The organism is Actinomycetota bacterium (assembly GCA_035640355.1).
GTDB lineage: Bacteria > Actinomycetota > UBA4738 > UBA4738 > HRBIN12 > CALGFI01.
Genome location: DASQWI010000011.1, coordinates 114676 through 227219 on the forward strand (window position 1 = coordinate 114676; position 112544 = coordinate 227219).

General features: G+C 67.5%; 119 protein-coding genes and 2 tRNA genes (2 of these 121 only partly in view). 78 read left to right on the plus strand and 43 right to left on the minus strand.

Annotated features, from left to right (window positions below; genetic code table 11):
* The 5 genes in view from VFA08_05930 to VFA08_05950 are tightly spaced (at most 11 nt apart) and all read left to right on the plus strand, a layout consistent with a single transcriptional unit that may run on beyond the window.
* A protein-coding gene (locus tag VFA08_05930; GenBank protein HYZ13131.1) for a glycosyl hydrolase crosses the window boundary here: on the plus strand, positions 1-2692 show its 3' portion. Its footprint begins 464 nt before the window's first position; 2692 of the gene's 3156 nt are visible here — the last part of the coding sequence; its start codon lies beyond the left edge, outside the window; it ends in the stop codon at positions 2690-2692.
* Positions 2692-3180 carry an ureidoglycolate lyase gene (locus VFA08_05935; GenBank protein ID HYZ13132.1) on the plus strand — a complete coding sequence of 163 codons (489 nt, stop codon included), beginning with the start codon at positions 2692-2694 and terminating at the stop codon, positions 3178-3180. Before VFA08_05930 ends, VFA08_05935 begins: the two co-directional genes overlap by 1 nt.
* A gap of 11 nt (positions 3181-3191) precedes the next feature.
* Positions 3192-4388, plus strand: coding sequence for a sn-glycerol-3-phosphate ABC transporter ATP-binding protein UgpC (ugpC, locus tag VFA08_05940; protein ID HYZ13133.1), 1197 nt, complete (start codon positions 3192-3194; stop codon positions 4386-4388).
* A gap of 4 nt (positions 4389-4392) precedes the next feature.
* Positions 4393-6513 (plus strand): hypothetical protein, encoded by a 2121-nt coding sequence (locus VFA08_05945; GenBank protein ID HYZ13134.1) that lies wholly within the window; start codon positions 4393-4395, stop codon positions 6511-6513.
* Entirely contained in the window at positions 6510-7352 is an 843-nt protein-coding gene (locus VFA08_05950) for a PIG-L family deacetylase (GenBank protein ID HYZ13135.1), read from the plus strand. The genes VFA08_05945 and VFA08_05950 overlap by 4 nt, the downstream gene beginning before the upstream one ends.
* Here VFA08_05950 and VFA08_05955 read toward each other — a convergent pair.
* Positions 7300-8106 (minus strand): inositol monophosphatase family protein, encoded by an 807-nt coding sequence (locus VFA08_05955; GenBank protein HYZ13136.1) that lies wholly within the window; start codon positions 8104-8106, stop codon positions 7300-7302. The two genes, VFA08_05950 and VFA08_05955, sit on opposite strands and share 53 nt — an antisense overlap.
* A 200-nt stretch (positions 8107-8306) precedes the next feature.
* On the opposite strand from VFA08_05955, the gene VFA08_05960 reads away from it, so the two are divergent.
* The 7 genes from VFA08_05960 (at position 8307) to VFA08_05990 (ending at position 15446) form a co-directional block, all read left to right on the plus strand.
* Positions 8307-9905: a GH25 family lysozyme gene (locus tag VFA08_05960; GenBank protein HYZ13137.1), complete on the plus strand. Its 1599-nt coding sequence runs from the start codon at positions 8307-8309 to the stop codon at positions 9903-9905.
* 41 nt (positions 9906-9946) lie between these two features.
* Positions 9947-10483: a GNAT family N-acetyltransferase gene (locus VFA08_05965; GenBank protein HYZ13138.1), complete on the plus strand. Its 537-nt coding sequence runs from the start codon at positions 9947-9949 to the stop codon at positions 10481-10483.
* A gap of 39 nt (positions 10484-10522) precedes the next feature.
* On the plus strand, positions 10523-11467 hold the full coding sequence (gene speB / locus VFA08_05970; GenBank protein ID HYZ13139.1) for an agmatinase: 945 nt from the start codon (positions 10523-10525) through the stop codon (positions 11465-11467).
* 71 nt (positions 11468-11538) lie between these two features.
* Entirely contained in the window at positions 11539-12708 is a 1170-nt protein-coding gene (locus VFA08_05975; GenBank protein HYZ13140.1) for an extracellular solute-binding protein, read from the plus strand.
* Positions 12709-12718: 10 nt separating this feature from the next.
* Positions 12719-13783 carry an ABC transporter ATP-binding protein gene (locus VFA08_05980; GenBank protein ID HYZ13141.1) on the plus strand — a complete coding sequence of 355 codons (1065 nt, stop codon included), beginning with the start codon at positions 12719-12721 and terminating at the stop codon, positions 13781-13783.
* Positions 13780-14637 (plus strand): ABC transporter permease, encoded by an 858-nt coding sequence (locus VFA08_05985; GenBank protein ID HYZ13142.1) that lies wholly within the window; start codon positions 13780-13782, stop codon positions 14635-14637. The genes VFA08_05980 and VFA08_05985 overlap by 4 nt, the downstream gene beginning before the upstream one ends.
* A complete protein-coding gene (locus VFA08_05990) occupies positions 14637-15446 on the plus strand; it encodes an ABC transporter permease (GenBank protein ID HYZ13143.1) in 810 nt (269 codons plus the stop codon). The genes VFA08_05985 and VFA08_05990 overlap by 1 nt, the downstream gene beginning before the upstream one ends.
* Before the next feature lie 5 nt (positions 15447-15451).
* On the opposite strand, the gene VFA08_05995 is transcribed toward VFA08_05990, so the two are convergent.
* Positions 15452-16615, minus strand: a complete 1164-nt coding sequence (locus VFA08_05995; GenBank protein ID HYZ13144.1) for an aminotransferase class I/II-fold pyridoxal phosphate-dependent enzyme — start codon at positions 16613-16615, stop codon at positions 15452-15454.
* Positions 16616-17720: 1105 nt separating this feature from the next.
* Between VFA08_05995 and hydA the strand changes: the two genes are divergently transcribed.
* Genes hydA through VFA08_06010 form a run of 3 tightly spaced genes read left to right on the plus strand, consistent with a single transcriptional unit; the run spans position 17721 to position 19868 of the window.
* The gene (gene hydA / locus VFA08_06000; GenBank protein HYZ13145.1) at positions 17721-19094 is read left to right on the plus strand and encodes a dihydropyrimidinase; all 1374 of its coding nucleotides are present in this window, start codon (positions 17721-17723) and stop codon (positions 19092-19094) included.
* Between the two features lie 6 nt (positions 19095-19100).
* Positions 19101-19439, plus strand: coding sequence for an STAS domain-containing protein (locus VFA08_06005; GenBank protein HYZ13146.1), 339 nt, complete (start codon positions 19101-19103; stop codon positions 19437-19439).
* Positions 19440-19493: 54 nt separating this feature from the next.
* A complete protein-coding gene (locus VFA08_06010) occupies positions 19494-19868 on the plus strand; it encodes an ATP-binding protein (protein HYZ13147.1) in 375 nt (124 codons plus the stop codon).
* Positions 19869-19874: 6 nt separating this feature from the next.
* Here VFA08_06010 and VFA08_06015 read toward each other — a convergent pair whose 3' ends face one another.
* Together VFA08_06015 and VFA08_06020 are read right to left on the minus strand one after the other, a co-directional pair.
* Positions 19875-20093 (minus strand): hypothetical protein, encoded by a 219-nt coding sequence (locus tag VFA08_06015; GenBank protein HYZ13148.1) that lies wholly within the window; start codon positions 20091-20093, stop codon positions 19875-19877.
* 86 nt (positions 20094-20179) lie between these two features.
* Entirely contained in the window at positions 20180-21214 is a 1035-nt protein-coding gene (locus VFA08_06020; GenBank protein HYZ13149.1) for a DNA polymerase IV, read from the minus strand.
* A gap of 65 nt (positions 21215-21279) precedes the next feature.
* On the opposite strand from VFA08_06020, the gene VFA08_06025 reads away from it, so the two are divergent.
* A complete protein-coding gene (locus VFA08_06025; protein HYZ13150.1) occupies positions 21280-21525 on the plus strand; it encodes a hypothetical protein in 246 nt (81 codons plus the stop codon).
* A 293-nt stretch (positions 21526-21818) separates the two neighbouring features.
* Here VFA08_06025 and VFA08_06030 read toward each other — a convergent pair whose 3' ends face one another.
* From VFA08_06030 to VFA08_06040, 3 genes are all read right to left on the minus strand, one after another.
* On the minus strand, positions 21819-22043 hold the full coding sequence (locus VFA08_06030; protein ID HYZ13151.1) for a hypothetical protein: 225 nt from the start codon (positions 22041-22043) through the stop codon (positions 21819-21821).
* Between the two features lie 970 nt (positions 22044-23013).
* Entirely contained in the window at positions 23014-23742 is a 729-nt protein-coding gene (locus VFA08_06035; GenBank protein ID HYZ13152.1) for a SigB/SigF/SigG family RNA polymerase sigma factor, read from the minus strand.
* Positions 23739-24137 (minus strand): anti-sigma regulatory factor, encoded by a 399-nt coding sequence (locus VFA08_06040; GenBank protein HYZ13153.1) that lies wholly within the window; start codon positions 24135-24137, stop codon positions 23739-23741. Before VFA08_06040 ends, VFA08_06035 begins: the two co-directional genes overlap by 4 nt.
* Before the next feature lie 191 nt (positions 24138-24328).
* Here VFA08_06040 and VFA08_06045 point away from each other — a divergent pair, with 191 nt between their 5' ends.
* Together VFA08_06045 and VFA08_06050 are read left to right on the plus strand one after the other, a co-directional pair.
* Positions 24329-24706, plus strand: a complete 378-nt coding sequence (locus VFA08_06045) for an ATP-binding protein (GenBank protein HYZ13154.1) — start codon at positions 24329-24331, stop codon at positions 24704-24706.
* Positions 24707-24854: 148 nt separating this feature from the next.
* Positions 24855-25046 (plus strand): CsbD family protein, encoded by a 192-nt coding sequence (locus tag VFA08_06050; protein HYZ13155.1) that lies wholly within the window; start codon positions 24855-24857, stop codon positions 25044-25046.
* On the opposite strand, the gene VFA08_06055 is transcribed toward VFA08_06050, so the two are convergent.
* Positions 25047-25544 carry a DUF6328 family protein gene (locus tag VFA08_06055; GenBank protein HYZ13156.1) on the minus strand — a complete coding sequence of 166 codons (498 nt, stop codon included), beginning with the start codon at positions 25542-25544 and terminating at the stop codon, positions 25047-25049.
* A gap of 76 nt (positions 25545-25620) precedes the next feature.
* On the opposite strand from VFA08_06055, the gene VFA08_06060 reads away from it, so the two are divergent.
* The 6 genes from VFA08_06060 (at position 25621) to VFA08_06085 (ending at position 31281) form a co-directional block, all read left to right on the plus strand.
* Positions 25621-25770: a hypothetical protein gene (locus VFA08_06060; protein HYZ13157.1), complete on the plus strand. Its 150-nt coding sequence runs from the start codon at positions 25621-25623 to the stop codon at positions 25768-25770.
* A 66-nt stretch (positions 25771-25836) separates the two neighbouring features.
* The gene (locus tag VFA08_06065) at positions 25837-26004 is read left to right on the plus strand and encodes a GPGG-motif small membrane protein (GenBank protein ID HYZ13158.1); all 168 of its coding nucleotides are present in this window, start codon (positions 25837-25839) and stop codon (positions 26002-26004) included.
* A 129-nt stretch (positions 26005-26133) separates the two neighbouring features.
* Positions 26134-29178: a SpoIIE family protein phosphatase gene (locus tag VFA08_06070; protein HYZ13159.1), complete on the plus strand. Its 3045-nt coding sequence runs from the start codon at positions 26134-26136 to the stop codon at positions 29176-29178.
* A 79-nt stretch (positions 29179-29257) separates the two neighbouring features.
* Positions 29258-30142 (plus strand): hypothetical protein, encoded by an 885-nt coding sequence (locus VFA08_06075; GenBank protein HYZ13160.1) that lies wholly within the window; start codon positions 29258-29260, stop codon positions 30140-30142.
* A gap of 91 nt (positions 30143-30233) precedes the next feature.
* Positions 30234-30554, plus strand: a complete 321-nt coding sequence (locus VFA08_06080; protein ID HYZ13161.1) for an STAS domain-containing protein — start codon at positions 30234-30236, stop codon at positions 30552-30554.
* A 7-nt stretch (positions 30555-30561) separates the two neighbouring features.
* Positions 30562-31281, plus strand: a complete 720-nt coding sequence (locus VFA08_06085; GenBank protein ID HYZ13162.1) for a Crp/Fnr family transcriptional regulator — start codon at positions 30562-30564, stop codon at positions 31279-31281.
* Between the two features lie 28 nt (positions 31282-31309).
* Here the strand turns inward: VFA08_06085 and VFA08_06090 are convergent, their stop codons facing one another.
* Both VFA08_06090 and VFA08_06095 read right to left on the minus strand, forming a co-directional pair.
* Positions 31310-31978 (minus strand): response regulator transcription factor, encoded by a 669-nt coding sequence (locus VFA08_06090; GenBank protein HYZ13163.1) that lies wholly within the window; start codon positions 31976-31978, stop codon positions 31310-31312.
* Entirely contained in the window at positions 31975-33186 is a 1212-nt protein-coding gene (locus tag VFA08_06095; GenBank protein HYZ13164.1) for a HAMP domain-containing sensor histidine kinase, read from the minus strand. The genes VFA08_06090 and VFA08_06095 overlap by 4 nt, the downstream gene beginning before the upstream one ends.
* Positions 33187-33291: 105 nt before the next feature.
* Here VFA08_06095 and VFA08_06100 point away from each other — a divergent pair, with 105 nt between their 5' ends.
* From VFA08_06100 to VFA08_06115, 4 genes are all read left to right on the plus strand, one after another.
* A complete protein-coding gene (locus VFA08_06100) occupies positions 33292-33543 on the plus strand; it encodes a hypothetical protein (protein ID HYZ13165.1) in 252 nt (83 codons plus the stop codon).
* Between the two features lie 11 nt (positions 33544-33554).
* Entirely contained in the window at positions 33555-33950 is a 396-nt protein-coding gene (locus tag VFA08_06105; protein HYZ13166.1) for a CBS domain-containing protein, read from the plus strand.
* Complete coding sequence (locus tag VFA08_06110; protein ID HYZ13167.1) at positions 33950-34885, plus strand: trypsin-like serine protease; 936 nt, start codon at positions 33950-33952, stop codon at positions 34883-34885. The genes VFA08_06105 and VFA08_06110 overlap by 1 nt, the downstream gene beginning before the upstream one ends.
* A gap of 283 nt (positions 34886-35168) precedes the next feature.
* On the plus strand, positions 35169-35717 hold the full coding sequence (locus VFA08_06115; GenBank protein HYZ13168.1) for a hypothetical protein: 549 nt from the start codon (positions 35169-35171) through the stop codon (positions 35715-35717).
* A gap of 36 nt (positions 35718-35753) precedes the next feature.
* Here VFA08_06115 and VFA08_06120 read toward each other — a convergent pair whose 3' ends face one another.
* A complete protein-coding gene (locus VFA08_06120; GenBank protein HYZ13169.1) occupies positions 35754-36992 on the minus strand; it encodes a serine hydrolase in 1239 nt (412 codons plus the stop codon).
* Positions 36993-37103: 111 nt separating this feature from the next.
* Between VFA08_06120 and VFA08_06125 the strand changes: the two genes are divergently transcribed.
* Positions 37104-37514, plus strand: a complete 411-nt coding sequence (locus tag VFA08_06125; GenBank protein ID HYZ13170.1) for a cupin domain-containing protein — start codon at positions 37104-37106, stop codon at positions 37512-37514.
* A gap of 123 nt (positions 37515-37637) precedes the next feature.
* On the opposite strand, the gene VFA08_06130 is transcribed toward VFA08_06125, so the two are convergent.
* On the minus strand, positions 37638-38273 hold the full coding sequence (locus VFA08_06130) for a hypothetical protein (GenBank protein HYZ13171.1): 636 nt from the start codon (positions 38271-38273) through the stop codon (positions 37638-37640).
* 347 nt (positions 38274-38620) lie between these two features.
* On the opposite strand from VFA08_06130, the gene VFA08_06135 reads away from it, so the two are divergent.
* Entirely contained in the window at positions 38621-39055 is a 435-nt protein-coding gene (locus VFA08_06135; GenBank protein ID HYZ13172.1) for a PAS domain-containing protein, read from the plus strand.
* A gap of 13 nt (positions 39056-39068) precedes the next feature.
* On the opposite strand, the gene VFA08_06140 is transcribed toward VFA08_06135, so the two are convergent.
* Both VFA08_06140 and VFA08_06145 read right to left on the minus strand, forming a co-directional pair.
* Positions 39069-39446, minus strand: coding sequence for a hypothetical protein (locus VFA08_06140; GenBank protein HYZ13173.1), 378 nt, complete (start codon positions 39444-39446; stop codon positions 39069-39071).
* 47 nt (positions 39447-39493) lie between these two features.
* Complete coding sequence (locus tag VFA08_06145) at positions 39494-40570, minus strand: redoxin domain-containing protein (protein ID HYZ13174.1); 1077 nt, start codon at positions 40568-40570, stop codon at positions 39494-39496.
* A gap of 550 nt (positions 40571-41120) precedes the next feature.
* Between VFA08_06145 and VFA08_06150 the strand changes: the two genes are divergently transcribed.
* Positions 41121-42302 (plus strand): endo-1,4-beta-xylanase, encoded by a 1182-nt coding sequence (locus tag VFA08_06150; protein HYZ13175.1) that lies wholly within the window; start codon positions 41121-41123, stop codon positions 42300-42302.
* Between the two features lie 213 nt (positions 42303-42515).
* On the opposite strand, the gene VFA08_06155 is transcribed toward VFA08_06150, so the two are convergent.
* Positions 42516-43877: an AlkA N-terminal domain-containing protein gene (locus tag VFA08_06155; protein HYZ13176.1), complete on the minus strand. Its 1362-nt coding sequence runs from the start codon at positions 43875-43877 to the stop codon at positions 42516-42518.
* A gap of 121 nt (positions 43878-43998) precedes the next feature.
* On the opposite strand from VFA08_06155, the gene VFA08_06160 reads away from it, so the two are divergent.
* From VFA08_06160 to VFA08_06190, 7 genes are all read left to right on the plus strand, one after another.
* The gene (locus VFA08_06160; protein HYZ13177.1) at positions 43999-45207 is read left to right on the plus strand and encodes an MFS transporter; all 1209 of its coding nucleotides are present in this window, start codon (positions 43999-44001) and stop codon (positions 45205-45207) included.
* 76 nt (positions 45208-45283) lie between these two features.
* Positions 45284-46582, plus strand: a complete 1299-nt coding sequence (locus VFA08_06165; GenBank protein HYZ13178.1) for an adenylate/guanylate cyclase domain-containing protein — start codon at positions 45284-45286, stop codon at positions 46580-46582.
* A 9-nt stretch (positions 46583-46591) separates the two neighbouring features.
* Positions 46592-47551: an ATP-dependent DNA ligase gene (locus VFA08_06170; protein ID HYZ13179.1), complete on the plus strand. Its 960-nt coding sequence runs from the start codon at positions 46592-46594 to the stop codon at positions 47549-47551.
* Positions 47552-47619: 68 nt separating this feature from the next.
* Positions 47620-47907, plus strand: a complete 288-nt coding sequence (locus VFA08_06175; protein HYZ13180.1) for a hypothetical protein — start codon at positions 47620-47622, stop codon at positions 47905-47907.
* Positions 47908-48094: 187 nt separating this feature from the next.
* A complete protein-coding gene (locus tag VFA08_06180) occupies positions 48095-49435 on the plus strand; it encodes an adenylate/guanylate cyclase domain-containing protein (protein ID HYZ13181.1) in 1341 nt (446 codons plus the stop codon).
* Between the two features lie 89 nt (positions 49436-49524).
* Positions 49525-50352: an ABC transporter substrate-binding protein gene (locus VFA08_06185; protein HYZ13182.1), complete on the plus strand. Its 828-nt coding sequence runs from the start codon at positions 49525-49527 to the stop codon at positions 50350-50352.
* A gap of 123 nt (positions 50353-50475) precedes the next feature.
* Positions 50476-50937, plus strand: a complete 462-nt coding sequence (locus VFA08_06190; GenBank protein HYZ13183.1) for a nitroreductase family deazaflavin-dependent oxidoreductase — start codon at positions 50476-50478, stop codon at positions 50935-50937.
* Between the two features lie 77 nt (positions 50938-51014).
* On the opposite strand, the gene VFA08_06195 is transcribed toward VFA08_06190, so the two are convergent.
* Positions 51015-51374 (minus strand): hypothetical protein, encoded by a 360-nt coding sequence (locus VFA08_06195; GenBank protein HYZ13184.1) that lies wholly within the window; start codon positions 51372-51374, stop codon positions 51015-51017.
* A 200-nt stretch (positions 51375-51574) separates the two neighbouring features.
* Between VFA08_06195 and VFA08_06200 the strand changes: the two genes are divergently transcribed.
* The 5 genes from VFA08_06200 to VFA08_06220 all read left to right on the plus strand — a co-directional run bounded on the left by VFA08_06200 (position 51575) and on the right by VFA08_06220 (position 59179).
* Positions 51575-53794 (plus strand): ATP-binding protein, encoded by a 2220-nt coding sequence (locus VFA08_06200; GenBank protein ID HYZ13185.1) that lies wholly within the window; start codon positions 51575-51577, stop codon positions 53792-53794.
* Positions 53781-54935 carry an HD domain-containing phosphohydrolase gene (locus VFA08_06205; protein ID HYZ13186.1) on the plus strand — a complete coding sequence of 385 codons (1155 nt, stop codon included), beginning with the start codon at positions 53781-53783 and terminating at the stop codon, positions 54933-54935. The genes VFA08_06200 and VFA08_06205 overlap by 14 nt, the downstream gene beginning before the upstream one ends.
* 128 nt (positions 54936-55063) lie before the next feature.
* On the plus strand, positions 55064-56698 hold the full coding sequence (locus VFA08_06210) for a cyclic nucleotide-binding domain-containing protein (protein HYZ13187.1): 1635 nt from the start codon (positions 55064-55066) through the stop codon (positions 56696-56698).
* A 192-nt stretch (positions 56699-56890) separates the two neighbouring features.
* Positions 56891-57673: a M28 family peptidase gene (locus tag VFA08_06215; protein HYZ13188.1), complete on the plus strand. Its 783-nt coding sequence runs from the start codon at positions 56891-56893 to the stop codon at positions 57671-57673.
* A 138-nt stretch (positions 57674-57811) separates the two neighbouring features.
* Entirely contained in the window at positions 57812-59179 is a 1368-nt protein-coding gene (locus tag VFA08_06220; GenBank protein ID HYZ13189.1) for an adenylate/guanylate cyclase domain-containing protein, read from the plus strand.
* Positions 59180-59349: 170 nt separating this feature from the next.
* On the opposite strand, the gene VFA08_06225 is transcribed toward VFA08_06220, so the two are convergent.
* Positions 59350-59421, minus strand: a tRNA-Arg gene (locus VFA08_06225).
* 148 nt (positions 59422-59569) lie between these two features.
* On the opposite strand from VFA08_06225, the gene VFA08_06230 reads away from it, so the two are divergent.
* Positions 59570-60520, plus strand: coding sequence for a methylenetetrahydrofolate reductase (locus VFA08_06230; protein ID HYZ13190.1), 951 nt, complete (start codon positions 59570-59572; stop codon positions 60518-60520).
* A 12-nt stretch (positions 60521-60532) separates the two neighbouring features.
* Here VFA08_06230 and VFA08_06235 read toward each other — a convergent pair whose 3' ends face one another.
* Entirely contained in the window at positions 60533-60832 is a 300-nt protein-coding gene (locus tag VFA08_06235) for a hypothetical protein (GenBank protein HYZ13191.1), read from the minus strand.
* A gap of 123 nt (positions 60833-60955) precedes the next feature.
* On the opposite strand from VFA08_06235, the gene VFA08_06240 reads away from it, so the two are divergent.
* Positions 60956-61936, plus strand: coding sequence for a TIGR03557 family F420-dependent LLM class oxidoreductase (locus VFA08_06240; protein HYZ13192.1), 981 nt, complete (start codon positions 60956-60958; stop codon positions 61934-61936).
* Between the two features lie 109 nt (positions 61937-62045).
* On the opposite strand, the gene VFA08_06245 is transcribed toward VFA08_06240, so the two are convergent.
* A complete protein-coding gene (locus tag VFA08_06245) occupies positions 62046-62381 on the minus strand; it encodes an STAS domain-containing protein (protein HYZ13193.1) in 336 nt (111 codons plus the stop codon).
* 79 nt (positions 62382-62460) lie between these two features.
* Between VFA08_06245 and VFA08_06250 the strand changes: the two genes are divergently transcribed.
* Positions 62461-62877 (plus strand): ATP-binding protein, encoded by a 417-nt coding sequence (locus VFA08_06250; GenBank protein HYZ13194.1) that lies wholly within the window; start codon positions 62461-62463, stop codon positions 62875-62877.
* Positions 62874-63683, plus strand: a complete 810-nt coding sequence (locus tag VFA08_06255) for a SigB/SigF/SigG family RNA polymerase sigma factor (GenBank protein HYZ13195.1) — start codon at positions 62874-62876, stop codon at positions 63681-63683. The genes VFA08_06250 and VFA08_06255 overlap by 4 nt, the downstream gene beginning before the upstream one ends.
* 2 nt (positions 63684-63685) lie before the next feature.
* Here the strand turns inward: VFA08_06255 and VFA08_06260 are convergent, their stop codons facing one another.
* A complete protein-coding gene (locus VFA08_06260) occupies positions 63686-64198 on the minus strand; it encodes a CBS domain-containing protein (GenBank protein HYZ13196.1) in 513 nt (170 codons plus the stop codon).
* A gap of 152 nt (positions 64199-64350) precedes the next feature.
* Here VFA08_06260 and VFA08_06265 point away from each other — a divergent pair, with 152 nt between their 5' ends.
* Entirely contained in the window at positions 64351-64554 is a 204-nt protein-coding gene (locus tag VFA08_06265) for a DUF6104 family protein (GenBank protein ID HYZ13197.1), read from the plus strand.
* 27 nt (positions 64555-64581) lie between these two features.
* On the opposite strand, the gene VFA08_06270 is transcribed toward VFA08_06265, so the two are convergent.
* Positions 64582-65025 (minus strand): hemerythrin domain-containing protein, encoded by a 444-nt coding sequence (locus tag VFA08_06270; protein ID HYZ13198.1) that lies wholly within the window; start codon positions 65023-65025, stop codon positions 64582-64584.
* Between the two features lie 174 nt (positions 65026-65199).
* Between VFA08_06270 and VFA08_06275 the strand changes: the two genes are divergently transcribed.
* From VFA08_06275 to VFA08_06295, 5 genes are all read left to right on the plus strand, one after another.
* Complete coding sequence (locus VFA08_06275) at positions 65200-66234, plus strand: DNA topoisomerase IB (GenBank protein HYZ13199.1); 1035 nt, start codon at positions 65200-65202, stop codon at positions 66232-66234.
* Between the two features lie 57 nt (positions 66235-66291).
* Complete coding sequence (locus tag VFA08_06280; protein HYZ13200.1) at positions 66292-66951, plus strand: nucleotidyltransferase; 660 nt, start codon at positions 66292-66294, stop codon at positions 66949-66951.
* Positions 66951-67205: a BON domain-containing protein gene (locus tag VFA08_06285; protein HYZ13201.1), complete on the plus strand. Its 255-nt coding sequence runs from the start codon at positions 66951-66953 to the stop codon at positions 67203-67205. The genes VFA08_06280 and VFA08_06285 overlap by 1 nt, the downstream gene beginning before the upstream one ends.
* Positions 67202-67972 carry a metallophosphoesterase gene (locus VFA08_06290; protein HYZ13202.1) on the plus strand — a complete coding sequence of 257 codons (771 nt, stop codon included), beginning with the start codon at positions 67202-67204 and terminating at the stop codon, positions 67970-67972. The genes VFA08_06285 and VFA08_06290 overlap by 4 nt, the downstream gene beginning before the upstream one ends.
* Before the next feature lie 82 nt (positions 67973-68054).
* Complete coding sequence (locus tag VFA08_06295; GenBank protein ID HYZ13203.1) at positions 68055-68387, plus strand: hypothetical protein; 333 nt, start codon at positions 68055-68057, stop codon at positions 68385-68387.
* Positions 68388-68436: 49 nt separating this feature from the next.
* Here the strand turns inward: VFA08_06295 and VFA08_06300 are convergent, their stop codons facing one another.
* Together VFA08_06300 and VFA08_06305 are read right to left on the minus strand one after the other, a co-directional pair.
* On the minus strand, positions 68437-68580 hold the full coding sequence (locus VFA08_06300; protein HYZ13204.1) for a hypothetical protein: 144 nt from the start codon (positions 68578-68580) through the stop codon (positions 68437-68439).
* Between the two features lie 98 nt (positions 68581-68678).
* Positions 68679-69881: a YihY/virulence factor BrkB family protein gene (locus VFA08_06305; protein HYZ13205.1), complete on the minus strand. Its 1203-nt coding sequence runs from the start codon at positions 69879-69881 to the stop codon at positions 68679-68681.
* A 49-nt stretch (positions 69882-69930) separates the two neighbouring features.
* Here VFA08_06305 and VFA08_06310 point away from each other — a divergent pair, with 49 nt between their 5' ends.
* Complete coding sequence (locus VFA08_06310; protein ID HYZ13206.1) at positions 69931-70605, plus strand: hypothetical protein; 675 nt, start codon at positions 69931-69933, stop codon at positions 70603-70605.
* 197 nt (positions 70606-70802) lie between these two features.
* On the opposite strand, the gene mmuM is transcribed toward VFA08_06310, so the two are convergent.
* A complete protein-coding gene (gene mmuM, locus VFA08_06315) occupies positions 70803-71729 on the minus strand; it encodes a homocysteine S-methyltransferase (protein ID HYZ13207.1) in 927 nt (308 codons plus the stop codon).
* Positions 71730-71825: 96 nt separating this feature from the next.
* Here mmuM and VFA08_06320 point away from each other — a divergent pair, with 96 nt between their 5' ends.
* The 4 genes from VFA08_06320 to VFA08_06335 are packed head-to-tail and all read left to right on the plus strand — an operon-like array spanning position 71826 to position 76503.
* Positions 71826-72356, plus strand: coding sequence for a hypothetical protein (locus tag VFA08_06320; protein HYZ13208.1), 531 nt, complete (start codon positions 71826-71828; stop codon positions 72354-72356).
* Positions 72357-72411: 55 nt separating this feature from the next.
* Positions 72412-74010, plus strand: coding sequence for an ATP-binding cassette domain-containing protein (locus tag VFA08_06325; protein ID HYZ13209.1), 1599 nt, complete (start codon positions 72412-72414; stop codon positions 74008-74010).
* Positions 74007-74957: a transglycosylase SLT domain-containing protein gene (locus VFA08_06330; GenBank protein ID HYZ13210.1), complete on the plus strand. Its 951-nt coding sequence runs from the start codon at positions 74007-74009 to the stop codon at positions 74955-74957. Before VFA08_06325 ends, VFA08_06330 begins: the two co-directional genes overlap by 4 nt.
* A gap of 40 nt (positions 74958-74997) precedes the next feature.
* The gene (locus VFA08_06335; GenBank protein HYZ13211.1) at positions 74998-76503 is read left to right on the plus strand and encodes a glycosyltransferase 87 family protein; all 1506 of its coding nucleotides are present in this window, start codon (positions 74998-75000) and stop codon (positions 76501-76503) included.
* Here VFA08_06335 and VFA08_06340 read toward each other — a convergent pair.
* Positions 76402-78204, minus strand: a complete 1803-nt coding sequence (locus VFA08_06340; GenBank protein ID HYZ13212.1) for a hypothetical protein — start codon at positions 78202-78204, stop codon at positions 76402-76404. The two genes, VFA08_06335 and VFA08_06340, sit on opposite strands and share 102 nt — an antisense overlap.
* A gap of 39 nt (positions 78205-78243) precedes the next feature.
* On the opposite strand from VFA08_06340, the gene VFA08_06345 reads away from it, so the two are divergent.
* Entirely contained in the window at positions 78244-79626 is a 1383-nt protein-coding gene (locus VFA08_06345; GenBank protein ID HYZ13213.1) for a TldD/PmbA family protein, read from the plus strand.
* Positions 79623-80963 carry a TldD/PmbA family protein gene (locus VFA08_06350; protein HYZ13214.1) on the plus strand — a complete coding sequence of 447 codons (1341 nt, stop codon included), beginning with the start codon at positions 79623-79625 and terminating at the stop codon, positions 80961-80963. The genes VFA08_06345 and VFA08_06350 overlap by 4 nt, the downstream gene beginning before the upstream one ends.
* Positions 80964-80990: 27 nt before the next feature.
* Here the strand turns inward: VFA08_06350 and VFA08_06355 are convergent, their stop codons facing one another.
* From VFA08_06355 to VFA08_06375, 5 genes are all read right to left on the minus strand, one after another.
* Positions 80991-81824: an undecaprenyl-diphosphate phosphatase gene (locus VFA08_06355; GenBank protein HYZ13215.1), complete on the minus strand. Its 834-nt coding sequence runs from the start codon at positions 81822-81824 to the stop codon at positions 80991-80993.
* 72 nt (positions 81825-81896) lie between these two features.
* A complete protein-coding gene (gene cpaB / locus VFA08_06360; GenBank protein HYZ13216.1) occupies positions 81897-82556 on the minus strand; it encodes a Flp pilus assembly protein CpaB in 660 nt (219 codons plus the stop codon).
* A 46-nt stretch (positions 82557-82602) separates the two neighbouring features.
* Positions 82603-82782: a hypothetical protein gene (locus VFA08_06365; GenBank protein HYZ13217.1), complete on the minus strand. Its 180-nt coding sequence runs from the start codon at positions 82780-82782 to the stop codon at positions 82603-82605.
* A 7-nt stretch (positions 82783-82789) separates the two neighbouring features.
* On the minus strand, positions 82790-83584 hold the full coding sequence (locus VFA08_06370) for an S-methyl-5'-thioadenosine phosphorylase (protein HYZ13218.1): 795 nt from the start codon (positions 83582-83584) through the stop codon (positions 82790-82792).
* Entirely contained in the window at positions 83581-83889 is a 309-nt protein-coding gene (locus VFA08_06375) for an FmdB family zinc ribbon protein (GenBank protein HYZ13219.1), read from the minus strand. The genes VFA08_06370 and VFA08_06375 overlap by 4 nt, the downstream gene beginning before the upstream one ends.
* 69 nt (positions 83890-83958) lie before the next feature.
* Between VFA08_06375 and galU the strand changes: the two genes are divergently transcribed.
* The 8 genes from galU to VFA08_06415 all read left to right on the plus strand — a co-directional run bounded on the left by galU (position 83959) and on the right by VFA08_06415 (position 90638).
* Positions 83959-84843 (plus strand): UTP--glucose-1-phosphate uridylyltransferase GalU, encoded by an 885-nt coding sequence (galU, locus tag VFA08_06380; GenBank protein HYZ13220.1) that lies wholly within the window; start codon positions 83959-83961, stop codon positions 84841-84843.
* 48 nt (positions 84844-84891) lie between these two features.
* The gene (glp, locus tag VFA08_06385) at positions 84892-86148 is read left to right on the plus strand and encodes a gephyrin-like molybdotransferase Glp (GenBank protein ID HYZ13221.1); all 1257 of its coding nucleotides are present in this window, start codon (positions 84892-84894) and stop codon (positions 86146-86148) included.
* A complete protein-coding gene (gene moaC, locus VFA08_06390) occupies positions 86148-86633 on the plus strand; it encodes a cyclic pyranopterin monophosphate synthase MoaC (protein HYZ13222.1) in 486 nt (161 codons plus the stop codon). Before glp ends, moaC begins: the two co-directional genes overlap by 1 nt.
* A gap of 349 nt (positions 86634-86982) precedes the next feature.
* Entirely contained in the window at positions 86983-87567 is a 585-nt protein-coding gene (locus VFA08_06395; GenBank protein HYZ13223.1) for a hypothetical protein, read from the plus strand.
* A gap of 11 nt (positions 87568-87578) precedes the next feature.
* A complete protein-coding gene (locus VFA08_06400) occupies positions 87579-88217 on the plus strand; it encodes a haloacid dehalogenase (protein ID HYZ13224.1) in 639 nt (212 codons plus the stop codon).
* A gap of 40 nt (positions 88218-88257) precedes the next feature.
* Positions 88258-88331: transfer RNA gene (locus VFA08_06405), tRNA-Ala, on the plus strand.
* Between the two features lie 690 nt (positions 88332-89021).
* Positions 89022-89936: a proline dehydrogenase family protein gene (locus VFA08_06410; GenBank protein ID HYZ13225.1), complete on the plus strand. Its 915-nt coding sequence runs from the start codon at positions 89022-89024 to the stop codon at positions 89934-89936.
* Between the two features lie 12 nt (positions 89937-89948).
* Positions 89949-90638, plus strand: coding sequence for a hypothetical protein (locus VFA08_06415; GenBank protein ID HYZ13226.1), 690 nt, complete (start codon positions 89949-89951; stop codon positions 90636-90638).
* A gap of 16 nt (positions 90639-90654) precedes the next feature.
* Here the strand turns inward: VFA08_06415 and VFA08_06420 are convergent, their stop codons facing one another.
* The 4 genes from VFA08_06420 to VFA08_06435 are packed head-to-tail and all read right to left on the minus strand — an operon-like array spanning position 90655 to position 92305.
* Positions 90655-90987 carry a Rieske (2Fe-2S) protein gene (locus tag VFA08_06420; GenBank protein ID HYZ13227.1) on the minus strand — a complete coding sequence of 111 codons (333 nt, stop codon included), beginning with the start codon at positions 90985-90987 and terminating at the stop codon, positions 90655-90657.
* A 19-nt stretch (positions 90988-91006) separates the two neighbouring features.
* Complete coding sequence (locus VFA08_06425; protein ID HYZ13228.1) at positions 91007-91330, minus strand: hypothetical protein; 324 nt, start codon at positions 91328-91330, stop codon at positions 91007-91009.
* 59 nt (positions 91331-91389) lie between these two features.
* Positions 91390-91986, minus strand: coding sequence for a DNA-3-methyladenine glycosylase I (locus tag VFA08_06430; protein HYZ13229.1), 597 nt, complete (start codon positions 91984-91986; stop codon positions 91390-91392).
* Between the two features lie 37 nt (positions 91987-92023).
* Entirely contained in the window at positions 92024-92305 is a 282-nt protein-coding gene (locus VFA08_06435; protein HYZ13230.1) for a hypothetical protein, read from the minus strand.
* 56 nt (positions 92306-92361) lie between these two features.
* Here VFA08_06435 and VFA08_06440 point away from each other — a divergent pair, with 56 nt between their 5' ends.
* Entirely contained in the window at positions 92362-93591 is a 1230-nt protein-coding gene (locus VFA08_06440) for a diaminopimelate decarboxylase (protein HYZ13231.1), read from the plus strand.
* A 77-nt stretch (positions 93592-93668) separates the two neighbouring features.
* Positions 93669-94328 (plus strand): DUF4230 domain-containing protein, encoded by a 660-nt coding sequence (locus tag VFA08_06445; protein ID HYZ13232.1) that lies wholly within the window; start codon positions 93669-93671, stop codon positions 94326-94328.
* A 3-nt stretch (positions 94329-94331) separates the two neighbouring features.
* Here the strand turns inward: VFA08_06445 and VFA08_06450 are convergent, their stop codons facing one another.
* Complete coding sequence (locus VFA08_06450; protein ID HYZ13233.1) at positions 94332-95825, minus strand: CoA-acylating methylmalonate-semialdehyde dehydrogenase; 1494 nt, start codon at positions 95823-95825, stop codon at positions 94332-94334.
* Positions 95826-95935: 110 nt separating this feature from the next.
* On the opposite strand from VFA08_06450, the gene VFA08_06455 reads away from it, so the two are divergent.
* The gene (locus VFA08_06455; GenBank protein HYZ13234.1) at positions 95936-97240 is read left to right on the plus strand and encodes an aminotransferase class III-fold pyridoxal phosphate-dependent enzyme; all 1305 of its coding nucleotides are present in this window, start codon (positions 95936-95938) and stop codon (positions 97238-97240) included.
* On the opposite strand, the gene VFA08_06460 is transcribed toward VFA08_06455, so the two are convergent.
* Positions 97241-97846: a hypothetical protein gene (locus tag VFA08_06460; GenBank protein HYZ13235.1), complete on the minus strand. Its 606-nt coding sequence runs from the start codon at positions 97844-97846 to the stop codon at positions 97241-97243. It abuts the gene before it with no gap.
* 66 nt (positions 97847-97912) lie between these two features.
* Between VFA08_06460 and VFA08_06465 the strand changes: the two genes are divergently transcribed.
* From VFA08_06465 to VFA08_06480, 4 genes are read left to right on the plus strand one after another with little or no spacing between them, the layout of a single operon-like run.
* Positions 97913-98374 carry a hypothetical protein gene (locus VFA08_06465; protein ID HYZ13236.1) on the plus strand — a complete coding sequence of 154 codons (462 nt, stop codon included), beginning with the start codon at positions 97913-97915 and terminating at the stop codon, positions 98372-98374.
* On the plus strand, positions 98371-99600 hold the full coding sequence (locus tag VFA08_06470) for a divalent metal cation transporter (protein HYZ13237.1): 1230 nt from the start codon (positions 98371-98373) through the stop codon (positions 99598-99600). The genes VFA08_06465 and VFA08_06470 overlap by 4 nt, the downstream gene beginning before the upstream one ends.
* Positions 99597-100325 carry a hypothetical protein gene (locus VFA08_06475; GenBank protein ID HYZ13238.1) on the plus strand — a complete coding sequence of 243 codons (729 nt, stop codon included), beginning with the start codon at positions 99597-99599 and terminating at the stop codon, positions 100323-100325. The genes VFA08_06470 and VFA08_06475 overlap by 4 nt, the downstream gene beginning before the upstream one ends.
* Positions 100326-100334: 9 nt before the next feature.
* Entirely contained in the window at positions 100335-101147 is an 813-nt protein-coding gene (locus tag VFA08_06480) for a carbon-nitrogen hydrolase family protein (protein HYZ13239.1), read from the plus strand.
* A 368-nt stretch (positions 101148-101515) separates the two neighbouring features.
* Here the strand turns inward: VFA08_06480 and VFA08_06485 are convergent, their stop codons facing one another.
* Both VFA08_06485 and VFA08_06490 read right to left on the minus strand, forming a co-directional pair.
* Positions 101516-102085 carry a nucleotidyltransferase family protein gene (locus tag VFA08_06485; GenBank protein ID HYZ13240.1) on the minus strand — a complete coding sequence of 190 codons (570 nt, stop codon included), beginning with the start codon at positions 102083-102085 and terminating at the stop codon, positions 101516-101518.
* Positions 102082-102687 (minus strand): SRPBCC family protein, encoded by a 606-nt coding sequence (locus VFA08_06490; GenBank protein HYZ13241.1) that lies wholly within the window; start codon positions 102685-102687, stop codon positions 102082-102084. Before VFA08_06490 ends, VFA08_06485 begins: the two co-directional genes overlap by 4 nt.
* A gap of 51 nt (positions 102688-102738) precedes the next feature.
* Here VFA08_06490 and VFA08_06495 point away from each other — a divergent pair, with 51 nt between their 5' ends.
* Positions 102739-103530: an SDR family NAD(P)-dependent oxidoreductase gene (locus VFA08_06495; GenBank protein ID HYZ13242.1), complete on the plus strand. Its 792-nt coding sequence runs from the start codon at positions 102739-102741 to the stop codon at positions 103528-103530.
* Positions 103531-103540: 10 nt separating this feature from the next.
* Here VFA08_06495 and VFA08_06500 read toward each other — a convergent pair whose 3' ends face one another.
* The 5 genes from VFA08_06500 to VFA08_06520 are packed head-to-tail and all read right to left on the minus strand — an operon-like array spanning position 103541 to position 109414.
* On the minus strand, positions 103541-104674 hold the full coding sequence (locus VFA08_06500) for an XdhC family protein (GenBank protein ID HYZ13243.1): 1134 nt from the start codon (positions 104672-104674) through the stop codon (positions 103541-103543).
* 26 nt (positions 104675-104700) lie between these two features.
* Positions 104701-105678, minus strand: coding sequence for an XdhC family protein (locus VFA08_06505; GenBank protein ID HYZ13244.1), 978 nt, complete (start codon positions 105676-105678; stop codon positions 104701-104703).
* A gap of 48 nt (positions 105679-105726) precedes the next feature.
* Positions 105727-108075, minus strand: a complete 2349-nt coding sequence (locus VFA08_06510; protein ID HYZ13245.1) for an aerobic carbon-monoxide dehydrogenase large subunit — start codon at positions 108073-108075, stop codon at positions 105727-105729.
* Positions 108076-108086: 11 nt separating this feature from the next.
* On the minus strand, positions 108087-108545 hold the full coding sequence (locus VFA08_06515) for a (2Fe-2S)-binding protein (GenBank protein ID HYZ13246.1): 459 nt from the start codon (positions 108543-108545) through the stop codon (positions 108087-108089).
* Between the two features lie 11 nt (positions 108546-108556).
* The gene (locus tag VFA08_06520) at positions 108557-109414 is read right to left on the minus strand and encodes a xanthine dehydrogenase family protein subunit M (GenBank protein HYZ13247.1); all 858 of its coding nucleotides are present in this window, start codon (positions 109412-109414) and stop codon (positions 108557-108559) included.
* Between the two features lie 290 nt (positions 109415-109704).
* On the opposite strand from VFA08_06520, the gene VFA08_06525 reads away from it, so the two are divergent.
* Both VFA08_06525 and VFA08_06530 read left to right on the plus strand, forming a co-directional pair.
* Entirely contained in the window at positions 109705-110181 is a 477-nt protein-coding gene (locus tag VFA08_06525; GenBank protein HYZ13248.1) for a (2Fe-2S)-binding protein, read from the plus strand.
* A gap of 12 nt (positions 110182-110193) precedes the next feature.
* Positions 110194-112544: the 5' portion of a xanthine dehydrogenase family protein molybdopterin-binding subunit gene (locus VFA08_06530; protein ID HYZ13249.1), read on the plus strand. The gene runs 13 nt beyond the window's last position; 2351 of the gene's 2364 nt are visible here — the first part of the coding sequence; its start codon is at positions 110194-110196; its stop codon lies off the right edge, out of view.

The following is a 112544-nucleotide window of genomic DNA, read 5'->3' on the forward strand; positions in this document are numbered from 1 at the left end:
CGCGATCGGCGAAGACGACCGGGTGATCGATCTCACGCGGAACCTGTCGTTCGAGAAGGTCGTGCCGTGGGAGGTTCCGCCCGGTCTCTGGCGCCTTTGCTACATCGTGGAGAAGCGCGCCGACTACTACATCGACGCGCTCGATCCTGAGTCGACAGCGACGTTCCTCCGCCTGGGGTACGACCCATACGCGCAGGCGATCGGCAATCCGCTTCCGGGCCGGCTGGTCGGGTTCTACTCCGACGAACCCGCCATGCACTACTTCCTGAGTGCCTCCGACCAGCCCATCGTGCCGTGGACCAAGGAGATGTTCGGGCGGTTCCGTGAGCGGAACGGGTACGACCTTCGCCCCCGGCTCGTCGACTTGTTCTTCGACATGCGGCCCGACGCCGCCAGGACGCGTCACGACTTCTACGACACGCTCACCGACTTCTACAGCTCCGCGTACTACGCACAGATCCGCGACTGGTGCCAGGAGCACGGCGTGGTGTTCACGGCGCACCTGCTGTACGAGGAGTGGCTCCGCCGGATGATCCGCGTCGAGGGCAACCTGTTTCGCCACTACCGGAACATGGACGTCGTCGCGGTCGACCACCTGTATCCGGTGATCGGAACGCGCGAGGCTCCCGATCAGCACGTGGCGATGAAGGTGGCCAGCTCCGCCGCTCACCAGGTGGGCAGCGAACGGCTGATCTGCGAGTCGTTCGGGGGGATCTTCATGGACGCCACGATGCAGCGGATGAAGTGGATCGCCGACTGGGAGTACGTGCTCGGCGTGAACGTGCTCAACCCTCACGGCTTCCACTACACGCTCGAGGGCGCTCGCAAGCGCGACTGGCCGCCGTCGATGTTCTACCAATATCCGTGGTGGAGGTATTACGAGCACTTCTCGACGTACATGAGCCGTCTCTCCGAGATGCTCACCGGCGGGCGTCACGTCGCCAAGGTGGCCGTCGTGTGGCCGATCGAGTCGATGTTCGCGACGTACGTCCCGCAGACGCGTACTCACGACAACGACATGACCGAGGCCGGCCTCAACCGGCTGACGGACCTGCTCTTGCGGCTGCACCACGACTTCGACTACGTCGACGAGGAGGCGCTCGCCGATGCGGCAGTGGACGGCGGCAGGTTGCGCGTGGGCGAGGAGGAGTTCGAGCTCGTCCTGGTGCCGCCGATGACGCACGTTCGACTTTCGACCGTGGAGGCGCTCGAGCGGTTCGCGTCGGCCGGCGGCCGCGTCCTTGGCATTCTGTCGACGCCGCGGACGGCGTTCGGAGACGACGGCACGCTCGTCGACGTCGGCGCGCGGTTCGACTCGCTGCTGGCGACGGACGGCGAGGTGAAAAAACACGATGGCGGTGGTCTCGGCGCGTTCGTCCGGGGCGACGCGGGGGCCGTATTGGACGGCGCCGCGGCCGCCGCTCCGCTCGCCGAGGACCTGCGCTCGGCGATCGCGTCGCTCATCGAACCGGACGTCGAGATTTCCAACGAGGAGCTCTTCTGCGTGCACCGCGTCCGCGAAGGCCGCGACCTGTACTTCGTGGTGAACCCGACGACGGAAGAGCAGCGTGCCCGGATGTCGATCTCCGGCGCCGCGTCGCCGGTCGTGTGGGACCCCTCGACCGGCGAGGAGCGCCCCGCGACCGCGGTCGATCGCGACGGCTCCCGAACCTCGTTCGACCTGAACCTGCCACCCGTCGGCTCGATGTTCGTCCTCACGGCCGAGCCCGTCGTCGGCGGAGACGGCCGAGGCGCGATGACGCCCCGCGAGGCGTCGCCACGTCGAGACAACGAGGCCGTCGTCGTCGACGGGCCCTGGACGTTCGAGGCGGAGGACGACAACGCGCTCGTCATCGCGACCTGGCGCGCGGCGGACGAACGCGACGGCGCACCGGCGGCGTCGTACGCGTCGGGCCCGACCGACGGCGACCGGTGGCTTCCGGTCGTCGCCGGGGCGTGGTCGTTCCAGCTGCCGACCGAACCCGACCGTCCCTTCCCCCTCCCCGTCTGGTTCCGCGCGTCGTTCGACGTGGCTGACGTTCCGGATCGGCTGGCGCTGATCCTCGACGGCATGGACGGCTCGGAGGTGCGCGTTCACCTCAACGGCACGACGGTCGACGCACAGCCGAAGCGGTCTCGGTTCGACGCGCAGATGCGTGAGCTCGACCTAACGGTCCACGCGAGGACGGGGTCGAACGACCTCGCGATCCGTCTCGTCGTCGAAAGCAGCACGGGCGGCATCGTCGACCACCTGAAGCTCGTGGGGACGTTCGGGCTCGACGGCGACGCCGAGAAGGGGTACCGGATCGTTGCCCCGCGTTCCGGCGCGCGGGCCGCGCCGTGGACCGAGCAGGGGTATCCATTCTATTCGGGGACCGGCGTGTACCGGGCGCGCTTCGACGCGCCACCGGCGGGCGACGGCGAGCGCGTCGTGCTCGAGGTGCCGATGGGCGACGACGTCATCGAGGCCGAGGTGAACGGCCGCTCCGCCGGCGTTCGGCTATGGGACCCGTATGCGTTCGACGTCACCGACCTGCTGATGCCCGGCGAGAACGAGATCACGCTGCGGGTAGCCAACACGATCGCCAACCTATTGAACGGCGTCGACCGGCCGTCGGGGATCGCCGGCGTTCCAAGGCTGGTGGCGGTCTCCTCGAAGGCTCGTGTCGGCGCCCGTCAGCGAGAAGCCTGATGCACATCGACGCCCAGCCCCTCACGCCGGACACCTTCGCTCCATACGGGCGGGTGATCGCGCGTCCCGAACGCGAGCGCGACGCGGCCGGACCGGGATGGCGGTGGTGGGCCGAGACGGTTCTCCTGGCCGGCGATGGTCGGCCGTTCGGAGTCGGGTACCTCGACCTACAGCCGGGCGACCGGCAGTTCGACTGGGCCGAGCGCCACATGCGTACGCAGGAGGCGATCATCGCGACGTCGTCCGAACTCCTCGTGTACGTCGCGCCGGCCGACCATCCCGAGGACCCGGGCCGCCTGCCCGAGATGGAGCGGTTCACCGCATTCCGACTGCCCCCTGGCGAGGGCATCGTGATGGACCGCGCCGTGTGGCACGGCGCGCCGCTCGCGGTCGGGCAGCCCTCGTCCGCGATCGTCCTGATCCTCGAGGGCACGGGCCGAACGGACGTGGCGTGGGCGCGGTTCGACCCGGTCGAGATCCGATCGTGAAGAGGTGATCCGTGGCTGAGGTCGTGTTCGAGGGCGTGACGAAGGTCTTCGACGACGGAACTGTGGCCGTCGACTCGCTCGATCTCGCCGTCGAGGACGGCTCGCTGATGGTGCTCGTCGGGCCATCCGGCTGCGGGAAGACCACATCGCTTCGGATGGTCGCCGGTCTCGAGGAAATCACCGAGGGAACGGTTCGGATCGGCGATCGCGTCGTAAACGACATCGCCGCGAAGGACCGCGACATCGCCATGGTGTTTCAGAACTACGCGCTGTACCCGCACATGTCGGTGTTCGAGAACATGGCGTTCGGCCTTCGCCTGCGCAAGATGAAGAAGCCGGAGGTCCGCGAACGTGTGGACACCGCCGCGCGGACGCTCGAGCTCTTCGACCTGCTGACTCGGAAGCCCGGGCAGCTCTCCGGCGGTCAGCGCCAGCGTGTTGCCATGGGCCGGGCGATCGTTCGCGAGCCCAAGGCGTTCCTGATGGACGAGCCGCTGTCGAACCTGGACGCGAAGCTCCGCGTACAGATGCGCGCGGAGATCTCTCGGCTGCAGCGCGACGTCGACGTCACCACGCTGTACGTCACGCACGACCAGATCGAGGCGATGACGATGGGCGACCTCGTCGCGGTTCTCAAGAAGGGCGTCCTCCAGCAGGTGGATCGCCCCCAGAACCTGTACCGGCGGCCGGCGAACCTGTTCGTCGCGGGGTTCATCGGCTCGCCGGCAATGAACATGGTCGAGGCGAAGATCGGGCGCGAGGACGGCAGCTTGATCGCTAACTTCGCGGAACATCGGCTGCGGTTGGACGACTCGCTCGTCGGCGAGCGCCCGGCGCTCGATGGGTTCGCCGGCCGGCCCGTCGTGCTCGGCATCCGGCCGGAGGACATGGAGGACGCGGCGCTCTCTGGCGTTCCCGAGGACCGGAGGATCCGGACGTCCGTCGACCTCCTCGAGGACATGGGGCACGAGGCACTCGTCTACTTCAGCGTCGGCTCGCCGCCCGTGCTCACAGAGGACACGAGGGAGCTCGCGGCCGACGCCGGCGCCGACGTCTCTGAGCTGGAGCGCGGCGCGAGAGAGACGACGTTCATCGCGCGGTTCGACGCGCACACGAAGGCTCGCGAGGGCGACAACGTCGAGGTTGCCGTCGACACGGCGAACGTCCACTTCTTCGACCCGGAGACCGGCCGGGCGATCTGGTCGTGAGGTCGTGACGTCGCCACCGGCGCGGCGGCGATTGGAGCGCGGCGTCTACTTCGACGCGTGGTACCCGGGCCAGCACAACTACCACCCGAGCCTGCCGCCCAGACGACTGAAGATGATCGACCACCTCGAGGACTACCGAGCGACGATGCTCGTCTGGTCGGCCCTCGGGGGCGGGAACCTCTCGCTGCCGTACCTGGAGGAGGAGGCGTTCGGCGAGATCCCCGCGCGGTTCCGCGTCTACGGGTACGTAAACGACTCCGAATTCATCGCGGCGTGCGGCGAACGAGGCATCAAGGTCTTCGGCGTCGTGTTCGAGCACGCGTGGGAGTACCCGGTCGAGCTCGACGACGCCGAGACCATGGTGCTCGCCTTCAACGAGACGCGTGACGCCGGCAAGCGCGACTGGCTCGGCATGCGCGAGTTCTGGCAGAACCGGTACCCGGCGATCTGGGCGCCGCGCGAGAAGTATTTCTCCGAACCGGTCCTCGACGCCGACGGTCGCGAGGTCCTCGACATCCTCGAGGAGTGCGCGCAGCGGGACATCCACGGCCAGGCGTGTCATGCACTGTGGATCGAGTGCCCCGACCGGGAGCACTGGAACATCATGATGGATCGGAACAACCCGGTCTGGCGCGAGTACCTCAAGGCGATCGTTCGTCTGCAGATCGACGCCGGCGTCCACGGCGTGCACTTCGACGAGGCCGAGGTCCCGCTCACCTCGCTTCAGTACGGCGGGTGCTTCTGTGATACGTGCATGCGCGGATTCGGCGAATACCTTCGCGAGCTACCCGAACGCCCGCCCGAGCTCGACGGCGTCGATCTCGACTCGTTCCACTACGGCTCGTTCTTGCTCGAACGGGGCTACGACTTCAGCGGCGACTACATGAACACGCCGCTGTTCTTCCACTACACCACGTTTCAGCGACGGAACATCCGCCGGTACTTCGCCGAGCTCGCCGACTACGCTCGTGAATACGCCGCCAGCAAGGGACGCGACGTGCTGATCTCCGGGAACTTCTTCAACCTGTTCGAGCACTATTACCCACTCGAGCCGTACGTGGACGTCGTCGTGACGGAGATGCGGAACACACTCTGGCGACAGCCGGAGTGGTACCGCTATGCGGCCGCGTTCGCGCGCGGCAAGCCGCTCGTCGTCGTCGAGAACCCGTACGGCGGGGTGGTCATGCAGATGGTCGAGGCGCTCAAGCGCGGCAAGATGTACGACCGGTTCCGCCAGTCGCTCTACGAGGCGGCAGCGCTCGGCGTGAACATGTCCGTTCCGTACGGGTCGTGGATGGGGAGCGTCGTCGAGGACGCGTTCTACCCGCCGCACGAGCTCGGGGCCGAGATCCAGGCGTTCCTCGCCGACCACGAGCACCTGTTCGCCGGCGATCCGACGTGGGCCGAGGTCGCGGTCGTGTACGGGATCGAGAGCAACGCGGTCGCCCGCACGGCGATCGAACTACCCAAGGACAACCGCGAGAACGTGATGTTCGAGGGCGACATGCTGGCGTTCGATCAGGTGTCCCGCGTCCTCTGTGAGGCTGCGCAGCCGTACGACGTCCTTGTGTTCCCCGAGGGCGAGCTCCGGCCCGACACGTTCGGCGACGACGATCTGGCGATGTACGGGACCATCGTCCTGCCCGCTGTCGACGTTCTCACCGCACGGCAGGCACAGCTCCTCGAGACCTTCGTCGAGCGGGGTGGGAGGCTAATCGTCCTCGGCGAGCTCGGCGCGAACCTGGGGAAGAGAACGAAGGCGCTGCTCGAACACGAACGGGTTCGTCGCGGGCAGCCGTTCGAGTTCTCCCTGGATCTCGTTGCGGCGAGACCGCAGGTACGCATCGTGGAGGGCCGAACGGACGTTGCGTTCAACGTCCAGCGCGTGAGCGACGGGGCCGCCCTGCACCTGATCCGGTACGAGTACGACGAGACCGCGGATCGCGTGCCGCCGCTCGACCGGCTCGTCCTCGACATCCGGCTGCCGTTCGAAACAGCTGCGGTGCACGCGTTCAGCCCCGGCGGCGATCTGACCGCCGGGGCGGAGGTAGGTGCGGACGGCACCATCCGGTTGGTGCTTCGGAACGTGCCGCTCTACGGCATCGTGTCGATCCCGTCCAAGTGACGCCGCGGCTCGCCGCCGTCTTCGCCCATCCCGACGATGACGCGTACACCCTCAGCGGGAGCATCCTCCGGCGTGAGGGGGACCTCGACATCACGATCATCCTGCTCACGAGCGGCGGCAACGGTCCGATCTGGGAGCCGGTCGCGACGCGGGAAACGCTGGCGGGCGTTCGTGAACGAGAGGAAGCCTCGTGGGCCGCGTCGGTCGGCGTGCCAAGCGCGCGGATCGAGTTCCTCCGGTACACCGACTGGCACGTGCCCGATGCTCCGTTCGAGAACGCGGTCGAGCGAGTCCGCGCCATCCTCGAGGACGCTGCGCCTCATGCTGTCGTGACGTTCGGTCCGGATGGGATGACGCATCACCACGATCACGTCCGTGCGGGAGAGATCGGGGACGAGGCGTTCGCGCGGGCTCGGTCGTCCGCTTGGCCGGGCGCCTTTCAGCGGCTGTATCACGTGGCGCTGCGCCGCTCGACGATGGACGCGTACTACCGGGAAGTCGCCGAGCGCGGCCTGCCGTTCGGCGACCAGGACACGTTCCTGAATCCGGTTGGCGTTCCGGACGAGACGATCGCAGTCGACGTCGACGTCACCGACCTGTACGAGCGCAAGGTCGCCGCGATCTCACAGCATCGATCCCAGATCGGCGAGCTCGAACGACTACCCCGGGACCTCCGCCCGTTGCATCTCGCCCACGAGTGTTTCGTCCAGTCGTGGCCCGAGCGCGAAGCCGGTGCGGTCGTTCGAGGCAACCTCTTCGAAGATCTCGAACTCGCGGCCGCCGCCGCTAGCGGTCGGGAGCGTCGAGGGCGAAGCCGGCGTCTCGGAGCAAAGCGATGAGCGGATCGAGCAGCCGAGGGTTCGCACCGATCACGCCGATCCCGGGAAAGCCATCGACGGTCGACCGAAGCACCGTCGCGCCGGCCTCCTCGGCGATGACGGCTCCACCCGCGACGTCCCAAGGCGAGAGCCCACCTTCGTAGTACGCGTCCACGGCCCCGGTGGCCAACGAAAGGAGGTCGATCGACGCCGAGCCGCTCCGCCGGATGTCGCGAACACGCGCCAGGATCTTCGTCAGCGTCTCGCCCTGCCGTGTCCGAAGCGCGGGCTCGAACCCGAAGCCCGTCGCGACGAGCGCGGTGGCGAGCTCGTCCTTGTCGCTCGCCTTGATGGGGTCGCCGTTCGCGGTCGCTCCGCGACCGCGAACGGCCGTGTACAGCACGTTCCGCCCGGTGTCGAACACCACGCCGACCGCAGGTTGACCGTCGATCTCGACGCCGATCGAGACGGAATACGCGGCATAGCCGTAGACGTAGTTCGTCGTTCCATCGACCGGGTCGACGAGCCACCGCACGCCTGAGCTGCCGGGCACCGACGTTCCTTCTTCACCGAGGATCTCGTCATCCGGACGTGCCGCTCCGATCCCGTCGACGATCACGCCTTCGGCCTCCCGGTCGACCTGCGTGACCAGGCTGAACGGCGAGCCTTTCTCCTCGACTCGGAGCATCGATTTTCGGCCGTCCGCATGCACCGCTGCTGCTTGCGCCGCGAGGTCGACGGCGAGCGAACGGATGGCGTCGGCGTCCACAGGCATGGTGCGGCGAGTGTACGGGCGACGTCCGACCGACCTGAGCTGAGCTCACGCCCGGCGCAACTCCTCCGGACAACGAGCCGCGAGCACGCTCAGTGCACGGATGTTCGGGAGGAATGCTCCAACTCGAGCGTCCCTGCTCCGAAAACGTCGTTGCACTCGGTAACCTCGCCCATCCCGTCCTTGGCAGGGGGACAGCGTCGATGCACTACGTTCGGCGCGCGGTGGCATGCGTGGTGTTGGCCGCCGCGCTGGCTGGTCTGGCCTCATATCCCAACTTCAAAGGCGACGAGCCAAAGCGGCCGTCGCCGCACCGAACCGGCCCAAAGGCGTCCGCGCCCGCGGTGGGTTTCGTGGAGGCGATCAGTGAGTCGATCGTCGCCGGCGCCTCGGCGTTCCCTCGAGCGGTCGTTCGACAGGCGAGCGGGAGTCAGATCCGGGGCATCGACGTGTCCCACTACCAGGGTCGGATCGACTGGGAGCGCGTCGCACGCTCGGGCCATCACTTCGTGATCGCCAAGGCGACCGAGGGCCGTACGTACATCGACCAGAAGTACCTGCGGAACAAGTCGGAGGCCGAGGCCAACCAGTTGGCGTTCGGCGCGTACCACTTCGCTCGTCCGGACAAGGGCCCCTTCGACGCCGTTCGCGAGGCGAACCATTTCCTCGACGTCGCGCGCCTGGAGCCAGGGAACGTCATCCCCGTGCTCGACCTCGAGACCACCGGCGGGCTGTCGCACCGGCGGTTGACGAGGTGGATCCTCCAGTGGCTTCGCCGCGTTCGCGACCGCCTTGGCGTGCGGCCGATGGTCTACACGAGCTCCATCGGGTGGGCCGAGCGAACGGGCAACACGACGGCGGTGGTGAAGGCGGGCTTCGACACGCTGTGGATCGCTCACTGGGGCGTCCGACGTCCCGCGCTTCCGGCCCGGGAATGGGGCGGCCACGGATGGTCGATCTGGCAGCAGAGCGACTGCGGCAACGTTCCGGGGATCCGCGGGTGCGTCGACGTGAACCTCGCGGATCGGTCGCTGGGTGAGCTCGTCATCACGGTTCCGGACACGACCCCGCCGACGGCGCGGATCACACGCCCGGGCGACTTCACGAGCCCGGCGATCGTGTCGTTCGACGAGACAGTGGGCGGCATAACGCCGCAGAACGTGCACGTGCGGGCGAGCCGGTTCGTCAGGCAGCCGAGCATCCGACTCGCCTGTCTCACCGGCGTCGGAACCTATATCGGGTGCTCGTCGGGTGATGTGCGACGGGTCGCCATCACGCCGCGCCGACCCCTCGTTCCCGGCGAGCACTACCGGATCGTCGTGAACCCGGCGACCGCGGTGCATCGCGTCGCGGACCGCGCCGGCAACCCCACACCGAGCATCGTCCGCGCGTTCGTCGCGCCGACGGAGCTCGAACAGGGCAGCACGGCGATCACCTACCGGCGGCCGGGTGCGTGGACGGTGCTTCCCGCGCGCGAGGGGCGCAGCGGGCGCGTGTCGGGCAGCGACGTGAACGGAGCGCGCGCCGACGTGCGCTTCCGCGGGACGGGTGCCGTGTGGACCACGATCACCGGGCCGAACCATGGCCTCGCCGCCATCTGGATCGACGGGAAGCTCGAGCGTGTCGTCGACACGTACTCCGCTCGGCGCGTGGATGGCGTGCGTCACCGTGTGACGGGGTTGTCGCCGGGCCTGCACACGATCCGGATCGAGGTGCTGGGCCGATCCGACCCTCGCGCCACCGGGCGCGTCGTCTCGGTGGACGCGCTGTCCGTCGTGCCGCCCGCGCCGGTCGCTGGGTAGCGCTCCTCGGCACGTCCCCGGTGGTTACCCTTCCCCGGACGATGCGCGCCGACCCCGAGTTCAAGCCGCTCGTGACGGAGCGCCTCGTTCTTCGGCGATCAAGACCTGAGGACGCGGAACCGATCTCGGCCTACCGCAGCGACCCGAACGTGAACCGGTACCAAGGGTGGGACCGCACGGACCCCGACGGCATCCGCGCGGAGATCGTGGAGATGGAGAGCCGGCCACCGGGCGGCGCAGGCGGGTGGGTGCAGTTCAGTGTCGAGGAACGCGACGGCGGTCGCCTGGTCGGCGACGTCGGCATCAGCGCGGTCGACGGTGAGTCGGGCGTGGCCAAGATCGGATACACGATCGCCCCGGCGTTCCAGGGGCGGGGGTACGCGACCGAATCAGTTCGCGCGTTAATCGATTACGCGTTCGAGACACTCGGCGCCGAGCGCGTCCGGGCGTTCGCGGCGGCAGAGAACGTCCCGTCGCTCCGCGTCGCGGAGAACGTCGGCCTGCGCCTCGTCGAACGCTTCGAGCACCGACACGGCGGCGAGGTCGTGCGCTACGAGCTCGCGCGCGCCGAACGCTGACGAACGCGAACGCTCGCGACGCACTACGCTGCGCCGCGGATGAGTGAACCGCGCGGGCCCGTCGATCCGCTCGTCGTCCCGCGTTTCGCCGGTCCATCGACGTTCGCGCGACTCCCGCGTCTGGACGAGGTCGAACGCGCCGACGTGGCCGTCCTCGGCGTACCGTTCGACTCGGGCGTGACCTATCGGCCCGGCGCGCGGTTCGGGCCGATCGCCGTGCGGAACGCGTCTCGCCTGCTCCGCGCGTATCACCCGGGACTCGCCGTGCAGCCGTTTGCCGCGCAGCAGGTCGTCGACGCCGGCGACGTCGCGTGCAACCCCTTCTCGATCGACGAGGCGATCGGGCAGATCGAGCGGCACGCCACCGACTTACGTGACGGGGTGGGACGGCTCGTGTGCGTCGGCGGCGACCACACCATCGCCCTTCCGCTGCTCCGCTCGCTCCGCGAGCAACGCGGACCGCTCGCGCTCGTGCACTTCGACGCCCACCTCGACACGTGGGACACGTACTTCGGCGCGTCGTACACGCACGGGACGCCGTTCCGCCGCGCGTGGGAGGAGGGATTGCTCCTCGAGGACCGCTCGATCCACCTGGCGATCCGCGGCCCGCTGTTCTCGGCGCAGGACCTCGTCGACGACGCGAGCTTTGGGTTCCGCATCGTGACGGCGCTCGAAATCTTGTCGGAGGGGATCGACGCGGTCACCGGGCGGATCCGCGAACGCGTCGGCGACGCGCCCGTCTACGTCTCGATCGACATCGACGCGCTCGACCCGGCGTTCGCGCCGGGAACGGGGACGCCCGAGGCGGGAGGCATGACCAGCCGGGAGATGCTGGGCATCCTCCGGGGCCTTCGAGGCCTCGATCTGGCCGGAGCCGACATCGTCGAGGTCGCGCCGGCGTACGACCACGCCGAGATCACTGCGGTTGCCGCATCGCACATCGCGTACGAGCTCATCGCGCTGTTCGCGGCCGACCGTAGCTAAGAACGTCTGGCTTGCGCTCGGCGTCGCGAACCGCGATGGTCATCGATGAACGACAAGAGAGGGGGCGCATGGTGGACCGCGAGAGGAGGATCACTCGTAGGGACCTGCTCAGGCGCGCGCCGGCTGCCGGCGCCGTCGGCCTCTCGCTCCCAGCGCTGCTGGCGGCGTGCGGCCGCAGGCCGGAGCAGCAGGCGGGAGCCGGGACGAGCCCGACGGCGGCCGCGATCCCGACCGGCGATCTCGAGGGCACCAGCATCAAGGTCAGCACGTACGGCGGGTTCTTCGAGGAGAACTTCGCGGCGATGTATCCGGCATTCACGGAGGAGACCGGCGTCGAGGTCGAATCCGTGGAACAGCCGACGTCGGAGGTCTGGGTCGTCCAGCTGAAGCAGGCCGTCGACTCCGGGACTCCTCCACCGGCCGACATCTCCATGCTCTCCGGCGTGGGGATCCAGCGCGCGATCAACGGCGACATCCTGGCGACGTACGACGTCTCGAACCTCACGAACGCCGACAACATCGCCGAGGGCTACATCCGGACGACCGACGACGGCGGCCTGGTCACCGGCGTGGGCAACGTTTCGTGGTACATCACGATCGTCTCGAACACCGAGCGGGTGCCGGAGAGCCCCACCAGTTGGAGCGCCTTCTGGGACTCCGAATGGGAGAACGAGCTGGCCCTGCTGCGGAACGCGGCGAACTCGTATCTGCTCGAGATCACCGCGACGTTGTACTTCGACGGCTACGACATCCTCGACACCGAGGACGGCATCGTCGAGGTCATGACGAAGCTTCAAGAGGTCAAGCCGAACGTCAAGCTGTTCTACCGCGACGAGGCACAGGCGCAACAAGCCTTCAACACTGGTGAGGTGTCGCTAGGGCAGTTCTATCACGACATCACGACGTTCGCGGCGTCGCAGGGCGAGCCACTTCGAAGCGTGTTCCCCGACGAGGGCGCCATCCTGGACTCGGGGTTCTGGGCGGTGACCAGGACCACCGAGAACCTCGGGGGCTGCGTCGCGTTCATCGACTACTTCTGCCGGCCCGAGGTGCAGGCGGAACTGGCGAGGACGCTCGGCACCACGCCGACCGCGCGGAAGGAAACGATGGACCTCACCGAGAAGGAGTACGAGGCGGTCGGTGGTCCCGGCCCCGACGCCGCGCTGCGCCCGAAGTACGAGATCTACGACCAGTTCGAGGACTTCATCGACCAGCAGTGGACGGAGATGATCCTCTCGTAGCGACCGTGACGTGGACGCACGCGGAGGACTGAAGCTCGAGGGAATCGTCAAGCACTTCGGCGACGTGGAAGCGGTCGCCGGGGTCGACCTCGAGCTGCCGCCGGCCAAGCTGATCTCGTTCCTGGGGCCGTCCGGATGCGGCAAGACGACGATGCTCCGGATGATCGCCGGGTTGGAGAAGCCGACGGAGGGCCGCGTCTACCTCGACGGCGCCGACATCACCGATCGACCCCCGCACCTGCGCGACATCGGGATGGTCTTCCAGACGCTCGCGTTGTTTCCGCATCTCTCCGTCGCAGGGAACATCGCATACGGCATCCGGATCCGGGGCGTCGGCGACCGCGAGAGCCGAGTGCGCGTCGACGAGCTGCTCAGGCTTGTCTCTCTCGAGGGGATGGGGGACCGCCGCATCTCGCAGCTGTCGGGCGGGCAGCGCCAACGAGTGGCCACGGCCCGCGCCCTGGCCCTGGCTCCGAAGCTGTTCCTGCTCGACGAACCGCTCTCTGCGCTCGACGCGAACCTCCGCGAGCAGCTCCAGGTCGAGCTCCGGCTGCTGCAGCAGCAGCTCGGGATCACGACGATCATGGTCACGCATGATCAGCGCGAGGCAATGACGATGTCGGATCTCGTCGTCGTGATGGACGCGGGACGCGTGGAGCAGGTCGGTCCACCACTGGAGGTCTACCGACGGCCGGCGACTGCATTCGTCGCGCGGTTCATCGGCAGCACGAACCTGCTGAAGGGGAGGGCGCTCCCGGACGGACGCGTCGACATCGAGGGGGCCGCGCTGCAGGTCGAAGGTGGCACGTCAGCACACGAGGGCGACGAGGTGCTGATCTCGGTCAGGCCCGAAGACACACACCTCTCGACAGGTGAGACAGATGAGTCGAACGGCATCCACGGATCGGTCGTGTTCGTACGCGACCTCGGCGAGCTGTTCGAGTGCTACGTCGACTGCGGCCTGAACGAGAACGTCGTCGTCGCGGGAAGTCCTCGCGACCGTGTGCCGGTCGAGCAGGGCGACCGGGTCACCGTCAGATTCCCGCCCGAGGCCTGCGTCGTGGTGCGCGGATGAGCGAGCGGCGAGATCCGACGTCCACCACCTACGGGGTCCTGGCGATCCCGATCGCCATCCTCGCCGTCTTCTTCCTCATCCCGTTCGGGATGATCGTGGCGACCTCGTTCTACCGGCGCATCCAGGGCGGGTTCTACGAGCCGGCGTTCGAGATCGCCAGCTGGCGGCGGCTCCTGTCCGAGGTGTTCGTGGAGCGGGCTGCGTTCTCGATCGGGATCTGCCTGCTCGCCGGCGCTGCGTGCATCGCGATCGCGTTCCCGTTCACGTACTTCCTGACGCGGATGCGGCGGCGTCCGCACGTCGCGCTACTCATCCTGGTGCTCTCGGCGCTCTCGCTCTCCGAGGTCATCGTGGCGTTCACCTGGAGCGTGCTCCTGGGGCGTGCCGCGGGCATCTCGAACATCCTGGTGTGGCTCGGCGCGATGGACGAACCGGTGGCGTACCAACCGAGCTTCATTGCCGTGTTGCTCGGACTGTCCTACATCGCGTTTCCGTACTGCGTCCTCACCCTGTACCCGTCGCTGACACGCTTGGACCGGGAGGTGACCGAGGCCGCGCAAACGCTGGGAGCGTCGCCGTGGCGGACGTTCTGGACGGTCGTCGTGCCGATCTCGCGACCGGTGATCATGGCGGGGTTCCTGCTGGTGTTCGTGTTCACGCTCGGGTCGTACCTGATCGCGGCGCTCCTCGGGCGGCCGGAGCACTGGACGCTGTCCGTCTTCATCTCCGATCAGGCGTCGTTCAACGCGAACGTGCCGTTCGCATCGGCGATGGCAATCTTCCTCACGGCCCTTTCCCTGATCGTGGTCGGCGTCGTCGCGCTGATCGAGTCGCGAACCCGGCGAGTCGCCTGATGCGAGCGCTCAAGTGGATCGTGACGGCGTTCACGATCGTGTTCCTGTTCGCCCCGCTCGTGGTGGTGGCGATCGTGTCGATCAACGAGAACCGGTACATGGACTTTCCGCCCGAAGGGTTCTCGCTGGCGTGGTACGGCGCGCTGTGGACGGACGCCGAGTGGCGCGATGCCATCGTCACCAGCCTCGTCATCGCCACCGCAAGTGCGGCACTCGCCGTGGCCGTCGCCACGCCTCTCGCCTACGTGCTCCGGGCGTACCGAATCCGCCTCACGCCGCTCCTGTACTCGCTGGGCATCCTGCCGTTCCTGCTGCCGCCGGTGATCACCGCGCTCGCCCTGCAGGTGTTCTGGAACGCCACCGGGCACGTCGGCCGCATCGAGAACGTGATCATCGCCCACGGGGTCTTCTTCTCGACCTTGCCTCTGATCGCGATCTCGCTCGGCATGGAGACGATGGACCCGGCGCTCCGAGAGGCCGCGCAGACGCTCGGGGCTAATCCACGGACAACGTTCCGAACGATCACGCTGCCGCTGCTCGTGCCGTCGATGGTCACGGGCTACGCCGCCGCGTTCGTGCTTTCGCTGAACGAGTACATCATCTCGTTCCTCGTCGCCGGGTTCTCCGTCCAAACGCTGCCGATCAAGATCTTCAACAGCCTGCGCTATGGGTTCACTCCGACGATCGCGTCGGTGACGATCGTGTTCATCATCGTCGCCGCAACGGTGTTCACGTTCGCAGCGATGTTCGGGAACCTGCTGAGGTTCCTCGGAGCGGATCCCGCGATGCTCGAGCGCGAGCGCGGCTGACCGGGCTACGTCCGGAGCTTCTCCATACGCCGAGCGGCTTCTTCCAGCGTCTCGAGCTTCTTACAGAACGAGAAACGCACGAGCGCGTGACCGAGCGAGGGATCGGAGAAGAACGACGAGCCGGGCACGACGGCCACCCCGATCTCCCGCGTCAGGTGTTCGGCCGTCTGCGTGTCGTCACCCAGGCCGAGGTGCGAGATCCCCGCCATCACGTAGTACGCGCCTCGCGGCGGCTGCGCCTCGAACCCGTGATCCCACAGCGTCTTCATCATGAGCTCCCGCCGGTCGGCGTACTCCTCGGCCATGCGCGCGTAATACGTGTCGGGCAGGTTGAGGGCGGTTGCACCGGCGTGCTGCAGCGGCGTCGGCGCACCGACCGCTAGGAAGTCGTGGACCTTGCGGATCCCGGGCACCAGCGGCGGCGGAGCGATCGCCCAGCCGACTCGCCATCCGGTCACGGCGTAGGTCTTGGACAGCGCGCTGATCGTGACCGTTCGGTCCTCCATCCCGGGCACCGTGGCGATCGGCACGTGCTGCGCGCCGTCGTAGACGATGTGCTCGTAGATCTCGTCGGTGAACGCGATCACGTCCCACTTCTGACACAGGCCCGCGATCCGCTCGAGCTCTTCGCGCGTGAACACCTTTCCGGTCGGGTTGTTCGGTGTATTGACGACGATCCCCCGCGTTCGCGGCCCGAACGCCTCCTCCAGCTCGCGGTCGTCGAACGTCCACTCGGGCGCCCGGAGCGAGACGTACCGAGGTACGGCGCCCGACAGGATCGTGTCCGGTCCGTAGTTCTCGTAGTAGGGCTCGAAGATCACGACCTCGTCGCCCGGATCGATCACGCCGAGCAGCGACGAGATCATCGCCTCGGTCGACCCACACGTGACGCAGAGCTGCGCCAGTGGATCGACGTGCATTCCATAACGCCTTTCGTAGTGCGCGGCGATCGCGCCGCGGAGCTCCGGCTCGCCCCACGTGATGGGGTACTGGTTCAGGTCCGCGTCGATGGCGTCCTTGGCGGCCTGCTTGACCTCCTCGGGCGCGGGGAAGTCGGGGAAGCCCTGCGCCAAGTTGATGGCGTCGTGCTCCATGGCCAGGCGGGTCATCTCGCGGATCACGGACTCTGTGAACGACTCGGTGCGCCGAGAGGGACGAACGTTCGACATGGGCGGATGCTAGCTCTTCGCTCGATCGCGCCACGTTCGCGGCGGACTGGAGCTCGCAGAGGTGAGGCGGTCGTCGTGTCGTACCGATCACTCGGTAGTTTTGAGATCCCGTGGCCCGGGAAGAGGTGCACGAGAGCCCGAGTGCGGGGCAGTGGAGCGCGTTTCAGGTAGGTTCGCTGTCCATCCACCGGGGGTACGCGCAGAGGGGAGTGCGGTGGGCGCCTTCCGGAGCATCAGACCAGGTCCCATTCACAGGATGCGGGACGGAGCTCACCTCGCCCTCGAGCGAGCGCGGAACCCCACTCGGGACGCAATGTTCCGCTTCGCTGCCGTGGGTATCGCCAGCCTCGTCGCGGTGGCTGGGCTGCTGGCGGTGCTTGGTGCGTCCAGAGTTCCATGGGTTGGTGGAAGCGCAACCAGCGACGAGGCCGAATCAGACGCGGTATCCGTGCCTACTCTCGCGCCCCAACCAGCGCTGGGACTGATCGAAAACGACACCACCAAGCCACGATCGGAGCCTGACGGCGGCCCGTCGCCGATCTCGCTCGTGCTTCCGCTTGTCGGTGAACTCCTCAACTTCAGCGGGGACGGCGGGGGCACGGGGGACATCAGCCGTCCCCGGTCCGATCCCAAGCCCTTCTCCGACCCGCAAGGCAATTCGCCGCCCGGTCCGAATACGGCGCCGAACCCGTCGCCCACAGCTACCAACGATCCTCCCCCTCAAAAGGACGATCCACCGGCCGCGACGGGACCGGCGCCTGCGCCCACGTCGGAGCCCCCGCCCGAACCAACCGTAGATCCGACGACAGATCCAGTGCCCACGACAGATCCACCGCCAACTCCTGAACCCCCGCCCGAACCAACCGTAGATCCGACGACAGATCCAGTGCCCACGACGGAACCACCGCCAACTCCCGAACTCCCGCCCGAACCGACCGTGGATCCGGATCCAGGCTCCCTCACCGCGACAGTCCTCAACGCCATCGACCAAACGATCTGAGCATCCGACTCGCCGCTCCATCGCGACGGCGATGCAGCCTCTGATGACGCCCGCATCCGGATTGGGGCAGACTTGGCGCGCTCACGACCAACCGGGAGGAAACACGTGAGGACGCTCATCGAGAACGGCACCGTCGTGACCGCGACCGAAACCGTCAAGGCAGACGTCGTCATCGAGGATGAGCGCGTCGCGGCGATCGGCCTGAACCTCGGCGTCACGGCGGACAGCGTCATCGACGCAAACGACCGCTACGTGATGCCGGGCGGCGTCGACGTCCACACCCACATGGAGCTTCCATTCGGCGGCAGCTTCTGCTCCGACGACTTCGAGACCGGCACGCGTGCCGCGGCGTTCGGCGGAACGACGACGATCGTCGACTTCGCCGTCCAGGACTACGGCGAAGGTCTTCGCGAGGGCCTCGATCGCTGGTTCGAGAAGGCCCGCAAGGCAACGACCGACTACGGACTCCACATGATCGTCCGGGAGGTGAACGACCAGGTCCTCAAGGAGATGGACGAGCTCGTCGGGGAGGGCGTGACGTCTTTCAAGCTGTTCATGGCCTACCCAGGCGTGTTCATGCTGGACGACGCGTCGATCTTCCGCGCGATGCGCCAGGCCGCGGATTCTGGCGCGACCATCATGATGCATGCCGAGAACGGCGGTCCGATCGACGTGCTCGTTCGTCAGTTTGTGGAGGAGGGAAAGACCGAACCCATTAACCACGGGCTGACGCGTCCCGCCGCGATGGAGGGCGAGGCCGTGCACCGTGCGTTCAAGCTCGCGGAGCTCGCCGGCGTTCCGGCGTACATCGTCCACCTCACCTCACGCGACGCATTGAATGCCGTGCGCGAGGCGCGCGACCGCGGTGTCCCCGCGTACGCCGAGACCTGTCCGCAATACCTGTATCTGAGCCTCGACGACCTCGGCCGTCCGGGGTTCGAGGGTGCGAAGTACGTGTGCTCTCCGCCGCTTCGGCCCGCCGATCACCAGGAGGAGCTTTGGAAGGGCTTGGTGGCGGGCGACCTCCAGGTCGTCTCGACCGATCACGCACCGTTCAACTACAGCGGGCAGAAGGATCTCGGGAAGGACGACTTCTCGAAGATTCCGAACGGTCTCCCCTCGGTCGAGGACCGGTTCACGCTGCTGTACGGCGGCGTCGAGAAGGGCCACATCGGCTTGAACCGCTTCGTCGAACTCGTGGCGACGTCGCCGGCCAAGATGTTCGGGTTGTATCCGCGAAAGGGCACGATCGCCCCAGGCTCGGACGCCGATATCGTGGTCTTCGACCCCTCGCGTGAGCGAGAGATCTCGGCGCGAACCCACCACATGAACGTGGACTACTCCTGTTATGAGGGCGTCTCCGTCCGCGGGCTGCCGGAGGTCGTCATGCAGCGGGGGAACGTGCTCGTCGACCACGGGGCGTGGCGAGGAACGACGGGCGCCGGACGGTTCGTTCCGCGGAGTCGGATGACCGCTTAGCGGGCCATGCAGGCGTTCGCGGCGACCTGGGGATCTGACGGCGTCCTGTATCTCGAAGGCGAGTTCGATCTGGAAGCGGAGGAGGCGGCTGTGGAGGCCCTCCGCGGTCGCCCCTACGACGAGAACGACGTTGTCATCGACGTATCACGCCTGACGTTCATGGACAGCACCGGGATCCGGGTCCTCCAGACGCTCGTCACGGGGCCTGTGGCCGCCCGCGTCGTCCTGCGATCGCCCAGCCGAGGCGTCCAGAAGGTCCTCGAGGTCGTGGGCTTCACGAAGCGGCCGCCGATCGCCGTCGGCGAAGGCGATCCCGCTTCTCATGAAGATTTTTTCATCTTCTGAACCGCCACTTCGTCGCCTCTGGCCCGGCCGCCGATAGAACGGCGGAGGGTAACTGTGCGTACGAGAGCGGTTCCTGCCGATTCGACGGCGCCCCGGCAGGCGCGCCGCTTCGTCGCGGACGCCATCCCGAGCGACCTGACCATGGTCGCGCAGCTGCTCGTCTCGGAGGTCGTGTCGAGCTGCATCCGGCACGAGCACGCCGACGACGCCGTCATCGAGATCGCCGTTCAGGACGTCAACGGATCGGTCCGCGTCGACGTGGCGCTGCGGGGCATCGTGCATTCGGTGCAAGTCGACGAGACCGTTCTGGAGGAGACCGGCATCGGTCTCGAGATCATGAACGCGCTCGCCTATCGCTGGGGTGTGGAGCGAGATCCGAGCGAATGGAGAGGGTGGTTCGAGCTCCGCGCCGAGTTCCCGTATGGCTGAGCGCGCTCAGCGCGTGGGCGCGCCTTCGTCCTCCGACTCCTCAGCGTCCGGAGTCGGAAGGTCGTCGTCGAGTGGCTCGTTCGCCTGGATCGGTGAACCCGCCTCGATCAGCCCGGCCTCGCGGTCGCTCTTGCGCTGAGCGCGGGCCACCCGCCGCTCCTCGCGGGCGGCGGCCTTCCTCTGCTTGACGTTCTGTCGCTGGCGTTTTCCGAAGGTCTCAGGCATCGCAATTAAGCCTACGGGACGAACGGGGATCTGGCTTGCCTCAGCTCTTTGCGGGGGCCGCACCAACGCTCGCTTCGCTCGCTGTGCTACCCCCCCGCGCCCCCCGCGAACTCGGCCCGAACGCCGAGCAGGCGAACCGGCCGGTCGAGCTCGAACTTCGTCAGCGCCGCCATCGCGGCCGCCCGGACGGCGTCGGCGTCTGAGGTGGGCTCGAGCAGCGCGGCACCGTGGGTCCTCGTGAAGAACGGCGCGAACCGAACCTTCACGACCACCCTGGCAACAGGACGGCCGTCTCGGCGCAGGTCCTCCATCAGCTCCGAAACGAGCTCGCCGAGGCGTTCCCGGATCTCATCCTTATCCGTGACGTTCTCCTGATACGTCCGCTCGTGGCCGTGGCCCCGCGCCACGTAGGGCTCGTCCGAGACGCGGCGCGTTGACTCGCCCGCGGCGAGCGAGCGAAGCCACGGTCCCGTGTTCGGCCCGAACCGCCAAGCGAGTCTCTCGTCGTCCGCGTCGGCAAGCTCCCGGACGGTTCGAAGGCCGAGCTCGGACAGCTTGTCGGCAGTCTTCTTCCCGATGCCCCAGAGCTCGCGCGTCGAGCGGCGGCCCATGACGTCGAACCACTCCTCGCGCGTGAGCCGGTACACCCCTTTCGGCTTGGCGAACCCGCTCGCGAGCTTCGCCCGCAGTCTGTTGTCGCCGATGCCGATGGAGCACCACAGCCGAGTTCGCTCGAGGACGGCCTGCTGGATCCGTCGGGCGAACGATTCGGGGTCGTCGGTATCGACCGCGAGAAACGCCTCATCCCAGCCGGCCTCCTCGACGACAGCCGGGAACGACCTGAGCGTGTCCATGACGGTCCTCGACGCCGCGTGGTAGGCATCCGCGTCGACGGGGAGGAACACCGCGTCGGGCGCTCGCTTGTACGCGGTTCGAAGCGGCATCGCGCTCGTGATGCCGAACGCGCGGGCCGCGTAGTTGGCAGTCGAGACGACGCCGCGTTTGCTCGGATCGCCGTCGCCGCCGACGACGATGGGGCGGCCCGCGAGCTCCGGTCGTCGGAGCATCTCCACCGCCGCGATGAACTGATCGAGGTCCATGTGAAGGACCCACCCGGTCATCAGTGCGATGGGTTCGCGGCGCCGTGCCGCAGCTCGAGGGAGGTTAGGAGCTGCTGCTCGGGCGCTTGGCGGTCGACTTCTTCGTGGTCGAGCGCTTCGCCGTCGGCTTCTTCGTCGTCGAGCGCTTTGGCGCGCTGGTCTTCTTGCTCGACGTGGTGCTCGACGCTCGCGCCGGTGACGACGTCTTCGCGGTGGAGCCGCGTCCAGTGCGGGATGCCGTGCGCTTCGCGGCCGACGCGACGCGATCGGCCATCTTGGGCGCGTTGTCCTTGATGGCCTTTCCGATCTGTGGAGCGCGCCTGGCCACCTGATCACCCGCCGCCCGGATGGCTTTGCCGACACGCCCGGGGGTGCGCGACGCAATCTTGCGGGCCGTCTCCGGCGCCTTGTCCCGAACGGTCCTGGCGATCTTCGGAGCTCGATCCGCGACGGCCTTGCCGACCGCAGGGGCCTTGTTGGCGATGCCGGTCACCAGATCCCCGATGCGGTCTGTTGGTCGTTTCGACTTGTTGTTCGCCATGTCGGCAGGGTACGTCATACGAGGACGCCCTCGCATCCCTGGACGGACACGGACGTCACACGGCAGCGATGATGCCTGGTGCCCCTACGCAGCGCTCCTGACGACGACTGGCTCTTCGGGGATCGCCGTCCACGGGACCCCATCGAAGGTGGTCACGTCGTCGGCGGGAACCAGAACGCGGCCGGGGCCTTGCAGCTCCACGATCGCGCCGTCGGCCTTCGCCGCTGTTCGGCCACATGGGCACGCGGTGCGCCCGTCGGCGAGCTCTGTGATCTCGCCGCAGGCGAAACACTTCAGGAGTGTCGTCATGTCCCTGCCCTCCTACCCGTTGGCCGCTCCGGTGGAACATTGGATCGACGGTATCCGGACGTCGCGCGGGCGACGACGCCCGGGTTCTCCTTCCGACGGCGTTGCCCCGACGCCGGGCCCTGGTGGTCGGGACTTCGGCGAGGTCCCCCGCCCTCGCCTCGCGCCGCCGATTCCGCTGTTCGACGACGCACTTGTACCCCCCTGTTCGATCAGGGCAAACGGACCGCCCGGCACGGAGCGACCGCGGACGGTGTGCGGTGCAGGTGCGCTGCCCTGAACCAGGCAACCTGCAGTCGAAAAGCGAGGAGCCCCGGCGCCGAGGCGCCGAGGCTCCACAGTCGCGGAGGCCGGTCCAGACGCAGGCGGTGGAGGGGCCACCGACTTTTGGGCAGGGGGGCGGACCGGCCTCCCCGTTCGGGTCGATCTACGCCGTGTGGCCGCTCCTCGCTGCCGCTCGATGCGCGAGCAGCGCCACGACGAGGCGGGCGAGGGCACCAACGACGAGACCGGCGATCAGCCACACAAAAACGGCCACGCCCGGAAACTCCTTCCCCTTCCCAGCCCGGAGATCCAGGCTGGCGTACCCCCATCAGGGCGGGCCAAACCAAAACACGAGCGATGCCCGCCGTCGGCTGGTTCCCTCAGGCGAGGAGCTTGTTCGTGCGGAACCGCCGCACGTTCAGCAGGTACGGGGTGGGCTGCGTGTGCTCCCAGCAGAGATCCCCCGTGTTGTAGACGGACAGCACCGTCAGGCACGACCCCTCAGCGCATACGCGTCCCAAGCGCCCACGTCGAGGTGCCTTGCTGGTGCCGCCGGGGAGCTTGCCGCGCAGCCAGAGCCGCGCATTGAGATCGGCGGCTTCACCCATGATGGGCGACGACGTACCCGGGGATCCGGGAGGCGAAACCGAACGCGCGAACACTTTCTTCGAATCCCGGTGCCGGGATGATTCCGGCTGATCGGCTTGGGCTAGGTTTCCACGCGGCGTAACGACCGAAGCGTTTTGGACAGCAGCCGCGAGACGTGCATCTGGCTGATCCCGAGCTCCTGCGCGATCTCGCTCTGCGTGCGTTCCTCGAAGAAGCGCAGGTACAGGATGCGGCGTTCTCGCTCCGGCAGTCGCCGGATCAGCGGGCCCACGCTCTGCCAGCTCTCCAGACTCTCGAACCCATCGTCCTTCGCGGCCAGCGTATCTATGGGCGAGAAGTCGTCCTCGAACCCGGTCGGCGCGTCGAGCGAGTCGGCCGTGTACGCCCTCGACGCGTCGAGCGCCTCGATGACGTCTTCCTCCGACGCGCCGACCCGCTGCGCGATCTCTCGGATGGTCGGCGACCGCCCCAACTCCTGGGTCAGCGAAGCCATGACGCGCGTAACCCGGACGGCAAGCTCCTGGATGGGACGTGGGACGCGAACGGCCCACCCCTTGTCGCGGAGGTGACGTTTCAGCTCGCCGATGATCGTGATCGTCGCGAACGTCGAGAACTTCACCTCGCGTTCCGGGTCGAGACGGTCGATCGCCTTGAGCAGCGCGAGCGTCGCCACCTGTTCGAGATCCTCGAGCGTCTCGCCGCGCCCGGTGAACTTGCGTGCGAGATACCGCGCGAGCGGCCGGTGTCGGACCAGGAGCTCCTCGCGCGCCTTCTGATCGGGGAGCATCCCGAACAGCTGCGTGTCGCCGAGCTCGGAAACCGGCGTCATTGCGTGTTCGTGCTTCCCACGGCTCGTTTCGCCACCCGAACCGCGGGCACTCCGTCCATTCGTTCCCAGGCCACGTTGTCGGTGAGCCCCTGCAAGACCTGCGACGCGAGCGAATGCTCGACGCCGTCCGGCGGCCACTCCGGCACGTTGGCGTTCGTGCTGCATGTCGCCTGAACCCCGACGGGGGTCGGCTCCAGCCGAACCGTCAGCTCGGTTCCGCGCGCGATCAGCAACTGAGCACAGGCCTCGTCGACCGCGATGCGCAGGTCCTCGATCGCATCGATGGTCAGGTCGTTCCGTGCGGCTACGCTTCCCACCACCGTTCGGACGACGTGCAGGAACTCCGCCCGCGCGGGGACCGTGATCAGAACGGTGTCCTGCGGATGCGCAAGCACGGGTGCCTATACTGACATCGCGCCGATCGCGACGTCCTGACGAGAGGATCTCGAGTAGCAGGTACGTCGGCACGACAAAGGGGCCCGAAGGTCGAACTCCGACTCTATTTGCGGACCGAAAGCGACTGGACGGTGCTCGAGGTGGGCGGCGAGCTGGACCCCCGCGGGGCCATCACCGAGGCAGTTGGCTGATGGGCGACGATCTGTTCGAGCTCCAGCTGCCGTCGCTGGCGGAGCATCTGGCCACTGCACGGTCGTTCGCGGCCGCCGTCGCCAGGCACTATGACGTTGCGGGCGAGGCGGTGGAAGACCTCAAGATCGCCATCTCCGAGGCGTGCGTCGATGCGCTCGTCGCCGGTTCCGGCATCCGGGTGAGGGCGGAGGACGTCGGGCGGGCCGTCACGTTCGAGGTCGACTCTCCCGACGCGCCGGAGACCCCCGAACAGGAGGCGCTCGACGAGTTGGGTGCGCCGGCCAGGCTCGAGCTCATCCGGTCGCTGTTCGCCGACGCCACGATCGAGACGGACCACGGCAGGCGCGCCATCCGATTTTCGCTGCCAATCGACTAAGCGCGCCGTTTGTCCCAGCGCCACCCATGAGCCCCGAGCTCGTCGTAGCAACCCAGTCGGACGCGTTCCGCGCTCGTTCCGGTTCGCTCTGGCTTCGCAGGGGAATCCTCGTCGTGTCGAACAGCGTGTCGAACCGAAGGAGGCGACGATGGGCGAGAAGCTCGACGAGACGAAGGGCCGGGCGAAGGAAGCCGCCGGCGACCTGACCGGTAACAAGGACCTGGAACGCGAGGGTCGGATGGATCAGGCCGGCGCGAAGGTCAAGAAGAACGCCGGTGCCGCCGTCGACAAGACGAAGGAAGCGGTCGACAACGTGATGGATCGCGACGAGGACCGCTAGTCAAACTGACCCGGATTCGTCTTCCAGCTGGCGACCCAGCGGCAGGGCGAACCACAGACCCGCGATGAGTGCGGCGGTCGCGACTACCGTGGCCGCCGCACCCGCCGTCCCGAACAGAACGTCGGCGATCACGAATGCCGCCCCGCATATCGCGAGCGCCAGGAACGCGAGGCCGGTGATCGCCGTTCGGTTGGAGATCCGGAGCATTCGCTCCTTGTCGTAGCGACGCCACCGCAACCGGTGATACGCCGGCGGCGTCATCAGGAAGGCGGTCGAGGCGATCGTGGCGCAGAACGTTCCGAAATAGATGTCGCGCTGCACGTCGGTGAGCTCTCGGAACGTGTCGGTGAACGGGATCGTGAGTAGGAACGCGAACAGCACTTGCACCCCGGGGAGGGCCACACGAAGTTCGTTCAGCAGCTCGATCAGCTCGCGGTCGAGCCGTTCGTCCCGGCTCTCGTCCTTCCCGCCGGCTTGATCTTTCGGGTCGCTGGCCACCATGAGGCTTGGGTTTACCCGCATGTCGCTTCGGGAATCCACTGGTCGAGCGGGACACCGCTGACAGGAGGAGCAGATGAGCTACCAGGAGCACCACAGCCACGACGCTCCGCCCGAGGGCGGCGGCTACGTCGGCTACGCTGCGATCAAGTACACGGCGATCGTAGTCATCGTGCTCGCCATCCTGGCGTTCGTCGCCTGGTACATCCTGCCGCGCGTCGGGTAACGCCGGCGAAGAAGTCCCCAGACGTACGAGCCAACACGGAAGGGAGCACAGATGCTTGCTGTCCTGATGCAGGCCGGCAACAACGGCGGAGCCGAGACGCTGCTGTGGATCATCGCCGCGATCCTCGTGATCGCCGGGATCGTCAGCCTCATCCGCGGTGCCGTCGTCGCAGGGATCGTGCTGATCATCGTTGGACTGTTGGTCGGTCCCGGCGGGGTCAGCATCTTCAGCTAGCCGTTCTCAGCGCGTAGCGCTGCGAACGTAGCGCGAGACGAGGTCGCCGTCCTTGGGGCGGCGACCTCGCCGTTTCTATGCCCAGCGGAGCGGAGTTCGTCTCAGATCGCACGTACTACCCTGCAATGCATGCCAACCATGGGTCCGCCCGGCCGCACTCGAACCCCGGCCGACCTGCTCATCGAGCGACACCTCCCATCGGAGCCGGCGACGGTGGGGGTAGCTCGTCGAGCGATCGACGCCATCGGCGCGCGCCTGCGGCCCTCGGCGCTCGAGGGCGCGAGGCTGCTCGTGAGCGAACTGACCTCAAATGCCGTCCGCCACGGTCCTCACGACGTCGGCGCCGACCTCGCGCTTCGGATCGGATTGCGAGAGGACGTCCTCCGCGTCGAGGTGGCCGACGAGGGCGTCGGGTTCGACCCGCCGGCGCCGACCGGTCTGCTCGATGCCGGAGGGTGGGGTCTCGTCCTCGTCGATCGCGTCGCCGACCGTTGGGGCGTCGAGCCCGGGGCGCCGACGACCGTGTGGTTCGAGATCGACCGTGCGGCGCGCGACGGCGCGCGTTCGTTGTGGCCGGAGACGCTCGATCCACTGCTGCTGGACGTCCTGGGGTCCGCCATCGTCGCGGCCGACACGAACGGGGTCGTGACCCGGTGGAACCGGCGTGCCGAGCAGATGCTCGGGATCGACGAAGCGAAGACGATCGGCCGGTCGATCGGGGATGTCCTGTTCGGTTCACGGAACGACGAGACCGCCGAGACGCTCGTGAAGTGCATCCGCGATGGCGAGGCGTGGGAGACGGAGTGGCAGATTCCGCGCGGCGCCCGGTTACGGCTCTCGATCACGCCCGTGCACGACGAGCACGGAGAGCTGCTCGGGACGATCGGCGTGCTCGTCGACGTCTCCGAACGCAGGACGATCGAAGCCGCACTTGGAGAGAGCGAGCGGCGGCGCGGCGAGGCGGAACGAGGTCGCGTGGTGTTGTACGCCATCGCCCGCGCGCTGTCGACGGCGTCGACGCTCGAGGAGGCCACACCGCAGCTGATCGCGGCCATCGGCGAGGCCCTCGGATGGGAGGTCGGCGGGATGTGGCGCGTCGACCAGGATGCCGGGGTGCTGCTGTTCGTGGGGGGCTGGAGCGCAACACCGGCCACAGGTCCACGGTTCCTGCGCAAGAGCGCGAGCTTTCGCCTCCCGAAAGGCACCGGACTTCCCGGACGCGTGTGGGAGCAACGCCGGCCGGCATGGATCCCCGACGTTGCGACGGATACGAACTTCCCTCGATCCGCCGACGGACTCGAAGCCGGATTGCACGCGGCATTCGCGTTCCCGGTGACGCTCGCCGGTGAGGTTCTCGGGGTCGTCGAGTTCTTCAGTCGAAGCATCCGGGAGCCCGACGAGCCGCTCCTCAGCCTCATGGCCGCGATCGGCGCGCAGCTCGGCCAGTTCGTCGAGCGTCAGCGGACCGAGAGCGAGCTCGCCGAGAGTGAGGCGCGCAAGACAGCCGTGTTCGAGTCCGCGCTCGAGGCCATCTTCACGATGGGCGAGGACGGCCGGATCGTCGAGATGAACGGGACGGCTGCCCAGATGTTCGGGTATGCGCGGGAAGACGTGATAGGTCGGGAGCTCGTCGCGCTGATCATCCCGCCGTCGCTCCGCAGCCGGCATCGGCAGGGCCTCGAGCGGTATCGACGGACGCGCAAGGGCCGGATCTTCGGGCGACGCCTCGAGCTCACTGGGATGCGGGCCGACGGCACCGAGTTCCCCATCGAGCTCACCGTGACGGAGGTGGACCTCCCGAGCTCTGAACCGGCGCTGTTCACCGGATACATCCGCGACATCACCGACCGGCGTCGCGCACAGGAATTGCAAGCGGCGATGATGGAGAGTGAACGTGCTGCCCGCGAGCAGGTGGAGAGGGCGCACGAGCGCCTCGCGTTCCTCGCCGAGGCCAGCATGTTGCTCTCCGCGTCGCTCGATCCACGGAAGACGCTCGCGAAGATCGCGCCGCTCGTCGTGCCGAGGCTTGCCGACTGGTGCAGCATCCACGTGCTCGAGTCGGACGGGAGGATCCAGACCGTGGCGGTCGAGCACTCCGATCCCGACAAGCTGGCGGTCGCTCGCGAGTATCAGGAACGGTTTCCGTCGCGGCCCGAGGACGCGGCCGGCGTTGGTCTGGCCATCAGGACCCGGGAGCCGCAGCTGTTTCCCGAGATGACCGACGAGATGTTGGAGCAGATCCCCGAGGAGCGGCGTCGCGCCGTGCGAGAGCTGGGCATCAGCTCGGCCATGGTGGTTCCGTTGCAGGCCCGGGGACGGTCCCTCGGAGCGATCACGTTCGCGTCGTCCACCCCGGGGCGTGCGTTCGGGAAGGACGATCTGGAGCTCGCCCAGGACCTGGCGCGTCGGGCGGCGCTCGCGTTCGACAACGCGCGGCTGTACGAGGAGCGCAGTCACATCGCGCGGACCCTGCAGCGCTCGCTGCTCCCGCGTCGCCTCCCCGAGCTGCCCGGCATCGAGGTCGCGTCGTTCTATCAGCCCGCGGGCGCGATGCGAACGGAGGTGGGCGGCGACTTCTACGACGTTTTCCCGGTCGGCGAGGGCGCATGGGGTGTCGTCGTCGGAGACGTGTGCGGCAAGGGTGTCGAGGCGGCAGCGCTCACCGGCATGGCTCGGCACACGATCCGCGCGTCGGCGCTCCGGGAACACTCACCATGTGTCGCGCTCGAGGACCTGAACGACGTGATGCTGCGAGAGGATGGCGAGAGGTTTTGCACCGTCGCGCTCGCTCGGGTCGAGGTCAACGAGCGCGACGTCGCCCTCACCGTCGCATGCGGCGGCCATCCGTCCCCGTTCGTCTTGCGGCGGCGGGGAAAGCTCGAGACCGTCGGCGCGCCGGGAACGCTCCTCGGTGTGTTCGACAAGATCGCGATCGAAGATCGGTCGGCCAGGTTGAAGGCCGGCGACCTCGCCGTCTTCTACACCGACGGTCTGATCGACGCGCGTCATCCCACGCCGCTCGACGAGGCCGCGCTGCGTGCCCTGGTGCAGTCTTCGGCGGGCAAGACGGCGCAGGAGACGGTCGACGCGATCGCCGACGCGGTCGCCGACCCGTCGGGCGAGTCGCCGGACGACATCTGCATCGTTGCCTTGCGGGTGACACCCTCGACGTAGCTGTACGCAAATTCGACTGGCGACGCACACGCGCGTATAGGCTCCCCGGGACTAATCGACCGGCGCAAAGGGGAGTGGCATGGCGCGAAGGTGGCGAACCGCGGGACGCGTGGCGGCGATCGGGGTCCTGGCTCTGCTGCTGAGCGCCTGTCTGAAGCTCGACGTCGACCTGCAGGTGAACGCCGACAACACCGTTGGCGGATCCATCATCTTCGGCGTCGACAAGCAGCTCCTCGAGCTGAGCGGCAGCTCGATCGAGGACGTCCTCGACACCACCGCGCCGATCCCCGAGGACGTCGAAGGCGTCACGACCGAACCGTTCGAGGACGACCGCTTCGCCGGGCAGCGATTCACCTTCGAAGGCGTGCCGCTCGAGGAGTTCAGCAGCGGCGACCTCGCCATCACCCGGGACGGCGACGTTTTCACCGTGAACGGGGTGCTCGACCTGTCCTCTGGTCTTTCCGGTGCGACCGGGCTATCGGGGCTGACGGGACCGTTCGGCAACCCCGAGGAGCTCTTCCGCAATGCGGAGATGCGGGTCCGCATCACGTTCCCCGGCGAGGTCACCGAAGCGAACGGCGAGGTCGACGGCAACAGCGTCACGTGGGTTCCCGTCGTCGGGGAGCGTCTAGAGATCCGGGCCACGGCGGGCGCGATCGACTCCGGCGACTCGAACCTGACGCTCCTGCTCATCATCGGCGCCATCGTGCTCGCCGCCGCGATCGTCATCGGGATCGTGATGTCGCGCCGTCGCGCGGCTCCGGCGGCCGCCGGAGCCGGCGGTCCTGCCGCCGGCGAGGGCACGGCACCGGCGCCACCACCCGGGGTACCGCCTCCGCCGATGTCGGCGACCCCGCCCACGTCGCCGCCCCCGCCGACATCGCCGCCACCGACCACACCGCCGCCCCCGCCGACATCGCCGCCACCGCACACACCGCCGTCACCGCCGGCACCGCCCGACTGAGCCGAACGCGAGGTTCCTAACAGACGCGCACGGTCGCGGTCGGCAAGCTGGATGTGCGCGAAGCGCGCGCGACTCGCGGGAGGGATGATTCGTGCTCACGGTCGACGAGGGGGACGACGGGAAGACGCTCGTCCTGCAAGGCGAGATCGACATGGCGAACGTCGAGGATCTCGTCAATGCCGCGCTTTCGCGGCCTGAGAGGGGGCGCCTGCGATTGCACATGGAGCGCGTGACGTTCATCGACAGCACCGGGATCCGCGGGCTGCTCCGCATCGCCGAGGCCTATGGCGGCGAGCTGGAGGTCGTGGCACCACACCCCACCGTCCGGAAGGTGCTCCGGGTGCTAGGTCTCGACTCGACGTCACCGCTCCGCGTCGTCGACGACCCGGATGTCGACGCCCGTAGGTCCTGACGGTCACATGCACCCGTTCCCCGCCGAGATCGACAACCTCCTCCTCGAGGCGATGACCTCGGGGGATCGCGCGGCGCTCCTCGAGGGAGGCGAACGCGTGAAGTTCGGCCTGGGCGACCGGATGTTCAGCGCCGGCCGTGACGTTCCGTACGTGTACTTCCCGACCGCGGGCATGCTCTCGGTCGTGACCAGGATGGCTGACGGGGCGAGTGTCGAGGCCGTCACGATCGGCAAGGAGGGGGTCAGCGGCCCGCCGATCATCATCGAGAGCGGCTCCATCTCGAATGTGGATTGCCTGTGCCAGCTCCCAGGCGGTGGTCTTCGCGTTCCGGCCCGCACGTTTTTCGATCTACGTCGTCAGTCCTCGACGTTCGACGAGCTCGTCGACCGATACGCACTGGCCGTGTTCGGCCAGATCGCGCAGACCGCGGCGTGCAATCGCCTGCACGGTGTCGAGGCTCGCGCCAGCCGTTGGTTGCTTCAGGCGCACGATCGGTTCGGCGAGGAGATCGTCCCCATCACGCATGAGTTCCTGGCCGAGATGCTCGGCGTCCGCCGCGAGACCGTGAGCCTGACGCTGCGGATCCTTCAGAGTGCTGGGTTGGTCGAGACCCGCCGTGGGGGCGTTCGCGTGGTCGACCGGGACGGCCTCGAGTCGACGTGCTGCGAGTGCTACGGCGTGATGCGCTCCGAGCTGGAGCGGTTGTTCCCGTTCCTGCAGGGGTGAACGATATCCGCACGACGCCGTCGACTGCTCACTGCGCGTGTGCAGGTTCGACGATCCGATAGCCGACCCCTCGAACGGTCTGGATCCTGTCGTCGCCGACCTTGCGCCGGAGGTATCGGATATAGACGTCGACGAGGTTCGATCGTGGGTCGAAGTCGAGCCCCCACACGTTCGAGAGGAGATCGCTGCGGGGAACGGCCCTTCCCGCGTGGCGCATGAGCATCTCGAGGAGCGCGAACTCGCGCGACGTGAGCTCGACGATCTTTCCGGTGAGGCGCGCTCGGTGCGCGATCAGATCGAGCTCGAGATCGCCGACGTTCAGCTTGGTCGATGTTCTGTCCGGCTGTGGTCGAAGGCGCGCGCGGATCCGCGCGACGAGCTCGTCGATGGCGAACGGCTTGGGAACGTAGTCGTCGGCACCGAGGTCGAGTCCGACGACCCGGTCGTCGATGTCACCCCGCGCGCTCAGGATCACGACCGGCAGCGACGCCCACGATCTCCGTAACGCGCGGAGGACGTCGAGGCCGTCGATGTCGGGGAGTCCGAGGTCGAGGACGACGATGTCGACGCTGGCCGAGACGGCGCCGAGCGCTTCACCTCCGGTCCCGACGCGAACCACGTCGAACCCGCGGCGCTGCAGGGCCTTCTCCACGAACGAGGCGATCCGGTCCTCGTCCTCGACGAGCAGCACGTTCATCGCGGGACCGCCAGCCAGAATGTCGCCCCCGTTCCCGGCGCGTTGTCCACGCCGGCGTCGCCACCGTGGGCGCGCGCGATGCTCCGGACGACGGCGAGGCCCAGCCCGGATCCAGGCGAGCGCGTTCCGTGCGTGAACTGGCGAAACACGAGCTCCTCCTCGCCGGGCGTCACGCCGGGTCCTCGATCCGCGACCTCGAAGCGCCACGCGCGATGGGCAGCGGCGAACCGTAGCTCGACCTCGGTCCCGGCCGGCGTGTGCACTGCCGCGTTGTGCAACAGGTTCACGAGCGCCTGGGCGAGCCGGTCGGGGTCGGCGTCGATCCGAACGGGGGACGGCATCGACCGCACCCGGAGGCGACCGTCAAGGAGGGGCATCACCTTTCGCGCCACGCCGGCCATCAGCTCGCCCGCATCGACCGACTCCCGACTGAGGAACGAACGGTCCTCCTCGCGCACGACGGTCGTGATGTCCTGAACGAGCCGGCCCATGCGGTCGAGCTCGTCCAGCACGAGATCGATCGTCTCGCGTGCGTCGTCCGGGAGCGCATCCTCGCGGAGCACCTCGAGGTGGCCGCGACAGATCGTGATCGGTGTTCGAAGCTCGTGGGAGACAGCGGACATGACCGTCGTCTTCATCTCGTCGACGTATCTGAGCTTCGAGGCAATCTCCCGCTCCTCGCGGAGCTCGACTTCCGTCCTCGTGAGATGCCGGGAGCCACGCGATAACGCCTCACCGATCATGACGCATGCCGGGATCGTGATGGCGGCTGAGGCGAGACCGGTCCCGACGCTCCCCGGCAGGTCATACAGCGGAATGATGTACGCGACCGCGGCTGGTGGCGCCATCGCGACCGATGTCCAGGGCCGGTGCGCGAGCCCGATCCACACGAACGCGATGACGAAGAACACGCCGTAGCTGTGGAGCGCCGAGCCTCCGTACAGATTCCCGAACGCGATCAAGCCGAACGCGGGTGGTACGAGGACGAGACTCGCGGGCTGTGGCCACCTATCCCACGGGGCAACCCAGGCGAAGCCACCGAGCGCGATCGACGCGACCGAGACGACGATCGTGCCGGGATCGTTCGCGTCCTCCGGCGCGAGCGGGGAGGTGACGAGGACGAGCGCCCCGGAGCCCAGGAACAGCAGCGCGGCGAGCCGCCCCATGAGGCGGCGGCGCTCCGACGGCGAAGACCCGACCAGCGCCACGGACTGAGTATGCGACGTTGCGTGTGGGTCGCGTCGGCTCGGGAACCGGACACCTCCCGAGCGGTCGACAACGCGGCGCTCGCGACTCACCTACACTCACCCGCCATGACCGCTGACGCCTCCGAGGGGTTGCTCCGGTCGCTCGAGGAGCTCGAGCGCGTCGCCGAGTCGGTGACCGCCGACGAGGCGGCTCGGACGCTCGACGAGGCGACCCTTCAGGTCTTCTGGCAGCGCTGGCCACAGGCGAGCTCGTGGGCGGGAGCGCTGTGGCGTCAGTTGAATGCGGACCTCGCAGACGCGGCGACGCCCCACGACCGTTCGGAGTTCCACGACGTCGGTGGAGAAGGCGGCGGCTGACCCGGGGGACGATGGCGACCCTTCAGGACATCATGACCCGCAACGTCTTCACGACGGGTGGCGACGCATCGGTCGCCGAGGTCGCCGAGAGCATGCTCAAAGGCCGCTTCGGATCCGCAGTCATCGTCGACGGCGCCTGGATCGTCGGGATGTTCACCGAACGAGACGTCCTGCGCGCGGCGGCGGCAGGAACGGATCCAAGAGCAGCTCGGGTCACCGACTGGATGACCTCCGATCCGGTCACCGCGGCGCCCGACATGGATGCGGAGGAGGCCGCCGAGATCATGATGACGCAGGGCTTCCGCCATCTCCCCGTCGTCGACGGCACCAAGCTGCTCGGCATCGTGAGCCTCCGCGACGTCCTGCGTGTTCGGATCCGGCGGGCGTCCGGTAGCACCGAGCGGTGATGAGGAAACTCTCCGTCGTTCTCGCCGCGGGCGCGATCGTGTGGTCCGCGATACCCGCGAACGCGATCGTCAACGGGCAGGACGACGGCGGAGAGCACCCGTACGTCGGGGAGATCATGCAGTTCGCCGCCGACTTCGTGGATCCGGCGTTCGACGACCCGGGCGCCTGGTTCGTCTGCACCGGGACCCTGGTCAGCCCGACGGTGGTCATCACCGCGGGTCACTGCACCTTCGGGGTCGGTCTCGACGGCGAGTCCACGACTGCCGGGGACGGAGACGGGTCTGGCGGCAACGACATCTGGATCGACTTCAGCGAGGCGGCGCACGTGGCGGGATTCCCGGCGAGCGAGGACTACGAGCGCGGCGAGAACCACGAGGCATACGAGGATCGCAGGGACTTTCTGAACGACAGCGCGTTCTGGGTCCGGGGGACCGCGTTCGCGCACCCGGAGTTCGCGAGCGGGCCGTTCATCCTCCACGACCTCGGCGTCGTCGTGTTGGAGACGCCCGTGACAAGCGTCGGTTTCGGCGAGGTCTCGCCGGAGGGACACCTCACCGACGCGTACGCGCACGCGGCGCGCAACCATGTCTTCGAGCTCGTCGGTTACGGGCTCGAAGAGAGCAGGCCCTTCTTCTCTGCGGGCGGTCACACGCGACAGAAGGCCCAGATCAAGCTGAATTCGCTGAACCCGGGGGCGCAGGACGCGTTCGCGTTCTTCTCGAACAACAATGGGGCAGCCCACCAGGGCGGCGGGTGCCATGGCGACTCCGGTGGTCCCATCTTCGACAGCACCGATTCGGACATGGTCGTCGCGGTGCAGTCGTTCTCGTTGGGACCGCGTGCGACGTGCTCGGGCATCGCGGGCGGGTATCGCGTCGATGGGGATGACGACCTCGCGTTCTTGGCCGAGTTCGGAATCGCACCTGCGGTTTGACGCCTCGTCCGCCGCGTGTGATTCGCGGCCGTTTGGCTTCCGCGCCATGCGGAAACGATCACATGCGGTGTCGTAGCGTGAGGAATGATCGCGATCTGTCATCGGGACGTGCATCAAGGGGGCAGGAAGAAGTAGAAAGGGAATATCGGGGAGACGGAAGGAGCGTGTGATGTCGGAGGGACGAAGGCCGTTCGGCGAAGAGGAAGACGAGGGTATGGACCGGGAGCCCATAGGAGGTGGCGGGCCGACGGGCGGCGCCGGGCCGACGGGAGGTGCCTGGCCCATGCCGGAGCCGGCCGGCGCTGGCACCGGTGGGCTGTTCGGCGGGGAGATGCCGCGGCAGGAGATGCCGGGAGAGGCGCCCGCCGCCGATGAGATGGAGTCGCCCGCACGGGCGACGAGGCGAGCGCCGACCCGCAGGCCTGCGACGCGTAAGAAGACGACGACCCGCAAGACCACCGCACGCAAGAAGGCGACCACACGCAAGACCACGGGGCGCAAGAAGACGACCGGGCGCAAGAAGACGACCGCTCGCAAGACCACGGGGCGCAAGAAGACGACCGCTCGCAAGTCGACCGGTCGGAGGAAGACGACCGCTCGCAAGACCACGGGGCGCAAGAAGACGACCGCTCGCAAGTCGACCGGGCGCAAGAAGACGACCGCTCGCAAGTCGACGGGTCGGAAAACAACCAGACGGAAGACAACGGGACGAAAGACGGCGCGCCGCAAGACGACCGCTCGCAAATCGACCGGCCGGAAGACGACGCGTCGTAAGACGACCGCCCGGAAGAGCACGGGCCGGAAGACCACGCGCCGGAAGTCGACGCGCTAGTCAACGTCGCTGTTCGAGGAGCTCGAGAGCGGAAAGCTACTCGAGCTCCTCGAGGAGCCTGAGGTCGATCGCCCGGAACGCGTCCCATCGCGGGCCGCCGAGGTAGGAGTTCGTGAGCGTGACGACGCCCACGCGCGTGTCGGGGCGGAAGAACATCCTGGTGCTCACGCCGAAGTCGCCGCCGGTGTGACCCATTCGGAAGTAGCCGCGCGGAGCGGCCCCGTACCACACGAGACCCTGCCGCCAGCCCGCGTCGTACGAAAGCTGATGACGACGGGTCTCGCGGACGGTGCTTCGCTCGAGGACGCGGACGCCCTCGAAGGAGCCGTAGTTCATGAACGCCGCTAGCCAACGAGCCAGGTGGGCGGCGCTCGTTCGGAGCGCGCCGTCGGGATAATCCGGATAGCCGTACTGGAAGTACGGCTCGAGCGACCCCGTCCTCTTGTTCAGCTTGTACGGCATCGCCAGGTTCGTCGTGGTGATATCGGCCAGGCGGAACCCCGACTGGTCCATCCCGAGCGGCTCCAGGATGCGCTGCTTGCAGAGCTCGTTGAAGTCACGGTGGGCGACGACTTCCGCAACGAACGCGGCGAGCGCCACGGCAATGTTCGAGTACGCGTATGCCCTGCCCGGGCGGCGCTCGTAGAAGTTGGCGCCCTCCCGGTACCTGCTCTCACCCGGTACGAGGTACGAGCGTAGGAACTCTCCAAGCTCGATCGGTGAGTCGCCCTGGAAGTACAGGGAATCCCGGGAGTAGGGCGTTCCCCACACGGAGAAGCGGTCGCGGATCGCGGAGGTGTGGATGAGCAGCATCCGCGTTGTGATCGGCTCCCTCGGTGCTGCGGGGATTCGAACCTCGAACGGCAGGTAGTCGTTGACGTCGGCGTCGAGATCCAGATCGCCGTCCTCGACCACCGACATCACGCCCGCGCACGTAACGGTCTTTGAAACGGACGCGAGCATGAACACGGTGTCGGGAGTCACGCGGATGTCGTTCTCTCGATCTGCCCACCCCGCGCCGATCGTCCAGGCGATCTCGTCGCCTCGAACGAGCGAGACGGCTATTCCGGGAGTTTGCGCCTCGCGCATCTGTTCGTGGACGAACGACTCGAAGCGTGCCGGAGCCGCGATTGCACGAACGAACGAGAACGGCGCGATCGTCGCGGCGCCACCGGCGAGGGCGCTCCCCAGGAATCGGCGTCGGGTCATGGCGGGGCCGCGGGGGGCCGCCCGGTCGACCGCCATCTCTCGCAGTGGCGCGTCGGCTCGGATCATCACGATCTCTCCGCGCTGAACGCTAGCGAACCGCGCCCGCGCGCGCGCGCGACGCCTTCGTCGTCGCGCACCGTTTATCGTGCCGACACTCGTACTCGAGGAGGCATGTGCATGCGAGCCGTCGAGGCACGTCGAGAGGACGCGCACCCCCACGCGAGGCCCGAATGGTTCAGCGGGCCGGTCGCCATCCAGGAGCTGAGCGAGGCGTCCGACGCTCCTGGGCTCGAGATCTTCGCCGTGTTCTTCGATCCCGGCGCACGAACGCTCCCGCACACGCACTCGACGGACCAGCTCCTGTATTTCCTTGAGGGCGAGGGCGTGGTCGGCGCGCAGGGTGACCGACGGCTGTACCGGCCCGGCGGGATGGCGGTGATCCCGGCCAACGAATGGCACTGGCACGGCGCGACGCCGACCTCCGCGATGTGCCATCTCTCGATCCGGCCCGGCGGTCCGTCCGCGTGGGCGCCGGACGTTCCGATGCACGACTGGGACGAATACATGACCGGCGCGCGCGTCACCTGACTCGTTACCCAAGCTGCGTGGCGACCTTCTGATCGCTGCACGCGAGCGTCGACCCCACGTCTCGCCGCCGTCCCCGGTGAGGGCTTCCTGATCGAACCGGCCCGACGCGAGCCGAGCCACCGACTAACGCGTCAGTGAGTCATGTGGTTTCGACTGCTCCCGTCCGGCTTGCCCGAACCAGTAGCCGACGATCGTGCCGGCGATGCCTACGACGGGGGCCATATACGTCCCGAACTCCGTCGCTTCGAGCCCGCTCAAGATGGCGATGATCGGCATCGAAACGATGGCAGCCACGATTAGGACAAGCACAACCCCACGCCACCTATAGGAGTTACGGACCTCAGAATCGATCGCCACGTCCTTGCCGCGCGTGTAGGCGTCCAAGATCCGCTGAGCGACCAGTGCCTGGAATTCCCGCTGGTTCTGAGCAACTTTTTGCTCCGCGTTGAACCTCGTCTCGGCGCGCTTTTCCGGTGTTTCGCCGGGCGGGTAGTAGGGCACCGACGTCATCACTCTTGCGGCCATCTCCATGAGGCCGCTGATTTCGAGCTGAGACATGCTGATGTCGGCAGGTAGGTCGGGAACCGTTGTTGGCATCGTTTGGAGGCCCTTCGAGGTGCGCAGGTTCTCGTACGCCTCTTGCTCCGTCCGAAGGTCGGCGTCAGCCTTCGCCTGAGATTCCTCCCGCTCTTTCTCCCACTCGCGCTGCCGCCTGGCCAGCTCCTCCTCCCATTCCTCGCGTGCCTGATCGAGCGGCACAGCCGGCACCTCGTCGGCGACCTGACCGTTCCCGTCCGCATTGAACAGACCGACCACTTCTGCGGCCGGCTCCGGTTCTACCTGCGCCTGGGGCTCTCCCATCGTTTCTGCCCCGGACGACTCGTGGGTTGGCGACGGCTCCGTCTCTTCCAGAAAACCTCGCGGCTCGTGCCATTCCTCCGCCATGGCGGCCCTCCTTCGCTCCTCAACTACTTCGCTACTTATCGGCCGTAAGCCACACGAACGTGAGCAACGGCGCGCGCAGGCTCAACCGAAGGGAGCGAGGACCTGAGCCCTCTCAATGCGCTGGGCAAAGGTGCCGATGTCTCGTTCGGAGGTCTCCGAGCATGCAGGGTCAGGACGTCGAGGGGTTGGTTCAGGATGTCCTGTCACGGGCGGACGAGGCCGAAGCCATGTACCGGACCCTCGTCGACCTCGTACCTGCGATCACGTATGTCGAGGCACTCGACACTCGGCGAACGTTCTCGATCAGCCCCCAAGTCGAGTCGATCCTCGGATTCACGCCGGAGGAGTGGCTCGGTGACTCAGCCCGGTGGGAGGGTGCGCTCCACCCCGACGACAGGGATCGCGTGGTGGCGTCGTGCGCTCGTGCGAACGTTACGTTCGAGCCATGGCGTGAGGAGTACCGCATGATCGCGAAGGACGGGCGCGTCGTCTGGATCCACGACCAGGCGGTCCTCGTCCGAGGTGCCAACGGCACGCCGCTTTGCTGGCAAGGCATCATGGTCGACGTCACAGCGCAGCGACAGCCGCCCGCCTGAGCGGGCGCGTCACTCATTCTTCCTCGAGCTCGTCCTGCTCCACGTCGTGCTGATCGTCGTGGTCGGTCCCGCCAGGAACACTGTCGCGGACCGAGAGCGCGGCCTCCTCCGGCGAGGCGAACTCGTCTCGCTCCAAGACGGCCTCGCCCGCCAGCTGCTCATCGAGATCCGGCACGCCGTCATCCACGACCGAAACCACCTCGTCGATGGCGGCTCGCTCCGGCCGCTCCTCGGCGAGCGCCCGTTCCAGCCCCTCACCGGCTTGCGCCTCAGCAGCCGTCGTTCCGGGTAGTTCGGCGCCGAACGCGTGGTCCGCTTGCAAGATGTCGGCCTCGAGCTCGTCGCCCTCTACCTCGTCGTCGCCCTCGTCTCGGGGGTCGTATTCGGTCATCAACTCACTCCCGGTCCGCCTGTCCGTCAACAGCATGAACGACGTACCTATCCGAACGTGAATGCAAACGCCTCGATTCCCGGACCCTCGAGCGCGATCTCGAACGTGCGCTCCCGAACGTCACCCCGTTGGCGAACGAGCTGATACAGCCGCGGCTCCGTGACTGCACCCTTGCCCTGTTCGTCAACGTCCGTCCCGTGATCAGTGCCTGCTGGTTGCCCATCGAGGAGCACTCGGAACGGCACCGACGCGCCACTCGCGGGCGGCGCCATCACCATGTGCAGGTCGCGCGCGTGGAAACGGAACGCGATCCGTCCGCGGGAGTCGTTCGACATGGCGGCCTGTCGCTCGACCGTCCAGTCGCCCGAGAGCGCCCACTCGTTGAGATCCAGGCGCGGAGGAATGGCATACACGTTCCGCCTATCCACCAAGCCACCAGGAGAGGCGAAATTCGTGGTGCGCTCGTACCCGACGTATGTTTCCGGAGACCGCAGGCTGTCCCAGTCCGCTCCGACTTCGAAGCCGGCCGGATCGACCGCAACCAGGTCGGTGGCGACGCTTTCGATCCCGGCCTCGGTGAGGAGCCGCTGGATCGTTCGTTCCGATCGTTCGTAGTCCTCCTCGCCGAAGTGATGACCTCGCAGGTGCCCGTTCGCGCCGACGAAGTACAGGGCCGGCCAGTAGTGGTTCTCGAAAGCCGTCCAGATCGCGTAGTCGCTGTCGGTCACGATCGGAAAGGGAACGTCGAGGTCCTTCGCTGCCTGCCGCACGTTGTCAACGTCGCTCTCGAACCCGAACTCGGGCGTGTGCACGCCCACCACGGTCAGCCCATTCGCACCGTACCGCTCGTACCAGGCGCGCACGTAGGGGAGGGTCCGAAGCCAGTTGATGCACGTGTACGTCCAGAACTGAACGAGGACGACGCGGTCGCGAAGTCCCGAAGCGGTCAACGGGGGAGAGTTCAGCCACTCCGAAGCCGTGTCGAACGCCGTCAGGATCCCTGTGGCCTGCGCGTCCGCCTCGATTGTCAGGCCTAGCGGAACGCCCTCACGCTCCGATATCTCCTCGAGCGATGTCCCGCTCGCGCCGTGCAGTGTTGCCCCCAACAGTTCGCGCCCCGCCATCTCGAACCTCCTTCAGTCGCCGTCCACTTCCACTTTGGCCTCCGCGAACGCGGGGGCCTCTTGTGGCAGGTTGTGTCCGACACCGCCGTCAATGGTCCGGTCCACGTATCTGCCCGAAACTTCGTTGCGTAGCTCCACGGAGCGCCTCCCGAGCGGGAGTTGGACCTCCCCAGGTGGCACACTACGGCCGATCGGAGATGTCGTTTGCGGGACTGCGTAGATGGACGTCCGCGCTACGCGCGCTCCTCCATCGCCGCCGGCTGACAATCTCTGAGTGATGTACGTCAGTCGCATTAGTTTGGGCGACTGCGTCGTGGGTACGTTCCGACTCGCGCCGGCCACTAAATCGATTTGCACCGCAGAAGGATCGGCGGGCGCGGGCCGGTGCGGGGGTGCTCGTGAGGGCTGGTCGGGTCGTTGCCCTGCCAGCTGGGTCGCGCGTCGGCTCGGCGTGCCGCCCCATCAGGTGCAGATCTCCGTAGCGGATTGCTGCCGTCTTCGAGTGGGTCCAAACGTGCGCCCGAGCGGGCGCGAATTGGGGAGGGAGACGATGCGGACAGAAAGGACGCTGACCCGGCGAAGGTTCCTCGCGCGAAGCGGTGTGGGCGCGGCGGCGCTGCTGGGCGGGGGTGCGTCGACGCTAGCGGGTATCGGAACGGCGTTGGCCGCGCCGACAGGCCAGCTGGTCCAGGCAGCCGCGGGGAAGGGACTCATGTACGGCTCGTCGCTCGCCACGTGGCAGTACGCGGGCTCGGAGTTCTCGCAACCCGATCCCGAGTACGGAGCCCTCCATGCTCGCGAGGCCGGAATGATGTTCACCGAGGACGACCTGCTCTGGTGGCGGCTCAGGCCATCGCGCACGGCCGCGCTCGACTTCTCGTACGGGGACCGGATCATCGGGGACGCGGAGACCAACGCGCAGCAGGTGTTCGCGGCGCACATGGTCTGGGACTCGGGCTTCGGCGACGGCTGGACGGAAGACGAGCTTCGCTCACTGCCTCAGCAAGAGGCCCGTGACCTCCTGTTCGGCACGATCGATGCCGAGGCCGCTCGGTACGCCGGACGGGCCAGGGCATGGGTCGTCGCGAACGAGGTCGTCAGCCACAACCGAGTGGACGCGAATGGTTTCTGGACCGTGACGCCGTGGTACCAAACGATCGGCCCGACCCACGTCGACGAGGCCTTCTTCCACGCGCGCCAGCACGATCCGAGCGCGATCCTCGTGATCAACGACTTCGGGTTCGAGGTGGGGTCGACCGCGACTGGGCGCCGAACGAACATCCTCAAGGCGATCGACCACCTCCAAACCGTGGGCGCGGACGTGGGCGCGCTCGGGGTGGAGGCGCACCTCAACTACCAGGGGTTCGCCCGAAGCTTCAATCCGACGGCGTACCGGTCGTTCCTCGCGAGCGTCGCGTCTCGCGGCCTGCACATCTTCGTCACGGAATTGGACGTCCTCGACGATGGGCTTCGAGGCGACATCGCGACCATCGACGCCGGCGTCGCGGACGTCTATAAGCGCTACCTCGACGTGGTGCTTCAAGAGCAAGCGGTGAAGATCGTGATCACGTTCGGGCTTACGGACCGGTACACATGGCTGCAAGAGGATTTCCCGCGGCGCGACGGCCAACCTCGGCGTCCTCTCCCATTCGACGCGAACCTGCAGCCGAAGCCCGCATACAACGCGATCCTCCAGGCTTTCCAGGGGGCACCGTCGAGGACGCCGTTATGACCTCGACGTGACGACGCTGTCTCGATAGACAGAGGGATCCGGCGGCGCCGGCCTAGGCCGGCGCCGCCGACAACCTCATCGCGACACCCTTGTCGCGACGGCCCTGTCGTCAACCATGAGTTCGCTCTTCCCGCCGAGAGGGAATGACATCGGCCGACCACAGGTATTGCATCGCGTAGGCGCGCCACGGGCGCCATCGCGTGCTGTGCTCGTTCAGTTCGTCGGCGCCGACCGGCAAACCCAACGTAGCTGCGCCGCCCAATGCTCCGCATCACCTGGAAGGAACGCATCGGGGTCGTTGAGCGCACGCATCGCGATGTACGACGCCGTCCACGGTCCGATCCCCGGCATGGCCAAGAGCCGGCCGCGGACATCGTTCCTGTCTGCGCCGGCGTCGAGCACAAGGTCCCCTGCGGCAAGCGCCTGCGCAAGTCGAATGACGGCTCGACGTCGGGATTCCGGCATCCCGATCGGCGATAGGTCTGCCTCGGCGATCGTCTCGGCACTCGGGAACAGGTGGGTTAGGCCGTGGACGGCGGTGTCCACTGGAGGACCGATCAGCTCCACGAGGCGCTGCGCAGCGGTTCTCGCGGCCTTGACGGACACTTGTTGTCCCAGCACGGCGCGTACGGCCAGCTCGTGCGCGTCGAGCGTGCCGACTACCCGAAGGCCGGGCAACTGGGCGAGCGCTGGGCGAAGACACGGGTCTCCGCCCAGCACATCGTGGATCGCGGCCGGATCGCAGTTCAGGTCGAGGAATGAGCGACATCGTTGTACGAGCGTGCCGAGATCTCGGACATCCCGAACCTGCGTTCGGCATGTGAAGTGGTCATCGCCCGGGAGCAGCTCCACCAGGCCGTACTCGTGCGGCAGCCGCACCGTTCGGCGGTAGATGCCGTCCGACACGACCTCAACGCCAGGCACGCACCGGGCACCGAGAAAGCGCAACGTGCCCTCGATCGCGTACGGCGATCGGAAGGGCATGCGCACCGAAACGCCGCCGTTCATCGGAGGCTGCTTCGAACGCGAGCGCAGTTGGCTCGGCGTCGCGCCGAATACCTGGCGGGTGACGTCGTTGAACTGCCGAACGCTCGCGAAGCCGGAGGCGAACGCCACGTCGGCCATCGGCATCTGCGTGGCGTCCAAGAGCATCCGGGCAGTCTGAGCACGGTGCGCTCTCGCGACGGCCAGCGGTCCGACTCCGACCTCTTCCACCAGCTGACGGTGGATGTGCCGGCTCGTGTATCCAAGCCGGCGGCTGAGACCTTCGACTCCTTCGCGGTCGACGACGCCGTCCGCGATCAAGCGCATGGCGCGTCCCACGACGTCGGCGCGCGCGTCCCACTCCGGTGATCCGGGGGCGATTTCGGGTCGGCATCGCCGGCATGCCCGGAAGCCCGCCGCCTGCGCGCCGGCAGCGGTCGGGAAGAACGACACGTTCGATCGCTTGGGCATGGTCGCGGGGCAGCTCGGTCGGCAGTAGATCCCCGTTGACCTCACCCCGATGTACACGACACCGTCGAACCGCTCGTCGCGGCTCTCGGCGGCGCGATACCAGCTCTCGAAGTCCTGCACGGCTCGAATCTTCCGCGTTGACGGCGACAGGCGCTGGCGGGATTCGGACTCGATCCCGCGAACGCCGTTGACGTCCGTTTGCCGCCAGACTGTTGCGTCCGGCCGGGCTACAAGGATCACCATGCCTCGCACACAACTCGGCACGCAGTACGCGAAGCTCTGGAGCGCCAGCTCGATCTCGAACCTGGGTGACGGCGTATCCCTCGCGGCAGTGCCGCTGCTCGCCGCGGCTCTCACGCGAGATCCCGTGGTGTTCGCTGGGGTTACGGTCGCGAGTCGCCTCCCATGGCTCGCGTTCTCGCTCACGGCCGGGGAAGTTGCCGACACCGTCGATCGGAAGAAGCTCGTTGCGTTCGTCGATGGCGGGCGCTTCGTCGTGTCGGCGCTCGTCGGACTGGGCGTGCTCCAAGGCTGGGTGACGATCTGGCACCTGTACGGTGCTGCCTTCCTGCTCGGTACGGGTGAGGTCTTCGCCGACATCGCGGCGCAGGTTCTGATGCCGGCGATCGTGCCGCGCTCGGAGCTCGAGCGGGCGAACGGACGCCTGTTCGGCGCGGAGATCGTGACCAACCAATTCGCGGGTCCGCCGCTCGGGAGCTGGTTGTTCGCAGCAGTGGCCGCATCGCCGTTCCTCTTCGACGCCGCAACATTCGCAGCTGCGGCGCTGCTCGTTTCGTGGATCCGTGTCTCACCGCAGTCGCACGTCGCTCCCAGCGGAGAGCGAGAAAGGCCGCGGATCCGCGAAGGCATCGAGCTCCTGTGGAGGAACCGCTTGATCCGTACGCTGGCGCTGCTCGGCTCCGCGATGAACGCGTTGTGGACCGCCGGCGCTTCGATCCTGGGTCTGTACGCCCTCGAGGTCCTGGGGATCGAGGAGGCCGCGTTCGGCCTCCTCCTAACGGCGTCCGGCGTCGGCTACGCAGCCGGCAGCTTCACCGCGGCGCGAGCGATCGAGCGGCTCTCGCGGTCGCGTTCGCTGATCGCCGCCGCCGCCTCGGAGATCCTTCTGTTCGTGCTCTTCGCGGCCTGGCCTCAGCCGGTCGTGGCAGGAGTGGGTCTGGCCGTCTTCGGTTACTTCTCGGCGCTCTGGGATGTAACGGCCGTGTCGCTACGACAGTCCGTCGTGCCGGACGAGCTGTTGGGTCGTGTCAACGGCGCCTACCGATTCATCCAGTGGGGCTCGATGCCCATCGGCGCGTTACTCGGTGGAACGATCGCAGGTGCTTTTGGCTTGCGATGGCCCTGGATCGTCGCCGCCGGCGTGCTGACATTGGCGCTGCTCGTCGCCATACGGCCGCTTGCGTCGGCCGGAGTGCCGGCGTCGACCTGACGAGGACCTGGTCGATCCCACGAGCGCGGGCCCCCTGCGTTTGTCGTTCCAAGCGGCAAACCTTGAAGATGCGCCCGTGGACGCACCGGAGACCGCGACCTCGTTCGGGCGCGCCCAGCCGAGGGTCGGCTGGCTCGCCAACGCCGCCACGCTTCTCGCCAGGATCGGCGCCGATCCCGCAGACGACGAGGATCTGCGCCACAAGAAGGCGCTCCTCGTCCTGATTTCGATCCTGATCGCACCGGTGTCCGTCGTGTGGGGCATCCTGTACCTCACCCTCGGTTCGGCGGTGGGCATCGCTCCGCTCGTCTACTTCGCCATTTCGGTCGTGTCCCTGGTCGTATTCGCGCGAACCAAGAGCTTCCGGTTCCTCCTCGTCGTTCAGCTCCTTGACATCCTCGTTGCGCCGACGGCCGGTGGGCAGATGCTCATCGGCGGATTCCTCCCCTCTGGAGGAGTCGGGCTGTGGGGGATCTTGGCCCCGCTGGGAGCCCTCGTCTTCCTCGAGGTCCGTCAGGCGATCCGCTGGTTCGGCGCATTCCTTCTCGTCTTCGTTCTCACGGGGATCCTTGGCGAGGTCCTCTTCGCCGACGCGGATCTACCGGTGTGGTTCACGAGCACGATGCTGGCTCTCAACGTCATCGGAGCCGGCTCGGTCGCCTTCACGCTCCTCGCGTCGTTCGCCAACCAACGCAACAGGGCGCTAGTCGCGCTCACGGCCGAGCAGGCGAAGTCGGAAGCGCTCCTCACGAACGTACTGCCGAGCTCGGTCGCCGAGCGGCTGAAGGTCGCCACACAGACGATCGCGGACCACTTCGATGCGGCCTCGATCCTGTTCGCCGACGTCGTCGACTTCACGCCGCTCGCGCGGCGCCTTCCGCCGGCCGACGTCGTCGGCATCCTCGACCGCCTGTTCTCGCACTTCGACACGCTCGTCGAGCGTCACGGACTCGAGAAGATCAAGACGATCGGCGATTGCTACATGGCCGTAGCGGGCGTGCCCGAGCCGTGCGCCGACCACGCGCGCAGGACCGCACTCCTGGCGCTCGACATGCGGAACATGATCGCGACGTCGGCCATCGCCGGACAGGCGAGGCTCGAGCTGAGGATCGGCATCAACTCTGGTCCGGTCGTCGCCGGGGTGATCGGGACGAAGCGGTTCCTCTACGACCTCTGGGGCGACACCGTGAACACGGCGAGCCGGATGGAGGAGCACGGCACGCCCGGCGAGATACAGATCACGAGCGCGACGTACGAGCTGCTCAAGGATGAGTTCATCTGCAAGGAACGCGGAACGATCTCCGTCAAGGGACAGGGCCAGACGGAGACGTGGTACCTCGAGGGGCCACGATCTGATCGCGCTCGCACGACATAGAGGGCTGCGATGGGCGGCAACGAGATCCGCGATGGAGTAACGCTCACCAACCTTGACGAACCGCTATTCGAGGGCGCGAACGCGACGAAGCGCGATCTGGTGGACTACGTCGACGCGGTTTCCGATCGACTGATCGCGGTTCTGTTCGATCGACCGCTCTCCGTGATCCGAGTTGTCCGCGGCGGGCCACCGTTCATGCAGAAGAACGTTCCCAAGTACAAACCTGAGTGGGTGCGCACCGTGTCGCTGTGGGCGGAAACCTCCAAACGCGACGTCTCCTACGCGCTGTGCAACGATCGTCGCACGCTTCTGTGGTTCGCGAATCAACGCGCGGTCGAGTACCACCCGACACTGGTTCGCGCCGACGGCTGGGACCACGTCACGCACATCGTCTTGGATCTCGACCCACCCGATGCCGGCTCGTTCCCGGCGGCGGTCCGGGCGGCGCACCTCGTCCGTCAGGCGTTGTCGGATGCCGGCCTGACGGGTGCGCTCAAGACAAGCGGCGCGAAGGGGTTGCACGTGTTCGTACCGATCGACACGGATGCCACGATCGAAGACGCAGCCGCGGCGACCCGTGCCCTCGCTGCACGCGCTGAGCGGCTCGACCCCTCACTGGCGACGACTGCGTTCGTCCGGGAAGACCGCGAGGGCAAGGTGTTCATCGATTCGACCCGAGCCGGCGGAGCCACGGTCGTGTCGGCGTACAGCCCGCGAGTCCGGCCGGGCGCGCCGGTTTCGTTCCCGGTGGGCTGGGATCAGCTCGATCGGGTCACACCCGCGGAATTCACCGTTCATAGCGTCGTCCCGTTGATCGGTGAGCGTGATCCATGGGCCGAGCAGATGCAGAAACCGCAGCGACTGGACCCCGATCTGGTCGCGGAGGGACGTGAGATCCCCATCGCGCGCGTGCAGGCGATGCACGAGGGCAGGCGACGAGCCCGCCGCTCCTCGAAATCGTCCACGTAATTCCTTCTGAAAGCTGCTGCGATCGCAGCCTTGTTGAGCACCACCACCTCGATTACGGTGCCGCCAGGATGATGTATCGCGTCGAGGTGGTCCTCAGCGCGAACGTGGACGACGACACACTGCATGAGATTCTGATACGAGCGAACACCTACGCGATCGTCGAGCACGTCGAGGCGACGCGCACCGATCGCCGGGACTGCCTCGTCGTGGCACGCGTCGATGCTCCGGGTCCGGTCGCGGCACTCGGCTCAGTGCTAACCGTGCTCGCCCAGACCTCGGAACATCTGGGGTTGGGGGAGGAAGGCTCGCTTCGTCGGGTCGCCGTCGAGCGCGAGGAGCCGTCCGGCTCGCCGTGACCATCGGGGCATACCCTGCGGGCCGACGAGGGCACGCGCGCTAGGCCCCGTCCTGGTGCGCCACCCTAGCTGGGGGCGTCGATATCATTACCGACTCAGGCGGTTTGCAGATCCACGCGTCGCACGGCTGACAAGCAGTCGCTCCGGCGACCACGGTTGTCGGTACCAGCCAGCTGGCGAGGGAATGATGGACTCGATCGACAGATCTTCTTCGGAGGAACGGCCGTCGGCGCTGCTCAGCCTTCGTCGGCTGCGGCTGCGGTTTCGCGAGCCGTCCCTCGAGGCGGCGTTCCGCGCCGATCAGTACCGGCACAATCTCGGCAACATCCGGTTCGCGTTCGTGGCGGGTATCGGGCTCTGGGTATCGTGGGGGTTCCTTCTGCGCCCCCACATGCTCGCCCTCTCCGACCAGAGGCTCGATGCAGCGATCCGGTTCGGCGTGTTCATCCCCATGTTGATCATCGCTTTCGGGCTCACGTTCACGCGGTTCTTCGAGCGCGAATGGGAGTGGGTATCGGTCGTCATCGCCATAGCGACCCTCCTGACGTGGGTCTTCTACATCTCGCAGGTGCTGACGTTGCCTGCGGAGTATGGCTATGTGGGTGTCATCCTGATCACCGCGTTCACCTACACGCTGCTGCGGCTGCGGTTCATCTTCGTCGTCCTGATCACGGTGGTCGGTATCGCGACATACCTGCCGTACGCGTTCACGGCTCGGTACGTCGTCGACGTGAGCCGAGTGCTGGCGACGCTCTACCTGGTCTCGTTTGGCGCCCTCGGTGGTCTGGCCGCGTATCGGATGGAACGTTTCACGCGCCAGCTATTCCTGCGGGAGCGCCAGCTCGACGAGGAACGGCTACGGTCCGACCGCCTGTTGCTGAACATCCTGCCGCAGGCCATCGTCGACCAGCTCAAGACCTCCTCGGGCGGACGCATCGCGCAGGCCTTCGATGAGGTCAGCGTGGTCTTCGCCGACGCGGTCGGCTCCACCGATCAGGCGGCGCGGTGCAGCCCCGAGGCGTTTGCCGATTCGCTCGACGCGCTCTTCCGGCGGTTCGACGAGATCGCCGACCGACACGGCCTCGAGAAGATCAAGACCATCGGAGACGCATACATGGCTGTCGCAGGTGCACCGGTTCCGGTCGCGGACCATGCTGAAGCCGCGGTTGCAATGGCCCTCGACATGCTTGCCGAAGCGAGAGACATCCGGTGGCCGTCGGGGGATCCGATCATCGTGCGGGGCGGCGTAGCCAGCGGGCCGGCCGTCGCCGGAGTGATCGGGCATAAGAAGTTCGCGTACGACCTGTGGGGAGATACCGTGAACCTCGCGAGCAGGCTGGAGGAGCATGGAGAGCCCGGTCGCGTCCTGGTCTCGGAGTCGACGGCTGTGCGACTGGCCGATCGGTACGACTTCGCGCCCACTCAGATTCTGGATGTCGAGGGCAAGGGCCCCACGCCCATCCGCGTCCTGCTGGGCCGCCGCGCGGATGCCCCAATCACAGTGCCGTCCTTGGCTCATCCGGATTGACGCACATGAGAAGGGCAGTCCGGGTGGCGGCCGTCATGCCGATGTGCGTCGCGCTGGTCAGCTGCAGCGCGTTTAGTTCGGTACGGGAGGTGCCAGTCGGAGAGAGCGGCTCGATCGTTGTCGGCGTCTCCGGCGCCTTCCCGGAGAACCAGATCGTGGCGGAATTGTATGCACAGGTCCTGGAACGCGCCGGCTACACCGTCGAGCGGCAGCTCGATCTGCGGTCCCGAGAGGTATCGCAGAACGCTTTGGAGTCGGGCCGGATCGATCTGAAACCGGAGTATCTCTCGTCCCTCCTCCTTTCCATGGACCGGAACGCGCGGGCCTCGGACGATCCGGCCTACGTCGCCGGCCAGCTGAGGGCCCTACTCCGACCCAGGGGGATCGCCATCCTCAAGCCATCGCCCGCGGAGGACACCAACCAGTTCGTGGCGAACGCGAAGACGGCGCAGCGTTTCGACTTGACCACGATGAGCTCCCTGACACCCGTGGCGGGGGAATTGACCCTCGGGGCGCCACCCGAATGCGTTCAGCGAGCGTTCTGCCTGCCCGGGCTCTACCGAACCTACGGCATCATCTTCAACGATTTCCTTCCGCTGGACGTCGGAGGCCCGCAGACCGTCGCTGCGCTTCTGAACGACGAGGTGCAGATCGGCCTGCTGTTCTCCACGGATCCACGCATCCGTGAGCACGGGTTCGTTCCACTCGCCGACGACAGGTCCCTCCAGAATGCGGAGAACATCACGCCCGTTATCCGGTCGGAGGAGCTCAACGACGAGGTCCGCGAGGTGCTCAACTCCGTCAGCGCCGAGCTCTCGAGCTACACGGTGACAGAACTCGTGCGGCAGGTCGTTATCGACGGTGAGGACGTGTCGACCGTGGCCCGACGATTCCTCACCTCGAACGATCTGTCGTAAAGCGACTTGAGCTCGCGCCGACGGCCGTCTTCCGTTCGCGCTCAAGACACCGGTCCTTCGGTCACGACTGCTCCGGTCACGAGGCGAACTATGGTGAGCTCGTCGTCGTGCTAGGGAGTCGATATGGCCGGAGGCAGAGTTCGCCTACCACCACGGTGGTTCGTCGTCAGCGCCTGGTACGTGCACCGTCTTATCGTCCGGGTGAGCGGTCGGCGAAGAGGACTGTGGCCACCTCGCTCGACTAAGTGGGGAGCCCTGAGGCTCACCACACGAGGTCGACGCACCGGCGAGCCGCGAAACGTGATCCTCGGCTACTTCGAGGATGGGCCCAACCTGGTCGCGATGGCCATGAACGGTTGGGGTGCAGCCGAACCTGCTTGGTGGCTGAATCTCCAGACCCACCCCGACGCGACCGTCGAGTTGGCCGGTGGTATCCGCCGCCAGGTGCTCGGGAGGGCCGCGGCAGGCGAGGAACGTGAACGGCTTTGGCAGCGTTTTCGCGAGCTAGACCCGAACCTCGACGCCTACGCTGCGCGACGCCCGCGACAGACTGCCGTGGTCGTCTTCGAGCCACGCGGCGACTGAATAAGTCAGTGCTCGTCCATCGAGGGATTGCGCTTCAAATAGCTTGACCTCGATCGTGACGGTTTGGGCCATCGCGATCAGTCCCTCTTACTCGGCTCGTCGGGACGATCCGGTGGCGTCGACGATCCTTTCTGCCTTAGACGCTCCCGGATCGCCAGCTGCGCCTCGTTCACGGTGGCCGAGACAGCGTCGCCAATCGCGCCGACGGCGTCGCGAAGGTCCCGCTTCGCCTGCTCGTCGCGGAGCGTGTCGCCGAGCGCGGTGAACGCCCGGTTCAACTGGTCGCCGAGTTCGCGCGCCGCCTCCTCGAGTTTCCGCTCCGTCTCCTGCGGCGTCTCGGTCGCACCCGCTTCCTTGTACTGGTCGGCCAGCCGCCGTCCCCACGACGAGAACCGTTCGCCAACATTGGTCCAAGCGTCCCTCGCGGAATCTGCCATCGGCCCCACCTCCCGGTGCAGCCTACGTCGTCGAAGTCGGAGCGCTTCCACACCCGCTCGACGCCGCTCCGGAGGGGCCCCGGTGAGCACGGGCCCCACTCCGCCCGCCGCTACCTGTGCCCGGTCAAGGGGGTTGCGCTTCGTGCCGACACCCAACAGACCGGGTGGCGCCATGCTGCCCGGGTGTCAGGAGCGGCATGGTGGAACGGATCACGATCATCCTCGGTTTCTGTTCCACCGGAGTCTTTCTCGCCCTTGCCGCGATAGGTGTGCGGCGGGTACTCCGCGGGAGCGCGGCCGATCGGTGGCTCGCCGGCTGCTTTGCCTCGCTCGCCGCGGTCCTGCTCGCGACGTTGGTGCTCCCCGAGAAGGCCCCCGATTGGGTGGGGAAGGTCACGATCTGCGTGATCCTCCTATTCCCGTACCTGCTCTATCGGTTCACCTCGTCTTTCCATGCATCGAACCGCCGGCTCGACGCCGTCGCGCTCGCGGGGTTCGCGGTCGTGGCGGTGGTGTCTCTGTTCCTGCCTTCGGTGACCGAAACGGGGGGCCAAGGCCGCCCCGCGTGGCTCCTGGCCTATCTGGTGCTGTTCCTCGTGTATTGGTGTGGGCTGTCGACGATCGTGGTTGCGCGCTTGTCGCGATCGGGGCAGGGGCATCCCACCCTCACGCGTCGGCGGATGCGCCTGATGAGCATCGCCGCGGCGGGGCTCACCGTGGGCGTCTTGATCGCGAGCGCCGCGCCACAGGGGTCAGCGACATTCGAGCTGGTCCTGCAGTTGTTCGTGCTTGCGTCTGGGATTGCATTCCTGCTGGGCTTCAGCCCGCCTCGGACCCTGCGCCTCGCGTGGCGAACCCCGGAGCAGGAGGCCGCCCGCGCCGCCGTCAGCGAGCTCTTGCGCGCCGAGACAGCCACGGACGTCGCCCGGGTGCTGCTGCCGCACGTCGCCGCCATCGCCGGCGCCTCGGGCGCCGCCTTCGTCGATCCGGACGGACGAGTCATCGACTCGCACGACGCAACACCCCAGATGTTGGCCGCGATCGCCTCAACGGGTGCGTCCGACGACGGACACCATTACGAGCGGATCCCCGTGAGCGGGCACGGGTCGCTCGTGGTGTGGACCACGCCGTACACGCCGTTCTTCGGCAAGGAGGATCTCGACCTCGTTCGCGAGCACGGAGCCGTCGCCGCCCTCGCGCTCGAGCGCGCCGACCTGCTCGAGAGCGAGCGCGACTCGGCGGCCGCGGCCGAGCTCGCCCGTGAAGTCGCCGAACGAGCGAACCAGGCCAAGAACGAGTTCATGTCCAGCATGAGCCACGAACTCCGGACGCCGATGAACGCCATCCTGGGTTTCGGCCAGCTGCTGCAGGTGGCGCCGCTCTCGGAGGAAGATCGCGACAGCGTCGAGCACATCGTCAAAGCCGGTCGCCATCTCCTCGAACTGATCAACGAGATCCTCGACCTTTCAAGGATCGAGGCGGGCCGCCTGACGCTCTCCCCGGAGGCCGTAGAGGTGGGAGAGCTGCTGCACGAGACCGTGGATCTGATGCGCCCGACGGCCGCCAACCGGGCCATCGCGATCGAGATAGACACAATCCCCGACGGAGTCCACGTCTACGCCGACCGACAACGCCTGAAGCAGGTGCTGCTCAACCTGCTCTCCAACGCGGTCAAGTACAACCGGGACGCAGGCCGCATCGACGTGCGGACCACTCCCATCGAGCCGGACCGCCTACGGCTGGTCGTCGTCGACACCGGACCGGGCATCGCGGCGGCTCGGATGGACGGATTGTTCGAGCCGTTCGAGCGCCTCGGCGCCGAGGGAACGTCGATCGAGGGCACCGGTCTCGGCCTTGCTCTCGTCAAGCGCCTCACGGAGGCGATGGGCGGCACGATCGGCGTCGAAAGCGATCCTGGTCGTGGGTCGACGTTCTGGGTTGAGCTCGGCGTGGCCGAGTCGCCCGTCGCCGCGTTCGAGCGACTCAACGGGCAGGACGACCAAGCGGCTGACGAAGCTCCGAAGCACACCCTGCTGCTGATCGAGGACAACCTGTCAAACCTGGCGCTCATCGAACGCATCCTCCAGGCAAGGCCCGGCGTCGCTCTGCTCTCGGCCATGCAGGGCGGGCTCGGTCTCGAACTGGCGCGGCAGCATCTTCCCGAGCTGATCCTGCTCGACCTCCACCTGCCCGACATCACTGGGAGCGAGGTCCTGCATCGGCTGCGGGCAGATCCAGCCACTCGCGAAACGCCCGTCGTCATCGTCAGCGCAGATGCGACCCGCGGACGGATCAAGCGCCTCCAGGAGGAGGGCGCGAACGCCTATCTGACCAAACCGCTCGACGTCGTCCAGCTGCTCACGCTGATCGACGACGCATTGATGAACGGACACGCGATGAGGGCCGATGCGGGCACTTGATCAAAAGCTCGGTTCGAGCTCGGATGGAGAGGTCCGCACCGCCGTCGACTTTGCGTCGCCCGGGAGCGACGACGCATCGTTCGGTTCATTGGCCGATTCGAGGATCCTGATCGTGGACGACGAGCCGGGCAATGTGCAGCTCCTCAAGCGGATCCTGGTTCGCGAGGGCTACCGCCGCGTGACCGGGCTGTCGAATCCGCGCGAGGCGATGGCCGTGATCGACGAAGGTCGACTCGACCTGGTTCTCCTCGACCTCCATATGCCCGTCCTGGACGGGTACCAGATCCTGGAATCGATCACGACCTCGCTCGATCCCGCGCGTCGCGCACTGCCAGTCATCGTGCTGACGGCCGACGCGACGCCGGAGGCACGCCGCCGAGCGCTCACGTCCGGCGCCGCGGACTTCATCACCAAGCCGTTCGACGTGGTCGAGGTCGCCCTTCGGATCCGAAACACGCTGGAACGGCAACAACTCCACTCCGAGGTGCGCCGGCACAACGAGCTCCTGGAAGACCGCGTCCGGGCCCGCACCATGGACCTCGAACGCGCCCAACTGGAGACCTTCGAGCGCCTTGCCTTGGCGGCCGAGTACCGCGACGACGACACCGGCAAACACACGCGTCGAGTCGGGGGCGTCGCCAGGGCGATCGCGGAACAGCTGGGAATGGCCGCCAACGATCTCGACCTGCTCGAGCGGGCCGCCGGGCTCCACGACGTCGGGAAGATCGGCGTCCCCGACGGGATCCTGCTGAAGCCGGATCGCCTCACGCCGGAGGAGTTCGAGGTCGTCAAGACCCACACGGTGATCGGGGCGCGGATCCTGTCGGGAAGTCATTCCCCGCTTCTCCAGCTAGGAGAGATCATCGCGGGCTCGCACCACGAGCGGTGGGACGGGCGCGGGTATCACGGGCTTGCCGGTGAAGACATCCCACTTCATGCGCGCATCACCACGCTCGCTGATGCGCTCGACGCGATGACCACCGATCGTCCTTACCGAGCCGCGCGATCCAGAGAAGAAGCGATTGAAGAGATCCGACGGGAGCGCGGGGGCCAGTTCGATCCCAACGTGGTGGATGTCTTCCTGGACCTCGGGATCGATTCCCTGCGACATGCCTCCAGCGTGGTAGACGGCCAGGTGTAGTTCCACAACACGCTCTTCACGACGCTCATCGTTTGCTGACGGCCGTGACTGGTGCGCAGGTTCTGTGTGAGGAGTTGGAACACGTCACTCAATCGAACGGCCGTTGACCCCTGTGTCATCCTCCGTGGGTGAGGCGAAGGAGCCGGTCCCGGTCCCTCGTCGCCGTCAAGACGGTATTCGCCAACTTCGAGCTTCGGCGGGTGGAGCTCGCGTACCTGCTGTTCTACATCGCGAGGTGGGGGATGCGGGTCGCCATCCTCGTCTTCGCCTACCAACGCGGTGGGGTGGAGGAGGCCAGCCTCGTCGCGGTGATCATCGAGGTGCCGGCCGCGATCGTCGCTCCGATGGCGTCAGTGATCGGCGACGAGATCCGGCGGGATCGGGCGCTGCTCGCTGGGTACGTGGCGCAGGCCGCGGCCCTGGCGGGAACCGCCGGAGCGATCTATGCGGATGCTCCCAGCACCGTCGTTTACGGACTGACCGCGGTCGCGGCGGGATGCATGACGCTGACGCGTCCCGTGCAGTCGGCGCTCTTCCCGATGCTCGCGAACTCACCCGACCAGTTGGTCGCTGCGAACGTGGTCGCTGGGTCGATCTCCGCTGCGATGGCGTTCGTCGGTCCGGTCACGTCGGGCGTCCTGCTCGGCCTCGGCGGCGCGGAGCTCGCGCTGGCCGTGTACGGCGGACTGCTCTTGATCTCGGCGCCGCTCGTCGTCCGTCTCCAGCCGCATCCACCGCAGGCGCGGATCGGTGGTCACCCCCTCCACGAGGCGGCAGCCGGCTTCCGCGCCGTCGCTCGCGACCCGGACCAGCGACTGGTGGTCGGCCTCCTCCTCGGTCAGTCCTTCGTCCGAGGGTCGGTGGACGTGTTGGTGGTCGTCATCGCGCTGGAGCTCTTCGGGCTGCCATCCTCGGCTGTCGGCTTCCTCGCGTCGGCCCTGGGGGCGGGAGGACTCCTGGGGGCGGTGTGGGGGTTGCGGCTGGTGGGCAGGCCTTACCTGGCCGCCGCGATCGCTCTCGGTCTGCTCGTGTACGGGTTCGGGATATCGGCCGTCTCGCTGGCCGTGGTGGTCGCGATGGCCTTCGCGACCCTCGTCGGCGCCGGCTCCGGGCATGCCCTGGCCGACATGGCCGGACGGACCCTTCTACAGCGCATCGTGCCCGACCCGATCCTGGCCCGAGTGTTCGGCGTGCTCGAGGGACTGCATCAGGCGGGCGTCGCCGGCGGGTCCGCAGTGGCGCCGCTCCTCGTGTACGTCTTCGGGATCCGCGGAGGGATCCTCGTCGCCGGCCTCTTGTTGCCCACGGCGATCCTGATACTTCGCGGCCGGATCCGAAGCCTGGACGATCGCGCGATGCCGATCCCCGAGCGCGAGCTGGAGATCCTACGGTCGGTGGACATGTTCGCCTCACTACCTGCTCCCGAACTGGAGGGGCTCGCCGCGCGTCTTGCGGTGGTCAAGGCGGCGCCGGGTACCGCGATCGTGACCGAGGGGGAGACGGGCCATCACCTCTACGTGATCGAGGACGGCGAGGTAGAGGTCGTCCGGGACGGTCAACCCATGGCCATGCTCGGACCCGGCGACTACTTCGGGGAGATCGCGCTCCTTCGACACGTCCCGCGGACGGCGACCGTAGTGGCCAAGTCTCACTCGACGCTTCTCTCACTCGAACGCGAGGCCTTCCTCGAGGAGGTGACCGGTCATCCCGTCGTTCGCAAGACGGTGGACCTCACTGTGCAGGAGCGCATGCGGAACGAGTAGATCGTCAGTCCCAGTGCACGACGATCCACCCCCTCGAGCGGTAGGGACTCCACCTCCGCGACCACCGCGTTGCGTGCGGTCTTCAGGGGTCATCGTCACGGCTGCACGCTCAACTGGCCACAACTCCTACTCTTCAGAACGCTTAGCGGAAGCGCTTCACCCTAGCTGGTGGCGTTGTTACCGCACACCATCGTGGTAGGAGGTCACCTGGACTCGGTTGCCGCGGGCCCAGGGGTCAACGACAACGGGAGCGGCTCAGCGACGATCCTCGAGCTCGCCGAGGTCTACGCAGCCCAGGACCGGGAACCGCAGAACAAACTTCGCTTCATGTGCTACGGCGCGGAGGAGAACGGGCTCTTGGGCTCCGAGTTCTATGTCGGCAGCCTCTCCGAGGCGGAGCTCGACGATATCGAGCTGATGCTGAACTTCGACATGCTCGGCTCACCGAACTACGTCAGGTTCGTCTACGACGGGAACAACTCCACGTTCCCTGCCGGCGTCGATGGGGTGCAGCCCGGTCCTCCCGGATCGGGCGCGATCGAGCAGATTTTCCTGGACTACTTCGGGGCGGTGTTCGGCACCGCGTCGTTCATTGGCAGCGATCCGACGCCGTTCAACGGGCGTTCGGACTACGGCCCGTTCATCCTCGAAGGGATTCCGGCGGGTGGGCTGTTCTCAGGCGCCGAGGGATCCAAGACCGCTCAGCAGGTGACCGACTACGGTGGGCTGCTGGACGTCGCCTACGACCCCTGCTACCACCAGGCCTGCGACACGTTCGCGGGTACGGCGGGCGGCACCGCTCCCGGACTCGCCTTGCGGTCGCTCGACGAGCTGTCCGACGGCGTGGCGCACACCTTCCTGCTGCTGTCGAGACAGGACTTCGTTCGCAATCCGCTTGAGGACCCGGAGGTGGACGTCAGCGCGGCTGGCCTGAGCCGCGGTGGGTTCGCGCGAGTGGAGCTTCCAGCCGCATAGAGCGCAAGGGTCTCGGTGAGGGGGTGGCCCCGTTGGTCACCCCTCGCCGGGATCACGATTGATTCACGAGCTCGCCACGGCCGCACGGCGTGCTTCCGCGCCTTGCTCCCGAGTGATCACCGGCAGACACTTCAGGCCATGGAGGCGCCGGAGGTCCGGTTCGCGAGGAGCGGCGATGTCAGCATCGCATTCTCCGTTTTGGGTGATGGCCCGTTCGATCTCGTGTTCGTGAGCGGATGGGTGCTCTCGGCGTTGGGATCGGCGTGGGAGGGCCCGGCCGCCGATACCTTGAGCAGGCTCGCTTCTTTCTCTCGGCTGATCTTGTTCGACAAGCGGGGAACCGGCCTTTCCGATCGGGCGACGGGGATCCCGGATCTCGAGACGCGGATGGACGACATCCGGGCCGTGATGGACGCGGTGGGATCCAAGCGAGCGGCCATCATGGGGGTCTCCGAGGGCGGGCCGATGACCATCCTGTTCGCAGCCACGTATCCGGAGCGCACCGCGGCCGCCATCCTGTACGGCGCCGGAGCGTCGAATATGCGGGCCGAAGACTACCCCTGGGCGTTCACCGGGGACGAATGGGCGGACATCATCCGGCGAGAGGCTCCGCGATTGGGGACCGAGGGGTGGCTGGATGAGAGGCTCGAGCTCTTCTCGCCGAGTCTCGCTCGAGATGAACAGGCGAAGCGATGGTGGCGGAAGTGGGTGCTCACAAGCGCCAGTCCCGGCGCCGTCGCGGCCCTTCGTCAGATGAACCGGGAGATCGACGTGAGGCACGCCCTCCCCGCGATCCGCGTCCCGACGCTCGTGATCCATCCCGTGGGGGACGAGGTGAACCGAATCGAAGAGGGTCGGTACATCGCGGAGCGAATCGCGGGAGCGGAGCTAGTCGAACTTCCGGGCGAGGATCACGGGTGGTGGGTTCATCCGGAGGAGATCGGGCGTGAGACCGAGCGATTCCTGCGAGGCATCTGGGACCGCAATGAGTGGGAGCTCGTCGAATCCGAACGCGTGCTGGCTACCGTGCTCTTCACCGACATCGTCGGCTCGACGTACAAGCTGGCCGAGCTGGGGGACCGTCGGTGGGGAGAGCTCCTTCAACAGCACCATGCGGTCGTGCGGCGGCAGCTGACTCGCTTCTCCGGTCGCGAGATCGACACCGCGGGCGACGGTTTCTTCGCCAGCTTCGACGGGCCGGCGCGGGCGATCCGATGTGCGTGTGCGATCGGCAAGGCGGTGAGCGACCTGGGGCTGGACGTGCGGGCGGGGCTTCATACGGGCGAGTGCGAGATCGTGGATGGCAAGGTGGGAGGGATCGCCGTGCACATCGGCGCGCGGGTGGCGGCGGAGGCGGCACCAGGAGAGGTGCTGGTCTCGAGCACCGTCAAGGACCTCGTCGCCGGATCCGGTATCGGATTCGATGAACGCGGCGTCGCGGATCTGAAGGGCGTCCCCGGCGAGTGGCACCTGTATGCGGTTGATCGGCGCACCGCCAACGGCTGACCGGCTCTCGGTCGCGGCGCCGCACCTATCAAATCGTGGGGCCAACGGTGCTCTAGCTGTTGTCTGGCGAGATGCTCTGATTGAGGCGGAAGAAGTTGGAATTGGGATCGGAGGAGTGATCCGGCAGCCGAGCTCCGCCATGACGATTTCTCTCCGTGCCCACCGGTTTGTGCCCCCGGGAGGAATCGAACCTCCGCACGCGGTTTAGGAAACCGCTGCTCTATCCACTGAGCTACGAGGGCAAGCGACAGCTTCGCGTACAAGCATAGTTTGCCGGCTGCGACCGTCAGGGGACTCAGCAAGCTTCGTCGCCCCAGCAACGGAATCCGGCCACACCGGCTCGTTCCTTCACTAGACTCGGCGGTTCCCGAGGCCGGGAGAGCGATTGGATTGAAGGTCGTCGAGCACCTCGCCAACGCCACACGGCCGCTCGTCAGCGTCGAGATCATCCCGCCGCGTCGCGGCGGCGACGTCCGGCGCATCTACGACGCCGTGCGTTCGATCATGCCGTTCGACCCACCGTTCATCGACATCACGAGCCACGCAGGCGAGGCCGTGTGGGACGAGCTTCCCGACGGAACATGGCGTCGGCGCGTGACGCGGAAAGCACCAGGCACGTTCGGGCTGTGCGCGGCCATCAAGCATCGCTTCGACGTCGATCCCGTGCCGCACGTCCTGTGCAACGGGTTCACGCGCGAGGAGACCGAGGACGCGCTGATCGAGCTGAACTACCTGGGCATCGAGAACGTGCTCGTGATCCGGGGCGACGCCGGCCCGCGCCCGGCGTCCGAAGGACGAACCGTGAACGAGACCGGCCTCGATCTGGTCCGGCAGGTCGCGGCGATGAACCGCGGCGTGTACCTCGAGGAGCTCGTGGAGTCGACGCCGACCGACTTCTGCATCGGTGTAGCCGCGTACCCCGAGAAGCACGTCGAGGCGCCGAACTTCGACCGCGACATCGCCATGTTGCTCGAGAAGCAACGCTCCGGCGCTCACTACGCCGTGACGCAGATCTTCTACGACAACGAGCTCTATTTCCGGTTCGTCAAGGCCTGTCGTGACCAGGGCGTCACGATCCCCATCGTTCCGGGGCTCAAGATCCTCACGCGGCGGGAGCAGCTGAACATCGTGCCGAAGCACTTCGGCGCGACGATCCCGCAGCTTCTCGTGGAGCGGATCGAGGCGAGCCCGCCGGAGCTGGTTGTCGAAGCGGGGATCGGCTGGGCGCTCGAGCAGACGACGGAGCTGTTCGATCGCGGTGCGCCGTCGGTGCACTTCTACGTCATGCAGAACACACGGCCGTTCGTGGCGATGATGGAGCGATTGCAGCGCGAGGCGTAGCGTCTCGTCGTATCAGGAGGCGCGGCGGTCTCGGTCCGTTCGCGCTTCGTTTCCGTCTTCCCGAGGCAAGGGGTCGTCGACTGGCGCCGGAGGGCCGAGCGCCGACATTCCGGCCCAGAATCCACCGAGCGCGCCGAAGATGACCCCGGCGACGATGGCTCCCCACATGCCGGGCGCTCCGACCTTGAAGATGATCGAGCCGAGCGCGAACCCCACCGCTCCTCCGATCAACACTCCAACGACGAGGCCAATCCCCACACGTGTTCCGGTGCGAGGACCAACGCGATCGGACCGATGTGGATCCGTAGACATGCCTATGGGAGTACCCAGCGGTGCGTTGAGCCAACCCGAGGGTTTTCCCGTGCGCCGCGGCGGGGTACGGCGTCTGTGCGAGCGGCCCGGCACAGGGCCGAGTGAGCACGAAGGGGAGGCTCCGTGGTCGATTTCGGTTTCACGCTCTCCGCCGAAGAACAGCAGCCCAGCGAGCTCGTTCGGCTCGCTGGTGAAGCCGAGCGCGCGGGGTTCTCGTTCGCTACGATCTCGGACCACTTCCACCCGTGGACGTCGACGCAGGGAAACTCTCCATTCGTGTGGTCGGTTCTCGGCGGGATCGCGTCGGCGACCAAGCGGATCCGCGTCGGCACGGCCGTCACGTGTCCGCTGATCAGGATGCACCCCGCGATCGTTGCGCATGCCGCAGCGACGGTGGCGGCGATGATGCCGGGCCGGTTCTTCCTCGGGCTTGGAACGGGCGAGAACCTGAACGAGCACGTTACGGGAGCTCGCTGGCCCTCCGCGAGCGAGCGTCGCGACATGCTCGAGGAGGCCGTTGAGGTGATCCGCGAGCTGTGGGGCGGCGACCTGGTCGACCACCGCAGTCGGTGGTACCGGGTCGTCGATGCGCAGCTGTTCACGAAGCCCGAGCAACCGCCGCCGATCTACGTCGCCGCGGGTGGGCCGAAGGCCGCCGAGTTCGCCGCTCGTCACGCGGATGGACTCATTGCCACGTCCCCCGACCGCGAGCTGCTAGACGCGTTCGAGAATTCAGGCGGGCAGGGCAAGCCGCGATACGCGCAGATCACGGTGTGCTTCGACCGCGACGAACGGCAGGCAGTGGAGACGGCGATGAAGTGGTGGCCGACGGCCGCCCTCGAGGGCGAGCTCATGCAGGAGCTCCCGTTGCCGCGTCACTTCGAGCAGGCGGCGTCGATCGTGGCGGAAGACCAGCTGACGCAGGCGATCGTGTGCGGACCAGATCCAGAACGCCACGTGGAGAAGCTTGGCCAGTACGTCGATGCAGGGTTCGACCACGTGTTCATCCATCAGGTTGGACCCGATCAGTCGAGCGGGCTCGCCTTCTACGCTCGGGAGATCCTGCCGCGCTTCGACGAGACGCCGTCGCGGAAGGCCGGATAGTTCGCGCGTTTGCGCGCATTGGGCGGGGGTACTCCTGCTGCTACGGCGGTTTCGTCCGGGTTGTGCGATTAGGGCCGGGGGACGTCGCTCGTTGCCCGTTCGAGAGGTGTCAGTCGCTGGGAAGGTCGTCCGGGGAAGAGACGATGTCGAACACGCGATCCAACCCAGTGAGCGCGAAGACCTTCATCGGTGAGCCCGATACACCGACGAGAACGAGGCGTCCGTCCCGTTCGCGGACGCGTTTCAGGCATGTCACGAGCGTGCCGAGGCTGCTGGAATCCATGAACCCGACGCCCGAGAGATCGAGGGCAATGCGAACAGGAGGATCGTCGACGAGCGCGAGGACATGTTCGCGGAGCTGGGGTGACGTGTGGAGGTCGAGCTCGCCGTTCACACGGATCACGGTCCAGTCGCCCGCGGTCCGGTTCTCGAGCTGTAGGTCCATACGTCCCTCCGTTGTCGCCGTTCAGCCCGCGCCGCAACGCTATCCGCATGCGCCGTGGGAGCTGGAGGGGCAAGTATAGGTGGTCAGGTCCCTCACCTCGGTGGGCTCTGAGTCCGTTCGGCTGTCCGTGCCGGCACGCGCCGAGTTCGTCCATGTCCTTCGTTCGGTGACGGCGGCCGTGGCGAGCCGTGTCCCGTTGTCCCTCGACGACGTCGACGATCTGCGGCTCGCCGTCGACGAGGCATGCGCGCGCCTAGTCTCGCTCCCGTCCGACCCGACGTCGTTCCGGCTGGACCTCCGAAGCCTTCCCGACCGATTCGAGGTCGTCGTCGCCGTCGACGCCGCGACGCCAGCGTGGCCGCCGTCGGGGTTCGAGGACACGCTCGCGTGGCGCGTCCTCGGAGGCCTCGCCGAGAGCGTCCGATTCGAGCTGTGGAACGGTGCGCCCGCGGTCCGGATCGTCAAGCGCTCGATCGTCGGACGCAATGGGCGATGAGCCCATCGCGACCACGCATCCGACACGACGCGCAGGAGCGGGAGCTCTTCGCGCTTCGTCCCGATGCCGCCGCGCGCGAGGAGCTCGTCCGGAGGTTCCTGCCGCTCGCCGAATACCTGGCGCGCCGCTTCTCCGGGCGCGGTGAGTCGCATGACGACCTGTTCCAGGTGGCGAGCCTCGGTCTGCTGAACGCGATCGATCGGTTCGACACCGAGCGCGAGGTGCAGTTCACGACGTACGCGGCGGCGACGATCGTCGGCGAGATCAAACGGCACTTCCGTGACAAGGGATGGGCCATTCGCGTCCCCCGGCGGCTCCAGGAGGTCGGTCTCCGGATGAACTCGGTCCTTCCCGAGTTGTCGCAGGAACTCGGCCGCGCACCCACGGTCGAAGAGCTCGCCGCGAAATCCGAAGCCACGCCCGAAGAGATCCTCGAGGCGATGGAGGCGAGTCAGGCGTACTCGACGAGCTCGCTCGAGGCGCCGGCGGGAGACGATGGTGCCGCTCCGATCGACGTTCTCGGCTCAGAGGACGAATCGATGACGCTCCTCGAGGAGTGGGCGACCGTCGCGCCCGCTGTTCGCCGGCTACCGAAACGGGAACGGACGGTCCTGTATCTCCGGTTCTTCAGAGGTCTCACTCAATCGGAGATCGCGCGCGACGTCGGCGTTTCGCAGATGCACGTCAGCCGTATCCTCGCGCAGACCCTGCGAACCCTCCGCGAGACAGTAGGGCCGGCAGATCTGCCGGCCGCCCTCGAAGACCTCTCGAACGAGGACGACGCGGCGTCGGCCGAAAGGGCCTAACTTCAGGACGCCTCTCGGCGTTTGCGGGCGTCGTTGCGGCGAACGCGTTCGGGCGTACCTCGCGCCGGTCCGCTCTGCGGCGCATCCGTGGTGTTCGGCGACTCCGAAACGTCGTGCAGTGCCTCGCCGACGGCGCGCTTCGACGCGTCCGCCACCGCGATGTCGCCGAGGGCAAGGATCCCGACCAGCTTCCCTTCCTTGACGACGGGGAGCCGGCGGACCTTGTTCTCCGCCATCAGGTCGCGCGCGTCGCTGACGTTCGTGTCCGGCGTCGTGGTGATGACGTTCCTCGTCGCGACGTCGCCAAGCTTCATCTCGCGGGGGTCCTGTTGTTTGGCGATGATTCGGAGGACGAGGTCTCGGTCGGTCACGAGGCCGACGAGTTTCCCATCCTCGTCCGCAAGTGGGATTACGCCCACGTCGTACTGCTCCATCAGACCGGCCGCGTCGGCAATGGTCCGGTCCGGGCTCAGTGTCTTGGGCGCCTCGGTCATGATGTGTCGAACAAGGATCATGGCTCATCCCCCTTCGCTCACGGCGAGCAAGCCCGTGCCTTGTGCCTACCCCGAGCCGCTCGGCCGGAAACGACGCTTCGGACGGTTGTCGCGCCGGGTGCCCGGGAACGATGTCGGCAGCCGAACAGCAGAACAGTAGAGGAGACCGGGACGTGTCGTCGAACGGCGTTGAGCGACTTCGTGAAAAGCGCGGCGATCAGGAGGTGACGTTCGCGGACGTAGCCGACCACCTCGAGGATTTCGTGAACCGCCACCCCGAATCGCAGGAGACGATCGACAAGCTCGCCTCGTTCATCGCCGGGGTCGAGGACGTCGACCATCAACATCGAGAGGAGGGTTCGACACTCGATCGCTAGGCAAGGTCTCCTCGCGGATTCGCTGGGTCAGGCGGCGAGTCCGGCCCGTTTGCGAGCCTGCATCCGCTCGCCAAGCTCCTCGAGTGTGTCCTTGTCGAAGACCTGACGAGCCTGCTTGAACATCTCCCCTTCTTCTTCCTCGATGTGATGCTCCAGGTTCTCCTTCATCACCGTGAACTTCGCGATCCACGTCTCGTCCTCGACGGGCGTCTGCTCAATCTCCGACATGATCATGTCGACGACACCGTGCTCCTCGTATGCCTCGAGCGCGATCTCTCGCGTCTTCGCGTGCTCCTTTAGCGCGGGGTAGAAGATCTCCTCCTCGATGGCCTCGTGGATCGTGAGCTCCTGCTTGAGCCTCGCGAGCTCACTCGTACGGGTCTTCACAGCTCGCTCCGTCGTGGACTCGATGTCCGACAGCAACTTCTCGACCTTCTCGTGGTCTTCTTTCAGGAGCTTCAGCGCGTCCACGGTCCCTCCTTCGTTCGTGCCCGATACCCTTTTGCTCGGGGCGGCCGTGCGCGCTGTGTGGTTGGCGCACGATCAACCGCTGCGTGCGTACCCACACGTGCGCGCAGCTACGCCTGTTTGCGTGTTTGTCCGGGGCGATTTGAAGGGAACAGTCGCGCCGGAGGCGATTGAAAGATGCCGCTCCGGAGGGCGACCATCGACGGTCCGGCGATCTCGCGACGCCGGCGCGGGCGAGGGTTCTCGTACGTCGGCCCGTACGGGCCTGTGACCGACGCCGAGGCGCTCGAGCGCATCCGCGCCTTGGTCATCCCGCCCGCATGGACGGATGTGCGGATCAGCCCTGATCCGCTCGGGCACATCCAGGCCGTGGGGATGGATGCTGCCGGGCGGCGGCAGTACCTGTATCACGCTGATTGGCGCGTTCGCCGCGACGAAGAGAAGTTCGAGCGCATGGTCGAGTTCGCCCATACGCTCCCCATCCTGCGCGAGCGCGTCTCGGCAGACCTGTCGCTCCGAGGAGTTCCGAAGCCTCGCGCGTTGGCGTGCGCCGTTCGTCTGCTCGATCACGCGTTCTTCCGCGTGGGGTCCGAGGCCTACGCCCGTCAGAACGGCTCGTTCGGTCTGGCAACAGTCCGCAAGGAGCACGTCACCGTCCGCCGCGATCTCGTCGTTTTCGACTTCGTTGCGAAGAGCGGCAAGCGGCACGTGCAGGAGATCGCCGACGTTGACCTTCTCCCGGTTGTCCGAACCATGCGGCGGCGTCGCAACGGCGGCCACGAGCTGCTCGCGTACCGCGAAGGCGACCGCTGGCGCGACATCCGATCGAGCGACATCAACGAGTACATCCGCGATGCGGCGGGTGGCGACTTCTCCGCCAAAGACTTCCGCACGTGGCACGCGACCGTGCTCGCGGCTGTGCACCTCGCGATCGGCCACGCCGAGTCGACATCGCTCACGTCGCGGCGGCGGGTCGTCTCGGGAGCCGTGCGTGAGGTGGCGGGATTCCTCGGCAACACGCCCGCCGTCGCTCGCGCCTCGTACATCGACCCGCGAGTGATCGCACGGTTCGAGGAGGGCGTCACGATCGGCGGGACACTCGCGGGACTCCAGACGGACGACCCGACCGACCCCGAGATCCGCGCGAGTGCGGAGGCGGCGGTCTTGGAGTTGCTCGAGGCCGACCCGTCAACGCACGCGCAGGCTGCGTGACCGTTTGCCCCGCCGAGAGCCGGGGTACACGTCAGTTCCTACTGAATGGGGGGTTTCATGCTCGCGCCCGAGCCGGCCGAGAACGTGACGACGATCCCCGAAGCCAATGAGCCGCGCGATTGGGACGTCTTGCTCGGTGTCCTGGACGAAACGATGCAGACGCTGCGCGATGCCGGCATCCCGTTCCTTCTGATCGGGGGCATCGGGTCGGCAGTCTTCGGGCGCGACCGAGGGACCCGCGACATCGACCTGTTCGTTCGACCGGAGAACGCGAAGAAGGTGCTCGAGCTTCTCGGCGAGCGCGACTACAGCACGAAGGTCGAGTACGAGCATTGGCTCTACAAGGCCCTCAAGCACGACGTGCTCGTCGACGTCATCTTCCGCTCCTCTCGCGACATCCTGCTCGACGAAGAGATGCTGCGGCGCGGCCGAACGATGCGATTCCGCGGGCGCGAGGTTCCCGTGGCACCGCCGGAAGATCTCATGGTCATGAAGGCGATCGCGGCGAGCGAGGACACGCCGCGGTACTGGTACGACGCGATTGCGATCATCGCCGCCGCCGAGCTCGATTGGGACTATGTGTTGGCGCGAGCACGCCAACACGGCGCCCGCCGGATCCTCAGCCTGTTGCTGTTCGCCGACTCCGTCGACCTCGTGGTGCCGCGGGGTCCGATCGAGACGCTCTACGAGGCCGTGAGTTCGAGAAGGACGGCCTAATGTCCGAACCCGCCGATCCGTACGCCGCTGCGCACGTTCAGGAGGCGTTGGCTCGTGACAGCAGGGTGAACGAGCCGGAGCTCGAAGTGCAGGTCGTCGGGGGGCGCGTATTCGTCACCGGCGTTGTCCCGACGGACGAACGCAGGCGTGCGATCGAAGACGTCGTGCACGAGTGTTGTCCGGACCTCCGCGTCGAGAACAAGACCACGGTTGCGCGATACCCCGAGACGGGCGAGACGGAGCGCGTTCGGTGATCCGCGTCGCCGCGGTCGGCGACGTCCACGTCGGCCCGGACTCGGCGGACATCGTCCGCGAACAGCTTGCTTCGGTGCGCGACCGCGCCGACGTGCTCCTCCTCGCCGGCGACCTCACGAAGTCGGGTGCACCGGACGAGGCCGAAGCGCTCGCCGATGTGCTTCAGGACGTGCAGCTTGACGTCGTCGGAGTCTTGGGCAACCACGATCACCACTCGGATCAGCAACACGCCGTCGCGCGCATCCTTCGTGACGTGGGCGTCGTGATCCTCGAGGGCGATGGGACACTCATCGAGACCGAGAACGGCACCATCGGCATCGCCGGCGTGAAGGGATTCGGCGGCGGTTTCGCGGGTGCCTCGGCGTCGGAGTTCGGCGAGCAAGAGATGAAGGTGTTCATCCGACACACCAAGGAGCGCGCCGACGCGCTCGAGCGCGCGCTCGCCGCCCTCGACTCGGATGTCCGGATCGCCTTGATGCACTACTCACCGGTGCGCGAGACCCTGCAGGGGGAGCCGCCCGAGATCTTCCCCTTCCTGGGCAGCTACCTGCTCGCCGAGGCGATCGACCGTGCGGGCGCGGATCTCGCCATCCACGGTCACGCGCACCGCGGACGGGAGCACGGTCTCACGCCGGCCGGCGTCAACGTGCGCAACGTTGCACAGACGGTCATCCGCCAGGGGTACGCGGTCTACGAGTTCGAGACGTCGAGCTCGCGCCGGCGCCCCGTCGTCGGTGTGACGAGCTCGCCAGCCGTGGCCGACTGAGCGAGTCAAGCGGCGTCAATCAGCGTGGGGCTCACGGCATGTCCCCGTCTTCGTTTCGCGAAGGTGTTTCGGCCAAGTGCGCGTGCTCGACGCAGAATCGGGCGGCGGGGCGCGCGCGCAACCGGTCGGCGTCGATCGCACGACCGCATGCCTCACACGTCCCGAACTCGCCCCTCTCGAGTCGCTCGATGGCACGGTCGACGTCCGCGAGGCGGGCGTCGACGTGCTCGAGAATAGTGATGTCGCCTTCCACGAGGCCCAGATCCGCGTCGGGCGCTCGTTCATGAACATCCTGCAGCTCGATCACGGCGTCGGGCGACGATGGACCGTCGCCGTGTTCGAGCGCGACACGTATCTGTTGCAGGCGTGCCCGCTCCTCTTGGAGGAGAGTCCGCGCCTCGTCACGCTCGAGTGACGGTCTCATCGCCGGCCTCGACGCTGGTGAGGCCCCTCACGCGTCGCTATCAGATCCAGCGACGCCTGCGGCGCGGACCGGCGGGCCGGCGAACGATGACCCGGCGGCCGCCGCCACCGGCGCGCCCGCGGAAGAGCAGCAACAGGAACAACACGGCGGCGATCGCGATCACGACCCACACCCATGGCTCCATGTCGGGTCTCCTTCCTTCCCTCGGTGACTGTTCCTCGTGGCCAGCCGTACCCATCGTCGACGTGCCCGAACCCCGAGCGATCCGGCTGCCGGCGTCCGTCAGGTCCCGCCCCGCCCGGGGCCGTCGTCGGTCTCGTCGAAGTCCACGTGGACCTGTTCGCGAGGCCGGGCCGCTTCTTCGGTCGCCTGCGCGGCGAGCGATTCCTTGTCGGACTTGCTGAGCGGCGGAGCCTGGAGGCTCCTCGGCCACAGGCGCCTCGCGAGCACGACGTTGAGCTCGGCCGACAGCAGCATCAGCTGGGCCCCGACGTAGATCCACGACAGGAGGCCGAGCACGATCCCGAAGAAACCGTAGAGCGCCTCGGAGCCGCGTAACTGTCGGTCTACGAGCCAGGCGCCAAGCGCGAGCAACGCCATCCACACGGCGGACGACAGGAGCGCACCCGGCACGACGTCTCGCCACCGGATCCGCGCGACGGTGAGGTATCGGAACGCCGAGCCGATGACGAGGGCGTTCAGCACGAACGTCGCGGCGATGGTGACGATCCGGAGCGCCCAGCCGAACGACCCGCCGGTTGTCCCCAGTCCAGCAAGCACGCTCGATGTGATGATCGCCGCGCCGAAGACGAACAGCGCGAGGAATGCGCGCAGGCGTCCCTTGAGGAAGTTCGGCCGCGATCGCCTCGGCACGTCCCACAACTCGTCCATCGCCGTCTGCAGGGTGAGGAGCACGCCCATGCCGGCCCACAGGGAACCGACGATCCCGATGGCGAGCGCCGTGAACGAGCCCTCGATCTTCCCGAGGTTGTTCCGGATCGTTTCGCCGATGATGGGGAACTGCGCGAGCGCCGATTCGAGGATCCGTTCCTGAAGCTCCTGGTTGCCCTGCAACACGAATCCCAGGATCGTCGTGAACACGAGTAGGAGCGGGAACAGCGAGAAGAACCCGTAGTACGCGATCAGAGCGGCCCAGTGGCCGCCCTGATCGTCGCCGAACTTCTTGAACACGGCGATCGGAACCGCCAGCAGCGCGCGGCGGCGCTGGATCTCGTCGGCCGCCGTTGTGAGCGTGTTGATGCGGCCGCCGATCCCGCCGCCGGAAGCGGGAGCCCCAGGGCCGTCCTCGCGCCCGGGGCTTTCCTGGTTGCTTCGGTCGCTTCTCGACGTCACCGCCACCCACTGGTTGTACGCCGTCCGCGCCGGCTCGTTCTCGTCGATCGTCTCACCGATGACGGAGATACGCGAACCGCCTTCCCACCCTCCGACCGCCCATCTGGGCGGGACGGACGCGACGCGTAGCACGGGGAGGTGACGGGTAGGGAAAGTGCGAGACCTTGAAAGGAGGTCGGATATGCGCACGCGCTACGCGACAACCACCGCGACACCGGCGCTCGGGTCTTCGGACCCACAGCGGATCCGGTGGGGCGCCGTGTTCGCTGGAGCGGTGCTCGGCATCGCGCTCCTCGCCTTGCTCACGACGCTCTGGTTTGCGTTGGCATACGGATCGGGCATCGACCAGATCCGGACGAACATCGAGTGGTATGTCGGCATCTCCGCGATCGTCTGCCTGTTCCTGGCGGGCCTGTTCGCCGGGCTGCTCTCCGGCGTGCACGGGTTCGGCTCAGGGTTCTTCAACGGCATGACGATCTGGGCTCTGATGCTGATCCTCACGGTGTCCGTCGGCGTGCCGGCCGTCTTGAACGTGTTCAACCTCGGCCGGGTGACGCAGTTGGACGCCGAGACCGGTGGCCTGCTCTCGACTAATAGCAGCAACGTCCTGTGGGCCACGTTCTTCGCGATCGTCGGCGGGCTCATCGCTTCGGGCCTCGGTGGGGCCATCGGCGGTTCGATCACGCGGCCGGCGAACGCGCACCTGTACGACGAGGACGTTCAGACCGAGGTTGTCGACCGCCCCGAACATGACCGGGCCGTCGAGCGGCCAGAGCGTGACACCGTCGTGGTCGGCGAGGCGGAGGACGCCGACGTCGACGAGGACGAGCGCGCTCGCTACAACCGAGCGTCGTAAGAGACCGGATACAACGAGAGGGCCCGGCTCTTCGAGCCGGGCCTCCTCGTTGCGGCGCTCCGAAGGGGGTGAGGACGGAGGGCCGTGCGCGTTGCCTATCTCTGGTGACGAGTGCGGGTCCGTGCTCCTCGGTGCTTCGGACCCGCCGCCGCCACCTTGATCCTCGCTCTACCCATGGCCGCCACGAGCAAACGGGGTCACGCACTCGACCGCGCGCGGAGCGCGTTCGCGATGCTCGAGACGTCTTCCGGGGTCGTTCCGCAACAGCCGCCGATCAACCGCGCGCCGGCGTCGCGCCACTCGAGCGGCCGGAGCGACGGCCGCGCGTCCTGGCGAGGCGGGTCGACCCATTGCTTGCGAAGCGGGTTCCAGAAGGCACCGCGATTCGGATAGCACACGACCGGCCGGTCGGTCCTCGCCGCTGCGATCTCGACGAGCGCGGTGATGTGGAGCGGTGACGTGCAGTTCACGCCGACAGCGACCACCGACGGCGCGGAGTCGGCCGCGTCGACGGCTTGCTCGAACGGCGTCCCGTCGCAGATGTGGGCGCCGTCGCGGCAGCTGAAGCTCAGCCACGCAGGGATATCGGGGACATGCTCGAGCGCGCCGACGATCGCACGCGCCTCCACGATCGACGGGATCGTCTCGACGGCGAACACGTCCGGCTGTGCCTCGGCGAGTGCCTCGAGACGTGGCAGGTGGAACTCGCGGAGCTCCGCCTCCCCGATGTCGTAGTCGCCCCTGTATTCGGCTCCGTTGCCGAGGTATGCCCCGTAGGGGCCGATCGACGCGGCCACCAGGCGCTCGCCCGGTGCGTCCCGCGCCGCGTCACGGGCGAGCTCGACGCTCCGGCGAAGCACGTCCGCGGCGGCGTCGCGGTCGAGTCCGCGGCGGGCGAGGCCGGCGAAGCTCGCCTGGTAGCTGGCCGAGATGGCCACGTCGGCGCCGGCGGCGAAGTACTCGGTGTGGACGTCGCGGACGAGCTCCGGCGACTCGAGCAACACTCTTGCCGACCAGAGGGGATCGCGGAGGTCCGCGCCGCGCCGCCCGAGCTCCGTCCCCAGACCGCCGTCGAGGACGACCACCCCGTCGCGAGCGAGGACCTCCTCGAACGGTGACCGCATGGCTTCAGCGTAAAGCGCGTGACGCATCAACGGTCGAGACGTTGACCCGTCGCCGCATTCGCACCAGGATGCAGCCCGGTTCGGATAGGAGGGGTAATGGTCTCGGCAAGCACGTACATGCTCGTCTTCCGCATCCTGCACGTCCTCGGCGCGATCGCGTGGGGCGGCGCCATCTTCCTGTTGGTGTTCTTCCTGCAGCCGACGGCCAAGGCGATCGGGCCGGCGGCCGGTCCGTTCATGCGCGAACTCCTCGGGAACCGCCGTCTCACGAACGTCATCCTGTGGATCGCCGGGGTGACGATCGTCGCCGGCGGCTTCCTCTATTGGCACTACGTCGACGTCGCCGGCGGCCTCGGCTCGTTCCTCGAGACGGCATTCGGGCTGTGGCTGGCCATCGGAGCGATCTCGGCGCTGGTCGCGTTCTCGATCGGGTTGTTCATCACGCGCCCGACGCTGGCGCGCGCCACCACCGTCGGCGCCCAGATCGCCGCGGCGGGCGACGCCCCGCCGTCCGAGCTCGTTCAGGAGCTGCAGCGGCTCCAGGCGCGTGGCCGAACGCTGGCCATCATGAACTTCACGTTCGTCGCCATCGCCGCGTTCGCCATGGCGACGGCGCGCTATTGGTAGCCGTTCGAGCAGCCGGTACCGTTGACCGCCGGGCGTGCAACGCGCCCACGAACCAATGGGGTATCTCGAGCTCACCGACGTGTCGTACGCGCTGCCCGGAGGGTGGACGCTCTTCGAGGGCGTGAGCTTCCGCGTCCCCTCCGGCGAGCACGCCGCGATGGTCGGCGCGAACGGGATCGGCAAGACGACGCTCCTACGCGTCATCGGAGGGCTCGACTCGCCGAAGTCGGGCGTCGTCCACCTCGACGGCCGCCTCGGCCTGATGCAGCAGTTCATCGGCTCGGACGCTCGGCCCACGACGATCCGCGACTTCCTCCTCGCGTATGCCGAACCATCGATCGCCGATGCGGCGAAGCGGCTGACGAAGGCCGAGCGATGGATGCGCGACCACGCCGGCGAGGACGCGCAGATCCGGTACGCCGAGGCGCTCGCACACTGGGGCGAATCGGGTGGCTACGAGGCCGAGGCGATGTTCGACCGGTGCACGAAATCAGCGTTCGGAGGCCGATACCCGCAGTCTGCCGAGCGTCACATCGAAACGCTCTCGGGCGGGGAGCGCAAGCGGCTCGCCCTCGAGGTGATGTTCAACTCGCCGTTCGACGTGCTCCTTCTGGACGAGCCGGACAACACGCTCGACATCGAGGGCAAGCGGTGGCTCGAGGAGACGGTGAACGCGAGTGACCGGACGATCCTGATGGTGACCCACGACCGAACCGTCCTTGACCGAACGGCGCAGCGCATCGTCACGCTCGAGGGGAAGGCGGCGTGGACGCACGTGGGTCCGTTCGCGACGTACGCGGACGCGCGGGGTGCGCGCATCGAGCGGCTCCAGGAGGACCATCGTCGCTACGAGGAGGAGCGCAAACGCCTGGCCGAGATGATCAAGGAGATGAAGCGCAAGGCCGCGTACAACTCGGACTGGTCGATCAAAGCGAGGAACGTCCAGCACCGCCTCGATCGGTTCGAGGCGCGCAACGCGCCGCCGCTCCGGCCCGATGTGCAGGACGTGCGGATGCGGATCGGCGGCGGCCGGACGGGGAAGGTAGCGCTTCGCATCCACGGGCTGGCGATCGGCGACATCGTGCGGCCGTTCGACACCGAGATCTGGTTCGGCGAGCGCGTCGGGGTGATCGGGCCGAACGGCTCGGGGAAGTCGTTCTTCCTCCGGCTGCTCTCCGGCGAGCCGGTCGCGCACCAGGGGGAGTGGCGGCTGGGCGCTCGCGTTCAGCCCGCCCTCTTCGCGCAGCTGCACGAACGCCCGGACATCGGGAACCTGGCGATCGTCGATGTTCTGCGGGCGAAGGGACTCTCGATGACGCAGGCTATGTCGGCGCTCCGTCGGTACGAGCTCGACGTCGCTGCGCGGAACCCGTTCGAGGTGCTCTCGGGCGGTCAGCAGGCGCGGGTGCAGCTGCTGCTGATGGAGATCGACTCGCCGACGATGTTGCTGCTCGACGAGCCGACGGACAACCTCGACGTTGCGTCGGCTGACGCGCTCGAGCTGGCGATGGACCGGTACGAGGGCACGGTGATCGCCGTGACGCACGACCGATGGTTTATGCGCCGGATGGATCGATTCCTGTTCTTCGACGAGGACGGCTCGGTGCGCGAGTTGCTCGAGTCGCCGTACGAGGACGCGGCCGCCGTCGGATGAAGCGCCGGCTCGTTGCGCTCGCTGTGGTCTCGGTGCTGGGCGTTTCGTGCGCGGCATCCGGCGGCGTGACCGGAGCGGACGGGCCACGTATCCGTGCCGCTGGCGCGACCGGAGGGACGCGCGTCAGTCCCTCGCAGTCGCCGCTGCCTTCGCCGTCACCGGATGAACTCGCCGAGCCACTACCGGCTCCGGAAGAGCCGGTCCCCACGCGGCGGGGCGAGCTTGCGCAGGTATTCGAGCAGACGTTCACGCGGAACCGCGACGCGATCGCGGTGTGGTACCGGCGCGGCGACCCGGCGACGTGGCCGCCGCCGCGGGACGTCGTGTTGCTGACGCTGTACGAACAGCGCATCTACCGATGGCTCGCGGAGCGGCCGGCGGTCGCCGACGGCGTCATCGATCGTCTGGCGCGAAGGATCGCGCTCGAGGCCGGTCGCAACGTCGCCGCGACGCACGCGCTGTTCGAGCACTTCGGTGCGGTGAGCGTTCTCCCGGACTTCCGGATCCGCCGGCCCGAACCGGCGGACGTGCTTCGCTCGTACTTCCGGGCCGCCGAGCGACGGTTCGGCATCGACTGGGAGGTCCTCGCCGCGGTGATGCTGATCGAGACGAGGATGGCGCGGATCCGGTCGGCGAGCTCCGCCGGCGCGCAGGGGCCGATGCAGTTCATCCCGTCGACGTGGGAGGCCTACGGGATGGGTGGCGACATCAACGACCCCGAGGACGCGATCATGGGCGCCGCGAACTACCTGCGCGCATCCGGTGCGCCCGGGGACTACCGCCGAGCGTTACATGCGTACAACCCCGTCGACGCGTATGTGGACGCGGTGTGGTGGTACGCGCGAACGATGACGCGATTCCCGGATGCGTACTACGCCTACTACAACTGGCAGGTCTACGTGCGGACGGTCGACGGCGACGTGCGTCTCTCCGGTCCTGGGCTGTAGCGCGACTTCCCGAGCTCGGCCTCCCCGCTACAGTCGGAACGTGAGCATGTCGCGCCGTGGCAGGTTCGCGATCGGGGCATCGATCGTCTCGTTCGTGTTCGTCGCGACCGTGGCCGCGACCCCCGGTTCAACGTTCAGTCCGGCGCTGCCGGCCGCCGCACGGCCGAGCGGCCCGTTCCGGTGGCTTTCGAGCGTCGTCGGCGTGGACGCGGTGCATGGGAACGCGTTCGCGGCCGTGGGGGTCGTCGCGGTTGCGCTCGCGGCGGCGGCATTCGTGTTCGTGCTGTACGAGACGCGGCGCGGCGAGATCCCGTCGCGAACCGCGCTATGGCTAACCGTCGCGTATCACGTCGCGCTGCTGTTCATCCCCTTGCTGTTCTCGCGCGACGTCTACTCGTACGCGTACTACGGTCGGATCGCGGCCGTGTACCACTCGAACCCGTACGTCGCGACGCCGGCCGACTACCCGCAGGACGCCCTCGCGGCGTTCGTCGGTCCGAAGTGGCTCGACACGCCGGCGGTGTACGGCCCCCTGTGGACGCAGGCGTCGGCGCTCGTCGCGCGCGCGGTCGACGAGGTCGCTCAATTCATCGCCGTGTTCCGGGTTATCGCCATCGCCGCGAGCCTGGCGACGATCGCCGTCGTCACACGCCTGGTCCGCCGGGAGCGACCGCAGCGTGAGGCGTTCGCCGTCGCCGTCCTCGGCCTGAATCCGGTCGTGCTGTTCCAGAGCGTCGCGAGCGGACACAACGACCTGCTCGTGGCGCTGTCGATCGCCTCGGCCCTTGCTCTCGTGTACGCACGCCGGAATCTGCTGGCGACCGCCGTGCTCGCGCTCGGCACGCTCGTCAAAGTGACCGCCGTCGTTCCACTCTTTCTTCTGGTGCTCGTTGCGGTTGCCAGAGCTCCCGCGCGTGAACGCTGGCGCGTACTCGCCGCGCATGGCGGCGTTGCGCTCGCGATTGCGCTGCTCGCCGCGGCGCCGTTCCTGAACACCACCGACCCGACGCTCGGCGTCTTCGAGCTGGCGACGCACGAAGGCTGGCTCGCGCCGTCGCGCCTGTTCCACCGGCTGTTCGACGCGGTCGGAGGGGAAACGCTGGAGCTCATTCCGCGCATCGTCTTCCCTCTCGTCTTCGTGGCGGCCATGGTCGCCATCGGTCGACGGCTGGTCGACGGCGTGATCCAGACGGCCCGCATTGGCGCCGCCTGGGGGTGGGCGCTGCTCTGCCTGACGTTGCTCGGCCCGGTGCTGTTGCCGTGGTACGTCACGTGGACGCTTCCGCTGGCGTGGCTCCTGCCGCGCGTGCCGAGGATCGCGTTGATCGGAACGAGCCTCTGTCTCATCGTCTCGCAATGGACCTCGGAGCCGGCGGCGTTCGGATCGGCGTACGACGCGAACCTGCTCTTCGGGCACTACGTGCTGACGCCGATCTTGATCGCGCTACTCGTGTGGCTTCTCGCCGACCTGTGGGCTCGAGTTCGCGATGGCGCGCCGCTCGAGGACACGCCACAGGACGTACCCGCTCCCACCGGCAAGCACTGAGACCGTCCACGCGCCGGCGGTGGCGTCGAGAGGAACGCCGAGCCGTTCGAGCGCGATCGCCGAGAGCGTGACGCCGGCCGCGCCGATCGCGACCGCGGTGGCCGCCGCGGAAAGCGTATTGGTGAAGACCGTCCGCGCCCAGCCGTATCCAACGACCCACAGGAAGGCGAGGGTCAGTGCCGCGGACGCCGCCGTGGCGGCGCGCGACGCCGGCTCGAGGGGTTGGACCGGATCTCCATCGATGAGCGGACCGCTGCGGGGGTCGATCACCGTCGCTTCACGAGGAACGCCGAGCTCGTCGACGTCGTAGAACGGCGTGAGGACGAACAGCTCCGCCTCCTGCCCCGATCGATCGACCGCGGTGTCGACGTCGCGCCCCGTCAGATCGGCCAGCGCCCGCCGTTCGACATCGCCGTTCCGATCGCCAAGTGGTGCCCAGATGACGACGTCGCGGATCCGATCAGGCGGGACGGCCCCGCGGATGACGTTCCCCGCGCGCGTGGCGAGGAACGAGAGCGCTCCGTCCTGCTCATCGACGAGGAACACCAGTGGGACGCCCGGCTCCACACCCGAGATGAGCCTGTTCGCGGTGGTCGCCGTGGCGACCTCGGCATCCGAGAGGAACGGTCGCTGGCGGTTCCACGCGATGAACGCGCCTCCCAGCATCGCGCCGACCAGCGCAACCGCGACGACGATCCCGAGCGCTCGTCGTCGCCGCTGGTCGAACCACCGCACCACGCGAACGAGTCCGAGCGCCGCGAGTATCGGTACGACGAACCCGAAGGTCACGAAGCGGTCGGCGGGGAGCCATCCCGTTGGGAGCGCGACGATGACTCCGCCAACGAGCACGGCGCCCCACGCTCGAAGGAACGTGGCGACGAAATCGGCGCGGTCGGAAAGGCCCGCGACGGCGAGTGGTACCGAGGCCAATTGCACGTACCGCGCCCATCGGCGGATGAAGCGGTCGAGGTACGAGGCGCGAAGCTCGCCGCCGAGGCCGGCTCGTCGCAAGAACGCGTCGCGAGATGTGTCGACGTCCGGCGACGACGGCCCGATCAACACCGAAAGGAGTCCGGCTCCGACGAGGACTCCGGCACCGGCAGTCGCTCCCGCGACGCGACCCGCCTGTAGGCGGTCGTCGCGCCACGTCATCGCTGCTGCGAGCACGAGGATGACCGCGGCGAGCACCAAGAAGAGCGGGTGAGCGAGCCCGCCGGCGGCCAAGATGCCGGCGGCGAGATACGCTGCACGTCTCGTTCCGTCTGCGAGCGCGACCGCGGCGGCCAGGAACGCTGCGGCCATGGCCAGGTTCGCCAGGTAACCGGCGGCGAGGTGAACCGCGAACGTACCGGCGAGCAGGCCAGCCAGAAACGCGACTCGCCCGCGGGTTCGGACGAGGGCCGTCGCAGCGAGGCCGATCGAGACACCGAGCGCGATCTCCAGCGCCGACGTCGCCTCGACGACCGAGCGTCCGAGCGCCCCTTGCAGCGTCAGCGTCAACGCCGGAATGCCGGGTCGCGCTCCGACGACCGACAGGCCGTCCTCACCGGCGAGTCGCGCCCACCACAGGTACACCGGTGCATCCGGCCCGAGAGGGAACCGAGCGTCGAACGCCACGAACGGCCACAGGAACCACGCGAACAAGATGAACGAGAGCCCGCCGAGCACCAGCACGTCTGTCCGTGAGCCGGAACGTTTCATCGAACGGAGCATCGCACCCTCGCTGCTAGCATCCCGCGGATGCTCGACCGCGAGCTCGCCGAAGACGTCCTCCGCGCAGCTCGATCGCGCGGTGGCGCGTTCGCCGAGCTGTTCGTCGAGGAACGGTTCGGCGTATCGGTTCGCCTCGACGACGGCAAGGTCGAGGAGCTCACGACCGGAACGGATCGCGGTGCCGGCGTTCGCGTCGGTCACGGCACGTCGTTCGGGTACGCGTATTCGAACCGCCTCGACCGCGACTCACTGCTGCAGGCCGCGGCTGCCGCGGCGGCGTCCGTGACCGAGAACGGCGCGGGCGACGTCGTCGCCTTCCGCTCGCTCGAGCCGCCAGTCGTTCACGAAGCGACCCGCGACGCGGCGTCGACCGGATCGGCCGACAAGGTCGCGTGGGTGCGCGAGGCCGACGACGCGGCGCGCTCGCACTCTCCAGAGGTGCGCCAGGTGACCGCCGTGTACGGCGACTCGCTCCAGCGCGTGCTGATCGCGGCGTCCGACGGACGGTGGGTCGAGGAGACCAGGCCGCGAGTCCGTCTGGTCGTCTCGGTCGTCGCCGCGCGCGACGGCAACATCCAGACCGGTTTTCACGGGCCCGCAGGCCTCGCCGGCCTCGAGTTCCTCGAAACGCACCCACCGTCGGAGACGGCGTTGGTCGCGGCCGAGCGAGCCGTGACGATGCTCGATGCGCATCCGGCGCCGGCGGGCGAGATGACCGCGGTGCTCGCGCCGGGGATGGGCGGCGTGCTGTTCCACGAGGCGGTCGGGCATCCGCTCGAGGCCGACATCGTGGACAAGGAGGCGAGCGTGTACCGCGGCCGCGTGGGGGAGCGGCTCGCTTCCGACATCGTGAACGGCCTCGACGACGCGACGGTCCCGAATGCGTGGGGGTCGTTCTCCTTCGACGACGAGGGAGCGCCGGCGCAACGGACGCCGTTGTTCGACGACGGCGTGTTACGGGGATGGCTCTACGACCGCTTACGCGCGGAGAAGGACGGCGCGCCGTCGAGCGGGAACGGTCGGCGGCAGTCCTACGCCCACCCCCCGATCCCGCGGATGACCAACACGTACATCCTCAATGGCACGTCGAGTGCCGAGGAGCTGGTCTCCTCGACGGAACGCGGCGTCTACGTGACGGCGCTCGCGGGCGGCCAGACGAACCCGGCGACCGGCGACTTCGTGTTCGGATGCTCCGAGGCGTACCTGATCGAGAACGGCGAGAAGCGACATCCGGTTCGCGGCGCGAACCTGATCGGCCGCGCGATCGATGTCATGTCGAACGTCGACGGCCTGGCGAGCGATTTCGACATCTGGCCCGGCATCTGCGGCAAGGACGGCCAGAGCGTCCCGGTCGGGAGCGGTTCACCCACGCTTCGCATCGCGCGGATCACGATCGGCGGCACTGGATGACGCGAGACCTCAACGAGCTCGCGGCCGTGGCGGTGGCGGCGGCACGCGATGGAGAGGCCGTCGAGGCCTATGCCGAGGAGTCGAGGCACACGGATGTCGAAGCGCGAAAAGGCGAGGTCGAGGGCCTTACCTCGGCCGAGAGCCGCGGCCTCGGAGTCCGGGTGATCGCCGGCGGCCGGCTCGGATTCGCGTACGTCGCCGACCCCAGTGACGACGAGATCGTGGCCGCGGTCGAGCGTGCGCGGGAGAACGCGACGCTCGGGACCGAGGACGAGAACAACGTGCTCGCGGACGCCAGCGACTACGAGCCGATCGAGGGACTGTTCTTCGACGAACAGGCCGCGATGGCGGCCGACGACAAGGTCTCGCTCGCCCTCCAGGTCGAACGCGTGGCGGTGACGTCCCACCCCAACGTGGGCAAGGTCGAACAGTGCGGGTTCGGCGACGCGATCGGCCGTGTGGCCATCGCGTCGACAACAGGCGTGTCGGCGGAGTTCCGCAGGACGGGATGCTGGTGCGTCGCCGTCACGCTCGCAGAGCGTGACGGCGACACCCAGACGGGCTTCTCGTTTCAAGTCGCTCACCGGGCGGCGGATCTCGACCCGAACGGGGTCGCGGGCGAGGCCGCTGAGCGCGCCGCGCGGATGCTGGGCGCGGTGAAGCCGCAGACGCAGCGCGTTCCGGTGCTCCTCGATCCCTTCGCGGCGTCGTCGTTCCTCGGCGTGCTCGCCGGAGCGCTTTCCGCCGAGTCGGTGCAGAAGGGACGGTCGTTGTTCGCGAACCTCGTCGGGGAGCGCGTCGCCGCCGACGTCTTCACCCTCGTCGACGACGGCCGGCTCCTGGATGGACCCGCGGCAGCGCCGTTCGACGACGAGGGCGTTCCGGCGGGGAGGACCGACCTCATCGGCGCCGGCGTGCTGAACGGCTTCCTCCACAACACGTATACCGCGCGCCGGGGCTCTACGACGTCGACCGGCAACGCGAGCCGCGCCGGATACCGCTCGACACCGGGCGTCGGCGCCACGAACTTCTACCTGCAGCCGGGATCGATGTCGTTCGAATCGCTGCTGGCGCAGGCGGATGGCGGTGTGCTGATCCAGGACGTCTCGGGCGTGCATTCGGGTGCGAACCCCATCAGCGGGGAGTTCTCCGTGGGCGCCACCGGACTTCGCATTGCCGGCGGTGCGCTCGGTGAGCCCGTTCGCGAGATGACCATCGCCAGCACGCTGCCCGACATGCTGAAGTCCGTGGCGGCCGTCGGCCCGGACCTTCGGTTCTTCTCGTCGGTCGGCACACCCTCGATCCTCATCGGCGAGATGACGCTCGCGGGCGTCTGAGAACACCGAGCCGCTCGAGCGGCTGGGTCAGACGGTCGCCGGGCGAAGTCCGGTCGCGATCACGACCAAGCAGATCGCCGCCACGACGAGCCGGTACCAGACAAAGACGCTGAAGTCGCGCCGGCGCAGGTACGCGAGCAGGAACGCGATCACCGCGAAGCCGCTGACGGCCGAGGCGGCGATCCCGGCGATGAACGGACCGGTCATTCCGGCGGGGATCCCGTCGCTCACGAGATCGACGCCCTCGTACACGCCCGCGCCTGCGATGACCGGGAGCGACAGCAGGAACGAGAACCGAGCGGCGGTCTCGCGATCGAAGCCCATCGCGCGCGCGGCGGTGATCGTCACGCCCGAGCGCGACACTCCCGGCTGCAACGCCACCGCCTGCGCGACGCCGAGCCACCAGCCGTTCTGGATGCCGAGATCATCCAGCTCCCGTCGGCTCGCGGCGACGCGATCGATGACGTACAGAAGGATGCCGAACACGGCCAACATGACGGCTACGAGCCACGGCTGACCGAGGTCGTCCTCGATGACGCTCTGGAGCGCGGCCCCGACGACGACGCCGGGGATCGTGCCGACGACAAGAGCCCACGCGAGCCGCTGGTCGACGTCGCGGATCGCCCGGGCGCGGATCGATCGAACCGCCGCGACCAGATACCGCACGACGTCACGTCGGAAGTACACGAGCGCCCCGAACAACGTGCCGATGTGCAGGGCGACGGCGAAGGTCTTGCTGAGCTCGGCGTTCTCGAGTATCGGCCAGTCGAACAGCCACGGGATGAGGATGAGGTGCCCAGAGCTCGAAACCGGCGCGAACTCCGAAAGCCCCTGCGCGATGCCGAGCACGATCGCCTGCAAGATGGTCAGCCGGGAACTCCCTGCGAGTCCGAGACGCCCGCATCGTAGCGGCGGCCGGCCGCCCGCCGAACGTCACACGGCGGACGAGACCGGCGGTGCCACCGTTACAGCGAGGTCCGCGAACGCGCTGGCGTAGGCGAGCTCCTCGGCGACCTCCGGGCTGACGAGCAACACGAGGGACGGTCCGACGTCGCCGGCGCTCGCTATCGCGCCTCCCTCGGGTTCCAGGATCGACAGGACCTCGAGGCCGCTCGCGACGGTGTCGCTGTACGGTCGCGGTCCTCCGAACGTGGCGATCACGTCGACGTGATCGCCCTCGCGGACGGCGCCGGGCGCCAGCCCCGGCGTGATGGGGAACGCGCGCAGACCGTCCGGAACGAGCGCGGCGACGGCGCCGCCCTCGACGCCGAGCCTCGTCCGGGTGATCGGTTCGCCCTCGGCCACGTCCGATACCAACGAGACGCCGTCGACCTTCGCGACGTCGCCGATCCGACCGGGCGGCGCGAAGTTGGCGGGCATCCGTCGAACGGCGAGCGCGTCCTCCCCGAGGATCGCGCCTCGCGAGAGTGGCCGGGCGGCGATGACGACGGGGACGAGGTCGCCCGTAACGGGCGTCAACTCCGTGATCCGCGTCGCGTACCAGTCGACGAGGACGTACGCCGCGGCGCCGGAGATCACCGCGAGGACGGCGAAGAGCTTCGAACGCCGCGACCAGCGCCGGAGGAACACCACGGCCCGCGACCCTAGCGGCCGGCGCTGCCCGCCGCAGTGAAGGAGGTCACACCCCGCGGGGTTTCTTGGGCGGCGTGAGCGGCAGCACGCGAACCCGGAAGTCCTCGAGGCGGTCGCGCCCCACGATCAATCCGACCGACTCGCGCACCCGCTCGGCCAGCTGCTGGGGGTCCTCGTCGGTGGTGAACCGGAGCTCGACCGTGACGAGGACGGGTTCGGTCGCCATCACAAGATCATGCGTCGAACGTCGCGCCGGAGAGCGCGGTCGCGCACGGACAGTCGCGCGGCTCCGGCAGCGCCGGGATGATCGCGAACAGCAGCTCCCGGAGCTTCGCGTTGTTCGCGTCGAACACGCGGATCACCTCTTCATTCGTGACCGGCGGCGTACCCTCGACACCGACGTCGTAATCGGTGATCAGGGAGATATTGGCGTAGCAGAGCTCGAGCTCGCGCGCCAGGACCGACTCGGGGTAGCCGGTCATGCCGATCACGTCCCAGCCCTCCGAGGAGAACCACGCCGACTCGGCACGGGTGGAGAACCGAGGTCCCTCGATGACGACCGCGGTCCCCCGGTCATGGATCGCGATCCCCAACTCTCGAGCCCGGTCGATCGCCACCGACCGAACGACGGGGCAGTACGGGTCGGCGAACGAGATGTGCGTCGTGGAGGGTCCGTCGTAGAAGGTGTGCAGCCGCGACCGCGTTCGATCCACCATCTGGTCGCACACCACGAAGTGGCCGGGCTCGATGTGCCGCTGCAACGAGCCCGACGCGTTCGGCCCGATCACTCGTTGCACGCCGAGCTCCTTCATCGCCCAGACGTTCGCTCGGTAGTTGATGCGGTGTGGGGGGAACTCGTGCTTGACGCCGTGTCGCGGGATGAACGCCACAGATTCCCCGCCGACGGTCCCCACGACCGGGGGCGCTGACGGTTCCCCGTACGGCGTCTCGACGGGAACGGTCTCGGTGTCCTCGAGGAACGAGTAGAACCCCGACCCGCCGAACACCCCGATCCGGGCGACCGTCACGTGCCGCCGCCCTCCTTCTTGGGCGTCGAGGTCGCCGTGGACGGCTCCTTCGACTTGGACTTGTCCGACTTCGCGCCGTCGGACGACGCCGTGCTCGAGCCGCCGTCGGCGTCCTTCTTCGCCGCCGCCGAACGGCTGTCGGTCGCGTAGAAGCCGGAGCCCTTGAAGACGATCCCCACTGGGTGGAACACCTTGCGGAGCGTTCCGCCGCAGACCCCGCAGGTCGTCAGCGGGTCCTCGACGATCCGTTGAAAGACCTCGATGTGCTGACCGCACGAGGTGCATTCGTACTCGTAGGTGGGCATCGTGAAAAAGTGTAGCCGCGCCCGAACACATGTATGGCCCGGAATGTCCGCGGGTATGCTTCGAGGCCCATGAGCGCGGTACGCAAAGCAGTCATCCCAGCGGCCGGACTCGGTACGCGTTTCCTTCCGGCGACGAAGGCCCAGCCGAAGGAGATGCTTCCGCTCCTGGACAAGCCGGCCATCCAGTACGTCGTGGAGGAAGCCGTTCACGCCGGCCTGACGGACATCCTGATCATCACGGGACGCGGCAAGCGCTCGATCGAGGACCATTTCGACCGGTCGATCGAGCTCGAGCACTTCCTGGAATCGAAGGGGAAGTTCGAGGAGCTGAAACAGGTCCGCGAGATCACCGACATGGCGTCGATCCACTACATCCGTCAGCGCGATCCACTCGGGCTCGGCCACGCCGTGTCCGTCGCAGAGGACCACGTGGGTGGCGAGCCGTTCGCCGTTCTGCTCGGTGACGACATCATTGCCGAGTCGAACCCGCTGCTCTCCGAGATGCTTCGCGTGCACGAGCGCTACGGCCGAAGCGTGCTCGCCGCCATGGAGGTCTCGCGCGACGAGATCAGTCTGTATGGCTGCATCGAGCCGGAGTTCGTCGAGGACGATCGGCTCGCGCGTGTCTTGTCGGTGGTTGAGAAACCGGAGCCCGAGAACGCACCGTCGAACCTTGCCGCGATCGGGCGGTACGTCCTCACCCCCGAGATCTTCGAAGCGCTGCGCAACCTGGAACCCGGGGTCGGGGGCGAGATTCAGCTCACCGATGCGATCAACGCACTCGCCCAGCAACAGGCGGTGTACGCGCATGTGTTCGAGGGCGGTCGCTTCGACGTGGGAAACAAGCTCGATTACATGAAGGCGATGATCGAGCTGGCGATCGACCGCGAGGACGTCGGCAAGGAGCTCAAGCGCTGGCTCGCCGACCTCGTGCAGCGCAAGAAACTGCTGTAGGCACCGCGAAAGCGGTCGGCGGGAATCGCGTCGATAGACTGAACGGAGATGGCGACGCCGCATCACGACCACGACAGCGGCGAGGGGCTGCTCTCGGTCGAGGAGGCGCGCGAGAAGGTCCTGTCACAGATCGAGCCGCTCCAACCGCTCGAGCTCCCGCTGACCGACGCGTACGGCTGCGTCCTGGCGCAGGACGTCGTCGCCGAACGCGACCTCCCGGAGTTCGCGAGCTCGGCGATGGACGGGTACGCCGTCCGGTCTTCGGAGGTTCGCGACGCGACGCAGGCGTCGCCCGTGGAGCTCCGCGTCGTCGGCCGCGCGCTCATCGGTCACCGCCCGGAGGGAACGGTCGGCGGCGGCGAAGCCTTCCAGATCGCAACCGGCGCGCCGATCCCGGCGGGCGCCGACACGGTCGTTCCCATCGAAAACGTGGAGGTTCGCGGGAACGTCGTCCGGATCCTCTTCGGGACTGATGAGGGCAAACACATCCGGCGCGCCGGCGAGGACGTGAAGAGCGGCGACGCGCTCGTGAATTCCGGCCGACGCCTGCAGGCGCCCGAGCTCGCGTTGCTGGCGACCGCCGGGATCTCGCATCCGCTCGTGCGGCCGAGAGCACGCGTCGTCGTGCTCTCGACGGGCGACGAGCTGATCCCGCCCTTTCAAACGCCTGAGTTCGGCCAGGTGCGCGATTCGAACGCGTACTCGTTGTTCGGCGCGATCAGGGAAGCGGGCGCGGCCCCGATCCTCGCCGGCATCGTGAAGGACGACGTTGATTCGCTGAAGGACGTCGTCCTGTCGCATCTCGGCCAGGCGGACGTGCTCGTGTCGTCCGGCGGCGTCTCGGTCGGGGAGCGCGACGTCGTGAAGGCGGCGTTCCTTCGTCGGGGTGAGTTCGACTTCTTCCGCGTGGCGATGCAGCCGGGGATGCCGCAGGGTTTCGGTCACATCGAGGGGAAGCCGTACTTTGGCCTGCCGGGGAACCCGGTAAGCGTGTTCGTCAGCTTCGAGGTCTTCATCCGCCCTTCGCTGATGAAGATGATGGGGCGGCGGAACCTGTTCCGGCCCGAGGTCACCGCACGCCTCGCCGACGACGTCACCGGTCCGAAGGGCAAGACGCAGTTCGCCCGAGTTCGGGTGAAGCGCACCCGAGAGGGCTGGGTGGCTACCCCCACCGGCGGACGTGGGTCGAACCTCATCGCGACCGTCTCTCGCGCGAACGGCCTGGCGTTGATCCCTCCCGGCGTCGCGACGGCCAGGGCGGGCAGCGACGTTCGGGTGATCCTGTTCCGCTCGATGGAGGAGTGATGGACAGCTCTCGTGCACCCGAGGAGGCACGGCCGGCGGACGTCGCGCGGATCGTCGAGGTCGGCGGGAAGGAAGTCACCGATCGCGTAGCCGTGGCGGAGTGCGTGATCACCATGACGCCGGAGGCGTGCGAGCGTCTCGTCGCAGGCACGCCGAAGGGGAATCCACTGGAGGCTGCGAGAATCGCCGGCGTGATGGGTCTGAAGCGGACGCCCGAACTGCTGCCGTTTTGTCATCCCGTCGCGGTGACGGGCGCGGAGGTCGTCGTGACGCCAGAACCGCAGGCTGGTCGGATCTCCATTCGAACGACGGTGCACGCTCGAGACCGGACCGGCGTCGAGATGGAGGCGCTCACGGCCGCGGCCGTCGCGGCCCTCTCCCTGTACGACACGGCGAAGGCGTACGACCGCGCTGCGCGAATCGACGGGCTTCGGTTGCTGGAGAAGCGAGGCGGGAAGTCGGGGCAGTACGTTGCCGAGGCGTAAGACTGAGCGTCGCCGTAGCTCCCGACTGAGCGTCGTACGAGCAACGGCTGGATGCCGTTCGCGTCGACTACCTGCGGAGCCGCTCCCCCGAAAACTTTGCCGTTGGTATTTGTGACGCTACATAACCGATGCTAGGTTGCGGCGCCAGCCCCACCATGTGGTGGCGGACCGGGGATCCGAGCATCGGGGGCTGGGCGTGGGTTGGCTGTTGCTGGTTGCTTTGGGCATCATCTGGGCCGCGTTCCTGGTGCCGACGCGTAGAACATCGCATAGTCGTAGCATCGAGGACTTCGAACGAAACATGGACCTCTTGGCCGATACCGAAGGAAATGGGCGCGGTCGCTGGATCGTGACGCCGCGCAAGGGCGTCGCATTCGTCGGGACGCGTGAGCGCGCTCGCGAGCGCGCGCGTGCGCGACGGCGTCGAGTGTTCGTGTTCATGATCGAGAGCACCGGCATCGCGTTCCTCATCGGTCTCGTGCCGCCGCTCCGCGCGATATGGCTCGTCGCCGGCTCGATGATGATCCTCCTCGCCCTGTACACCTGGCTGCTGGTGACGCTCAGGGAGCGAGAAGAGGCCGCGTCGGGCAGGCCGATGGCTCCAGAACGCGTGAACGGATCGGCCCACGCCGTGAACGGCTCCACTCGGCACGCGACGAACGGTCACAGGTCGAACGGTCAGGCCGTCCACAACGGTCACGCGTCGAAAGGTCACGTCACCCTCAACGGCCAGGCCGCCCAAAATGGCCACGCGAACGGCCACGGCAGCCACAACGGTCAGGTGTCGAACGGCCACGCGTCGAACGGCCATGGGGTCCACAACGGTCAGGCGAACGGCCGTGCGTTCTTCGACGCCGACGAGTTCGTGAACATCGTGGTCCGTTCGCGCGAGCGGGAGCCCGACATCGAGCGCGCCGGCGTCGCGGGCATCTAGCAAACCTCCGCGTGGATCTGGAACGAACGTCCGAGGCGATCGCGCGCCGCTTCGATTCCACGATGCAAGCTCGCGAACGCGCGCTTCCCGCATCGCGGGCCGCGATCAGGTCCTGCGCGAACGCGATCCGTGCGATCCACCGTGGAGAGCTGGATCTGGCGCACCGTTTGATGGATGAGGCACGTGCGTCGATCGACGCCGGACTCGACGCCGTCCGCGATCATCCCGAGATTCGCTTCGCCGGATACCTGCAGGACGCGCAGAAGGAGTTTGCCGAGGCGAAGATCACCGAGGCCGTCGTCTCGGGCGCGTCGCACGCACCGACACCGGAGGAGCTCGCCGTCGAAGACGCCCCCTACCTCAACGGTATGGCTGAGGCGATCGGCGAGGCCCGCCGCCACGCCCTCGATCTGTTGCGGCACGGCAGGATCGCCGACGGCGAGGCCGTGCTCTCCGCGATGGACGACATGTACGCGGTGCTCGTGACGATGGACTATCCGGACGCGATCACTGGGAACCTGCGGCGGAGCACGGACGTCGCGCGAAGCCTGATCGAGAAGACCCGCGGCGATCTGTCGGTCGCGCGCGTTTCACAGGACCTCCACGACGCCCTCGAGCGGCACACCAGGCAGATCGACGGGCCACCGTGAGCGGGCTGGAAAATCCGGGCTGCTACGCTTGTTGGCCCCAGGGGGTGTAGCTCAGTCCGGTAGAGCACTGCCTTCGCACGGCAGGGGTCAGGGGTTCAAATCCCCTCACCTCCACTAGGCAAAGCCGCAGGTCAAAGCCCCTGCGGCTTTCTTCATGTGATGGTGTAGCCCCGGCCGGATGTAGCACTCGACGCACAGGCGATGTAGCACTTCGCACGGTTCCCCTAAGCCGAGTCGCAAGGACTGCGGCGACGTGCACGTCGCCCTCGACGCGGTCGTGCCAGTTTATGAGGGGGGTCTCGACGCAGGCGGTCAACGCTGGGCTCAAACGGCTGACGCGCAAGGGAAAACGAGACCGTGTGGTTCCGCGCCGTCCGGGCTGTCCTGGAGGCCTACGCGTTAGGGCACACGCCAGCGCCCGAGTTGCCGTTCAAAGCAGCTCCGCCACTTGCTGGGATTGCCGTGTTCGGCGCGATGGCACCCAACATAACCTGGCCCGGCGGGTCCTGCCTGTTCGCAACGGACGTCGACGAACCGGCCGCGCACTCCGACGAGGCGATCGGGTGAATCGCGGCAGCCGCCGGCAACGCCACTGCGACTGAGAAGAAGATCGCCAGGGCAACTAACAGGATGATCCGCTTCATGAGACCCTCCCTCGAGAGTGTGTTAGGTAAGTGATCGTCGTTGGTCGGCGAGGAGAGGCCAACCCCCAAATGAGGTAGGGCCTAATGAGCTCCGAGTCCGCCTTCGACTCAATCAGCCTCGCCCAGGTCCCGACTGCAAGCGACCGAATAGTCTTCGAGCGTGAGCCTCGCGCGGAACGCGATCCTGTGGGCGGCGGACAACCCCTGGCTGCGCGAGCATCTCCCGAGCTTCCGCTTCATCCGCCGCACCGTCGGGCGGTTCATGCCCGGCGAGACGCTCGACGCGGCACTCGGGGCCGCGGCCCGTCTGGCGAACGATGGCCTCCCGACGATCGTCACCGAGCTCGGGGAGAACGTCGCGACGCGCAAGGAGGCGGAGGACGTCGCCGATCACTACATCGACGCGTACGGCACGATCGCAGATCGCGGTCTGGACACGGAGATCTCGCTCAAGCCGACGCACCTCGGACTCGACCTCGACCCGGACCTTGCGGCCGAGAACGTCGAGCGCGTGGCGCAGGGTGCCGAACAGCGTGGGAGCTGGTTGTGGCTCGACATGGAATCGGGCCGCTACGTGCAACCGACTATCGACCTGTTTCGCAAGGTCCGCGCGACACGACCGAACACCGGGATCTGTCTCCAGGCGTACCTGAGGAGAACGCCTGTCGACATCAGCGACCTGATGCCGGATGCGTCGATCCGCCTGGTGAAGGGCGCCTACCGCGAGCACGAGAACCTGCTCGTCGGGGATCGGCAGGCGATCGACGAGAGCTACCGACGACTCGCGCTTCGGATCCTGGAGGTCAAAGGCCCGAGCGAGCGGCTCGTCCTCGGAACGCACGACGTCGACCTGGTTTCGCGGATCGAGGTCGACGTGGAGAGCCGCGACGGGTTCGAGATCGCGATGCTCTACGGCATCCGTTCCAACGATCAGGTTCGGCTCGCGGGCGAGGGTTACACGATCCGAACGCTGATCTCGTACGGAACGCACTGGTACCCGTGGTTCATGCGCCGGATAGCTGAGAAGCCACTCGAGAACGTTCTCCTCGCGCTGCGCAACTTCATCGGTCGATAACGAGTCCTGCTTATGGCCGAAGACCTCAACGCCGAGATCGCAAGAGCTCTCAACGAGAGCAAGGGCGCGCACACTCAACCCGCGAAGTCACGCTGGGAGGATCTCGTCGAGATCCTGGAGGCGCTGTTGCTCGCGGTCGTTGCCGTCGCCACTGCGTGGAGTGGTTACCAGGCGGCCAAATGGGACGGGCGTCAAGCAGAGCTCTATGGAGACGCATCGACGATCAGGATCGACGCCGACCAGCAACTGACGCTCGGGGGACAGCAGCGTCTGCTCGACGTGTCTACGTTCAACACGTGGATCGAAGCGCGGGCCCAAGGGCGCCAGGAGCTCGCCGCGCTGTACGAGCGTCGGTTCAGCCCGGAGTTCAAGGTTGCCTTCGACGCGTGGCTGGCCACCCGACCGTTTGCGAGCCCAGACGCGCCGCCGGGGCCAAGCTTCATGCCCGAGTACATCAACCCGCAGATCGAGAAGGGTTTGGAGCTGAACGAACGTGGCGACCGCGTGTTCGACGAGGGAACTGCCGCACGCAGGCACGCCGACGATTACATCCGAACGACGGTCGTGCTCGCGACGGTTCTGTTCATGCTTGCGCTGTCACAGCGGTTCAAGGTGTTGAAGATCCGGGTCGGCGTCCTCGTGGTGGCCGGTGGATTGATGATCTACGGACTGGTCACGATCGCGACTTTTCCGCGGCTGTAACCGGCGGAATCGTGCCTCACTGACGCTGCCGAACCTCGACGAGCTCACCGGTCACGCGCGCCTCGTACGAGGGCAGCCAGATCGTCGCCGGACCGCGGAGTACCCGGCCGTCGGTAAGCGAAAACAGGCTTCCATGCAACGGACAGGTGATCGTCACCACGTTCCCGGCGGTGTGGAGGCGGCCTCGGTTGAGGGGTGTGCCCTGATGGGTGCATCGGTTGGAGACGACGAGGACTTCCTCACCCCGCCTCAGCACGAGGAGATCGGTCTCGTCGTCGACCGGTGCCTTGACGGCTTTCCCGTCGGGGAAGTCGGACAACTTGCCGATCGGCGCCCACGCATCCTCCATGACGCGCCGATGCTACGCATTAGACGCTGTCTTGGCGACGAGCAGCAAGCCAAAGCACTACATAACTCCCCACCGCGACGACGAACAGTGTGTAACCGATGCCGCTGATCACCTGAACCCACTCGTAGAACTCGGCTTCGATTTCTCCGGCGAACGCGGTTGGAGTCAGAACGCCGAAGCGAATCTGAAGGAGGCCGTTCGAGACGATCCACGCCACGCCGCTCAAGAGTGCAAGCCACAACAGGATCCGAAGCCAGGGTCCCCTTCGGATTCGCTCTTCAAGACCCGGTCCCTCATCCCAATCGTCATCGGGCCCATCGGCGACATCTGTCTCGTCATCCATGCCGAGGATCGTATCCGCGCTTCAGGCGATTGATGGCGGGGCCGCTCGAGAGCAGCCGATCATTCGACGTGCCTGTAGCTCCCGACGATCTCCTCGAACCTGAAGCAGTCTGCGACGTGGTCGTTCGCCATACCGACCGCTTGCATGAACGCGTAACACACCGTCGGCCCGACGAAGCGGAAGCCGCGGCGCTTCAGATCCTTGCTCATGGCCTTCGACTCCGCCGTCTCGGCAGGCAGGTCTGACAATCGCTTCCACTCGGCGACAATCGGATTTCCGCCGACGAACGACCACAGGTATGCGTCGAGCGAGCCGTCCTGCCCCTGCACTTCGACGACCCGCTGTGCATTGTTGATCGCCGACTCGATCTTCAGCCGGTTCCGAACGATCCCCGCGTCGAGCATCAGCCGCTCGACATCGGTAGGGGCAAACCGCGCGACGGCCGTGGCGTCGAAGTCCGCGAACGCATTCCGGTAGCCCTCGCGTTTGTTCAGGATCGTCGACCACGACAGGCCGGCCTGCGCACCTTCGAGAACCAACATCTCAAACAGGTGGCGGTCGTCGTGCGACGGCACACCCCACTCCTCGTCGTGGTACGCGAGGTATTTCGGCTGGTCCAGCGGCACCCACTCGCACCGCTGAACGTCGTTCGGCACGAGGCGATGCTACTGGGGCCGTCCGAGCGTCTGTTTTCTAACCGGTGCCGCGCTCCCGCGGGCCGCGCGTCTTCGCCCAGTCCATGAACTCATCGAGGTCCTCGCCGAGATCGAGGGCGACGTACTCGTCGGCGAGCGCCCGGATCTCGTCTTCCTGCAGCCCTTGCGCCTCGAGCGCGTCTCGTGCCTGGTTGGCGAGCAGCCTGGCGCTCTCGACCTCCGCGGCCTCGGGCTGCGCACGTCCCGGCTCCGAGGAATCGCCGAGCTTCTCCTGGGCGCGAGGGCCCGGCTCGTTGTGAACATGGTCGTTATCCGTCATCACGGCGTGAAGGTTCCCGAGGCGGGTGGAACGGAAACGCCCAGTAGCCTTGGCGCGTGCGCGAGTGGTGGGAGCGGCCCGGTCTGGAGGTTCGTGACAGACGTCTGTATGTCGCCGGCCGCGATGCCGAAGCCGTTGCGCGTGAGCACGGCACGCCGGTGTTCGCGTACGACCTCGTGCGGATCGAGGAGCAGGCCCGGTGCTTGCTCGACGCGTTCGATCGGGTCGGCGTGCCGTTCCGACTTCGCCTCGCCCTGAAGGCGCAGCGCGACCCCGATGTCTTGGCGTTCGTCCGTGCGCTCGGATTCGTGGGCATCGACGCGTGCTCGCCCGGCGAGGTGCGCCATGCAATCGAGCACGGATGGACGGCCGACGAAATCAGCTACACGGGAACAAACGTCTCCGAACGCGACATGGATGTGCTCCTCGAGAGCAATGTGCACGTCAACCTCGACCTGTTGTCGCAGCTCGATCGGTGGGGACGACGCGCCCCAGGCTCCTCGGTCGGAATCCGCGTGAACCCTCGCGCGGGCGCGACGTGGTCGGGCGCTCCCTACGCGGCCGACGGAGCGTCGCTGTACGCCGGAGCCAAACCGACGAAGTTCGGGATCCTCGACGAACAGATCGACGACGCGCTCGCCATTTCGAACAAGCACGGACTACGCATGGATACCGTCCACTTCCACGTCGGCGATGGGTTCCTCACGGACGGGCTCGGGGCGTTCGAGACCGCGGTCGAACGCGTCGCCGCGACGACGCTCCGGCTCGGCGATGCGGGCCACGAGATCGTCGAGCTGAACGTCGGTGGCGGACTCGGCGTACCGCAGCGCCCCGAAGACGAGCCGTTGGACGCGGATGCGTTCGCCGCGGTGCTCGCTAAGCATTTCGGACCGCCGGGTGTGACGGTGTCGTGCGAGCCGGGGGACTACCTGTGCAAGGAATCTGGCGTTCTGCTCGCCGAGGTCGTCTCGATCGATGAACGCGGCGGAGTGCCGTTCGCCGGTCTCGACGCCGGATACGTCGTCGCGCCCGAGAGGTTCATCTACGACGCCCTCGTTCCGATCGTCCTGACGCGCGCGATCGTCGCCGATTCGTCCCGCACGTACACGATCGCCGGGAACGTCAACGAGGGCGACGACCTGTGGGGCGAGGGCGTCGCCCTGCCCGAGCTCCGTGAGGGCGACGTGCTGGCGATGCTGAACGTCGGTACCTACAACGCGTCGATGCGGCTCGAGCACTGCCTCTGTGCGCCCGCCAGGACCGCTGCGTTCGGTGACCGCCTCTGAGCTCGTGTGCCGTCCAGGAGGGGTTTCGGTTCGGTACATTCTTATGGAGGTTCCGCCTTTCAAGGGAGGGTGGGCAGATGAAGGCCATCAAGTTCGGCGCCGGGCTGGCCGTCTTCGTGATCGTGCTCGGGTTGGTCTCCGGGTTCTTCGGGCTTCCGTCCTGGTTGTCGCTGAAGAATCCGTTCACGGAACGTCGCGTCGAGCGCGCTCATCCGGCGATCCTCGACGAGCTCATCTCGGTCTCGGAGTACACCGCCGCGGCCGGCACGTACAGCGTGCTCGTGGACGTCGAGCGCGACGTGCGGTTCATGCCGGCGGTGCTGGCGGGCGAGCGGGCGAAGATGCTCGCCGTCGGGTCCGTCGAGGCGGTCGTCGATTTCTCCGGGATCACCGAAGGCGACATCAGCGTCGGAGCGACCGGGAGCGACGTGACGGTGACGCTCCCGGAACCGGATCTGAGTGACGTGATGATCGATCACTCGGCGACAGAGGTGATCGACCGCGATCGCGGGGTGTTGGATCGCATCGGTGGGATGTTCACCGACTCGCCGACCACGGATCGCGATCTCCTGATCGCGGCCGAGCGTCAGCTCGCGGATGCCGCCTCGACCAGCGAGCTCCTCACGATGGGCGAGGAAAACACGCGGACGATGCTCGACGAGCTCCTCGGCGACCTCGGGTACGACGACGTCACGGTGGTGTTCGTCGCGCCTGCCGAGACGGCAACCGCCGTCTGACGGCTACCGCGTTCGCGGGAACCCCAGGTCGACGGCGCTCTTCGCCGGGTCGGGCCAGCGCTGCGTGACGACCTTTCCGCGCGTGTAGAACCGGATCCCCTCCGGCCCATACATGTGCGAATCGCCGAACAGCGAGCCCTTCCAGCCTCCGAACGAGTAGTAGGCGACCGGAACGGGGATCGGGACGTTGATGCCGACCATGCCCACTTCGACCTCGAAGATGAACTGCCGCGCCGCGCCGCCGTCGCGGGTGAACAGCGCCACGCCGTTCCCGTACGGGTTCCGGTTCACCAGATCGACCGCCTGGTCGTACGTGTCGGCGCGTACCACCGAGAGGACCGGCCCGAAGATCTCGTCGCGGTACGCGTCCATCTCGGGGGTTACCTGATCCATGAGCGACACGCCGAGGAAGAACCCTGGACTCTCCTTGTACAGCGCGTGCTCACGGCCGTCTGTGATCACCTGCGCGCCCTGGGCTCGGCCGCTGTCCAGGTACGACGCCACCTTGTCGCGGTGCTCGCGCGTGACGAGCGGCCCCATCTCTGACTCGGGCTCGAGGCCCGGACCGACCTTCACCTTCGGCAGGCGGTCGGCGATCGCCTCGACGACCCGGTCCGAGACCTTCCCGACCGAGGTGATGACGGACACAGCCATGCATCGCTCTCCTGCAGAACCGTAGCCGGCCGAGACTGCCGAGTCGGCAACCATGTCGACGTCGGCATCGGGCAGCACGATCATGTGGTTCTTCGCACCACCTAGCGCCTGCACGCGCTTCCCGTTCGCGGTGCCGTTCGCGTAGATGTATTTCGCGATCGGGGTCGAGCCGACGAAGCTCACCGCAGCGATGTCAGGGTGTTCGAGGATCGCGTCGACCGCGACCTTGTCGCCGTGCACCACGTTGAACACGCCGTCGGGGATCCCGGCGTCCTTGAACAGCTCCGCGAGGACGAGCGCCGGGCCGGGGTCCTTCTCGGATGGCTTCAGGAGGAACGTGTTCCCGCAGGCCATCGCGTTCGCGCACATCCAGATGGGAACCATGCCCGGGAAGTTGAACGGCGTGATCCCGGCGACGACGCCGAGCGGCTGACGGATCGAGTACACGTCGATGCCAGTGGAGACCTGCTCGCTGAAAGCGCCCTGGAGCAGGTGGGGGATGCCGGTCGCGTACTCGACGTTCTCGAGCCCGCGTTGCACCTCGCCGACGGCGTCAGAGAGCACCTTGCCGTGCTGCAACGTGATCGCGCGGGCGATGTCGGTCTTGCGCTCCTCGAGGAGCTCGCGGATGCGGAAGAACACGTCCGCGCGTTTGGAAAGCGATGTGGCGCGCCAGCCGGGGAGCGCCTCCTTCGCCGCCTCGACCGCCTTGGAGACCTCCTGCGGCGTGGCGAAATCGACTTCGTGCGTCTGCTCGCCCGTCGCCGGGTTGTAGACGGGTCCGGTTCGTCCCGACTCGCCGGGGACGATCTTGCCGCCGATCCAGAATCCGATCCGCTCCATGGTGAGCTCCCTTCATTCGGGGAAGCGTGTTCCGATGCTAGCGCGCTTAAGCGGGGCTCAGGAAGGCGGATGGCCCGGCGTTAGACTGCACGTCCCGAACGGAGGTCCACATGAGCGAGCTGAGCGCGCAAGAGATCGTCGATCTGAGCCTGCGACACACGCTCTATGACTGGCAGCAGCAGGGAACGACGCGACCCATCGCGGTCGCGTCGGCGCGCGGCTCGGAGTTCTTCACGGTCGACGGTAAGCGGTACCTCGACTTCAACAGCCAGCTCATGGGCGTGAACATCGGCCATGCGGACCCGCGTGTTGCGCAGGCGATCGCCGAGCAGGCGAAGGTCCTTCCGTACATCAGCCCGTTCATGACGACCGAGGCGCGCGCGAAGCTCGGGAAGAAGCTAGCCGACCTGCTGCCCGGCGACCTCGACAAGGTGTTCTTCACCCTCGGTGGCGCCGAGGCCAACGAGAACGCGATCCGCATCGCGAAGGCCGTCACCGGCAGGCAGAAGATCCTCGCCAGGTATAGGAGCTATCACGGCGCTACGTACGCGACGATCACCCTTACGGGCGATCCGCGCAGATGGGCCAACGAGCCGGGCATGCCCGGCGTCGTCCACGTCCTCGACCCGTACCACGGAACCGGGCGACCGGCCGACAACGCCGATGCGGCGCTCGCCTACCTCGACGAGACGATCATGCTCGAGGGCCCGTCGACGATCGCGGCGTTCATCCTCGAGCCGGTCACCGGGACGAACGGCATCCTGATCCCACCGGAGGGATATCTCCAGGGCGTCCGCGAGCTGTGCGACCGGCACGGAATCCTCCTCATCGCCGACGAGGTGATGTCCGGCTTCGGACGAACCGGCGAATGGTTCGCCGTGAACCACTGGGACGTCGTCCCCGACATCCTGACGATGGCGAAGGGATTGACGTCGAGCGCCGTTCCGCTCGGTGCCGTTGGACTCCGGCCGAAGGTGTACTCGTACTTCGACGAGCACGTCTTCGCCGGCGGGCTCACGTATAACTCCCACCCGCTCGGACTCGCCGCGGCGCTCGCCACGATCCGCGTCTATGAAGAGGATGGCCTGATCGAGAACTCCCGCAAGCTCGGCGAGGTCATGGCCGGCCATCATCGCGAGCTGCGCGACCGGCATCCCTCGGTCGGCCTCGTGCGGAACATCGGGCTGTTCGGCATCGTCGAGCTCGTCCGAGATCGAGCGACGATGGAGCCGATGGCGCCGTACAACGGCACGAGCGACGAGATGAAGGCGATCTCCAAGTTCCTTGACGAACGCGGCCTGTACACGATGGTGCGGTGGAACGGCATCATGACGAACCCGCCGCTGTGCATCACCGAGGAGCAGCTCGCGGAGGGCTTCGGCATCATCGACGAGGCGCTGTCGTCGATCGAGTAGCTACGACACCGGTTGCGCGCCGCTGGCGCCGGCCTCGAACCACTCGAGCTCGTAGAGGGACTCGAACCGAACCACGACAGCGCCGGCGATCCACAGCTCGCGCGACCATCCAGTGGACAGCGCGGTGAACCGCCACCGCTGAGCGGCGAACCGGCCGACGGGCGTGTCAACATCCTCGTCCCCGGCGAGCTCATACCGCTGCCGCTCCTCGCGTGGCTCGCACGTGACCGGCTCCAGGTAGATCACGTCGATCTCGGCGCTGCCGCTCAGTCGCTTCGTCGTCACCGCGTTGTATGCCGGCGACAAGTAGTCGAGGTGCCAGTCGGACCCCCACCTCGTTGTCACGGGTTCGTCGTCGAGGTCGCCGCGCAGCGCATGACCGTCGGCGGAGAGGAGGATGTGATGGGAGCCGGTCTCGATCCGCGTGCGCGCCGGCCGCCACGATGCGTCGACGGCGAGGTCGACGATCTCTCGATGCGGCGTGGGGGCGTTCGTGGCGATCTCGCCGAAGTATCGCCATCCCATCGGGCCTGGCGCGCACCGGAAATCTTCGGTTCCGACCGCGTTCCCGTCGCCGTCGAGCACGGTATACCGGCCGGCGGGCATGCCGCGATCGTAGTCGCCCCGCGCCGGCTCGTTTGAGGTGCATCGTGAGTGTGGAACCATGCCGACGTGGACGCATGTCGGCGCGGTCGCCACGCCTTCGCCGCCGCGCTCCTCGTTTTCCTCTCGGGCCCCGCGTGCGTCGGCCCGGCACGCACGTTCGAGACGTACGAGGGCAAGGCCGTCGCCGCCGCGGAGGAAACCGTCTCTGCGTTGCGAACAGCGATTCTCGGAGCCCGCGTCGCTGTGGGAGGACGGTCGTTTCCACCTACGACGTCCGTGCTGATCGCCGACGCCGAACGTGACGCGGTCGGCGCGCGCGGTTCGTTCGCCTCGATCCAGCCGCCCGACGGCGCGTCCGACCGGCTGCGTGACGAACTGATCGCGATGCTCGACGATGCAGTCGATCGTCTGGCGCGTCTCCGCATCGCGGCGCGACGGACCGACCTCGAGGACTTGGCGCGGCTCGCCGATCCGCTCACCGACCAGGCGGGTCAGCTCGAAGACTTCGCCGAGGAACTCGGCTCGTGAGGCGCGTGTTCGAGGTCTTCCTCGGCATCCTCACCGCCTTCGGCGGCTTCGTGGACATGGGAGATCTCGTGGCGAATGCCGAGAGCGGCGCTCGATTCGGTATGCGCCTTGCATGGGTCGTCGTCGTCGGTGTCGTCGGGATTTGCATCTACGCGGAGATGGCAGGGCGCGTCGCCACGATGTCCCGACGACCCGTCTTCGACATCATTCGCGAGCGTCTGGGCGCGCGGTGGGCAATCGTCAATCTCGGTGCATCGTTCCTCATCAACCTGTTGACGCTGGCCGCAGAGGTGGCGGGACTTGCTCTCGTGATCGAGCTCGTGACCGGTCTCAACTACATCCTGTGGGTGCCGCTGATGGCGGTTGCAGTGTGGCTGGTGCTGTGGAAAGTGAAGTTTGGCGTGATGGAGAAGGCGTTCGGGCTTTCCGGTCTGACCCTTGTGGTGACGGTGTTCGCACTGTGGCGGCTCGATCCCGGCTTCGGCGACACGCTGTCAGCCGCGACGCACATCGGGCCGCCGTCGGGTGAACCGTGGACGGCATATGCATTTTTCGGCGTCGCACTGCTAGGCGCCGCGATGACTCCCTACGAGGTGTTCTTCTTCTCCTCCGGCGCGGTCGAAGACGGTTGGACCGAGCGTGACTTGATCACCAATCGCGCGAACGTCCTCGTCGGTTTTCCGCTCGGCGGGATCCTGAGCCTGGCGATCATGGGCATGGCCGCTGCTCTTCTCCTGCCGCGTGGGATCTCGGTGGGGCATCTGTCACAGATGGGACTTCCCGTCTCCCTCACGCTCGGTCGGATCGGTCTGGTCTTCCTGCTTTTCGGGATGTTCGCGGCGATTTTCAGTGCGGCGCTCGAGACGTCGTTGTCGGCCGGGTACACCGTCGCGCAGTTCTTCGGCTGGCAGTGGGGGAAGTTCGTGCGGCCGCGTGAGGCCGCCCGGTTCCACGTCGTCGTGTTGCTCGCGTTGGCGGGGGGCGTTGCGCTGGCGTTCACGACGATCGATCCAGTCAAGATCACTGAATACTCGATTGTTCTGTCGGCGGCAGCGCTGCCGCTCACCTACTTCCCGATCCTCGTCGTGGCGAACGACCCAACGTATATGAGGGAGCGAACGAACTCCAAAGCGCTGAACGCGATCGCGTTCGTCTACCTCGTGATCCTGCTCTTCGTCTCGATCGTGACGATCCCACTGCTCGTGTGGACGCGAGGTGGTGCGTGAGACTTACTGATCTCCTCGGCGCGCACCTCGTCGATCGCGACGGAACAGACGTCGGGAAGGTTCGCGACGTCTGGCTCGTGCAGGACGGTCCCCCGATCGGGCCGTTCGGCGCTGCGTTGCGCGTGGACCGGCTGGTGATCGGGCAATTCGGCCTCGGATCGCGTTTGGGCTACGAGCGGCCGTTCATTACCGAGCCCTGGCCGCTGGCGTGGTACTTCCACAGGCGTCACGGCGGACGGGGCGCCGTCAGCTGGTCCGATGTCGCCGCGATCGAGCCGGAGCGCGTGCGCCTTCGCGTAGCCGCCGACCGGCTCGAACGTCCACGCTCGGTACAGGACCATCACGAATCGAGGGCTGCGCGTGTCCTGTCGGCGGGCTTGGAGCTGCTCGACCGCCAGCTCGTCGATCCGGACGGGCGCATGGCGGGGAAGGTGGACGACCTCGAGCTGCAGATGCGTGAGGGCGGACCGCCAATCGTCACGGGGATCCTCTCGGGTCCCGGGGCGCTTGCGCGGAGGATCGGCGGCAGGCCGGGAGCCTGGCTCGCATCGGTGCACGTGCGGCTCCGTCCGCAGGACCGTGACGGCCCCGCCAGGATCTCGTTCGGCGTCGTCGCGGCGGTTGGTGACCACGTAGACGTGACGGTGGGTCGCGAGGACCTCGACACCTACGCGTTCGAAGGCTGGGTTCGGGACCGGATCATCTCGAGGCTGCCCGGCTCGTAGCATCGAGGGGTGCGCGTCGCACTCTGTCAGTCCAATTGCGGCGAGGACGTTGCGGCGAACGAGCGACAGATCTTCGATCTGCTGGACGTCGCCGCCAGCTCTGGAGTCGATCTCGCCGCGCTTCCTGAGGTGTGGCCTTGTCAGGGGTCGGCGCAGCAAGTGCGGGCGGCGGCGGAGGCGCTCGACGGTCCGCGGGTGATGCGACTCGCAGAGGTGGCCCTCCGGAACCGCATGTGGATCCACGGCGGGAGCGTGCTCGAGCTCGACGGCGATCGCGTGTTCAACACGAGCGTGCTGTTCGATCGTGCCGGCCGGCTCGTCGCGACGTACCGCAAGATCCATCTGTTCGACGCGGACCCGCCGGGAGGCGTCCCCAGCCGAGAGTCGTTCGTCTTTGCTCCCGGAGACGAGGTCGTGACCGCCGATACCGAATTCGGCCGGGTCGGGCTCACCATCTGCTACGACGTTCGGTTCCCCGAGTTGTTCCGTCAGCTCGTCGTCGGCGGTGCGACGATCGTGTTCGTGCCCGCAGCGTTCCGGTTCGAGACGGGGAAGGACCATTGGGACGTGCTCCTTCGCGCGCGGGCGATCGAAGATCAGGCCTTCGTCGTCGCGGCCGCCCAGTGGGGAACGTGGGGTCCTCCAGGCCGCGAGCGTAGGAACTACGGCAACAGCATGGTCGTCGACCCCTGGGGACGAGTCGTGGCTCGCGCGACCGACGGAGTCGGCGTGACCGTGGCCGACCTCGATCTGGCGGAGGTCGCAAGGGTCCGCGAAAGCCTGCCGGCGCTTCGGCATCGTCGGCTCGGGCCTTCGTGCTGAGCTTTTAAGGTCGCAGCGCGCTCGTGCCGATAACGGGTCCGAAGGTTGGCGCGGGAACGGGTCTCCACGGAGCCCGATCTGCCGTGACCCTGATGCGCTGGAGGCCGGGTTGTCGCAGGTTCTCTCCGGGAGCAGGTCGCTTCGTGCGGCCGCTCAACCTGTCTTCCCTGGCTGCGCGCCACAGGCGTCGTGACCGACCTGCGGCGATATCGCGGTTCGCGCAACAAGCGCGCGGTCTGCGGCGTCGCCAAGTCAGACGGGAGGTTCTGAACGAGGTGACGGTCATCTTCTACGGCTAGCCCTCCCGACCTGGCTGTAGACAGAGACGCCCCGGTCAGAAGGGCCGGGGCGTCTCGCATCTCCTGACCTCAGGCCTCGTCGAGGTCTTCGGGCGTGTCGACGTCGCGCGGCGCGTCCTCGTCGAGAGCGACCCACTGGACGCGCTCGGGTTGCGCGTCCAACAGCACACGAGCGCCGGTGTCGCCGGTCAGCGCTTCGACCTCCGGCCAGACGCTGCGAGCGAAGAGCGCCGGCCCCGGAGCATCGCGGAACCGGATACGCACGATCGGCGCTCGAGTGTCACCGTAGAGGCGCACGAGCGCGGCGACGTGGTCGCTCCTGATCCCCGGCTGGTCCGCAAGGAGCACCACCGCCGCTTCGCTCAGATCGTTCAGGGCCCGAAGCCCGACCGCGAGCGAGCTCGCCATCCCGTTCGAGTGGTCCCCGTTCACCACAGTCCGAGCCGCACTCGGCAGGCTGACGGCCGATGCCACGAGCTCCGCATCGTGTCCGAGCACCACGATGATCTCGTCGACGCCCGCCCCGGCTGCGGCGTCGACGGCGTGCTGCGCGAGTGGTTTGCCTCGCAACTTCTCGACCTGCTTGGTGCGCCCGAATCGCGTGGCGGCTCCTGCCGCCAGAACGATCGCGGAGATCACGCCCGGCGTGAGCCGAACAGGCTTTGGATCCTCGCCCAGATCGCGGACAGGCCGAGGCGGAGGCCGCTGATCGGCTTGGCCTTCATCGCGGCGGGCGTCGTCGGACCGGGCGCAGGCGCAGCCGTCGCCGTCGAGCTCGTTGTGCGCTCGGTCTCCCCGGCGAGCATGCTCGTCCGCAGGCATTCGGCGAACTCGCGGGTCAGCTTTCGGCTGACTTCCGGAAGGAGGCCGCGCGAAAGCTGGGCGACCGAGCCTGTTAGCTGAACGTCCGCGACCATCTTCACTGTCGTCTCGTTCTGGCTCGTCTCCAGCCAACTCGTGACGGACGCGTTCGCCGCGCCCTTCCCCTTCTGCTCCATCCCTTTCGCCCGGAGGACCACGCGGTGCGCGGCGTCGTCACGATCTTCCATCGTGACGATGCCCGCGAAGGATAGGGACACCGGCCCGAGCCGCATGTTGACCTTGCCCTTCCACGTGCTCTCGTCGACCGACTCGGTGAGCTCGGCTCCCGGCATGCAGGGCGCGACGCGCTCGACGTCCAGGAGGTGCGACCAGACCTCGTCGATCGGCGCGGGAACCGTGAACTCGTTCTCGATCTGCATGGGCGAGTCCAGCGGAGCCTACTCGTACGTGCTGGTAGCGTCCGCCGCGAGATGGGGCGGTTCGACGGTCGCGTGGCGCTCGTCACGGGAGCCGGGAGCCCGACCGGTATCGGGTTCGCCACGGCGCGGTTGCTCGGAACCGAAGGCGCGCGCGTCGCGCTCACCTCGACGACGGACCGGATCTACGGGCGTGCCTCCCGGCTGGAGGCGGAAGGGCTCGACGTCGCGGCGTTCACCGCGGACCTCACGGACGAGTCGCAGGCTGAGACCCTGGTCGACGCGGTCCTCGAGCGGTTCGGTCAGATCGACGTGCTCGTCAACAACGCCGGCCTCGCCCAGTCGGGGGTCGAAAGGGAACGCGCGCGCCCCGTCGCCGAGCTCGACGCCGGCGCGTTCGAACGTGACCTCTCGCTCAACCTGTGGACGGCGTTCCACGTCACGAGAGCGGTGCTTCCCGGCATGCTCGAACGCCGATACGGCCGCATCGTGATGGTCGGCAGCGTCACCGGTCCGGTCGTGGTGAATCCCGAGGGTGCCGGATACGCGACCGCGAAGGCGGGGATGGACGGGCTGATGCGGTCGACCGCGATCGAGACCGGACGGAACGGCGTGACGTGCAACTCGGTACTGCCGGGATGGATCGAGACGTCGTCACAGAGTCGCGAGGAGGAGGTTGGTGCCCGCAACACCCCGATCGGCCGTGCCGGCACTTCTGATGAAGTGGCGCAGGCGATCGCGTTCCTCGCGTCCGAGGCGGCGAGCTACGTGACCGGCGCGACGCTGGTGGTGGACGGCGGCAACACGCTCCAGGAGTACAAGGGCCCTCCGGACGTCTGGTACTGAGCGCGCAGGCCTATCGCTGCTGCGCGCGACGATCGTGGATCGGTCCCGGCCGGTCCTTGAGAAAGCCCCCCGCGCGGCCGCGCTTCGTCGCCACGATCTCCGCGCAGATCGCTGCGGCGATCTCCTCCGGCCCCTCGGCGCCGAGGTCCAGGCCGGCCGGCCCGCGGATCCGGCGGCGGTCGGCATCGGAGAGGTCAGCGCCCTCCTCGGCGAGCTCCGTCAGCAATCGCTCCGTCCGCACCGCGGGACCGAGCATTGCGATGAACCGGGCGGGCGTCGTGAGCAACGAGCGCACGTAGTCCTTGTCGCGAAGGAAGTTGTGCGTCATCACCACGACGTGCGTCCGTTCGTCGATCGGCGCGACCTCGCCGAGCTTGTCGGGCCGCTCCACCAGGACGAAACCGGCCGCCTCCGGGAACCGCTCGAGGGAAAGGAACTCCGGGCGGTCGTCCGCGACGACCGGGCTCCACCCGAGCGCAGACGCCTGCCGGACGAGTGGAATCGCGTCGTGCCCGGCGCCGCAGACGACCAGGCGAAGCGGCGGCTCGAGCACCTCGAGGAACGCCCGCGCCTCGCCGGCGCCCGCCGCGAGGGATCTGATCTCGCTCTGCTCGATCGCGAGCTGCTCGATCGCCGCCGCGCGCGCCGACGCCGCGAGCGTCTCGTCGGGGTACGGACGCTCGACGTCGCCGCCGGGACGAACGAGCATGCGGTCGCCCTGCTCCACGTTCGGAGCGGCCGATTCCAACACCGTGACCATGCAGATCGGGCGTTCCTCCTCGAGCGCCATGCGCAGTGCGCCGGCGACCTCGGCCGCCTTGTCGGCGGGCTCGACGAACAGCTCGAACGCGCCATTACAGCCGAGCCCCCATCCCCACACTGCGTCGTCGTCGGCGGTGAGATCGAACGAGACGATCCTGGCGATGCCCTCGTGCATCACGATCTTCGCTACGTCGGCAACGTCGTTCTCCAGGCATCCGCCCGAGATGTTGCCGACGAGATCTCCATCCTCCGGTACCAGCAGCCGCGCGCCCGGCCGGCGGTAGGTCGAGCCGCGAACCGCGACGATCGTGGCCAGCGCCAATTTCTCGCCGCGAGCCGAGAGGGACTCGATCGCCTGCAGGACGTCGGTCAGCTCGCTCACGGCTCGATGGTAGGCGCGAGCGGCGGCTACCGCTCCGCGCCTGCCACGACGAACCGCGCCGGATCGGCCTCGAACCGTTCGAGGCATCCCGCCGAGCAGAAGTAGTACGTCGTGCCCTCGTTGACGGAGCGATGTCGAGCCGACGCGACGTCGACGGTCATTCCGCAGACCGGGTCGATCTCCTCGTGGCGAGCGATCTCGGGTGCAGGCATCGTCGCGAGGTTGCCTGCAGCTCGCTCACGCACCAGCTCCGCGAGGATCGCCACGGCAATCTCTTCGTGCGCGATCGTGCCAAGGTCCAACCCCGCGGGAGCGTGCACCCGACCTAGCGACTCATCGGATGCGCCCCGATCCTTGAGGTAGCCGAGAACGGATTCGGCGCGCTTCCGCGACGCGACCAAGCCGATGTACGCGGCTGGCGTGCCCAGGGCGCGTTCGAGTGCCTCCTCGTCGTAATGCCCCTGCGTCGCGACGACGACGAACGATTGGTCGGACACGCCCGCGGCCTCGAGATCCAACGTGGTGACGACCGTGCCGGCATCCGGATAGTCGTCTTCGTTTCCGCCGTCGTCCACGACCACGGTTCGCCAGCCGAGCGCGGCCGCCATCGAGGCGAGAGCCGCCACGGCGGGGGAGCGCCCGATGACGACGAGCTGCTGCTGCGGCAGGACCGGTTCCACGTACACCTCCAGCGCTCCCTCGCTCTGGCACGCGATCGGCACCGTCACGACGCCCTCCCGCCCGCGGGCGGCGAGCTCCTCGGGCGCGCCGAGGAAGAGCAGACGCGGCGTGCGTTCGTCGAGCGCCTTCAGCGCCTCCCGGATCACGGTCGGCTCGGCGCACGCACCGCCGAGCCATCCCCTGACACGGCGGTCCCGCGTGACGATCGCCGTCGAGCCCTCCTTCCCCGAGGAAGGTGATCGGCGCCACACCACCGTGGCCAGGACGAACGGCTCGCCCGCCTCGGCGAGGTCGTTCGCGAGCGATAGGACCTCTGCCTTCAAGCGGACGCAGGTCCAGTTAGGCTCACAACGTTCGCTTCGCTCACTGTGCTACCCCCGCGCTTTCTGGATCGCCTCCCATACTTTCGCCGATGTGAGCGGCATGTCGATGTTCCGCACGCCGAGGTGCCACAGGGCGTCGATGACGGCGTTCACGAACGCGGCGGGGGAGCCCACGGTGGCCGACTCGCCGACTCCCTTCGCTCCGATCGGGTGGTGCGGCGACGGGGTCACGGTCGCTCCCAGCTCGAACCGAGGCGTCTCCCACGCCGTCGGAATCAGGTAATCGCTGAAGTTCGAGCCGATGCAATTGCCGTCGTCGTCGAACGCGATCTGCTCCATCGCCGCGATCGCGTATCCCTCAGCGAGCCCGCCGTGGATCTGGCCCTCGACGATCATCGGGTTGATCCGCACGCCGCAGTCGTCGATCGCGACGACGCGGTCGACCTTCCACACGCCGGTCTCCTCGTCCACCTCGACGACGACGGCGTAGGTGCCGAACGGGAAGGTGAGGTTCGGCGGGTTGTAGTACGTGACGCCCTCGAGCCCCGGCTCCATCCCGTCCGGGAAGTTCGTGTACGCCGCGAGGGCGACGTCCTGGATCGTCTTGGCGTTCTCGGGCGCGCCGCGGATGAAGAATCGCCCCTGCTCGAACTCGACGTCCTGCTCGGATGCCTCCAGCAGGTGCGCGGCGAGCTTCATCGCCTTGTCGCGAAGCTTGCGCGAGACCACAGCCGTGGCCGCCCCGACCGTCGGCGTTGAGCGCGACGCGTACGTCCCCAGTCCGTAGGGGGTGTTGTCCGTGTCGCCGTGCATCACCTTGATGTCTTCGGGCTGGATGCCGAGCTCGTTCGCGACGATCTGCGCGAACGTGGTCTCGTGGCCCTGGCCCTGCGTCTTGGAGCTGATCTTGAGGATCGCCTTGCCGGTCGGGTGCACGCGGAGCTCGGCGCCGTCGTTCATCTTCAGGCCGAGGATGTCGTAGTCGTGGCTGGGTCCGGCGCCGACCACCTCGGTGAAGCTGGCGAGGCCGATGCCCAGCAGCCGTCCCTCCTCGCGAGCGGCGGCCTGCTCCTTACGCAGCTGCTCGTACCCGATCCGCTCGAGCGCGAGATCCATCGCCCCGTCGTAGTCGCCGGAGTCGTACTCGAACCCGGTCGCGGAGCGATACGGGAACTGGTCCTTGCGGATGAAGTTCTTCTTGCGGAGGTCCGCGGGATCCATCTCGAGCTCGTAGGCGGCGTTCTGCACGAGGCGCTCGATCATGTAAGACGCCTCGGTGACGCGGAACGAGCAGCGATAGGCGACGCCGCCCGGTGCCTTGTTCGTGTAGGCGCCGTCCGCGGAGACGTGCGCGGCAGGAACGTCGTACGAGCCGGTGACGATGTGGAACAGCCCGACCTTGAACTTCGTGGGCTGCGCATCGGCGTAGAACGCGCCCTCGTCCGCGAGCAGCGACACGCGTAGCCCCTTCATCGTCCCCTCTCGCGAGAGCGCCATCTCGCCGCGCATGTGGTAGTCGCGCGCGAACCCCGTCGAGATCAGGTTCTCCGTGCGGTCCTCGATCCACTTGACGGGCTGGCCAAGCAGCAGCGAGGCCGCGGTGGCCACGACGTAGCCGGGATAGACCGGCACCTTGTTACCGAACCCACCCCCGAGGTCCGGGGAGATGATCCGGATGCGCTCCTCGGGCAGGCCCGCCACCAACGCGAACACTGTCCGGATCGCATGTGGCGCTTGTGAGGTCATGTAGATCGTCGCTTGGCCCGTCGCCGGGTTGACGTCGGCCACGCAGCCGCACGTCTCGACAGGGGCGGGATGGGAGCGCGGGTAGAACGTGTCGAGGCTGACGACGACGTCCGCGCTCGCGAACGCCGCGTCGGTTGCGTCCTTGTCGCCGCTCTCCCAGTGGTAGATGTGGTTGGAAGTGACTCCCTCTTTGTCGGTCCGGATGACCGGCGCATCCGCCTCCAATGCGCGCTGCGGCGTCACCACCGGCTCGAGCGGCTCGTAGTCGACCTCGATCAGCTCGAGCGCGTCCTGGGCCACATACGGGTCCTCGGCGATGACTGCTGCGACCTCCTGCCCCTGGAACCGGACCTTGTCGGTCGCCAGCACCGCCTGAGTGTCGTAGGACATCGTCGGCATCCACGCCAGGTTGTGCTGTGCCATGAGCTCGCCGGTGACGACGGCGACGACGCCGGGCAGCGCGCCCGCCTTGGACGTGTCGATCCCGTTGATCGTTGCGTGCGCGTATGGGCTGCGAAGGATCGCCATGTGCAGCATCCCCGGCAGCTTCACGTCGTCGACGAACGTGCCCTTGCCTCGGATCAGCCGGTCGTCTTCCTTACGCCGGACGTTGTGTCCGATGCCACGGATCTCTTCGGTCTCGGTGGCCATGTCGAGTCCCCTTAACTAGTCGCGCCGGCGGTCTGGATTGCCTTCACGATGTTCATGTATCCGGTGCAGCGGCAGATGTTGCCGGAGATCTCCCAGCGGATCTCGTCCTCGGTCGGCCGCGGGTTCCGATCGAGAAGCGCCTTGCCGACGAGCATCATGCCCGGCGTGCAGAAGCCGCACTGCAGGCCGTGCTCCTCCTTGAACGCGGCCTGGATCGGGTGCAGCTGCCCATCCGACATGAGGCCCTCGACGGTCGTGACCTCGCGACCGTCGGCCTGGACGGCGAACATCGTGCACGACTTGATCGGCGTGCCGTCGAGGAGAACGGTGCACGCCCCGCAGCTGGTCGTGTCGCAGCCGACGTGCGTTCCCGTGAGTGCGGCGACGTCGCGGATGAAGTGAACGAGCAGCATTCGCGGCTCGACGTCGGCGGTTCGCTCGGTGCCGTTGATCGTGACCGTGATCTCCATGTGTCTCTCCCCTAAACCATGTCCACCGCGCGGGCGAGCCCCCGTCGGACGTACACCTCGACCACGTTGCGCTTGTACTCGGACGAGCCGCGGATGTCGCTGACCGGATCGCACGCGGCCGCGGCGAGACGACCCGCTTCCGCGAACGCCGATTCGGTCGGCTCCGCGCCGGCCAGGGAACGCTCGGCGTCGGTCGCCTGGATGTTCTTCGATCCCACGCCGGTGAGACCGATGCCGGCGCGGTCGATCGTCCCGTTCGCCATCTCGACCTGAACGGCGACGCCGACCGTCGCGAAGTCGCCGATCTTCCGCTCGAGCTTGAGGTACGCGCCGCCGAGCTTCGCCTTCGGCAGCGGGACGCGCACCTCGGTGAGGAGCTCGTCGGGCTCGATCGAAGTGGTGAAGATGTCGACGAGGAACTCCGATACGGGGACCTCGCGCTCGCCTCGCGTGCCTCTCAACGCGACACTCGCGCCCGCGGCGAGCATCGCCGACCCCCAGTCGCCGGCCGGATCGGCGTGGGCGAGCGAGCCGCCCACGGTCCCGAGGTTCCGCACGAGCGGGTCGGAGATCTGCGGCGCCGTTGAGGAGAGGAGCGGGTGGCGGGCCTCGACGACTTCGGATCGGGCCATCTGGCCGTGACGGACGAGCGCGCCGATCCGCAACGTCCCGTCGTCGACATCGATCCGGTCAAGGTCCGGTAGGCGGTTGACGTCCACCAGATGTGAGGGCGCGGAGAACCGCAGCTTCATAACCGGGATGAGGCTCTGCCCGCCGGCGAGGACCTTTGCGTCGTCGAGCGAGCCGAGCAGTCCCAACGCCTCGTCGAGCGATGCGGGGCGGTGGTACTCGAACCGTGCAGGAAGCATCGCGAACCTCCTGTCAGATGGCCGAGGCGGCGAGGCCCCTCGTGGCGAGCCCGGCGGTAGCGAGGCAGCTGCCTTCCGCCGGGGACGTCGACGGGTCGTCGATGTGCGCCAAGGCTTCGAGGTACTACGCGTGCCGTGCGATAGCGGATCGACTATCGAACAGCGGATTCGGCCGGTCAAATCGCCCCCCCGCGCCCCGGCCGTCAGCGCCGTAGGTTCGTCGATTCGCGCCTCGAACGGCCCAGGGCTACGATCGAGGTCCTCACGTTCCGCGCCGGAAAGGGGAAGCCGTGACGCATGTCTCGGTCACCGTCAACGGGGTTGCGCGGGAAGCCGACGTCGAACCGCGCACACTGCTCGTCTATCTCCTCAGGGAGACACTGGGGCTCACGGGGACGAATGTCGGTTGCGACACGTCCTCGTGCGGCTCATGCACTGTCTTGCTCGACGGAGAGTCAGTGAAGTCGTGCACGCTGCTGGCCGCACAGGCCGACGGCCGTGACGTCTCGACGATCGAAGGGCTGGCCAGCGACGGTCAGCTGCATCCGATCCAGGAGGCGTTCCATCGCAACCACGGGCTGCAGTGCGGGTACTGCACGCCGGGCATGGTGATGGCCGCGAAGGGCTATCTGGACGAGAACCCCAATCCCACGGAGGAGCAGGTGCGCGAGGCCCTCGAGGGCAACCTGTGCCGCTGCACCGGCTACCACAACATCGTGAAGTCGATCCTCGACGCCGCTGACGAGATGAGCGGCGCGAAGGCGTAGGGGGGAGCCGAGATAGCAGTCACGGAGAGATCCGTCGGGAGCCCTGTCCTCCGAAAGGAGGATCCAGAGTTCCTCACCGGAAGGGCCAGGTACACCGACGACCTGAGCCTGCAGGGGATGCTGTGGATGGCCGTCGTCCGGAGCCCGTACGCGCATGCGAGGGTGAAGAGCGTCGACGTATCGAACGCCCTGGCCATGGACGGGGTTGTCGCCGCGTTCTCCGGCCGGGACTTCGAGTGGGCGGGCCCGCTGCTCATGGCCTGGCCGGTCACCGAGGACATCAACAACCCGTCGCACTACCCGCTCGCGGCGGAGAAGGCCCGCTATCAGGGCGACGGAGTCGCGGTCGTCGTCGCCGAGTCCCGGGCGCTCGCGGAAGACGCCGCCGAGATGATCGGGGTCGACTACGACCCCCTGCCGGCAGTCGTCGAGGTGGAGGCCGCGCTCGCCGAGGGGGCCCCGCTCGTGCACGATGAGTTCGGCACCAACCGCAGCTACAGCTGGAAGCTCACCAATGGCGACGTCAACAAGGTGTTCTCGGGGGCCCCCGTTGTCGTCGAGGAGCACTACCGCGTACAGCGGCAGGTGCCCAACGCCATGGAGCCGCGGGCGATCCTCGTCGAGCCGAACATGGCTTCGGGCCAGTTCACGATGTGGACCTCGACCCAGATCCCACACATCGTCAGGACGGCGATGGCGATCGCCACGGGGATTGCGGAGTCGAAACTGCGGATCATCGCGCCACGCGTTGGAGGTGGGTTCGGCTCGAAGCTCCAGGTGTACCCGGAGGAGGCGTTGGCGCTGGAGCTCGCTCGGCGGCTCGGCCGGCCCATCAAGTGGACCGAGACCCGGTCGGAGGGCTACCTGGCCACCCATCACGGCCGCGATCAGGTCCAGAAGATCGAGCTCGCCGCGAACGAAGACGGCAAGATCCTCGGCTACCGCACGCTCGTCCTCGCCAACATGGGCGCGTACTTGCGGATCATCGCGCCGGGGACGCCGGTGCTCGGAGCCTTCTTGTACTGCGGTTGCTACCAGGGCGAGGCGTACCAGATCCAGATCGAGGGGGTCTTCACCAACACGACCCCGGTTGATGCGTACCGGGGGGCGGGGCGGCCCGAAGCAACCAACGCGATCGAACGTGCGATCGATGCGCTCGCCCGGCGTGTCAGCAAGGATCCGGTGGAGATCAGGCGCATGAACTTCGTGCCGCCGTTCACCGAGGCCACCGCGTCGGTCGGCGGGCTCACGATCGACTCCGGCAACTACCCGGCGACCCTCGACCGGGCCTTGGAGCTGTTCGACTACGACCAGCTCCGCAAGGAGCAACAGGCCCGCCGGGACAGCGGAGACCTGAGGCAGCTCGGGATCGGCTTCTCGACCTACCTCGAGAACTGCGGGTGGGGCCCGTCCCGCGTCATCGGTGGCGTCCTCAAGTACGCCGGCGGCGGATGGGAGGCCGCAACGGTGCGCTGTCACCCCACGGGGAAGGTGGTGCTGGTCGTCGGAACCACCCCACACGGCCAAGGCAACGAGACCACGTTCGCGCAGATCGTTTCCGACGAGCTCGGCGTTCCGGTCGACGACGTCGAGGTGCTGTTCGGTGACACCGACATCGCCCCCAGCGGTTGGGACACCTACGGCAGTCGGAGCGCGGCGGTCGGGACACCCGCGGTCTCCCGCGCCTGCAAGAAGGTGATCGAGAAGGCGCGCAAGATCGCGGCGCACGAGCTCGAGGTGGCGGCGAGCGACCTCGACTACAAGGCCGGAGGGTTTCACGTGAGGGGCGCGCCGGCCGTCACGAGAACCATCGGAGAGCTCGCCTTCTCGGCGTGGCGGGGTCATAACTTGCCCGATGAGATGGAGCCGGGACTCGAGGAGTCCGCGTTCTTCGATCCGAAGAACCTGGTGTTCCCGTTCGGGGCGCACATCTGCGCAGTCGAGGTCGACACCGAGACCGGCGATGTGGAGGTTGTGAAGTACGTCGCGGTCGACGACGTGGGTCCGATCGTGAACCCGCAGATCGTCGATGGCCAGGTGGTCGGCGGCGTCATCCAGGGGATCGCGGAGGCGCTGTACGAGGAAGCTGTCTACGACCCCAACGGGCAGCTCCTCAGCTCCAACATGAGCACATATGCGGTTCCGGCGGCCACGGAAGTTCCGTCGATCGTGACGGGGACCCACGTGACGCCCTCGACGACGAACGAGCTCGGGATCAAGGGGGTTGGCGAGACGGGGACGATAGCCTCGCCTCCGGCGGTGCTGAACGCCGTCGTCGACGCCCTGTCGCACCTCGGGGTAACGGAGATCGATCGGCCCGCTACGTCCGAGAACGTCTGGCGAGCGATCCGAGCGGCGAAGGA

What these genes read in the sequence shown, in the direction of transcription:
- VFA08_05935 (HYZ13132.1), top strand. Translation starts at nt 2,692, where the DNA reads ATGCACATCGACGCCCAGCCCCTCACGCCGGACACCTTCGCTCCATAC.
- VFA08_05955 (HYZ13136.1), bottom strand. Translation starts at nt 8,106, where the DNA reads ATGCCTGTGGACGCCGACGCCATCCGTTCGCTCGCCGTCGACCTCGCG.
- VFA08_05960 (HYZ13137.1), top strand. Translation starts at nt 8,307, where the DNA reads ATGCACTACGTTCGGCGCGCGGTGGCATGCGTGGTGTTGGCCGCCGCG.
- VFA08_05965 (HYZ13138.1), top strand. Translation starts at nt 9,947, where the DNA reads ATGCGCGCCGACCCCGAGTTCAAGCCGCTCGTGACGGAGCGCCTCGTT.
- speB (HYZ13139.1), top strand. Translation starts at nt 10,523, where the DNA reads ATGAGTGAACCGCGCGGGCCCGTCGATCCGCTCGTCGTCCCGCGTTTC.
- VFA08_05985 (HYZ13142.1), top strand. Translation starts at nt 13,780, where the DNA reads ATGAGCGAGCGGCGAGATCCGACGTCCACCACCTACGGGGTCCTGGCG.
- VFA08_05990 (HYZ13143.1), top strand. Translation starts at nt 14,637, where the DNA reads ATGCGAGCGCTCAAGTGGATCGTGACGGCGTTCACGATCGTGTTCCTG.
- VFA08_05995 (HYZ13144.1), bottom strand. Translation starts at nt 16,615, where the DNA reads ATGTCGAACGTTCGTCCCTCTCGGCGCACCGAGTCGTTCACAGAGTCC.
- VFA08_06005 (HYZ13146.1), top strand. Translation starts at nt 19,101, where the DNA reads ATGCAGGCGTTCGCGGCGACCTGGGGATCTGACGGCGTCCTGTATCTC.
- VFA08_06015 (HYZ13148.1), bottom strand. Translation starts at nt 20,093, where the DNA reads ATGCCTGAGACCTTCGGAAAACGCCAGCGACAGAACGTCAAGCAGAGG.
- VFA08_06020 (HYZ13149.1), bottom strand. Translation starts at nt 21,214, where the DNA reads ATGACCGGGTGGGTCCTTCACATGGACCTCGATCAGTTCATCGCGGCG.
- VFA08_06030 (HYZ13151.1), bottom strand. Translation starts at nt 22,043, where the DNA reads ATGACGACACTCCTGAAGTGTTTCGCCTGCGGCGAGATCACAGAGCTC.
- VFA08_06035 (HYZ13152.1), bottom strand. Translation starts at nt 23,742, where the DNA reads ATGACGCCGGTTTCCGAGCTCGGCGACACGCAGCTGTTCGGGATGCTC.
- VFA08_06045 (HYZ13154.1), top strand. Translation starts at nt 24,329, where the DNA reads ATGGGCGACGATCTGTTCGAGCTCCAGCTGCCGTCGCTGGCGGAGCAT.
- VFA08_06050 (HYZ13155.1), top strand. Translation starts at nt 24,855, where the DNA reads ATGGGCGAGAAGCTCGACGAGACGAAGGGCCGGGCGAAGGAAGCCGCC.
- VFA08_06060 (HYZ13157.1), top strand. Translation starts at nt 25,621, where the DNA reads ATGAGCTACCAGGAGCACCACAGCCACGACGCTCCGCCCGAGGGCGGC.
- VFA08_06065 (HYZ13158.1), top strand. Translation starts at nt 25,837, where the DNA reads ATGCAGGCCGGCAACAACGGCGGAGCCGAGACGCTGCTGTGGATCATC.
- VFA08_06070 (HYZ13159.1), top strand. Translation starts at nt 26,134, where the DNA reads ATGCCAACCATGGGTCCGCCCGGCCGCACTCGAACCCCGGCCGACCTG.
- VFA08_06075 (HYZ13160.1), top strand. Translation starts at nt 29,258, where the DNA reads ATGGCGCGAAGGTGGCGAACCGCGGGACGCGTGGCGGCGATCGGGGTC.
- VFA08_06085 (HYZ13162.1), top strand. Translation starts at nt 30,562, where the DNA reads ATGCACCCGTTCCCCGCCGAGATCGACAACCTCCTCCTCGAGGCGATG.
- VFA08_06090 (HYZ13163.1), bottom strand. Translation starts at nt 31,978, where the DNA reads ATGAACGTGCTGCTCGTCGAGGACGAGGACCGGATCGCCTCGTTCGTG.
- VFA08_06100 (HYZ13165.1), top strand. Translation starts at nt 33,292, where the DNA reads ATGACCGCTGACGCCTCCGAGGGGTTGCTCCGGTCGCTCGAGGAGCTC.
- VFA08_06105 (HYZ13166.1), top strand. Translation starts at nt 33,555, where the DNA reads ATGGCGACCCTTCAGGACATCATGACCCGCAACGTCTTCACGACGGGT.
- VFA08_06110 (HYZ13167.1), top strand. Translation starts at nt 33,950, where the DNA reads ATGAGGAAACTCTCCGTCGTTCTCGCCGCGGGCGCGATCGTGTGGTCC.
- VFA08_06115 (HYZ13168.1), top strand. Translation starts at nt 35,169, where the DNA reads ATGCCGGAGCCGGCCGGCGCTGGCACCGGTGGGCTGTTCGGCGGGGAG.
- VFA08_06120 (HYZ13169.1), bottom strand. Translation starts at nt 36,992, where the DNA reads ATGATCCGAGCCGACGCGCCACTGCGAGAGATGGCGGTCGACCGGGCG.
- VFA08_06125 (HYZ13170.1), top strand. Translation starts at nt 37,104, where the DNA reads ATGCGAGCCGTCGAGGCACGTCGAGAGGACGCGCACCCCCACGCGAGG.
- VFA08_06135 (HYZ13172.1), top strand. Translation starts at nt 38,621, where the DNA reads ATGCAGGGTCAGGACGTCGAGGGGTTGGTTCAGGATGTCCTGTCACGG.
- VFA08_06140 (HYZ13173.1), bottom strand. Translation starts at nt 39,446, where the DNA reads ATGACCGAATACGACCCCCGAGACGAGGGCGACGACGAGGTAGAGGGC.
- VFA08_06145 (HYZ13174.1), bottom strand. Translation starts at nt 40,570, where the DNA reads ATGGCGGGGCGCGAACTGTTGGGGGCAACACTGCACGGCGCGAGCGGG.
- VFA08_06150 (HYZ13175.1), top strand. Translation starts at nt 41,121, where the DNA reads ATGCGGACAGAAAGGACGCTGACCCGGCGAAGGTTCCTCGCGCGAAGC.
- VFA08_06160 (HYZ13177.1), top strand. Translation starts at nt 43,999, where the DNA reads ATGCCTCGCACACAACTCGGCACGCAGTACGCGAAGCTCTGGAGCGCC.
- VFA08_06170 (HYZ13179.1), top strand. Translation starts at nt 46,592, where the DNA reads ATGGGCGGCAACGAGATCCGCGATGGAGTAACGCTCACCAACCTTGAC.
- VFA08_06175 (HYZ13180.1), top strand. Translation starts at nt 47,620, where the DNA reads ATGATGTATCGCGTCGAGGTGGTCCTCAGCGCGAACGTGGACGACGAC.
- VFA08_06180 (HYZ13181.1), top strand. Translation starts at nt 48,095, where the DNA reads ATGGACTCGATCGACAGATCTTCTTCGGAGGAACGGCCGTCGGCGCTG.
- VFA08_06190 (HYZ13183.1), top strand. Translation starts at nt 50,476, where the DNA reads ATGGCCGGAGGCAGAGTTCGCCTACCACCACGGTGGTTCGTCGTCAGC.
- VFA08_06195 (HYZ13184.1), bottom strand. Translation starts at nt 51,374, where the DNA reads ATGGCAGATTCCGCGAGGGACGCTTGGACCAATGTTGGCGAACGGTTC.
- VFA08_06205 (HYZ13186.1), top strand. Translation starts at nt 53,781, where the DNA reads ATGCGGGCACTTGATCAAAAGCTCGGTTCGAGCTCGGATGGAGAGGTC.
- VFA08_06220 (HYZ13189.1), top strand. Translation starts at nt 57,812, where the DNA reads ATGGAGGCGCCGGAGGTCCGGTTCGCGAGGAGCGGCGATGTCAGCATC.
- VFA08_06235 (HYZ13191.1), bottom strand. Translation starts at nt 60,832, where the DNA reads ATGTCTACGGATCCACATCGGTCCGATCGCGTTGGTCCTCGCACCGGA.
- VFA08_06245 (HYZ13193.1), bottom strand. Translation starts at nt 62,381, where the DNA reads ATGGACCTACAGCTCGAGAACCGGACCGCGGGCGACTGGACCGTGATC.
- VFA08_06255 (HYZ13195.1), top strand. Translation starts at nt 62,874, where the DNA reads ATGAGCCCATCGCGACCACGCATCCGACACGACGCGCAGGAGCGGGAG.
- VFA08_06260 (HYZ13196.1), bottom strand. Translation starts at nt 64,198, where the DNA reads ATGATCCTTGTTCGACACATCATGACCGAGGCGCCCAAGACACTGAGC.
- VFA08_06275 (HYZ13199.1), top strand. Translation starts at nt 65,200, where the DNA reads ATGCCGCTCCGGAGGGCGACCATCGACGGTCCGGCGATCTCGCGACGC.
- VFA08_06280 (HYZ13200.1), top strand. Translation starts at nt 66,292, where the DNA reads ATGCTCGCGCCCGAGCCGGCCGAGAACGTGACGACGATCCCCGAAGCC.
- VFA08_06285 (HYZ13201.1), top strand. Translation starts at nt 66,951, where the DNA reads ATGTCCGAACCCGCCGATCCGTACGCCGCTGCGCACGTTCAGGAGGCG.
- VFA08_06300 (HYZ13204.1), bottom strand. Translation starts at nt 68,580, where the DNA reads ATGGAGCCATGGGTGTGGGTCGTGATCGCGATCGCCGCCGTGTTGTTC.
- VFA08_06310 (HYZ13206.1), top strand. Translation starts at nt 69,931, where the DNA reads ATGCGCACGCGCTACGCGACAACCACCGCGACACCGGCGCTCGGGTCT.
- mmuM (HYZ13207.1), bottom strand. Translation starts at nt 71,729, where the DNA reads ATGCGGTCACCGTTCGAGGAGGTCCTCGCTCGCGACGGGGTGGTCGTC.
- VFA08_06320 (HYZ13208.1), top strand. Translation starts at nt 71,826, where the DNA reads ATGGTCTCGGCAAGCACGTACATGCTCGTCTTCCGCATCCTGCACGTC.
- VFA08_06325 (HYZ13209.1), top strand. Translation starts at nt 72,412, where the DNA reads ATGGGGTATCTCGAGCTCACCGACGTGTCGTACGCGCTGCCCGGAGGG.
- VFA08_06330 (HYZ13210.1), top strand. Translation starts at nt 74,007, where the DNA reads ATGAAGCGCCGGCTCGTTGCGCTCGCTGTGGTCTCGGTGCTGGGCGTT.
- VFA08_06340 (HYZ13212.1), bottom strand. Translation starts at nt 78,204, where the DNA reads ATGAAACGTTCCGGCTCACGGACAGACGTGCTGGTGCTCGGCGGGCTC.
- VFA08_06345 (HYZ13213.1), top strand. Translation starts at nt 78,244, where the DNA reads ATGCTCGACCGCGAGCTCGCCGAAGACGTCCTCCGCGCAGCTCGATCG.
- VFA08_06350 (HYZ13214.1), top strand. Translation starts at nt 79,623, where the DNA reads ATGACGCGAGACCTCAACGAGCTCGCGGCCGTGGCGGTGGCGGCGGCA.
- VFA08_06365 (HYZ13217.1), bottom strand. Translation starts at nt 82,782, where the DNA reads ATGGCGACCGAACCCGTCCTCGTCACGGTCGAGCTCCGGTTCACCACC.
- VFA08_06375 (HYZ13219.1), bottom strand. Translation starts at nt 83,889, where the DNA reads ATGCCCACCTACGAGTACGAATGCACCTCGTGCGGTCAGCACATCGAG.
- galU (HYZ13220.1), top strand. Translation starts at nt 83,959, where the DNA reads ATGAGCGCGGTACGCAAAGCAGTCATCCCAGCGGCCGGACTCGGTACG.
- glp (HYZ13221.1), top strand. Translation starts at nt 84,892, where the DNA reads ATGGCGACGCCGCATCACGACCACGACAGCGGCGAGGGGCTGCTCTCG.
- moaC (HYZ13222.1), top strand. Translation starts at nt 86,148, where the DNA reads ATGGACAGCTCTCGTGCACCCGAGGAGGCACGGCCGGCGGACGTCGCG.
- VFA08_06415 (HYZ13226.1), top strand. Translation starts at nt 89,949, where the DNA reads ATGGCCGAAGACCTCAACGCCGAGATCGCAAGAGCTCTCAACGAGAGC.
- VFA08_06420 (HYZ13227.1), bottom strand. Translation starts at nt 90,987, where the DNA reads ATGGAGGATGCGTGGGCGCCGATCGGCAAGTTGTCCGACTTCCCCGAC.
- VFA08_06425 (HYZ13228.1), bottom strand. Translation starts at nt 91,330, where the DNA reads ATGGATGACGAGACAGATGTCGCCGATGGGCCCGATGACGATTGGGAT.
- VFA08_06435 (HYZ13230.1), bottom strand. Translation starts at nt 92,305, where the DNA reads ATGACGGATAACGACCATGTTCACAACGAGCCGGGCCCTCGCGCCCAG.
- VFA08_06445 (HYZ13232.1), top strand. Translation starts at nt 93,669, where the DNA reads ATGAAGGCCATCAAGTTCGGCGCCGGGCTGGCCGTCTTCGTGATCGTG.
- VFA08_06450 (HYZ13233.1), bottom strand. Translation starts at nt 95,825, where the DNA reads ATGGAGCGGATCGGATTCTGGATCGGCGGCAAGATCGTCCCCGGCGAG.
- VFA08_06455 (HYZ13234.1), top strand. Translation starts at nt 95,936, where the DNA reads ATGAGCGAGCTGAGCGCGCAAGAGATCGTCGATCTGAGCCTGCGACAC.
- VFA08_06460 (HYZ13235.1), bottom strand. Translation starts at nt 97,846, where the DNA reads ATGCCCGCCGGCCGGTATACCGTGCTCGACGGCGACGGGAACGCGGTC.
- VFA08_06490 (HYZ13241.1), bottom strand. Translation starts at nt 102,687, where the DNA reads ATGCAGATCGAGAACGAGTTCACGGTTCCCGCGCCGATCGACGAGGTC.
- VFA08_06495 (HYZ13242.1), top strand. Translation starts at nt 102,739, where the DNA reads ATGGGGCGGTTCGACGGTCGCGTGGCGCTCGTCACGGGAGCCGGGAGC.
- VFA08_06510 (HYZ13245.1), bottom strand. Translation starts at nt 108,075, where the DNA reads ATGGCCACCGAGACCGAAGAGATCCGTGGCATCGGACACAACGTCCGG.
- VFA08_06515 (HYZ13246.1), bottom strand. Translation starts at nt 108,545, where the DNA reads ATGGAGATCACGGTCACGATCAACGGCACCGAGCGAACCGCCGACGTC.
- VFA08_06520 (HYZ13247.1), bottom strand. Translation starts at nt 109,414, where the DNA reads ATGCTTCCTGCACGGTTCGAGTACCACCGCCCCGCATCGCTCGACGAG.